General features: G+C 67.7%; 110 protein-coding genes, 1 pseudogene and 1 riboswitch (2 of these 112 only partly in view). Of the genes and pseudogenes, 45 read left to right on the top strand and 66 right to left on the bottom strand.

Translation table 11 applies throughout. From position 1 onward, the window contains the following. The 14 genes from KHC23_RS11115 to lpxB form a co-directional block, all read left to right on the top strand. Positions 1 to 446, top strand: partial view of a sulfotransferase family protein gene (locus KHC23_RS11115; RefSeq protein WP_271188616.1) — the 3' portion only. The gene continues 394 nt to the left of window position 1, outside the view; only the last 446 of its 840 coding nucleotides appear in the window; its start codon lies off the left edge, out of view; the stop codon is at positions 444 to 446. Positions 447 to 659: 213 nt separating this feature from the next. Then, positions 660 to 1658, top strand: a complete 999-nt coding sequence (locus tag KHC23_RS11120; RefSeq protein WP_213372438.1) for a 30S ribosomal protein S2 — start codon at positions 660 to 662, stop codon at positions 1656 to 1658. A 123-nt stretch (positions 1659 to 1781) separates the two neighbouring features. Further along, on the top strand, positions 1782 to 2705 hold the full coding sequence (gene tsf, locus KHC23_RS11125) for a translation elongation factor Ts (RefSeq protein ID WP_213372441.1): 924 nt from the start codon (positions 1782 to 1784) through the stop codon (positions 2703 to 2705). Between the two features lie 100 nt (positions 2706 to 2805). Continuing rightward, positions 2806 to 3537: a UMP kinase gene (gene pyrH / locus KHC23_RS11130; protein WP_213372443.1), complete on the top strand. Its 732-nt coding sequence runs from the start codon at positions 2806 to 2808 to the stop codon at positions 3535 to 3537. A gap of 127 nt (positions 3538 to 3664) precedes the next feature. Next, positions 3665 to 4228, top strand: coding sequence for a ribosome recycling factor (frr, locus tag KHC23_RS11135; protein ID WP_213373216.1), 564 nt, complete (start codon positions 3665 to 3667; stop codon positions 4226 to 4228). Positions 4229 to 4303: 75 nt separating this feature from the next. Next, positions 4304 to 5038 carry an isoprenyl transferase gene (locus tag KHC23_RS11140; RefSeq protein WP_246544506.1) on the top strand — a complete coding sequence of 245 codons (735 nt, stop codon included), beginning with the start codon at positions 4304 to 4306 and terminating at the stop codon, positions 5036 to 5038. Positions 5039 to 5071: 33 nt separating this feature from the next. Further along, on the top strand, positions 5072 to 5863 hold the full coding sequence (locus tag KHC23_RS11145; protein ID WP_246544507.1) for a phosphatidate cytidylyltransferase: 792 nt from the start codon (positions 5072 to 5074) through the stop codon (positions 5861 to 5863). A 145-nt stretch (positions 5864 to 6008) separates the two neighbouring features. Further along, positions 6009 to 7154: an RIP metalloprotease RseP gene (gene rseP / locus KHC23_RS11150; protein WP_213372447.1), complete on the top strand. Its 1146-nt coding sequence runs from the start codon at positions 6009 to 6011 to the stop codon at positions 7152 to 7154. 188 nt (positions 7155 to 7342) lie between these two features. Continuing rightward, positions 7343 to 9769 carry an outer membrane protein assembly factor BamA gene (bamA, locus tag KHC23_RS11155; protein ID WP_213372449.1) on the top strand — a complete coding sequence of 809 codons (2427 nt, stop codon included), beginning with the start codon at positions 7343 to 7345 and terminating at the stop codon, positions 9767 to 9769. A gap of 88 nt (positions 9770 to 9857) precedes the next feature. Next, the gene (lpxD, locus tag KHC23_RS11160; protein ID WP_213372451.1) at positions 9858 to 10925 is read left to right on the top strand and encodes a UDP-3-O-(3-hydroxymyristoyl)glucosamine N-acyltransferase; all 1068 of its coding nucleotides are present in this window, start codon (positions 9858 to 9860) and stop codon (positions 10923 to 10925) included. A 4-nt stretch (positions 10926 to 10929) separates the two neighbouring features. Further along, the gene (gene fabZ / locus KHC23_RS11165; protein ID WP_213372453.1) at positions 10930 to 11418 is read left to right on the top strand and encodes a 3-hydroxyacyl-ACP dehydratase FabZ; all 489 of its coding nucleotides are present in this window, start codon (positions 10930 to 10932) and stop codon (positions 11416 to 11418) included. After that, the gene (lpxA, locus tag KHC23_RS11170) at positions 11415 to 12248 is read left to right on the top strand and encodes an acyl-ACP--UDP-N-acetylglucosamine O-acyltransferase (protein WP_213372455.1); all 834 of its coding nucleotides are present in this window, start codon (positions 11415 to 11417) and stop codon (positions 12246 to 12248) included. Before fabZ ends, lpxA begins: the two co-directional genes overlap by 4 nt. Before the next feature lie 30 nt (positions 12249 to 12278). After that, a complete protein-coding gene (locus KHC23_RS11175) occupies positions 12279 to 13127 on the top strand; it encodes an LpxI family protein (RefSeq protein WP_213372457.1) in 849 nt (282 codons plus the stop codon). Next, complete coding sequence (gene lpxB / locus KHC23_RS11180; RefSeq protein ID WP_213372459.1) at positions 13124 to 14305, top strand: lipid-A-disaccharide synthase; 1182 nt, start codon at positions 13124 to 13126, stop codon at positions 14303 to 14305. The genes KHC23_RS11175 and lpxB overlap by 4 nt, the downstream gene beginning before the upstream one ends. Before the next feature lie 88 nt (positions 14306 to 14393). Here lpxB and gltA read toward each other — a convergent pair whose 3' ends face one another. Continuing rightward, positions 14394 to 15704 carry a citrate synthase gene (gene gltA / locus KHC23_RS11185; protein WP_213372461.1) on the bottom strand — a complete coding sequence of 437 codons (1311 nt, stop codon included), beginning with the start codon at positions 15702 to 15704 and terminating at the stop codon, positions 14394 to 14396. A gap of 239 nt (positions 15705 to 15943) precedes the next feature. Further along, on the bottom strand, positions 15944 to 17380 hold the full coding sequence (gltX, locus tag KHC23_RS11190; protein WP_213372463.1) for a glutamate--tRNA ligase: 1437 nt from the start codon (positions 17378 to 17380) through the stop codon (positions 15944 to 15946). A gap of 260 nt (positions 17381 to 17640) precedes the next feature. Here gltX and KHC23_RS11195 point away from each other — a divergent pair, with 260 nt between their 5' ends. Beyond that, positions 17641 to 19863 carry a ComEC/Rec2 family competence protein gene (locus tag KHC23_RS11195; protein WP_271188617.1) on the top strand — a complete coding sequence of 741 codons (2223 nt, stop codon included), beginning with the start codon at positions 17641 to 17643 and terminating at the stop codon, positions 19861 to 19863. Here the strand turns inward: KHC23_RS11195 and lexA are convergent. From lexA to KHC23_RS11245, 10 genes are all read right to left on the bottom strand, one after another. Beyond that, on the bottom strand, positions 19857 to 20552 hold the full coding sequence (gene lexA, locus KHC23_RS11200) for a transcriptional repressor LexA (protein ID WP_213372467.1): 696 nt from the start codon (positions 20550 to 20552) through the stop codon (positions 19857 to 19859). The two genes, KHC23_RS11195 and lexA, sit on opposite strands and share 7 nt — an antisense overlap. Before the next feature lie 111 nt (positions 20553 to 20663). Next, on the bottom strand, positions 20664 to 21362 hold the full coding sequence (locus KHC23_RS11205) for a GntR family transcriptional regulator (RefSeq protein WP_213372468.1): 699 nt from the start codon (positions 21360 to 21362) through the stop codon (positions 20664 to 20666). Positions 21363 to 21445: 83 nt separating this feature from the next. Beyond that, a complete protein-coding gene (gene hpxZ, locus KHC23_RS11210; protein ID WP_213372469.1) occupies positions 21446 to 21838 on the bottom strand; it encodes an oxalurate catabolism protein HpxZ in 393 nt (130 codons plus the stop codon). Between the two features lie 57 nt (positions 21839 to 21895). Then, the gene (locus tag KHC23_RS11215) at positions 21896 to 23116 is read right to left on the bottom strand and encodes a molybdopterin molybdotransferase MoeA (RefSeq protein ID WP_213372470.1); all 1221 of its coding nucleotides are present in this window, start codon (positions 23114 to 23116) and stop codon (positions 21896 to 21898) included. A gap of 11 nt (positions 23117 to 23127) precedes the next feature. Continuing rightward, positions 23128 to 23613, bottom strand: coding sequence for a cyclic pyranopterin monophosphate synthase MoaC (gene moaC, locus KHC23_RS11220; RefSeq protein ID WP_213372471.1), 486 nt, complete (start codon positions 23611 to 23613; stop codon positions 23128 to 23130). Positions 23614 to 23616: 3 nt separating this feature from the next. Then, positions 23617 to 24432, bottom strand: coding sequence for an indole-3-glycerol phosphate synthase TrpC (gene trpC, locus KHC23_RS11225; protein ID WP_213372472.1), 816 nt, complete (start codon positions 24430 to 24432; stop codon positions 23617 to 23619). A 9-nt stretch (positions 24433 to 24441) separates the two neighbouring features. Next, positions 24442 to 25467 carry an anthranilate phosphoribosyltransferase gene (trpD, locus tag KHC23_RS11230; protein WP_213373218.1) on the bottom strand — a complete coding sequence of 342 codons (1026 nt, stop codon included), beginning with the start codon at positions 25465 to 25467 and terminating at the stop codon, positions 24442 to 24444. Between the two features lie 35 nt (positions 25468 to 25502). Continuing rightward, the gene (locus KHC23_RS11235) at positions 25503 to 26111 is read right to left on the bottom strand and encodes an anthranilate synthase component II (protein WP_213372473.1); all 609 of its coding nucleotides are present in this window, start codon (positions 26109 to 26111) and stop codon (positions 25503 to 25505) included. Between the two features lie 142 nt (positions 26112 to 26253). Continuing rightward, positions 26254 to 27768, bottom strand: a complete 1515-nt coding sequence (gene trpE, locus KHC23_RS11240; RefSeq protein WP_213372475.1) for an anthranilate synthase component I — start codon at positions 27766 to 27768, stop codon at positions 26254 to 26256. Positions 27769 to 27783: 15 nt separating this feature from the next. Beyond that, positions 27784 to 29673: a peptidylprolyl isomerase gene (locus KHC23_RS11245; protein ID WP_213372477.1), complete on the bottom strand. Its 1890-nt coding sequence runs from the start codon at positions 29671 to 29673 to the stop codon at positions 27784 to 27786. A 187-nt stretch (positions 29674 to 29860) separates the two neighbouring features. On the opposite strand from KHC23_RS11245, the gene tpiA reads away from it, so the two are divergent. The 4 genes from tpiA to KHC23_RS11265 all read left to right on the top strand — a co-directional run bounded on the left by tpiA (position 29861) and on the right by KHC23_RS11265 (position 34057). Further along, positions 29861 to 30616: a triose-phosphate isomerase gene (gene tpiA, locus KHC23_RS11250; protein WP_213372479.1), complete on the top strand. Its 756-nt coding sequence runs from the start codon at positions 29861 to 29863 to the stop codon at positions 30614 to 30616. Between the two features lie 139 nt (positions 30617 to 30755). Next, positions 30756 to 31145 carry a preprotein translocase subunit SecG gene (secG, locus tag KHC23_RS11255; RefSeq protein WP_213372481.1) on the top strand — a complete coding sequence of 130 codons (390 nt, stop codon included), beginning with the start codon at positions 30756 to 30758 and terminating at the stop codon, positions 31143 to 31145. Positions 31146 to 31261: 116 nt separating this feature from the next. Next, on the top strand, positions 31262 to 32890 hold the full coding sequence (pyrG, locus tag KHC23_RS11260) for a CTP synthase (protein ID WP_213372483.1): 1629 nt from the start codon (positions 31262 to 31264) through the stop codon (positions 32888 to 32890). Between the two features lie 297 nt (positions 32891 to 33187). After that, complete coding sequence (locus tag KHC23_RS11265; protein WP_246544508.1) at positions 33188 to 34057, top strand: VOC family protein; 870 nt, start codon at positions 33188 to 33190, stop codon at positions 34055 to 34057. 122 nt (positions 34058 to 34179) lie between these two features. Here the strand turns inward: KHC23_RS11265 and KHC23_RS11270 are convergent, their stop codons facing one another. Both KHC23_RS11270 and KHC23_RS11275 read right to left on the bottom strand, forming a co-directional pair. Beyond that, entirely contained in the window at positions 34180 to 36705 is a 2526-nt protein-coding gene (locus KHC23_RS11270) for a glycosyltransferase (protein WP_213372487.1), read from the bottom strand. A gap of 335 nt (positions 36706 to 37040) precedes the next feature. Continuing rightward, on the bottom strand, positions 37041 to 37520 hold the full coding sequence (locus KHC23_RS11275) for a hypothetical protein (RefSeq protein ID WP_213372489.1): 480 nt from the start codon (positions 37518 to 37520) through the stop codon (positions 37041 to 37043). 210 nt (positions 37521 to 37730) lie between these two features. Here KHC23_RS11275 and KHC23_RS11280 point away from each other — a divergent pair, with 210 nt between their 5' ends. Then, entirely contained in the window at positions 37731 to 39356 is a 1626-nt protein-coding gene (locus tag KHC23_RS11280; protein ID WP_213372491.1) for a glycoside hydrolase family 17 protein, read from the top strand. Here the strand turns inward: KHC23_RS11280 and KHC23_RS11285 are convergent. Further along, positions 39316 to 39696 carry a hypothetical protein gene (locus tag KHC23_RS11285; protein ID WP_213372493.1) on the bottom strand — a complete coding sequence of 127 codons (381 nt, stop codon included), beginning with the start codon at positions 39694 to 39696 and terminating at the stop codon, positions 39316 to 39318. The genes KHC23_RS11280 and KHC23_RS11285 overlap by 41 nt on opposite strands. 66 nt (positions 39697 to 39762) lie before the next feature. Then, positions 39763 to 40719: a DMT family transporter gene (locus KHC23_RS11290; RefSeq protein WP_213372495.1), complete on the bottom strand. Its 957-nt coding sequence runs from the start codon at positions 40717 to 40719 to the stop codon at positions 39763 to 39765. Positions 40720 to 40855: 136 nt separating this feature from the next. Here KHC23_RS11290 and glmU point away from each other — a divergent pair, with 136 nt between their 5' ends. Then, entirely contained in the window at positions 40856 to 42205 is a 1350-nt protein-coding gene (glmU, locus tag KHC23_RS11295) for a bifunctional UDP-N-acetylglucosamine diphosphorylase/glucosamine-1-phosphate N-acetyltransferase GlmU (protein WP_213372497.1), read from the top strand. 114 nt (positions 42206 to 42319) lie between these two features. Further along, complete coding sequence (glmS, locus tag KHC23_RS11300; RefSeq protein ID WP_213372499.1) at positions 42320 to 44143, top strand: glutamine--fructose-6-phosphate transaminase (isomerizing); 1824 nt, start codon at positions 42320 to 42322, stop codon at positions 44141 to 44143. 145 nt (positions 44144 to 44288) lie between these two features. Here the strand turns inward: glmS and queF are convergent, their stop codons facing one another. Then, positions 44289 to 44750: a preQ(1) synthase gene (gene queF / locus KHC23_RS11305; protein ID WP_213372501.1), complete on the bottom strand. Its 462-nt coding sequence runs from the start codon at positions 44748 to 44750 to the stop codon at positions 44289 to 44291. A 119-nt stretch (positions 44751 to 44869) separates the two neighbouring features. On the opposite strand from queF, the gene eno reads away from it, so the two are divergent. The 10 genes from eno to KHC23_RS11355 all read left to right on the top strand — a co-directional run bounded on the left by eno (position 44870) and on the right by KHC23_RS11355 (position 54509). After that, complete coding sequence (eno, locus tag KHC23_RS11310) at positions 44870 to 46153, top strand: phosphopyruvate hydratase (RefSeq protein WP_213372503.1); 1284 nt, start codon at positions 44870 to 44872, stop codon at positions 46151 to 46153. Positions 46154 to 46293: 140 nt separating this feature from the next. Continuing rightward, on the top strand, positions 46294 to 46626 hold the full coding sequence (locus KHC23_RS11315; protein ID WP_213372506.1) for an FtsB family cell division protein: 333 nt from the start codon (positions 46294 to 46296) through the stop codon (positions 46624 to 46626). A 244-nt stretch (positions 46627 to 46870) separates the two neighbouring features. Further along, positions 46871 to 47932 carry a pyruvate dehydrogenase (acetyl-transferring) E1 component subunit alpha gene (gene pdhA, locus KHC23_RS11320; RefSeq protein ID WP_213372508.1) on the top strand — a complete coding sequence of 354 codons (1062 nt, stop codon included), beginning with the start codon at positions 46871 to 46873 and terminating at the stop codon, positions 47930 to 47932. Positions 47933 to 47942: 10 nt separating this feature from the next. Next, the gene (locus tag KHC23_RS11325; RefSeq protein ID WP_213372509.1) at positions 47943 to 48242 is read left to right on the top strand and encodes a hypothetical protein; all 300 of its coding nucleotides are present in this window, start codon (positions 47943 to 47945) and stop codon (positions 48240 to 48242) included. 39 nt (positions 48243 to 48281) lie between these two features. Continuing rightward, positions 48282 to 49697 carry a pyruvate dehydrogenase complex E1 component subunit beta gene (locus tag KHC23_RS11330; protein WP_213372511.1) on the top strand — a complete coding sequence of 472 codons (1416 nt, stop codon included), beginning with the start codon at positions 48282 to 48284 and terminating at the stop codon, positions 49695 to 49697. A 15-nt stretch (positions 49698 to 49712) separates the two neighbouring features. Continuing rightward, complete coding sequence (locus KHC23_RS11335; protein WP_213372513.1) at positions 49713 to 51065, top strand: pyruvate dehydrogenase complex dihydrolipoamide acetyltransferase; 1353 nt, start codon at positions 49713 to 49715, stop codon at positions 51063 to 51065. A 103-nt stretch (positions 51066 to 51168) separates the two neighbouring features. Then, positions 51169 to 52587 (top strand): dihydrolipoyl dehydrogenase, encoded by a 1419-nt coding sequence (lpdA, locus tag KHC23_RS11340; RefSeq protein ID WP_213372515.1) that lies wholly within the window; start codon positions 51169 to 51171, stop codon positions 52585 to 52587. 33 nt (positions 52588 to 52620) lie between these two features. Then, positions 52621 to 52899 (top strand): GlsB/YeaQ/YmgE family stress response membrane protein, encoded by a 279-nt coding sequence (locus tag KHC23_RS11345; protein WP_213372517.1) that lies wholly within the window; start codon positions 52621 to 52623, stop codon positions 52897 to 52899. 143 nt (positions 52900 to 53042) lie between these two features. Then, entirely contained in the window at positions 53043 to 54035 is a 993-nt protein-coding gene (gene lipA, locus KHC23_RS11350) for a lipoyl synthase (RefSeq protein ID WP_213372519.1), read from the top strand. A 3-nt stretch (positions 54036 to 54038) separates the two neighbouring features. Beyond that, a complete protein-coding gene (locus tag KHC23_RS11355) occupies positions 54039 to 54509 on the top strand; it encodes a type II toxin-antitoxin system RatA family toxin (RefSeq protein ID WP_213372522.1) in 471 nt (156 codons plus the stop codon). A gap of 42 nt (positions 54510 to 54551) precedes the next feature. Here the strand turns inward: KHC23_RS11355 and KHC23_RS11360 are convergent, their stop codons facing one another. The 5 genes and pseudogenes from KHC23_RS11360 to KHC23_RS11375 form a co-directional block, all read right to left on the bottom strand. Further along, positions 54552 to 54926, bottom strand: a complete 375-nt coding sequence (locus tag KHC23_RS11360) for a GNAT family N-acetyltransferase (protein ID WP_271188618.1) — start codon at positions 54924 to 54926, stop codon at positions 54552 to 54554. 175 nt (positions 54927 to 55101) lie between these two features. Beyond that, positions 55102 to 55656 carry a phage tail protein gene (locus KHC23_RS11365; protein ID WP_213372526.1) on the bottom strand — a complete coding sequence of 185 codons (555 nt, stop codon included), beginning with the start codon at positions 55654 to 55656 and terminating at the stop codon, positions 55102 to 55104. Between the two features lie 13 nt (positions 55657 to 55669). After that, positions 55670 to 55960: a hypothetical protein gene (locus tag KHC23_RS24375; protein WP_246544510.1), complete on the bottom strand. Its 291-nt coding sequence runs from the start codon at positions 55958 to 55960 to the stop codon at positions 55670 to 55672. A 99-nt stretch (positions 55961 to 56059) separates the two neighbouring features. Continuing rightward, a pseudogene (locus KHC23_RS24870) lies at positions 56060 to 56236 on the bottom strand (phage tail protein); the annotation flags it as partial. Positions 56237 to 56298: 62 nt separating this feature from the next. Next, entirely contained in the window at positions 56299 to 56856 is a 558-nt protein-coding gene (locus tag KHC23_RS11375) for a phage tail protein (RefSeq protein WP_213372530.1), read from the bottom strand. Positions 56857 to 57517: 661 nt separating this feature from the next. Between KHC23_RS11375 and KHC23_RS11380 the strand changes: the two genes are divergently transcribed. Then, complete coding sequence (locus tag KHC23_RS11380; protein ID WP_246544511.1) at positions 57518 to 59329, top strand: asparagine synthetase B family protein; 1812 nt, start codon at positions 57518 to 57520, stop codon at positions 59327 to 59329. A 38-nt stretch (positions 59330 to 59367) separates the two neighbouring features. On the opposite strand, the gene KHC23_RS11385 is transcribed toward KHC23_RS11380, so the two are convergent. From KHC23_RS11385 to KHC23_RS11400, 4 genes are all read right to left on the bottom strand, one after another. Next, entirely contained in the window at positions 59368 to 60204 is an 837-nt protein-coding gene (locus tag KHC23_RS11385; RefSeq protein ID WP_213372534.1) for a sulfotransferase domain-containing protein, read from the bottom strand. Beyond that, positions 60201 to 61121, bottom strand: a complete 921-nt coding sequence (locus KHC23_RS11390; RefSeq protein ID WP_271188619.1) for a phosphoenolpyruvate carboxykinase (ATP) — start codon at positions 61119 to 61121, stop codon at positions 60201 to 60203. The genes KHC23_RS11385 and KHC23_RS11390 overlap by 4 nt, the downstream gene beginning before the upstream one ends. After that, positions 61118 to 61399 carry a PqqD family protein gene (locus KHC23_RS11395; RefSeq protein ID WP_213372536.1) on the bottom strand — a complete coding sequence of 94 codons (282 nt, stop codon included), beginning with the start codon at positions 61397 to 61399 and terminating at the stop codon, positions 61118 to 61120. Before KHC23_RS11395 ends, KHC23_RS11390 begins: the two co-directional genes overlap by 4 nt. Before the next feature lie 169 nt (positions 61400 to 61568). Next, positions 61569 to 61967 carry a RidA family protein gene (locus KHC23_RS11400; protein ID WP_213372537.1) on the bottom strand — a complete coding sequence of 133 codons (399 nt, stop codon included), beginning with the start codon at positions 61965 to 61967 and terminating at the stop codon, positions 61569 to 61571. 190 nt (positions 61968 to 62157) lie between these two features. On the opposite strand from KHC23_RS11400, the gene KHC23_RS11405 reads away from it, so the two are divergent. Next, positions 62158 to 62769: a TetR/AcrR family transcriptional regulator gene (locus KHC23_RS11405; protein WP_213372538.1), complete on the top strand. Its 612-nt coding sequence runs from the start codon at positions 62158 to 62160 to the stop codon at positions 62767 to 62769. A gap of 62 nt (positions 62770 to 62831) precedes the next feature. On the opposite strand, the gene KHC23_RS11410 is transcribed toward KHC23_RS11405, so the two are convergent. From KHC23_RS11410 to rpsU, 4 genes are all read right to left on the bottom strand, one after another. After that, entirely contained in the window at positions 62832 to 63020 is a 189-nt protein-coding gene (locus tag KHC23_RS11410; protein WP_213372539.1) for a hypothetical protein, read from the bottom strand. Positions 63021 to 63068: 48 nt separating this feature from the next. Further along, a complete protein-coding gene (locus KHC23_RS11415) occupies positions 63069 to 63293 on the bottom strand; it encodes a hypothetical protein (protein WP_213372540.1) in 225 nt (74 codons plus the stop codon). Between the two features lie 112 nt (positions 63294 to 63405). Beyond that, on the bottom strand, positions 63406 to 63615 hold the full coding sequence (locus KHC23_RS11420; RefSeq protein ID WP_213372541.1) for a cold-shock protein: 210 nt from the start codon (positions 63613 to 63615) through the stop codon (positions 63406 to 63408). A 183-nt stretch (positions 63616 to 63798) separates the two neighbouring features. Continuing rightward, a complete protein-coding gene (gene rpsU / locus KHC23_RS11425; protein ID WP_213373220.1) occupies positions 63799 to 64071 on the bottom strand; it encodes a 30S ribosomal protein S21 in 273 nt (90 codons plus the stop codon). Positions 64072 to 64617: 546 nt separating this feature from the next. On the opposite strand from rpsU, the gene KHC23_RS11430 reads away from it, so the two are divergent. The 3 genes from KHC23_RS11430 to KHC23_RS11440 all read left to right on the top strand — a co-directional run bounded on the left by KHC23_RS11430 (position 64618) and on the right by KHC23_RS11440 (position 69422). After that, positions 64618 to 64986, top strand: a complete 369-nt coding sequence (locus KHC23_RS11430) for a response regulator (protein ID WP_213372542.1) — start codon at positions 64618 to 64620, stop codon at positions 64984 to 64986. A gap of 83 nt (positions 64987 to 65069) precedes the next feature. Continuing rightward, positions 65070 to 65283: riboswitch (cobalamin riboswitch) on the top strand. A gap of 120 nt (positions 65284 to 65403) precedes the next feature. Continuing rightward, positions 65404 to 68280, top strand: a complete 2877-nt coding sequence (locus KHC23_RS11435) for a ribonucleoside-diphosphate reductase subunit alpha (protein ID WP_213372544.1) — start codon at positions 65404 to 65406, stop codon at positions 68278 to 68280. Between the two features lie 20 nt (positions 68281 to 68300). After that, positions 68301 to 69422 carry a ribonucleotide-diphosphate reductase subunit beta gene (locus KHC23_RS11440; RefSeq protein ID WP_213372546.1) on the top strand — a complete coding sequence of 374 codons (1122 nt, stop codon included), beginning with the start codon at positions 68301 to 68303 and terminating at the stop codon, positions 69420 to 69422. 39 nt (positions 69423 to 69461) lie between these two features. Here KHC23_RS11440 and zigA read toward each other — a convergent pair whose 3' ends face one another. From zigA to KHC23_RS11455, 3 genes are all read right to left on the bottom strand, one after another. Further along, positions 69462 to 70676, bottom strand: coding sequence for a zinc metallochaperone GTPase ZigA (gene zigA / locus KHC23_RS11445; RefSeq protein WP_213372548.1), 1215 nt, complete (start codon positions 70674 to 70676; stop codon positions 69462 to 69464). A gap of 182 nt (positions 70677 to 70858) precedes the next feature. Then, the gene (locus KHC23_RS11450; RefSeq protein WP_213372550.1) at positions 70859 to 72208 is read right to left on the bottom strand and encodes an MFS transporter; all 1350 of its coding nucleotides are present in this window, start codon (positions 72206 to 72208) and stop codon (positions 70859 to 70861) included. A gap of 154 nt (positions 72209 to 72362) precedes the next feature. Further along, positions 72363 to 72506, bottom strand: coding sequence for a hypothetical protein (locus KHC23_RS11455; RefSeq protein ID WP_213372552.1), 144 nt, complete (start codon positions 72504 to 72506; stop codon positions 72363 to 72365). Positions 72507 to 73154: 648 nt separating this feature from the next. Here KHC23_RS11455 and oxlT point away from each other — a divergent pair. Then, on the top strand, positions 73155 to 74462 hold the full coding sequence (gene oxlT, locus KHC23_RS11460; RefSeq protein WP_213372554.1) for an oxalate/formate MFS antiporter: 1308 nt from the start codon (positions 73155 to 73157) through the stop codon (positions 74460 to 74462). A gap of 76 nt (positions 74463 to 74538) precedes the next feature. On the opposite strand, the gene KHC23_RS11465 is transcribed toward oxlT, so the two are convergent. From KHC23_RS11465 to KHC23_RS11475, 3 genes are all read right to left on the bottom strand, one after another. Then, positions 74539 to 75336 (bottom strand): carbon-nitrogen hydrolase family protein, encoded by a 798-nt coding sequence (locus KHC23_RS11465; RefSeq protein ID WP_213372555.1) that lies wholly within the window; start codon positions 75334 to 75336, stop codon positions 74539 to 74541. Further along, positions 75336 to 76391, bottom strand: coding sequence for an agmatinase (speB, locus tag KHC23_RS11470; protein WP_213372558.1), 1056 nt, complete (start codon positions 76389 to 76391; stop codon positions 75336 to 75338). The genes KHC23_RS11465 and speB overlap by 1 nt, the downstream gene beginning before the upstream one ends. Positions 76392 to 76514: 123 nt before the next feature. After that, positions 76515 to 77258 (bottom strand): alpha/beta fold hydrolase, encoded by a 744-nt coding sequence (locus KHC23_RS11475; RefSeq protein ID WP_213372560.1) that lies wholly within the window; start codon positions 77256 to 77258, stop codon positions 76515 to 76517. A gap of 188 nt (positions 77259 to 77446) precedes the next feature. Between KHC23_RS11475 and KHC23_RS11480 the strand changes: the two genes are divergently transcribed. Together KHC23_RS11480 and eutC are read left to right on the top strand one after the other, a co-directional pair. Continuing rightward, positions 77447 to 78835, top strand: a complete 1389-nt coding sequence (locus tag KHC23_RS11480; protein WP_213372562.1) for an ethanolamine ammonia-lyase subunit EutB — start codon at positions 77447 to 77449, stop codon at positions 78833 to 78835. Beyond that, positions 78832 to 79644: an ethanolamine ammonia-lyase subunit EutC gene (eutC, locus tag KHC23_RS11485; RefSeq protein WP_213372565.1), complete on the top strand. Its 813-nt coding sequence runs from the start codon at positions 78832 to 78834 to the stop codon at positions 79642 to 79644. Before KHC23_RS11480 ends, eutC begins: the two co-directional genes overlap by 4 nt. Before the next feature lie 67 nt (positions 79645 to 79711). On the opposite strand, the gene KHC23_RS11490 is transcribed toward eutC, so the two are convergent. The 20 genes from KHC23_RS11490 to gvpA all read right to left on the bottom strand — a co-directional run bounded on the left by KHC23_RS11490 (position 79712) and on the right by gvpA (position 94488). Beyond that, a complete protein-coding gene (locus KHC23_RS11490) occupies positions 79712 to 80083 on the bottom strand; it encodes a hypothetical protein (protein ID WP_213372566.1) in 372 nt (123 codons plus the stop codon). A gap of 114 nt (positions 80084 to 80197) precedes the next feature. After that, a complete protein-coding gene (locus tag KHC23_RS11495) occupies positions 80198 to 81226 on the bottom strand; it encodes a L,D-transpeptidase family protein (protein ID WP_213372568.1) in 1029 nt (342 codons plus the stop codon). Positions 81227 to 81411: 185 nt separating this feature from the next. Continuing rightward, entirely contained in the window at positions 81412 to 82443 is a 1032-nt protein-coding gene (dmeF, locus tag KHC23_RS11500) for a CDF family Co(II)/Ni(II) efflux transporter DmeF (RefSeq protein WP_213372569.1), read from the bottom strand. Between the two features lie 13 nt (positions 82444 to 82456). Beyond that, positions 82457 to 82732 (bottom strand): metal/formaldehyde-sensitive transcriptional repressor, encoded by a 276-nt coding sequence (locus tag KHC23_RS11505; RefSeq protein WP_213372571.1) that lies wholly within the window; start codon positions 82730 to 82732, stop codon positions 82457 to 82459. A gap of 107 nt (positions 82733 to 82839) precedes the next feature. After that, positions 82840 to 83145: a gas vesicle protein K gene (locus tag KHC23_RS11510; protein WP_213372573.1), complete on the bottom strand. Its 306-nt coding sequence runs from the start codon at positions 83143 to 83145 to the stop codon at positions 82840 to 82842. Then, a complete protein-coding gene (locus KHC23_RS11515; protein WP_213372575.1) occupies positions 83142 to 83837 on the bottom strand; it encodes a GvpL/GvpF family gas vesicle protein in 696 nt (231 codons plus the stop codon). Before KHC23_RS11515 ends, KHC23_RS11510 begins: the two co-directional genes overlap by 4 nt. Before the next feature lie 9 nt (positions 83838 to 83846). After that, complete coding sequence (locus tag KHC23_RS11520; protein WP_246544512.1) at positions 83847 to 84083, bottom strand: gas vesicle protein; 237 nt, start codon at positions 84081 to 84083, stop codon at positions 83847 to 83849. Further along, complete coding sequence (locus KHC23_RS11525; protein ID WP_213372577.1) at positions 84076 to 84843, bottom strand: GvpL/GvpF family gas vesicle protein; 768 nt, start codon at positions 84841 to 84843, stop codon at positions 84076 to 84078. Before KHC23_RS11525 ends, KHC23_RS11520 begins: the two co-directional genes overlap by 8 nt. 185 nt (positions 84844 to 85028) lie before the next feature. Continuing rightward, on the bottom strand, positions 85029 to 86033 hold the full coding sequence (locus KHC23_RS11530) for a GvpL/GvpF family gas vesicle protein (protein ID WP_213372579.1): 1005 nt from the start codon (positions 86031 to 86033) through the stop codon (positions 85029 to 85031). Beyond that, entirely contained in the window at positions 86030 to 88186 is a 2157-nt protein-coding gene (locus KHC23_RS11535; protein WP_246544513.1) for a CDC48 family AAA ATPase, read from the bottom strand. Before KHC23_RS11535 ends, KHC23_RS11530 begins: the two co-directional genes overlap by 4 nt. Next, positions 88176 to 88538 carry a gas vesicle protein gene (locus KHC23_RS11540; protein ID WP_246544514.1) on the bottom strand — a complete coding sequence of 121 codons (363 nt, stop codon included), beginning with the start codon at positions 88536 to 88538 and terminating at the stop codon, positions 88176 to 88178. Before KHC23_RS11540 ends, KHC23_RS11535 begins: the two co-directional genes overlap by 11 nt. A gap of 91 nt (positions 88539 to 88629) precedes the next feature. After that, entirely contained in the window at positions 88630 to 88893 is a 264-nt protein-coding gene (locus KHC23_RS11545; RefSeq protein WP_213372581.1) for a gas vesicle protein GvpO, read from the bottom strand. Between the two features lie 99 nt (positions 88894 to 88992). Further along, positions 88993 to 89244, bottom strand: coding sequence for a gas vesicle protein GvpG (locus KHC23_RS11550; RefSeq protein WP_213372583.1), 252 nt, complete (start codon positions 89242 to 89244; stop codon positions 88993 to 88995). Positions 89245 to 89251: 7 nt separating this feature from the next. Then, entirely contained in the window at positions 89252 to 90058 is an 807-nt protein-coding gene (locus tag KHC23_RS11555; RefSeq protein WP_213372585.1) for a GvpL/GvpF family gas vesicle protein, read from the bottom strand. Further along, positions 90055 to 91068 carry a hypothetical protein gene (locus tag KHC23_RS11560; RefSeq protein WP_213372587.1) on the bottom strand — a complete coding sequence of 338 codons (1014 nt, stop codon included), beginning with the start codon at positions 91066 to 91068 and terminating at the stop codon, positions 90055 to 90057. The genes KHC23_RS11555 and KHC23_RS11560 overlap by 4 nt, the downstream gene beginning before the upstream one ends. Positions 91069 to 91072: 4 nt before the next feature. After that, on the bottom strand, positions 91073 to 91645 hold the full coding sequence (locus tag KHC23_RS11565) for an Hsp20/alpha crystallin family protein (RefSeq protein WP_213372589.1): 573 nt from the start codon (positions 91643 to 91645) through the stop codon (positions 91073 to 91075). A 31-nt stretch (positions 91646 to 91676) separates the two neighbouring features. Further along, entirely contained in the window at positions 91677 to 92033 is a 357-nt protein-coding gene (locus KHC23_RS11570) for a hypothetical protein (RefSeq protein WP_213372591.1), read from the bottom strand. A gap of 5 nt (positions 92034 to 92038) precedes the next feature. Then, positions 92039 to 93103 (bottom strand): gas vesicle protein GvpN, encoded by a 1065-nt coding sequence (gene gvpN / locus KHC23_RS11575; protein WP_213372593.1) that lies wholly within the window; start codon positions 93101 to 93103, stop codon positions 92039 to 92041. 112 nt (positions 93104 to 93215) lie between these two features. Beyond that, positions 93216 to 94028 carry a hypothetical protein gene (locus KHC23_RS11580; RefSeq protein WP_213372594.1) on the bottom strand — a complete coding sequence of 271 codons (813 nt, stop codon included), beginning with the start codon at positions 94026 to 94028 and terminating at the stop codon, positions 93216 to 93218. A gap of 247 nt (positions 94029 to 94275) precedes the next feature. Beyond that, positions 94276 to 94488, bottom strand: a complete 213-nt coding sequence (gene gvpA / locus KHC23_RS11585) for a gas vesicle structural protein GvpA (protein WP_213372596.1) — start codon at positions 94486 to 94488, stop codon at positions 94276 to 94278. A gap of 673 nt (positions 94489 to 95161) precedes the next feature. Between gvpA and KHC23_RS11590 the strand changes: the two genes are divergently transcribed. After that, positions 95162 to 96220 (top strand): sensor histidine kinase, encoded by a 1059-nt coding sequence (locus KHC23_RS11590; RefSeq protein ID WP_271188621.1) that lies wholly within the window; start codon positions 95162 to 95164, stop codon positions 96218 to 96220. Next, positions 96213 to 96908, top strand: coding sequence for a response regulator transcription factor (locus KHC23_RS11595; protein WP_213372600.1), 696 nt, complete (start codon positions 96213 to 96215; stop codon positions 96906 to 96908). The genes KHC23_RS11590 and KHC23_RS11595 overlap by 8 nt, the downstream gene beginning before the upstream one ends. 341 nt (positions 96909 to 97249) lie before the next feature. Here the strand turns inward: KHC23_RS11595 and KHC23_RS11600 are convergent, their stop codons facing one another. Next, positions 97250 to 98119 (bottom strand): LysR substrate-binding domain-containing protein, encoded by an 870-nt coding sequence (locus KHC23_RS11600; protein WP_213372602.1) that lies wholly within the window; start codon positions 98117 to 98119, stop codon positions 97250 to 97252. 155 nt (positions 98120 to 98274) lie between these two features. Here KHC23_RS11600 and KHC23_RS11605 point away from each other — a divergent pair, with 155 nt between their 5' ends. From KHC23_RS11605 to phnX, 3 genes are read left to right on the top strand one after another with little or no spacing between them, the layout of a single operon-like run. Further along, on the top strand, positions 98275 to 99480 hold the full coding sequence (locus tag KHC23_RS11605) for a 2-aminoethylphosphonate--pyruvate transaminase (RefSeq protein ID WP_213372604.1): 1206 nt from the start codon (positions 98275 to 98277) through the stop codon (positions 99478 to 99480). A gap of 8 nt (positions 99481 to 99488) precedes the next feature. Further along, a complete protein-coding gene (pbfA, locus tag KHC23_RS11610) occupies positions 99489 to 100850 on the top strand; it encodes a (R)-1-hydroxy-2-aminoethylphosphonate ammonia-lyase (RefSeq protein ID WP_213372606.1) in 1362 nt (453 codons plus the stop codon). 47 nt (positions 100851 to 100897) lie between these two features. Continuing rightward, a complete protein-coding gene (gene phnX / locus KHC23_RS11615) occupies positions 100898 to 101716 on the top strand; it encodes a phosphonoacetaldehyde hydrolase (RefSeq protein WP_213372608.1) in 819 nt (272 codons plus the stop codon). Positions 101717 to 101784: 68 nt separating this feature from the next. On the opposite strand, the gene mmsB is transcribed toward phnX, so the two are convergent. The 9 genes from mmsB to KHC23_RS11660 all read right to left on the bottom strand — a co-directional run. Then, positions 101785 to 102972 carry a multiple monosaccharide ABC transporter permease gene (gene mmsB / locus KHC23_RS11620; protein WP_213372610.1) on the bottom strand — a complete coding sequence of 396 codons (1188 nt, stop codon included), beginning with the start codon at positions 102970 to 102972 and terminating at the stop codon, positions 101785 to 101787. Next, positions 102969 to 104519 (bottom strand): multiple monosaccharide ABC transporter ATP-binding protein, encoded by a 1551-nt coding sequence (gene mmsA / locus KHC23_RS11625; RefSeq protein WP_213372612.1) that lies wholly within the window; start codon positions 104517 to 104519, stop codon positions 102969 to 102971. Before mmsA ends, mmsB begins: the two co-directional genes overlap by 4 nt. Before the next feature lie 70 nt (positions 104520 to 104589). After that, a complete protein-coding gene (gene chvE, locus KHC23_RS11630) occupies positions 104590 to 105666 on the bottom strand; it encodes a multiple monosaccharide ABC transporter substrate-binding protein (protein ID WP_373878507.1) in 1077 nt (358 codons plus the stop codon). 90 nt (positions 105667 to 105756) lie between these two features. Then, positions 105757 to 106431, bottom strand: a complete 675-nt coding sequence (locus tag KHC23_RS11635; protein ID WP_213372616.1) for a 2-dehydro-3-deoxy-6-phosphogalactonate aldolase — start codon at positions 106429 to 106431, stop codon at positions 105757 to 105759. Continuing rightward, entirely contained in the window at positions 106428 to 107357 is a 930-nt protein-coding gene (locus KHC23_RS11640) for a 2-dehydro-3-deoxygalactonokinase (protein WP_213372618.1), read from the bottom strand. Before KHC23_RS11640 ends, KHC23_RS11635 begins: the two co-directional genes overlap by 4 nt. Continuing rightward, positions 107357 to 108241 (bottom strand): SMP-30/gluconolactonase/LRE family protein, encoded by an 885-nt coding sequence (locus tag KHC23_RS11645; protein WP_213373223.1) that lies wholly within the window; start codon positions 108239 to 108241, stop codon positions 107357 to 107359. Before KHC23_RS11645 ends, KHC23_RS11640 begins: the two co-directional genes overlap by 1 nt. A 28-nt stretch (positions 108242 to 108269) precedes the next feature. Then, positions 108270 to 110075: an IlvD/Edd family dehydratase gene (locus KHC23_RS11650; protein ID WP_213372620.1), complete on the bottom strand. Its 1806-nt coding sequence runs from the start codon at positions 110073 to 110075 to the stop codon at positions 108270 to 108272. A gap of 14 nt (positions 110076 to 110089) precedes the next feature. Next, on the bottom strand, positions 110090 to 111016 hold the full coding sequence (locus tag KHC23_RS11655; RefSeq protein WP_213372622.1) for a Gfo/Idh/MocA family protein: 927 nt from the start codon (positions 111014 to 111016) through the stop codon (positions 110090 to 110092). Further along, positions 111013 to 112166 carry the 3' portion of an aldehyde dehydrogenase (NADP(+)) gene (locus tag KHC23_RS11660; RefSeq protein WP_213372624.1) on the bottom strand. 445 nt of this gene lie beyond the right edge of the window, so the window shows 1154 of its 1599 coding nt (coding positions 446-1599); its start codon lies off the right edge, out of view — the gene reads right to left on this strand; it ends in the stop codon at positions 111013 to 111015. The genes KHC23_RS11655 and KHC23_RS11660 overlap by 4 nt, the downstream gene beginning before the upstream one ends.

The following is a 112166-nucleotide window of genomic DNA, read 5'->3' on the forward strand; positions in this document are numbered from 1 at the left end:
ACGAAGTCGTCTCGGTGCTCACCCTTCGCAATCCGCTGGAGGTGGCGCAGTCGATCGCGACACGAGACCGGCTTTCGGTGGAGCGCGCGTTGGAGACCTGGCTGCGCTACACGCTGGATGCCGAGCGCGCGACGCGCGGGACCGTGCGCGCGCTGGTGGCGTACGAGGCCCTGCTCGCCGACTGGCGCGGATGCACCGCTCGTATGAAGGCGCAACTCGGTGGCGAGTGGTTCGCGGTGACGCCGGAGATGGCGTCGGAGATCGACGCTTTCCTGTCACCCGGCCTGCGCCATCATACCCTTGATCTGCCGGCCGCCGGCTTCGGCCGGGCGGCCGTCGCCGGGCGGCTCTATCGCGACATGGTGGGTCGTCTTTCCGACCATCCTTCGGCCGTGCCTGGCGGGCTGGCGACGGGGCTGGCCAAGGCCTGTCTGGCTCTCAGGTAAGCGCTCCGGCGCCGGACTGCTGGCAAGCACGGGAAGCCGGGCTTGTCACTGCCGGCCCTGTCCCGTATAAGCCGCGCCATTCCGCACGCGGACTCGCGGCCGGAAGCCCCTCGTCATGACCTGATGGGTGGACTTCAGTGCCGCTCCGGTGCCGTAAGCCGAATTCCTCGGCACGGCCATGTCCGCGGAGGCCCAACCGGACGAGAAACGACAATGGCGCTCCCTGACTACTCCATGCGCCAGCTCCTGGAAGCTGGCGTGCACTTCGGGCATCAGTCCCACCGCTGGAACCCGAAGATGGCCCCGTTCATCTTCGGTACCCGCAACAACATCCATATCATCGACCTGGCCCAGACCGTGCCGGCGCTGCATCGCGCGCTGCAGGCGGTGTCCGACACCGTGGCCCGTGGCGGCCGCGTGCTGTTCGTCGGCACCAAGCGTCAGGCGGCCGATGCCGTGGCCGATGCGGCCAAGCGTTCGGCCCAGTACTATGTCAATTCCCGCTGGCTCGGCGGCATGCTGACCAATTGGAAGACCATTTCCCACTCCATCGCCCGCCTCAAGAAGCTCGAAGAGCTGCTCGCGGCCGGCGAGGGCGTCGGCTACACCAAGAAGGAGCGCCTGACGCTCCAGCGCGAGAAGGAAAAGCTCGATCGCGCGCTTGGCGGTATCCGTGACATGGGCGGCATTCCGGACCTGCTGTTCGTCATCGACACCAACAAGGAAGACCTCGCGGTCGCCGAGGCCCGCCGTCTCGGTATCCCGGTTGCGGCCATCCTCGACACCAATTGCGACCCGGACGGCATCGCCTTCCCGGTTCCCGGCAATGACGACGCCGGCCGCGCGATCAACCTGTATTGCGACCTCGTCGCCCGCGCCGCCATCGACGGCATCGGCCGCTCGCACGGTGATCTGGGCATCGACGTCGGTGCCGCCGAGGCCCCGCTGGTTGAGGACCTGCCGGCCGAGTCCACCTGGACGAGCCTGGAGGCTCTGTCCGGTCCGCGCGGCATTGCCGACGACCTGACGAAGCTGGCCGGCGTTTCTCCCGCCATCGAGAAGCAGCTGACCGATCTCGGCATCTTCCATTTCTGGCAGATCGCCGCCCTGAATGCGGACGACGCTCACCGCCTCGGTGAAGAGGTCGGCCTGCCGGGTCGCGTTGATGGCTGGGTGGCACAGGCCAAGGAGCTGACCGCCGAGGTCGAGTGACCACGGCGCCAGCTTCGCGAAGGCGTCACATTCCGGCGCCAAGCATTGTATCGCACGGCCGGCCCGGATTCCCTCCGGCCGGCCGTGTTGTCGATTGACACAGAGATCGTTGAGGAACGGAACATGGCCAACATCACCGCGGGCATGGTGAAGGAGCTGCGCGAGAAGACCGGCGCCGGCATGATGGACTGCAAGGCCGCGCTGACCGAGGTCGATGGCGACATCGAGGCCGCCATCGACTGGCTGCGCAAGAAGGGTCTCGCCAAGGCCGCCAAGAAGGCCGGGCGCGTGGCTGCCGAGGGTCTGATCGGCCTCGCCGTGTCGGGCACCACGGGCGTTGTCGTCGAGGTGAACTCCGAAACCGACTTCGTGGCGCGCAACGAGCAGTTCCAGCAGCTGGTGCGTGACATCGCCAACGTCGCGCTCGGCGCCGCCGACGACGTCGAGGCGGTCAAGGCGGCCGCCTATCCGGCCGGGGCCACGGTTGCCGACGCCATCAACACCGCCGTCGCCACCATCGGCGAGCACATGAACTTGCGTCGTTCGAAGAAGCTTGAGGTTTCGGCCGGCGTCATCGGCTCCTATGTCCACGGTTCGGTGGGCGAGGGGCTCGGCAAGATCGGCGTGCTGGTCGCGCTTGAATCGACCGGCAATGCGGATGAACTTGCCGCGCTGGGCCGCCAGATCGCGATGCATGTCGCCGCGGCCAACCCGCAGGCGCTCGACGCCGCCGGCATCGCCGACGACGTGGTCGCCCGCGAGAAGGGCGTGCTCGCCGAGAAGGCCAAGGCCTCCGGCAAGCCCGACAACGTGGTGGAGAAGATCGTCGAGAGTGGCCTGAAGACCTTCTACAAGGAAGTCACGCTGGTCGAGCAGGCCTTCATCCACGATCCGTCCAAGACGGTCGCGCAGGCGGTGAAGGAGAGCGAGGGCAAGGTCGGCGCGCCGGTCAAGATCGTCGCCTTCGTCCGCTTCGGCCTCGGCGAGGGCGTCGAGAAGCAGGAGAGCGACTTCGCCGCCGAAGTCGCCGCCGCTGCCGGCGTCTGAGCGTTGTTGAGTTGAAAAGTCACGCCGGGCCGCCCACGGGCAGTCCGGCGTGTTTTACTGTGCGCGCCATTCGCGAGTCGCGCCAAGCCGGAGGTGCCCCATGTCGATACCGGAACCGCACGGACCCATTTACGGGCGCGTCCTGGTGAAGGTGTCCGGAGAGGCGCTGATGGGGAACGAGGCGTTCGGCCTGCACTGGCCGACCATCGAGCACATCGCCGAAGATCTGGTGGAGGCGCGCGGGGCGGGAGCGGAAATCGCCGTGGTCGTCGGCGGCGGCAATATCCTGCGCGGCGCCAGCGTCGCGGGGCAGGGGCTCGACCGCGCCACCGCCGATCACATGGGCATGCTGGCGACGGTCATGAACGCGCTGGCGCTGGAGAAGGCGGTCGAGAAGGCCGGCGTTCCGGCCCGCACGCTCTCCGCCATCCCGATGCCGACCATTTGCGAGCCCTATGCCCGGCAGACCGCTTCGCGCCATCTGTCGCGCGGGCGGATCGTGCTGCTCGCCGGCGGCACCGGCAATCCCTATTTCACCACCGACACTGGCGCCGTGCTGCGCGCGGCGGAGCTGGAATGCGACGCGGTGATGAAGGCGACGAATGTGGACGGCGTGTACACGGCCGACCCCAAGCACGACCCGTCGGCCCGGCGCTACGAACGCCTGACCCATGACGAGGCGCTGGCCAAGGACCTGAAGGTAATGGACGCTGCTGCCTTCGCGCTGGCGCGCGAGGCCAAGCTGCCGATCGTGGTGTTCTCGATCCGCGAGCCGGGCGCCATCGCGGCGGCCATTCGCGGCGAGGGGCGCTCGACCACGGTCGCTCCCTGAGCCCGGTCGGTGCCGCGTGCGGAGGGCGCGCCGACGGTGTAGAGCTTGCCATGGGCGCCGTTAGGTTGGATAAGCCGCGACCGGCGCCCGTCGGCCTCGCGCCGGCTTTTGATGAATGAGGTTCGTGATGAGCACTGGTCCGATTGACATTTCCGATCTTAAGCGTCGCATGCAGGGCGCCGTTAACGTTCTGAAGACCGAGCTTTCGGGCCTGCGCACCGGCCGTGCTTCGGCCAGCCTTCTCGAACCGATTCAGGTGGATGCCTATGGCAGCCACATGCCGCTCAACCAGGTCGCTTCGGTCAACGTGCCGGAGCCGCGGCTGCTGTCGGTGCAGGTGTGGGACCGCGGCATGGTGGCGGCGGTGGAAAAGGCTATTCGCGACTCCAATCTCGGGCTCAACCCGCAGACCGAAGGCCAGGTTCTGCGCGTGCGCATCCCCGAGCTGACACAGGACCGTCGCCAGGAACTGGTCAAGGTCGCCCACAAATATGCCGAGGCCGCGCGGGTTTCCGTGCGCCATGTGCGCCGCGACGGGCTCGACACGATCAAGAAGGCCGAGAAAGACGGGGAGATGAGTTCTGACGATCTGGACCGTCTCGCCGATCAGGTTCAGAAGGCGACGGACCAGCTCATCGCCGAGATTGACCAGGTTCTGTCTGCGAAGGAAAAGGAAATCCTCGCGGTCTAGTCGGCCGGCGCCAGGGGGGGCACCGTGAACATTGCAAGGCGTGGTGAGGCATCCGCGGCCGCCATCGAGGCCGGTATGGGAGAGGCGACCCCGCCTTTGCCGATGCCGCGCCACGTCGCCATCATCATGGATGGCAATGGGCGCTGGGCGAAGAGCCATGGCCTGCCGCGATTCGAGGGGCATCGGCGCGGTGCCGAGGCGGTGCGTCGCGTCGTCGCCGACGCCAGGGATCTCGGCATCGAGGCGTTGACGCTCTACAGCTTCTCCAGCGAGAACTGGTCGCGCCCGAAGCAGGAGATCGGCGAGCTGATGGGGCTGCTGAAGCGCTTCATTCGCTCCGACCTCAAGGACCTTCACGCCAAGAATGTGCGCTTGAGGATCATCGGCGAGGGCCACCCAACCGATCCCGAGGTGCAGGGCCTGCTCGACGAGGCGCAGGCCCTGACCCGCGCCAATACCGGCGTCACCCTTACCGTCGCGTTCAATTACGGCGCCCGCAACGAGATGGCGCGCGCGGCGCAGGCGCTGGCCCGGCAGGTGGCGGCCGGCGAGCTTCGGGCCGAGGACATCACCCCCGCGCGTTTCGCCGAGGCGCTCGACACGGCGGGGCTGCCCCCGCTCGATCTGATGATCCGCACCAGCGGCGAGCAGCGGTTGTCCAATTTCCTGCTCTGGCAGGCGGCGTACGCGGAGCTGGTGTTCCTGCCGGTGTTCTGGCCGGATTTCGATCGTAGCTGGCTCGAACGCGCGCTCGGCGAATACGGACGGCGCGAGCGCCGCTTCGGCGGTGTCGAAGCGGGCGAAAGCTGAGCCGTGCGGATTGGTGAGGATTTTCTGCCGCGATTGGGTTCGGCGCTGGTGCTGGGGCCGTTCGTCGTGCTGGTGGCGGTGTATGGCGGCTGGGGTTTCAGCGCGCTGGTGGCCGTGGCATCCATTGTCATTCTGTGGGAATGGCTCCGCATGATCGGGGCGAAGCCACGTACGCCGCTCCTTGTCATCGGGGCGGCGACGCTGGTCGTGGCGATTCTGCTGCTCGCCATCCGGCCCCCTCCTGTCGCCATCGGGATGGTGGTGCTCGGCGCCATTACCGCGGCGCTCGTCGCGCGCTCGAATCCGGAGCGGCGCACATGGGCGCCCTTCGGGGTGGTCTATGCCGGCGCGCTGGCGTTGCCCGCCATCGTCCTGCGCGAGGACGCCGCCTTCGGGCTTGTCAGCCTCGTCTGGCTGTTCGCCGTGGTCTGGTCGACCGACATCGCCGCCTATTTCTGCGGCCGCCTTGTGGGCGGGCCCAAGCTGTGGCCGCGGGTCAGCCCCAACAAGACCTGGGCCGGGACCCTCGGCGGCACCTTCTTCGGCATGTTGGCCGGCATGGCGACATTATATCTGGCCGGGGTCGAATCGGCGCTGCTGGCGGCGCCGATGGCGTTGCTCGCCAGCCTCGCCAGCCAGGGCGGCGACCTGTTCGAATCGGCGATGAAGCGACACTTCGGGACGAAGGATTCCAGCCAGCTCATTCCCGGCCATGGCGGGCTGATGGATCGCCTCGACGGCTTCGTCGCGGCGGCCGCGCTGGTGCTGCTGATCGGGTTGATTCGAGCCCCCGGCGCCCCCGCTCAGGGCATGCTGCTGTGGTGAGCGGCGCCGCCGCGGCACGGCCGCGACCGATTCGCCGGGCGCCGCGAATTTTGAGCATCGGCGCGCCGCTTGCTCAAGTTCGCCTTAAAGGCGCCCTATGCAACACGAGGTGTGCCGCGCGGGGCGCCCGTCTGGGAAATCGCTGATGGAACTTCTTGCCTCTATGGGCGGCAATGCGAGCTGGCTGCTCGGCTATGTCGTGCCGTTTCTGTTCGTGCTGACGATCGTCGTGTTCTTCCACGAGCTTGGCCATTTCTGGGTCGCGCGGCGGGCCGGGGTGAAGGTGGTGGCGTTCTCGATCGGCTTTGGCCCGGAGATCGTCGGCTTCAACGACCGGCACGGCACGCGCTGGAAGCTGTCGGCGATTCCGCTTGGCGGCTACGTCAAGTTCCTCGGCGACGAGAACGCGGCCAGCGCCCCGGATCGCGACGCGCTTGGGCACATGAGCGAGGCGGACCGCCGCGAGAGCTTCTTCCACAAGCCGGTGGGTGCGCGGGCGGCCATCGTCGCCGCCGGGCCGATTGCCAATTTCATCCTGGCGATCGTCATCTTCGCCGGCCTGTTCATGACGGTGGGTCGGCAGGTGACGACGCCTCAGGTCGACGCCGTGCAGGCCGGCAGCGCCGCCGAGCGCGCCGGCTTCCAGCCGAACGACGTGATTCTGGCGATCAACGGCACGCCGATCGATTCCTTCGGCGACATGCAGCGCATCGTCAGCGCCAATGCCGGGGAGCAGCTCGCGGTTGAGGTCGAGCGCGGCGATCAGCGGCTCACCCTGGAAGCGACGCCGGATCTGCGCGAGGTGACCGACACCTTCGGCAATGTTCACCGCATCGGCGTGCTCGGCATTTCCCGCGATACCGGGGGAGGGCAGGTGCGCACGGAGCGATTCGGCCCGGTTCAGGCCGTGACCATGGCGACCCAGGAAGTGTGGTTCATCGTCGACCGCACCTTCAGCTATCTCGGCGGCGTGGTGACCGGGCGCGAGCGGGCCGATCAGCTTGGCGGGCCGATCCGGATCGCTCAGGTTTCGGGCCAGGTGGCGACCTTCGGAATGGCCGCTCTGCTGCAGCTTGCGGCGGTTCTCTCGGTCTCGATCGGACTTCTTAACCTCTTTCCGGTACCGCTTCTCGACGGTGGACATCTGCTTTTCTACGCCATCGAGGCGCTGCGCGGCCGGCCGCTCAGCGAGCGGGCGCAGGAGATGGGTTTCCGCATCGGACTTGCGCTGGTACTGATGCTGATGCTGTTCGCGACGTGGAACGATATTCTCAATATATCAAAATCTTGAGCCACATTCGGGGCGGCGTTGCCGAGGCGCCACGCCGTCCGGAAAAGGCATGGAAAGCGGCAGGTCCCGTTTGCAGGCTCTGGAAAAGTCTGTATCAAACGGAGTGCAGGGTGAGGAGTGTCATCGGGTGCGCACCTTCGGGCGCGCAACCGGTCGTCTCCCAGAACAACGGTAAGGTTGCGCACCAAATGGCTGGTTCCCGGTTCTTGAGTAGATTGGCCTCGGTGGTCGGCGTCGCCCTGCTGGTGGCCGTCGGCGGCGTCTCCGGAGCCGTCATGGCGCCCGGGGCGGCCATGGCACAGTCGGCAAGTTCGATCGTCGTCGAGGGAAATCAGCGCGTCGATGCCGATACCATCCGTTCGTACTTCCAGACCGCTCCGGGCCAGTCGCTGACGCCGGCCAAGATCGACGAGGCGCTGAAGTCGCTCTACGCCACGGGCCTGTTCTCCGATGTCACGATCAGCCACCGCGGTGGCCGTATGGTCGTGTCGGTCGTCGAGAATCAGGTGATCAACCGGGTGGCGTTCGAGGGCAACAAGAAGGTCAAGGACGACCAGCTGGCGCTCGAAGTGCAGTCCAAGGCGCGCAGCCCGCTTTCCAAGACGACGGTGCAGGCGGACACGCAGCGCATTATCGACGTCTATCACCGCGCCGGACGCTACGACGTGCGCGTCGAGCCCAAGGTCATCGAGCGCGGCCAGGGGCGTGTCGATCTGGTGTTCGAGATCACCGAAGGCGACAAGCTTGGCGTCGCCGAGATCAAGTTCGTCGGCAACAAGGCGTTCTCGGCCTACAAGCTGAAGGACGAGATCACCACCACGGAGACCAACTGGCTCTCCTGGCTCAAGAATACCGACATTTATGACGTCGACCGCATCAACACCGACCAGGAGTTGCTGCGCCGCTTCTATCTGAAGCACGGCTATGCCGACTTCCGCATCATCTCGGTGACGGCGGATCTCGACCGCCAGCGCGACGGCTTCATTCTCACCTATGTGGTCGAGGAAGGCCCGCAGTACCGCGTCGGCACGGTTGATGTCGTCTCCGGCATCAAGGATGTGGATATTGCCGACCTGCGCGCGGCCCTGCGTGTCGCGCCCGGCCAGGTTTACAATGCCGAGTTGGTCGAGAAATCGGTCGAGAACGCCACGATCGAGGTGTCCAAGGCGGGTTACGCCTTCGCCCAGGTGCGTCCGCGCGGCGACCGTAATGTCGAGACCCGCACCATTTCGCTGGTGTTCGCGGTGGAAGAGGGCCCGCGCGTCTATGTCGAGCGCATCGAGATTCGCGGCAACACCCGCACCCGCGACTGGGTCATCCGGCGCGAGTTCGATTTCGCCGAAGGCGATGCCTATAATCGCGTGCTGGTCGACCGCGCCGAACGCCGCCTGCGCAATCTCGGCTACTTCAAGGATGTGAAGATCACCAACGAGCCGGGCACCGCGCCCGACCGCATCATTCTGGTGGTGACGGTCGAGGATCAGCCGACCGGCGAGTTCTCGGTCTCGGGCGGCTACTCGACGACGGACGGCTTCATCGGCGAAGTGGCGATCTCGGAGAAGAACTTCCTCGGTCGCGGCCAGTATGTCCGTCTTGCCGGCCAGCTCGGCGAGAACGTGCAGGGCGCCGACTTCAGCTTCACCGAGCCGTATTTCCTCGATTACCGGATGGCGGCAGGTTTCGACCTGTTCTGGAAGACCACCAGCGCCACCAGTTACAGCCAGTACGACACCGAGACGGCTGGCGGAACGCTGCGCGTCGCCCTGCCGCTGACCGACGAGCTGACGCTCGGCCTGCGCTACATGCTGTCGCAGAAGGAGATTTCGGTCAGCTTCGAGGACGAGGTCTACAACGACGTGTCCTGGGCACTGCTCGAGATCAACAATGAGTCGATCCTCACTTCGGCCGTGGGCTACACGCTGTCCTACAACATGCTGGACAACAACAAGAACCCGTCCAACGGCTATCTGCTGGAACTGAAGCAGGACTTCGCCGGCCTCGGTGGCGACACCAACTATATCCGCACCACCTTCGATGCGCGCTACTACATGCCGGTTGTCGGCGACGCGGTGATGCTGTTCCGCGGCCAGGCGGGTAATGTCTCTTCCTGGGGCAATGAGGACCTGCGCATCACCGACAACTTCTTCAAGGGCCCCGACCTCGTTCGCGGCTTCGCCCCGAACGGCATCGGTCCGCGCGATCTGGCCTCCGGCCAGTTCGGGGAGGACATGGACGCGCTCGGCGGCACCATGTTCTGGGGTGCGACGGCGGAGCTGCAGTTCCCGCTTTCCTTCCTGCCCAAGGATTTCGGTCTGAAGTTCGCGGTCTTCGCCGATGCCGGTTCGCTGTGGGACTATCAGGGCAATACGACCTTCCGGAACATCAATGGCTGGGAGGATAACCTCGTGGACTGCAGCGCGCTTCGGAGTTCGTCGACGCAGGGTTTGGCCAATGTCTGCGTCGCCGACAGCGACCTGATCCGCTCCTCGGCCGGTATCAGCCTGATCTGGCAGTCGCCCTTCGGCCCGCTGCGCTTCGATTATGCCTGGGCGCTGACCAAGGAATGGTACGACGAGGTGCAGGAGTTCCGCTTCAGCGGCGGCACCAGCTTCTGATAAGCTCCTCCGCATTGTTCGGCACAGCGGTCCGGTCATCCGGGCCGCTTGTGCGTTCGGGAACCGGAACGGCAGTCGACTGGCGGCGATGAACGATCCCTTCTTCCATCCGGCGCCCGCGCCGCTCACTCTCGGCGAGGTCGCGGCGCTCGCGGGCGCGGCGGTGCCCGGGGAGGCGGCCGCGGTCCGCACGATCAGCGGCGTCGCCTCGCTTGAAGAGGCTGGCCCGACCGATCTCACTTTCGTGGACGGCGCCCGCAACGTGCCGGCGCTGCGCGAGACGCGGGCCGGCGCCTGCTTCGTCACGGAACGCTTCGCATCCCATGTGCCGGAGGGCACGGTCGCGCTGCGCGTGGGCAAGCCGCACATGGCCTTCGTTGCGGTGGCGCGCCGGCTCTACGAGGCCAGCCTGCGCCCGGCCTCGATGTTCGGCCAGGCCGGCGTCGCGAGCGGGGCGATGGTGCATCCGCTGGCGCGGCTGGAGGCCGAGGTGACGGTCGATCCCGGCGCCGTCATCGGCCCGGGCGCGGAAATCGGCGGCGGCACTGTCATCGGCTCGGGCGCCGTAATCGGGGCGGGGGTGCGCATCGGCCGCAACTGCGCCATCGGCGCCGGGGCGACGCTGCAGCACGCTCTGGTCGGCGATCGCGTGATCGTGCATCCCGGGGCCCGGATCGGGCAGGACGGATTCGGCTATGTCGGCGGGGCGAAGGGCCACGCCAAGGTGCCGCAGATCGCGCGGGTGATCCTGCAGGACGACGTCGAGATCGGCGCCTCGACCGCGATCGACCGTGGCGGCCTGCGCGACACGGTGATCGGTGAGGGTACCAAGATCGACAATCTGGTGCAGATTGCGCACAACGTGGTAATCGGGCGTCACTGCATCGTCGTCTCGCAGACCGGCATTGCCGGCAGCGCGACCTTGGGCGATTTCGTGATGCTGGGCGGCCAGGTCGGTGTGATCGGCCATGTCCGCATCGGCGACGGGGCGCGCATCGCCGCGACCAGCAATGTGAAGGACGATGTGCCGCCGGGCGTTGAATGGGGCGGCTCGCCGGCCAAGCCGATGCGCGACTGGTTCCGTGAGGTGATGGCAGTCCAGCGCCTCGGCCGCGGCGAGATCGCTGGCCGGCGCGGCGAACAACAGGGGCAGTAGAGGAATGGACGTGCAGGTGGAAGCCGCAGTTGAAACCACGGCGCTGGGCGCCGCCGACATTCAGCGCATACTGGCGACGCTGCCGCACCGCTATCCGTTTCTCATGGTCGACAAGATCATCGGTATCGAGGGCGACAAGAAAGCCGTCGGCATCAAGAACGTGTCGGCAAACGAGCCGCATTTCCAGGGCCATTTCCCTGATAACCCGGTGATGCCCGGCGTGCTCATCCTCGAAGGCATGGCGCAGACCGCCGGCACCATCTGCCTGCTCGACCGGCCCGAGGACGGTGCGCCCTCGCTGGTCTATTTCATGACCATCGACAAGGCCAAGTTCCGCAAGCCGGTGCTGCCGGGTGACGTGCTCGAATATCACATGACGCAGATGACGAAGCGGCGGAACATGTGGTGGTTTCGTGGTGAGGCGAAGGTCGACGGACAGATCGTCGCCGAGGCCGAAGTCGGCGCGATGATCGCCCGCGGTGAGCGTAAATGAGCGGCTCTGAGGTGAAGATCGATCCGCTGTCGCGCGTCGAGCAGGGCGCTGTGCTGGGGGCGGGGGTCGAGATCGGCCCGTTCTGCACCGTGGGTGCGGATGTGGTGCTGGGGGCGGGCGTGAAGCTCGTCTCCCACGTGGCCATCGGTGGGCACACCACCATTGGCGAGGGGGCCGCGGTCTACCCGTTCGCGTCGCTGGGCTTCGCGCCCCAGTCGCTCGGCTATAAGGGCGAACCGTCGCGGCTGGTGATCGGGCGCAATTGCACCATTCGCGAGCATGTCACGATGAATGGTGGAACGGCGGGCGGCCATATGGAGACGGTGGTCGGTGACAACGGCTTCTTCATGGTGAACAGCCATGTCGCGCATGACTGCATCGTCGGCGACAACGCGATTTTCGCCAACAATGCCACGTTGGCGGGCCACGTGACGGTGGGAAGCAACGTCTTCCTGGGAGGCATGGCGGCGATCCACCAGTTCGTGCGCATCGGCGACAACGCCATTGTCGGGGGCCTGTGCGGGCTGCAGCATGACCTCATTCCGTTCGGCGCCATGATCTATGGCCGCAGCGGGCTTGGCGGGCTGAACATTATCGGCATGAAGCGGCGCGGCTTTACCCGGCCGCAGATTCACGCGCTGCGTGCGGCCTATCGCGAGCTGTTCTATTCCGGCGGCACGCTGGGCGAGCGCGCCGCACGCGTGGCGGCGGATTTCGGCGATGATGCGAATGTCATGCACATCGTCAATTTCATCCGCAATGGCGCCAAGCGCCGCCTCACCGTGCCCGCTGACGCGGCCGACCATGTCGCCGAGCCGGAAGCCGCCTGAGGCTCTGCCGGCAAAGGGGAGGGCGGGCCGATGAATGCGCCGCTGGCCATCATTTGCGGCGGCGGGGCCTTTCCTCTCGCCGTGGCCGAGGCGGCACGCAGGGCCGGGCGCCAAGTCGTGCTGTTTCCGGTACGCGGCTTTGCCGACACCTCCGTCGAGGGGTGGCCTCATGTGTGGATCCAGATCGGCCGTTTCGGCTTCCTGAAGCGTGAGATGCGTCGCCTCGGCTGCCGCGACGTCGTGTTCATCGGTAATGTGCTGCGCCCGCGCATCCGCGACATCCGTTTCGACTGGACGACGCTGAAGCTTCTGCCGCTCGCCTTTTCGATGCTGCGCGGTGGCGACGATCACCTGCTGACCGGGGTTGGCCGGCTGTTCGAGGAAGCGGGGTTCCGCCTCGTTGGCGCGCATGAGATCGCCCCGGACATTCTGGTTCCCGCCGGCCAGCTCGGCGCCGTGGCGCCGGAGCGTCGGGCGATGGATGACATCGCGCAGGGGCGCAGGGCGCTGGCGGTGATGGGGCCGCTCGATATCGGACAGGGGCTGGTGGTGATGAACGGCCATGTCGTCGCCGTGGAGGCAGCGGAGGGCACCGATCTCATGCTGGCCCGGGTCGCCGAGTTGCGGGCCAACGGCCGGATCAAGGCACCGGCCCGCTGCGGGGTGCTTGTGAAGCAGCCGAAGGCGGGGCAGGATCGGCGGTTCGACCTGCCCTCTCTCGGCGCGCGCACGGTGGAGGGCGTTTCCCGGGCGGGGCTGGCGGGCATCGCCGTCGAGGCCGGCGGCGTCATCGTCGCCGATGCCGGCGAACTGGTGCGGGCCGCCGACCGGGCGGGGATCTTCATTGAAGGCTTCACGCGTGAGGGGGTCGAGACGTGACGGGCGGGTTTGAGCCGCTCGACGTGTTCATCGTCGCCGGCGAGGAATCGGGCGACTCGCTCGGCGCTGGCCTGATGGCGGAATTGAAGACGCTCCACGCCGGCGAGGTGCGGTTTCGCGGCGTCGGCGGTGCGCGCATGCAGGCACACGGGCTGGCCGAGCTCTTCCCCATGGAGGACATCACCGCGATGGGCTTCGCGCAGGTGATCGGGGGCCTGCCGCGCATCCTGCGACGCATGCGGCAGGTAACGGAGGCGATCCTCGCCCGGCCGCCGGACATTCTGGTGATGGTGGATGCGCCCGATTTCACCCACCGCGTCGCGCGCCGGGTGCGGGCGCGGCTGCCGACGCTGCCGATCGTGAAATATGTCGCCCCCACCGTGTGGGTGTGGCGGCCGGGCCGGGCCAAAGCGATGACGCCGGATTTCGACCGGGTGCTGGCGGTGCTGCCGTTCGAGCCGCAGGCGATGCATGAACTGGGCGGACCGCCCACCACCTATGTCGGGCACCCGTTGCTGGGCGAACTCGGCCGGCTGCGGCCAAACGCGGAGGAAGCGGACCGGCGCGAGGCGTCGCCACCGGTGCTGCTGGTGCTGCCGGGCAGCCGGCGGGCGGAACTGGCCCGGCTGGGCGCGCCCTTCGGCGAGGTGCTGGGGCGTTTGCGGCAGCGCGCGCCGGAGCTGGAGGTGGTGCTGCCAACCTTGCCGCGGCGGCTGGCGCAGGTCGAGCAGCTCGTCGCCTCATGGCCGGCGAAGCCGCGTATCGTGGTCGGCGACGAGGAGAAGCGCGCTGCCTTCCGTGTCGCGCGGGCTGCGCTTGCTGCCTCCGGCACGGTGACGCTGGAACTGGCGCTGGCCGGTATTCCGACCGTGGCCGCCTACAAGGTGCCGTGGCTGGAGGGGCGAATCCTGCCTTATGTTCTCCGCGTGAAGACCGCCATCCTGCCCAATCTCGTTCTCGGCGAGGCGGCTGTGCCGGAATATCTGCAATGGCATATCGATCCGCTGGCGATGGCGGCGCAGCTGGCGCGGCTGATCGAGGGCGGGCCGGAGCGGCAGGCGCAACTGGCCGCCTTCGCCCGGCTCGACGTGGTGATGGGCGAGGGCGACGCGCCCCCAAGCCGGCGCGCGGCAGGGGTGGTGCTGGAGACGCTGGCGGCCCGACGCCGAGCGATGTGAGCCGGAGCGAAACGCCGGGAGCCAGATACGAAAATCCCCGCGCTCCTTGCCGGAGGCGGGGATTTTCTGCTCTGGCGGGCGGGCGCGCCTATTTGCGGCGGGCGATCGGGATGTAGTCGCGCTGGGTAGCGCCGGTGTAGAGCTGGCGCGGACGGCCGATGCGCTGGCTCGGATCCTCGATCATCTCCTTCCACTGGCCTATCCAGCCTACGGTGCGCGCGAGAGCGAACAGCACGGTGAACATGGAAGTGGGGAAGCCGAGCGCGCGCAGCGTGATGCCGGAGTAGAAGTCGATGTTCGGGTAGAGCTTGCGCTCGACGAAATACTCGTCCTGCAGGGCGATGCGCTCCAGCTCGACCGCGATGTCGAGCAGCGGGTCGTCCTTGATGCCGAGCTCGCCGAGCACTTCATGGCAGGTGCGCTGCATGATCTTGGCGCGCGGGTCGTAGTTCTTGTAGACCCGGTGGCCGAAGCCCATCAGGCGGAACGGATCGTTCTTGTCCTTGGCGCGGTTGATGAATTCGGGAATGCGGTCAACCGAGCCGATCTCGCCGAGCATCTTGAGCGCGGCCTCGTTGGCGCCGCCATGGGCGGGCCCCCACAGGCAGGCAATGCCGGCGGCGATGCAGGCGAAGGGATTGGCGCCGGACGAGCCGGCGAGGCGCACGGTCGAGGTCGACGCGTTCTGCTCGTGGTCGGCGTGCAGGATGAAGATGCGGTCGATGGCGCGCGAGAGGATCGGGTTGACCTTGTACTCCTCGCAGGGGACCGAGAAGCACATGCGCAGGAAGTTCGAGGCGTAGTCGAGTTCGTTCTTCGGATAGACGAAAGGCTGGCCGATCGAATATTTATACGCCATCGCCGCCAGGGTCGGGATCTTCGCGATCATCCGGATCGAGGCGATCATGCGCTGTTGCGGATCGGAGATGTCGGTGCTGTCGTGGTAGAAGGCCGACAGCGCGCCGACGGAAGCAACCAGTACCGACATCGGATGGGCGTCGCGGCGGAAGCCGTGGAAGAACCGGCTCATCTGCTCGTGCACCATGGTGTGGCGCGTCACGCGGTAGTCGAAATCCGCCTTCTGGGCGGCGGTCGGCAGCTCGCCATAAAGCAGCAGGTAGCAGGTTTCCAGGAAGTCGCCGGGCTCGGCCAGCTGTTCGATCGGGTAGCCGCGGTAGAGAAGGACGCCCTCGTCGCCGTCGATATAGGTGATCTGGCTTTCGCAGGAGGCGGTCGAGGTGAAGCCGGGATCGTAGGTGAACTTGCCGGTCTGGCCGTACAGCTTGGCGATGTCGATCACATCCGGCCCGATGGTGCCGTTCAGTATCGGAAGCTCCCAGCTCTCATCGCCAATGGTGAGCGTGGCAGATTTTGGCGCGTTGCTTTGGCTGGCGTCCATGCGGGGTCTCCCTGAACCTAGGAACCGGATCTGAAACGGATCGCGTCTTTGCGGGGGGCCACGCCTGCCTTTCGGCACTGTGCATCGGAGACGGGGGATGTCTCGCTGCGGCCCATGCCCAAAGTCGTAGCGGTTTCGATCCGCCCTCGCAAGCGCAGCGAAATCGGTGCCGCAATGCGGCCGATGGCCCGGCGCGAAACTGTTTCATCGGCGCGCTGGCCCCGTGCTAGAACCACACTTCACGCCTGCGTGGCGGCGCCCGTCTGGTCGGCGATCCGGGCCAGCGATTCGTCCCGGCCGATTACGGCGAGCACGTCGAAAATGCCGGGCGAGGTGGTCTTGCCGGTCACGGCGGCGCGCAGCGGCTGCGCCAGCATGCCGAGTTTCACGCCCTGCGCCTCGGCCACGGCGCGGACTGCGGCCTCGGTCTCCGCCGCGTTCCACTCGCTCACCGCGGCGAGCGCCACCGCCGCCGCCGCCAGCAGTCGGCGGGCGTCATCGGTGAGCAAAGCCTGCGCTTTCTCTTCGAAGGGAAGCGGTCGCGCGCGCCAGATATAGGATGCGCTTTCAATAAGTTCGATAAGAGTCTTGGCACGCTCCTTGAGCCCGGGCATGGCCGCCAGCAACTGCGCCCGGCGAGGCGGCGTGAGCGCGGCGGCGATCTCGGCGCCGCCGGGAATATGGGCGAGCAGCGTGTCGATCGCGTCCATCAACTCGGCGTCCGGCGTCGAGCGGATATAGACGCCGTTGATGCTCTCCAGCTTGGCGAAGTCGAAACGTGCCGCCGAACGGCCGATCCGGTCGAGGTCGAAGAGCCGCGTCATCTCCTCGGTGGAGAAGAACTCCTGGTCGCCATGGCTCCAGCCGAGACGTACCAGATAGTTGCGCAGGGCCGCGGGCAGGTAGCCCATGGCGCGGTAAGCATCCACCCCGAGCGCGCCGTGGCGCTTGGAGAGCTTGGCGCCGTCCGGCCCATGGATCAGCGGGATGTGCGCCATCTTCGGCACCTCCCAGCCCAGTGCATGGTAGATCTGCGTCTGGCGCGCGGCATTGGTGAGGTGATCGTCGCCGCGGATGATGTGGGTGACGTTCATGTCGTGGTCGTCAACCACCACCGAAAGCATGTAGGTCGGCGTGCCGTCCGAGCGCAGCAGCACGAGATCGTCGAGGTCCTTGTTCGGGAACACCACGCGGCCCTGCACGAGGTCGTCAATGACCGTCTCACCCTCGGTTGGCGAGCGGAGGCGAAACACTGGCTTGCGGTCGGCGGGGGCTTCGGACGGGTCGCGGTCGCGCCAGCGCCCGTCATAGCGTGGCGGGCGGCCTTCCTTGCGGGCGATGTCGCGCATTTCCTCGAGTTCGGCTGCCGAGGCGTAGCAGGGATAGGCGCGTCCCGCGGCGATCATCCTCTCCACCGCCTCGCGGTGCCGCTCGGCGCGCGCGAACTGATAGATGACGTCGCCCGACCAGTCGATGCCCAGCCATTTCAACCCATCGATGATGGCGTCGATCGCCTCCGGCGTCGAGCGCTGGCGGTCGGTGTCCTCGATGCGCAGGAGCATCGTGCCGCCCTTGGCCCGGGCATAGAGCCAGTTGAACAGCGCGGTGCGCGCCCCGCCAATATGCAGGAAGCCGGTGGGCGAGGGGGCGAAGCGGGTAATGACGGTCTCGGACATGTCTCTTCCGTCTGCGCCGTAAGGGCGGCGTCGAGCGTGGCGGGCGCGGACGGTGCGTGTACCATAGGTGTGCGACGGGGGAAAAGCGCGGCTTTCCGGCTGCCCGGCGCGGGGGCCGCCAGGGGGGCGGCGCGGGCGGGAACGCGGGGGACATGCAGGTGCCGCCGCAGCAGCAACCAGGGGACGGCGCGCCGCGCCGGCGGGCGCGGGCGGCGGCGCTTGCGCTTGGCGTTCCCGTCCGCCGTCTGGCGAATCTTGGTGTGTCCGCGTTGGCGCTGGCGGAACTCTGGCAGGGGCTGGCAGGCGCGCTGTCGCGCGAACTCGACGACCGCCGCGGCTTCCTGTTCCTGCCGATCGGCTTCGCAGCCGGGGCGGCGCTTTATTTCGGTGCGCCGCACGAGCCGTTGCCCTATGCCGGGCTCGGCTCCGCCATCGTCTTTGCCGGCCTCGCGCTGACGGCCCGGGGGCGGCCTGTCGCCTTCCACCTGCTGGCGCTTCTGGCCGTCATCGCCGCCGGCTTCGCCATCGCCGGGCTGCAGGTGCAGCGCATGGCGCATCCCGTGCTCGGGACGACGCTCAACGCGGTCGAGGTAAGCGGCTTCGTCGAGGCGGCGGAACTGCGGCCGCGTGGTAGCCGCATCACGCTGGCCGTCTCCGCCATAGAGCGGCCGCGCGAGGAGAAGCCGACCCGGGTGCGCGTGACCCTCGCCGGGCGGGAGCCGCCGCCGGTCGGCAGCCACGTGACCTTGCGGGCTACGCTCGGTCCGCCGCCGGGCCCGGCCTATCCCGGCGGCTTCGACTTCGGGCGGGCGATCTGGCTCGACGGCATCGGCGCGACCGGCTATGCGCTCGGCCGCCCGCAGCCGAGCCCGACGGACGTGGCGCCGCCCTTCGGCCTGGCGATGACCACCTGGCTCGACCGGACCCGCCGTGCCATCGCCGCGCGCATACGGGCGGCGCTGCCGGGCGAGGAGGGCGGCGTGGCGGTCGCCCTCGTCACCGGGCTGCGTGACGCGGTGCCGGAGGCAATCGAGGAAAGCATGCGCGTTTCCGGTCTCTCGCACGTGCTGTCGATTTCCGGGCTGCACATGGCGCTGGTCGCCAGCACGGTGTTCTTCCTCACCCGGGCGCTGCTGGCGCTGCTGGCCGATTTCGCGCTCTACCGGCCGATCAAGGCCTGGGCGGCGCTGCCGGCCATGCTCTCGGCCAGCTTCTATCTCTTGCTCTCCGGCGCGGAAGTGCCGACCCAGCGCGCCTATGTGATGACGCTGCTGGTGCTGGCCGGAATCGTGCTCGGCCGGCCGGCGCTGACCTTGCGGACGCTCGCGGTCGCGGCGCTGGTGCTGCTGGCACTGGCGCCTTGGGCGGTGCTCGATCCCGGCGCACAGATGTCGTTCGCCGCCACCCTCGGCCTGGTCGCGGCGTATGAGCGCTTCGGCCGTCTCGTCGCCTTTCCATCCGGCCGGCTTAGCCGCTGGCTGGGCCTGCCGGGACGCTATATCGCGGCGCTGGTGCTGGCCTCGCTGGCGGCGGGGCTGGCGACCGCCCCCTACGCCGCCTACCATTTCCAGCGACTGGCGCCGTTGAGCCTGGTGGCCAATCTCGCCGCCATGCCGGTGGTGTCGTTCGTCGTCATGCCGGCGGGGCTCGCCGGGGCGGTCCTGATGCCGTTCGGCTGGGACGACCCGGCCTGGCGGCTGATGGGCTGGGGCCTGAAGCGGATGTCGGACATCTCCGCCGCGGTCGCCGCACTGCCGGGAGCCGACCGCGGCGTGCCGGCCATGCCGGCGGCGAGCCTGGTGCTGATCAGCCTGGGGCTCATGGTGCTGTGTCTCGCCCGTACCCGGCTGGTCCTGTTCGCCCCGGTGCTCGCCGCTGCGGGCATCGCCACCGCCGCGACCGCGCCGCGGCCGGATATCTGGGTCGATTCGGAAGCGCGAACAGTGGCGGTGCGCGGGCGAGACGGTGCGCTGGCGGTGATGGGCGACCGCGACAGGGGCGTGGCCGGTCGCTTTGCCGTCGAGCAATGGCTGAACGCGGACGGAGCGCGCGCCCGGTTCGGTGATGCGGACCTCACCAAGGGCGCGGCCTGCGATCCGCTGGGCTGCCTCCTGCCGCTGCCGGACGGGCGACTGGTCGCCCTCTCGCGCGAGCGCGAATCGCTGGAGGATGATTGCCGCCTCGCGGCGATCCTGGTGACGCCCTTCGCGCCGCCCCGTCATTGTGCGGCGATGGTCATCCATCGCGATGCACGCACCGCGATCGGCGGCATGGCCGCCACGCTGGAGCCGGACGGGCGCGTTGTTCTCACCGCCGCCCGCCCCATGCAGGGCACGCGGCCATGGGAGCCGAAGCCGCCGCCGGAGAGCGGTGGAACTCGCAGCGCCCCGAGGGCGGAGCCCCCCGGCGCATCGTCGCCGTCCAAGGCGGCCGGAGCCCCGGCGGAGCCGGATGCGGCACCGGAGCCGGACAATGCTCAGTAGCGGCGGAACAGCCCGACCAGCTTGCCCTGGATGCGAACCCGATCGGGGCCGAAGATGCGGGTCTCATAGGCCGGGTTGGCGGCCTCCAGCGCCACCGAGGCGCCCTTGCGGCGCAGGCGCTTGAGCGTTGCCTCCTCGTCGTCGATGAGGGCGACGACGATCTCGCCGGTGCTGGCGGCGTCGCATTTGCGGATCAGCGCCAGATCGCCGTCGAGAATGCCGGCTTCGATCATCGAATCGCCGCGCACTTCCAGCGCGTAATGTTCGCCGCCCGACAGCATTTCCGGCGGCATGCCAATGGTGTGATCGCGCGACTGGATGGCGGAGATCGGCGTGCCGGCGGCGATGCGGCCCATGACCGGCACCGACACCACGCGACGCTCCGCGCCGTCATCGGAAGGCGGGCGCACCTTGCCGAGACTGCCCTCGATGACATTGGGGGCGAAGGCGCGAACCGGGCGCTGCGGCTGCGTATCCTCCGGCAGGCGGACCACCTCCAGCGCACGGGCCCGGTTGGGCAAGCGGCGGATGAAGCCGCGCTCTTCCAGCGCCGTGATCAGCCGGTGAATGCCCGACTTGGAGCGCAGGTCGAGCGCCTCCTTCATCTCTTCGAAAGAGGGTGGCACGCCGTCCTGCTGGAGACGTTCATTGATGAACAGCAACAGCTCATGCTGCTTGCGGGTGAGCATCCCGAAAACCCCGTCTGCCGGCCAATGCCGGAACGAAACAAATCACGAACAAAGACTAGCCGTTCTTATTGTGTTCCACAATGGGTAAAGGGACGCTAAACGCGCGCCGCGTCACACGGTCTGGGCGTATTGCTCATAGGCGTCGTGGACGATGGCGATGTGGTGGCGCATCGCAAGGGCTGCGCCGTCGCGGTCGCCGCGCGCGATGGCGGTCGTCACCCGCTCGTGCTCGGCATGCGACAGGGCGAGCCGGCCGAGGGCCCGGAACTGGGCGCGGCGGAAGGGCGAGAGCCGGCGGCGCGTACCGAGTGTCAGCTCGATCAGATAGTCATTGTGGCTGCCGGCATAGATCGAGGTGTGGAACTGCTCGTTGGCCTCGCGATAGGCGGCGAAGTCGCCAAGCCGCATCAACTCGCCCATGTCGGCATGGAGCGACTCCAGCTTCTGCCGCTCCTGCGGCGTCATGTTGAGCGCGCTGAGCCCGGCGCACAGCGCTTCGAGTTCCGCCATCACCTCGAACATCGCCTGCAGGCGCTGCACGCTCGGGCGGGCGACAACCGCGCCGCGGTGCGGGCGGGCATCGACCAGTCCGGAGGCGACGAGTTCACGCAGCGCCTCGCGCACCGGCGTGCGCGACACCCCGAACCGCGCCGCCAGCGCGGTCTCGTCCAGCGCCGTGCCAGGGGGCAGGGTGCCGCGGGTGATCTCGTCGGCGAGGTGCATGCGCAGTTCCTCGGCACGTGTCACGCGCGCGCGCCGGGCGCCGGCGGCGGACGGATCGAGCGGGAAACGGACAGGCAGCACCGACATGAGCAAACACGCGACCAACTCGCCGCCCGCGCGCCGGGCGGCGTCGCGCATCATTATCCGCCGTACCCGGCTTCACCAAGGGGTCAGGGCGCAGATGGATCGTCGATCACGCTGACATGGGCGGCGGCGACCTTCCAGCCGTCCGGCGTGCGTATCCAGGTCTGCATCTGCCGGCCGACGCGACCCGGCGCATTGGCGCGGCGGAACAGGGTCGAGGCCACCGCCATGTCGCGGCCGTAGGTGGTGATCACCGTGCCGTCCAGCGTGCGCTCGAGCCCGACCGGCGAGCGCGCGGCGCGAAAGGTGCGGATGGCTTCGATGCCATAAAGGTTTTCGCCGCTGCCATAGCGGATGGTGCGGGCGTCGTCCCAGAACAGCGCATCGAGCCCGGCCACGTCATTGCCGACCAGCGCGCGTTCATAGCGCTCGAAGGCGGCGCGAACCTCGGCCATTACCTCGGGAAGATCGATGTCCATTCAGCCGCCCCCTGTTCCGCTCGCAGCGGCCGAGCACACAGGCCGGCGCCGATCACGTCAATCCTCGAGGCGCAGAATCTCGCACATATCGCCGGCCGATGCCGACGGCGCGTGCGGCCGGCGCACGAGCAGGACATCGGCACGGGCAAGGTTGCGCAGCATGGAGCTGTCCTGCACCGGCATCGGGCGCACCAGCGGCAGGCCCTCGGCGCGGCCGACGATCTCGGCACGCATGAAATCCATGCGCTGCTCGTTGGCCTTCACGTCGGTGGCAAGACGGGCAGGCTCCAGTTCGGGCTGCGCCGGCACCGCCAGCCCCTGCAGCGCCTTGATCAGCGGCACGAGGAACAGCAGGGCGCACACATGCGCCGAGACCGGATTGCCGGGAAGGCCGAGCACCTGCGTCCGGGCCGCTGCGGAGCGGCCGAACATCAGCGGCTTGCCGGGGCGTAGCGCTATGCGATGCACGGCGAGGTCGACGCCCTCCGCGCTAAGCGCAGGCGCGATGAGGTCGTGATCGCCGACCGAGGCGCCGCCGGTCGTCACCAGCACGTCGAAGCCGCTGTCGAGCGCGGCGCGCACGCCGGCCTGCGTCGCGTCCATGCGGTCGGGCAGGATGCCGAGGTCGATTACCTCGGCGCCGGCGGCGCGGGCCAGCGCGGCGACCGAATAGATATTCGAAACAATGACTTGATGCGCGTTGGCGCCGGCGCCGGGCCGCACCAGCTCGTCGCCGGTGGAGATGAGGCCGACGCGCGGGCGGCGGGCGACGCTCACCGCGTCGACATCGGCGGCGGCTATGAGGGCGAGGTCACGGGCGCGCAGGCGGCGGCCGGCCTCCAGAAGCGTTTCGCCGGCCGTAAAGTCGCCGCCAGCACGGCGGATGTGGCGGCCGGGTGTCGCGGCCTCGGTCATCGTGACGGCATCACCGTCGCGGCTTGTGTCTTCCTGGATGACGATGGCGTCGGCGCCCTCCGGCAGCACGGCGCCGGTGAAGATGCGCACGGTGGTGCCGGGCTCGACGCGGCCGGGAAAGGGGCGGCCGGCGGCGGATTCGCCAATGAGTTCAAGGGTTGCCGGCACCGTCGCGGCGTCCGTGGCCCGCAAGGCGTAGCCGTCCATGGCGGAGACGTCGGCGCCCGGCGTGGTGCGGCGGGCGACGACCGGAGCCGCGAGGGCGCGGCCGGCGGCCTGTTCCAGCGGAACGGTTTCGCCGGCAAGGGGCTGGACGGTGGAAAGGAGGAGCGCGAGAGCCTCCTCGACCGGCATCAACGCCATCGGGATCTCCCTCAGTCCGCCTGCCAATGGCCTGATCTGCCGCCGCTTTTTTCCAGAAGCCGGACATTTTCGATCCGCATGAAGCGGTCGACCGCCTTGGCCATGTCGTAGACGGTGAGGCAGGCGACGGAGACGGCGGTCAGCGCCTCCATCTCCACCCCGGTCTGGCCGCTGGTGCGCACGGTGGCGCGGATGAGGAGGCCGGGCAAAGCGGGAGCGGGCTCGATCTCCACCGCGACCTTGGACAGCAGCAGCGCATGGCAGAGCGGGATCAGCTCATGCGTCCGCTTGGCCGCCATGATGCCGGCAAGCCGCGCCGTGCCGATCACATCGCCCTTCTTGGCGTTGCCGGAGACGATGAGGTCGAGCGTCTCCGCCCGCATCACCACCTGCCCCTCCGCCACCGCCACGCGGTCGGTGATCGCCTTGTCCGCCACATCCACCATGTTGGCCGCGCCGGCGGCGTCGAGATGGGTCAGGCGGGGTTCGTCGCTCATCGCTCAGCCGGCCGCTCGGGCGGGGGCGGAAGCGGCCAGCAGGTTGCGTGTCGCTGCTGCCACGTCAAGCTGCCGCATCAGGCTTTCGCCGACGAGGATGCAGTTGATGTTCACCCGCGCGAGGCGGGCGATGTCGGCGGGCGCGAAGATGCCGCTCTCGCCGACGATGACCCGGTCCGCCGGGATGCGCGGGGCGAGGCGCTCCGAGGTCTCCAGCGTCACCTCGAAGGTGCGCAGATTGCGGTTGTTGATGCCGACGAGTTTGGCCGGCAGCTTCAGGGCGCGGTCGAGTTCGGCCTCGTCATGCACCTCCACCAGCGCGTCCATGCCGAGGCCGTGCGCGGTCTCGACCAGGTCGAGCGCCAGCGCGTCGTCGGCCGAGGCCATGATGACGAGGATGCAATCGGCGCCCCAGCTTCGCGCCTCGAACACCTGATAGGTGTCGTGCATGAAATCCTTGCGCAGGACGGGGAGCGAACAGGCGGCCCGGGCCGCGACGAGGAATTCCGGCGCGCCCTGGAAGGAGGGAGCGTCGGTCAGCACGGAGAGGCACGCCGCGCCGCCGGCCTCATAGGCCTGCGCCAGCGCCGGCGGGTCGAAATCCGGCCGGATCAGCCCCCTGGAGGGGCTGGCCTTCTTGATCTCGGCGATCAGCGCGGTCCGGCCGCCGGCGATCTTCGCCTCGATGGAGGCGAGGAAGCCGCGCGCCGGCGGCTGCGCCTCGGCGCTCGCGCGCACCTCGGTGAGCGGGCGGGCGCGCTTGGCGGCGGCGATCTCCTCGCGCTTGTAGGCGCCGATTTTTTCCAGAATGTCGGCCATGGCGCGCTCCTATTCCGCCGCCACGAGGGTGGAGACGGCCACCAGCCGATCGAGCGCGGCGGCGGCGTGGCCGCCGTCGAGGCTGGCATGGGCGAGTTCCAGCCCGGCGCCCAGATCGTCCGCCCTGCCGGCGACGACCAGCGCGGCGGCGGCGTTGATCAGCGCCACATCGGCATAGGCGCCCGGCTCGCCCTCCAGCACGGCGCGCAGCGCCAGCGCGTTGGCGGCGCCATCGCCGCCCTTCAGCGATTCCGGCGTCGCGCGGGCGAGGCCGTAGGCTTCCGGGGTGATCTCGAAGCTGCGGATCGCGCCGTGCTTCAGCTCGGCGACATGGGTCGGGCCGGTGGTGGTGATCTCGTCGAGGCCGTCGGACCCATGCACGACCCAGGCATGGGCCGAGCCGAGTGTGCGCAGCACCTCGGCGATCGGCTCGACCCATGTGCGGGCGAACACGCCGACCATCTGCCGGGTGACGCCGGCCGGGTTCGACAGCGGGCCGATGAGGTTGAAGATGGTGCGCGTGCCCATCTCCACCCGGCTCGGGCCGACATGCTTCATCGCCGGGTGATGGGCGGGGGCGAACATGAAGCCGATGCCGGCCTCGCTAATGCAATGGGCGATCTGCTCCGGCGACAGGTCGATCTTCACGCCCAGCGCCATCAGCACGTCGGCGGCGCCGGATTTCGAGGACAGCGCGCGGTTGCCGTGCTTGGCCACCGGCACGCCGGCGCCGGCGACGATGAACGAGGCGCAGGTGGAGATATTGTAGGAGCCGGAGGCATCGCCGCCGGTGCCGACCACGTCCACCGCCTCGGCCGGGGCTTCCACCCGCAGCATCTTGGCGCGCATGGTGGTTACCGCGCCGGCGATCTCGTCGATTGCCTCGCCGCGTACCCTGAGCGCCATCAGGATGGCGCCGATCTGCGAGGGCGTGGCCTCGCCCGACATCATCACGTCGAAGGCGGAAGCGGCTTCCGCGCGGGTCAGCGCGGTGCCGGTCGCCAGCTTGCCGATGATGGGCTTGAGGTTGTCCATGTCGCCCTGCGTCCCCGCCTGTCTTTGTTCCCGGCTCACGCCGCCCGCTTCCGGCCGGGGCCGGCATTCCAGGCGCGCGCGAGGTCGAGGAAATTCTTGAGGATGGTCCTGCCGTGCTCGGAAGCGATGCTTTCCGGGTGGAACTGCACCCCGTGCACGGGCAGCGTTTTATGCGACAGGCCCATGATGAGCCCGTCATCGGTCTGCGCGGTGACCGTCAGCGTCTCCGGCAGCGCCTCGCGCCGCACCACCAGCGAATGGTAGCGCGTCGCTCTGAGCGGGCCGTTGATGCCATGGAACACGCCGTCATTGCCGTGGCTGATTTCGGACAGCTTGCCATGGATCGGCAGCGGCGCGCGCACCACATCGCCACCGAACACCTGGCCGATGGCCTGATGGCCGAGGCAGACGCCGAATACCGGCACGCCCTCCCTGGCCGCCCGCTCGATCAGCGCGCAGGAGATGCCGGCATCGTCCGGCGTGCCGGGGCCCGGGGAGATGACGATCGCCTCCGGCTTCAGCGCCATCGCCTCGTCGACCGTGAGGGTGTCGTTGCGGCGCACCTCCACCTCGGCGCCGAGCCCGCCGATATAGTGGACCAGGTTCCAGGTGAAGCTGTCGTAATTGTCGATGAGCAGGATCATCGTGCGTCCATCCGCCGGCCGCATGCCGGCCTTTGAAAAAGGTCTAGGGGGTGTTCCGGCGCGGGGTCAAGCCGCGCCGTCCGGCGAAAAGTACTATCGCCAACCCCGCCATCGCTCGTGACGCACCCGTGCGCTCATGGCCTCACTGCCCCCTGCCGGCCCGGGCGGCGAAGCGCACGGCTTCCTCGCCGGCGCGGAACAGCGCCCTGGCCTTGTTGACGCATTCCTGCAACTCGCTCTCGGGCACCGAGTCATAGACGATGCCGGCGCCGGCCTGCACATACATGCGCCCGTCCTTCACCACGGCGGTGCGCAGCACGATGCAGGTGTCCATCTCGCCATCGGCGCCGAAATAGCCGATGGCGCCGGCATAGATGCCGCGCTTGTCGCGCTCCAGTTCGTCGATGATCTCCATCGCCCGTACCTTCGGCGCCCCGGAAACGGTGCCGGCGGGGAAGCCGGCGGCGAGTGCGTCCAGCGCGTCGTGGCGCGGGTCGAGCGCGCCCTCGACATTCGAGACGATGTGCATGACCTGGCTGTAGCGCTCGACGAAGAAACTGTCGGTGACCTGCACGGTGCCGATCTTCGCGACCCGGCCGACATCGTTGCGGCCGAGATCGAGCAGCATGAGGTGCTCGGCGCGCTCCTTCGGATCGGCGAGCAGTTCCTCCTCGAGCGCCTTGTCCTCATGCGGGGTGGCGCCGCGCCGGCGGGTGCCGGCGATGGGGCGGATGGTGACCGTGCCGGCGCGCAGGCGCACAAGGATTTCCGGGCTGGAGCACACCAGCGAGAAGCCGCCGAAGTTGAAATAGACCAGGAATGGCGCCGGATTGATCCGCCGCAGCGCCCGGTAGAGCGAGAACGGCGGGAGCGCGAAGGGTGCCTCGAAGCGCTGCGAGAGCACCACCTGGAAGATGTCGCCGGCGCGGATATATTCCTTCGCCCGTTCCACCATCGCGCGATAGGCCGCCGGCTCGGTGTTGGACTGCGGCGCGACCGCCTGATGGAACACATCCTCGGAGGGTGGGCTCGGAAGGGCGCTGTCCAGCGCCGCCACCACTTTGTCCAGCCGCTCGCGCGCCGCCTCATAGGCGGCAGCCGCCGCCACGCCGGGCACCGGGCGCACCGGGGTGACGACGGTGATCTCGTCGCGCACGGCGTCGAACACTACCATCACGGTCGGGCGGATGAAGATCGAATCCGGCACGTCGATGATGTCCGGCTTGGGCGCGGGCAGCCGCTCCATCTGCCGGACCATGTCGTAGCCGAGATAGCCGAACACGCCCGCCGCCATGGGCGGGGCACCTTCCGGCAGGTGGATGCGCGATTCCTCCACCAGCGCCCGCAGCGCGACCAGCGGCTTGTCGGCGCAGGGCTCGAAGCTGTCGGGGTGGCTGCCGGCGCGGCGGTTGATCTCGGCGCTCTCGCCATGGCAGCGCCAGATCACGTCCGGCTCGATGCCGATCATCGAGTAGCGCCCGCGGGTGGCGCCGCCCTCGACCGATTCGAGCAGGAAGCTGTTGGGCCGCTCGCCGGCGATCTTCAGGAAGGCCGAGACCGGGGTTTCGAGATCGGCGATCAGCGTGGTGATGACCACCTGCGCCTCGCCGCGCTCATAGGCCGCGGCGAAGGCGTCCGCTTCGGGAGTGAGGCTCATGACGTGGGTTCCGCCTCAGTTCACCGCGTCGGTGCCGACGATCTGGTCGAGCGCGGCACGGTTGATGCGGGCACCGAGCCGGCTCTGCAGCTCGACGAGATATTCCGTCATCAGATCGTTCTCCATGCCCTGGCGCATGTCGGTGATGAGCTTCTCGTCGGTCGTGCCGTTCTCGGGCACGCTGGCGCGCAGCACCTGGAACAGCAGGCGGCTGTCGCCACCTTCGGCCAGCGCGCTGCCGACGCCGCCCTCGGGGGTCTCGAACACGGCGGCCATGATGTCCTCCGGCACGCCATCGGCGGTGCGGCCGCGGCGCAGGCCGTTGGCGGCGCGCAGTTCGAGGCCGGCCGCGGTGACCGCCTGGTCGAAGGGCGTGCCGGCGGCGATCTTCGCCTTGAGCTCCTCCAGCCGTGCATCGAGCGCCTGGGCGGTCTGGTCCTGCTTCCACCGATCGAGCACCTGCGCGCGCGCCTCCTCGAAGCTGCGCTCGCGCGGCGGGGTGACCGCTTCCACCTCGTACCAGACATAGCCGCCGGACTGCGGCAGCTGGACCGGGTCGTTCTCGGCGTCGACCTCGGAGGCGAAGGCGCCGCGCAGCACCTCGGACCGGCCGGGGAAGCTGGCGATGGCGGCACCGTCCGGGGTCTGGCCCTGGATGCTGGTGTCGAAGCTCTGCAGCGCGATGCCGACCTTGCCGGCGATCTCGGCGAGCTGGGCGCCGCCGGCGCGCTCGTCCTCGACCTTGTCATAGGTGGTGAGCATCGTCCGGCGGGCGGCATTGACCTGCAGCGCGGCGCGGATCGCCGGGGCCACCTCCGCCAGCGGCTGGGTGGTGCCGGGGGTGATGGCGCCGATATGCACGATGACCGGGCCGAAGCGGCCGGCGATCACGCCGCTGGTGCCCTCGGCCGGAAGCGAGAAGGCGGCGTCGGCCACCTGTTTGTCGACGATGTCGGCGCGGGAGACGTCGCCAAGGTCGACATCCTTCGGGCTCAGCTTGCGCTCGGCGACGATGTCGGCGAAGGGCGTGCCGGCGGCGATGCGCTCGGCGGCGGCCTTGGCCTCGTCCTCGCTGGGGAAGACCAACTGCTGGACAACGCGCTTTTCCGGGGTGCCATAGGTGGAAAGATTGGCGTTGTAGGCGGCCTCGACCTCGGCGTCGGTGACGGTCACGCTCGACGCCAGAGCCTCGGGGGTCAGCACCATCACGCCGATCTTGCGGAATTCCGGGGCGCGGAAGGCGACCTTGCGCTCGTCGTAGAATGTGCGCAGCACCTCGTCGGACGGATCGGCCGGGGCGGTGATCGAGGCGGGGGTCAGCATCGCGTAATTGACCGACCGCTCCTCGCCCTCATAGCGGGCGAGGGCGGCCTTCAGTACCTGCGGCACCTCGATGCCGCCGCCGAGCGACTGGATGAGCTGCTGGCGCAGCGCCAGGCCGCGCTCGGCCTCGACGAAACGGGCTTCGGTGAAGCCATTGGAGCGCAGCAGCCGGTCGAAATATACCGGGTCGAAACTGCCGCCAGGGCCGAAGAAGGCGGGATTGCTCTGCACCCGCTTGGCAAGCTCTTCGTCGGACAGCGCCAGGCCGAGCGACTTCGCCTGATCGTTCAGCGCCGCCTCGGCGAGCTGCTCGTTCAGGATCTGGTCGGGAATGCCGAAGGCGCGCGCCTGATCGGGCGAGATGCCGCGCTTGAGTTGCTGGCTGATCTGCTGCAGCCGCTCCTGATAGAGCTGCCGGAACTCGGCGATGGTGATCTCGCTGTCGCCGATGGTCGCCAGAGTCTGGCTGCCGAAGCCGCGGAACACGTCGGCGATGCCCCACACCGCGAAGCTGAGGATGAGCAGACCCATCAGGATCTTGGCGACAATTCCGGAGGCACTCTTGCGCAGTGACTTAAGCATATGATTCTCGTCTGGCGTCGTGCGGGCGACGGCCCGGGGCGCGAAAGGCGCGCATAATAGGGAGGCGTTCCCGCCGCCGCAACGGCGCTGATGCCTCGCTCACGCAAGGAAAGCCGCTGCAGAGACGGGTCCGGTCTGTTATGAGGCGTTTGCGCGGAGTTTTTTGAGTGCAGGAGCTTGGAACGGTATGAAGTTGCGTCGTCCACTGGTTGCCGGCAACTGGAAGATGAACGGCCTGAAGGCATCGGTCGCCGAATTCACGCGCATCGTCGAGGGTTGTGATGGCCCTCTGGCCGCCGAGGTCGATCTGATGGTCTGCCCGCCCGCGACGCTGCTGTCCGCCTTTGTCGCCGCCGCGGCGGGAAGCGATGTCGCCATCGGTGGACAGGACTGCCACGCCAAGCCCTGCGGCGCCCATACCGGGGACATCGCCGCGGAGATGCTGGCCGATGCCGGCGCCCGCGCGGTCATCGTCGGCCATTCGGAGCGCCGTTGCGATCACGGCGAGACCGACGCGCAGGTGCGCGCCAAGGCCGAAGCGGCGCGTCGTGCCGGGCTGGTCGCCATCGTCTGCGTCGGCGAGACGCGGGCGGAGCGCGAGGCCGGTCAGGCCCTCGACATCGTGCGCGGGCAACTGGCCGGTTCGGTTCCCGACGGCGCCACCGGTGCCGGCCTTATCGTCGCCTATGAGCCGGTCTGGGCGATTGGCACCGGGCTGACGCCGACCAATGAAGACATCGCCGAAGTGCATGCAGCCCTTCGCGCCGCGCTCAATGCCCGCTTCGGCAGCGAGGGCGAGGCGATCCGCCTGCTCTATGGCGGCTCGGTCAAGGCGGAGAACGCCGGCGAGATTCTGGCCGTGCCGGATGTGGATGGCGCGCTCTGCGGCGGAGCCAGCCTGAAGGCCGAGGCTTTTCTCGCCATCGCCCGTTCCTATCTATAGCCGGGCCTGCCGACGATCCGCATGGCGTGCCGGCTGGAAACGCCGGTCGCAATCGTGTAGGAACGCGCCCAAAGAGTGCGGCGGGTGAGTTCGGCAAGAGGACTCGCACGCTGCTGCACGAGCATTTTGAAGGCGTCAGATGCAAACCGTACTCATCGTCATCCATCTCATGGTCGTGCTGGCCCTGATCGGCGTGGTGCTGATTCAGCGTTCCGAAGGGGGCGGGCTCGGCATTGGCGGCGGAGGCGGGGGAGGCGGCGGTGGCGGTTTCTTCAGCGCGCGCGGCACGGCCAATGTGCTGACCCGCGCCACCGCGATTCTGGCCGGGCTGTTCTTCCTCACCAGCCTCTCGCTCACCGTTCTCGCCGGCTGGGGCCGTGGCCCGACGACGATCTTCAACGCGCCGACGGCGGTTCCCGGCTCGCCTTCGGCTCCCGCGCCCGGTGGCTCGGTGCTCGACCAGCTCAACGCCGCCCAGCCCGCGCCGCCGGCCGCTCCCGCCGCGCCGCAGGCTCCGCAGTCGCAGTGATATCGGCGCCGCGCCGGTCCTTTCCGGCGCGGCGTGCCGTTTCCCCACAGGCGAGTGCCCGTTCGGCAAGACGGGCTCTCGTCGAATCGCGTTTTTGCCGATAGAAACCGAATTCCATGGCGCGCTATATTTTCATCACCGGCGGCGTCGTGTCCTCGCTTGGCAAGGGCCTCGCCTCCGCCGCACTCGGTGCATTGCTGCAGGCCCGTGGGTACAAGACCCGGCTGCGCAAGCTCGACCCCTATCTGAACGTCGATCCGGGCACGATGAGCCCGTATCAGCATGGCGAGGTCTTCGTCACCGATGACGGCGCCGAGACCGATCTCGACCTCGGCCATTATGAGCGCTTCACCGGGCGTCCGGCGACCAAGCAGGACAACATCACCACCGGCCGCATCTACCAGGACATCCTCACCAAGGAACGGCGCGGCGACTATCTCGGCGCCACCATCCAGGTGATTCCGCACGTCACCAACGCCATCAAGGATTTCGTGCTCTCCGGCAATGAGGGCTACGATTTCGTGCTGGTGGAGATCGGCGGCACGGTCGGCGACATCGAGGCGATGCCGTTCCTGGAGGCGATCCGCCAGATCGGCAACGAGCTGCCGCGCAAGCACTGCATCTACATCCACCTCACGCTGCTGCCGTTCATTCCCTCGGCCGGCGAACTCAAGACCAAGCCGACCCAGCATTCGGTGAAGGAACTGCGCTCCATCGGCATCGCGCCGGACATACTGCTCTGCCGCACCGACCGCGAGATTCCGCGCGAGGAACGCCGCAAGCTCGGCCTGTTCTGCAATGTGCGCGAGAGCGCGGTGATCGAGGCGCGCGACGCCGACAGCATCTATGCCGTGCCCTCTGCCTATCACGAGGCCGGGCTCGACACCGAGGTGCTGGCCGCCTTCGGCATCGAGCCGGCGCCCGAGCCCGACCTGACGCGCTGGAAGCGGGTCGAGGCGGGTGTCCGCAACCCGGAAGGCTCGGTGACCATCGCCATCGTCGGCAAGTACACCGGGATGAAGGACGCCTACAAGTCGCTCATCGAGGCGCTGACCCATGGCGGGCTCGCCAACAATATGCGGGTCAATCTCGACTGGATCGAGAGCGAGATCTTCGAGCGCGAGGACCCCTCGCCCTTCCTCGAACATGTGCACGGCATCCTGGTGCCGGGCGGTTTCGGCCAGCGCGGCGCCGAGGGCAAGATCCGCGCGGCGCAGTTCGCCCGCGAGCGGCGCGTGCCCTATCTCGGCATCTGTTTCGGCATGCAGATGGCGGTGATCGAGGCGACGCGGAACCTCGCCGGTGTCGACAACGCCAATTCCACCGAATTCGGCCCGACCGACGAGCCGGTGGTCGGCCTGCTCACCGAATGGCTGCGCGGCAACGAGCTGGAGCGGCGCGGCATCAGCGGCGATCTCGGCGGCACGATGCGGCTCGGCGCCTATCCGGCCGCGCTGGCCGAGGGCAGCCGGGTGGCGGAGATCTATGCCAGCACCACGATTTCCGAGCGCCACCGCCACCGCTACGAGGTCAACATGGCCTATCGCGAGCGGCTGGAGGCCTGCGGCATGAAGTTCTCCGGCCTGTCGCCGGACGGGCTTCTGCCCGAGATCATCGAATATCCCGATCATCCCTGGTTTGTCGGCGTGCAGTTCCATCCCGAGCTGAAATCGCGCCCGTTCGAGCCGCACCCGCTTTTCGCCTCCTTCATCGGCGCGGCGGCGGTGCAGAGCCGGCTGTTCTGAAGCCGGCCCGCCGGCCGCGGGCGTGGCGGTCTCGGATAAGGCAGTCTGGACAGGGCGTTAGGGTCCATTCCGCACAGATCGATTCATCTGTGTCGACTCCGGTTTATGCCGGGCCGCCTGCTCCCTCGGGCCGGCGTCTGCGGCCCTGCGGGCTCGGGAACGGCCCGCGCGGCGGGCCGTTCGTCCTTTGCGGGCAGTGAGTGCTGGATTCACCTGCTGCCGCCGTGCTCTCATGCGCGCCGTGGGGAATCCGGTCCGGGCGCCGAGCGTGCCGGCCAAGCAGGGGAGAAGGTGCCATTGGAGCGCGGTCTTGATCACGTCGTCCATGTCGTCCGCGACCTCGAAGCGGCGGGCGAACTCTACGACATGCTCGGCTTCACCGTCGGCAGCCGCAACCGGCATCCGTGGGGAACCGACAACCGGATCGTGCAGACGCCCGGATTCTTTGTCGAACTGCTCGAAATAGCCGATCCGGGAAAGATTCCCCCGCAGGAGGAGACGCACTTTTCCTTCGGGGCCTTCAACCGCGATTTCCTCGCCGATGTCGGCCCGGGCCTGTCGATGCTGGTGCTGGAGGGGCGCGACGCCGCCATCGACAAGCTGGAATTTGACAAGGCGGGAATTGGCGGGCTCGACCTGTTCGAGTTCGAGCGCGAGGGCAAGCGGCTCGACGGCGTGGATGTCAAAGTGGCGTTCACGCTGGCTTTCGCCCGCGATCCGGCCTCGCCGCATGCCGGCTTCTTCACCTGCCTCCAGCATTTTCCGGAGAATTTCTGGTCGCCGGACCTGCAGCGCCACATGAATGGCATGGAGGGCGTGGTCGGCGTGGTGTTCACCGCTGCCGATCCGGGCGCGCATGTCGCCTTCCTGAGCGCGTTCGCCGGCATGGATTCCCGGCGTGCCGTCGATGGCTGGCACATTCTGAAAACCCCGCGCGGCGACATCGACGTGATGAGCGAGACGCTGTTCACCGAGCGCTTCGGCGTGCCGGCGCCGGGCGGGCCGGGGCTGCGCCTCGCCGCCGTGCGCTTCGCCGTGGGCGACATGGACCGGCTGCGCCGGCGGGTGTCCGCCTCGCGCATGTCGGCGGAGGACATCGAGGGCGTGGTCGTGGTCGGCCCGTCCGCGGCGCTGGGGGCGACGCTGGTGTTCGAAGCGGCGGGCTAGCAGGACCTGCCGGCATAGGAAACACACGCCGGTGTAAGAAGCAAAGGCCCCGGAATCACTTCCGGGGCCTTTTTCATGTCGCTGATGATGGTGCGCGGCGCGGCGCGAAGCCGGTATGGGCGTCAGCCGCCGATCTTCTCGGGCACCGCCGCTTCCGGCGGCACGGCGCGGCCGGGCAGCAGCGCCAGCGCGCGGGCGCGCAGGGTGCTCCAGGTGGCGAAGGCGTTCAGCGTCGAGCCCTCCAGCCAGCCAATGCCGGCGGCGGCCAGGAAGGGCAGGCTCTGGACCGCCAGGGCGAGGGCGAACAGGTCGACCTCCACCACCGCGTGCCAGTTGGTCATGCGCAGCGTCACCGCCGCGAGCATCAGGCCGGCACCGATCACCGCTTCCGGCAGCGCCGGGAAGGCGCGGGCGGCGTCCGCCAGCCAGGAGCCCTTGGCGGTACGGGCGAAGGCGAGGTCCTTGTAGCGGAAGCTGTCATAGACCGCTTTGGCGACGGTGAACTGCACCGCCATCGCCGCGAAGGCGGCGCCGAGCATGCGCACAGGCGTGGTCGCCACGCGCAGCCGGTAGAGCGCGATGAAGTGCAGCAGGTAGATGCCGAAGCAGAACAGGATCGGGATGGTGAGGATGCGCTGCGGCACCGCAATGCCTAGGCCGAGCACCACCGGCACCCAGAGCAGCGACAGGATGGCGACCAGCGCGCCGACGCTCTCCGAGCCGAGCCAGCTGACCCAGCCGATGCTGAACTCGCGGCGCTGCGCCGGGGTGAGGCGGGTGCCGGCGTTCGGCAGCATGCGGCGCCAGTGCTTGCGGATGATCTGCATGCCGCCATAGGCCCAACGGTGGCGCTGCTTCTTGAACGAGGCGAAATCGTCCGGCAGCAGGCCCCAGCCATAGCGGGCGCTGCTGTAATGGCTCTTCCAGCCACGCTCGACGATCGACAGGCCGAGGTCGGTGTCCTCGCAGATGGTGTCGCTCGACCAGTCGCCGGCTTCGACCATGGCGGCGCGGCGCATCAGGCACATGGTGCCGTGCACGACGATGGCGTCGTGCTCGTTGCGCTGGACCATGCCGATGTCGAAGAAGCCGGCATATTCGGTGTTCATCGCCTCGTGCAGCAGGCTGCGACTGGCGTCGCGGTGGTCCTGCGGTGCCTGCACGATGCCGACGGTGGGGTCCTCGAAGGTGGGGACGAGGTCGATCAGCCAGTTGGGGTCGACGACATAGTCGGCGTCGATGATGCCGATGATCTCGGCATCGGGCGCGGTCTCCAGCATGGCGGCGCGCAGGGCGCCGGCCTTGAAGCCCGCCACCTTCGGCAGGTTGAGGAATTTGAAGCGGTCGCCGAGTTCGCGGCAATGCGCCTCGATCGGCTCCCAGAACGCCGGGTCCGGCGTGTTGTTGATAATGACCAGGCACTCGAAATTCGGCCAGTTCAGCCGCGCGACGCTGTCGAGCGTCTGCTTCAGCATCTCCGGCGGCTCCTTGTAGGCCGGGATGTGGATCGAGACCTTGGGGGTGCGCGAGGGCACCGTCACGCCGATCTTGCGCAGCAGGCGGCGCGGGGCGCGGCCGAAGGCGATGGTGGCGAGTTCCTCCACCCGGTAGAGCATGACGACGACGAGAGGCACTAGCAGCACGAGGCTGACCACCATCGTCACCATGTTGCCGCCGATGACGTAATGGGTCAGCCAGTGATCGGCGACGGTGGCGATCCAGGCGCCGACCAGATTGGCCGCGCCGACCATGATCACCGCCTGCGCCATGGTCAGCCGGCCGAAGCGGAACACCGGGATCGAGAAGGCGATGCCCAGCAGCAGGGCGATGGCGGCGGTGGCGGTGTAGGTCGACGGCGTGATCGGCCCGGACAGCGGGAATTTCAGCGCCCGGTCGGCGTCGAGAATGCCCCAGTACTGGCCGACGCTGCCCTCGAAGCTCTTCCACGGGGCGTCGAACGCTTCGATCAAATTGTATTCGATGCCGAGCGCATCGGCGCGCGCGGCGAAAGTGCGGATGATCTGTGCCTGCTCGATCTCGCCGGGCACCGCGTTGTCGCGGTTGTAGCCCTGGCTCGGCCAGCCGAACTCGGCGATGACGATGCGCTTGCCGGGATAGGTGGCGCGCAGCCGGTCATAGATGGCGATGGTGTGGTCGACCACCTGCTCGGGCGTCACGCCTTCCCAATAGGGCAGCATGTGGGCGGCGATGTAGTCGACGGCGGAGACCAGCTCGGGGTGATCGAGCCAGACGTCCCACGTTTCGCCCGTGGTCACAGGCACGTTGGTCTCGCGCTTCACCCGGCGGATGGTGTCGATGAGTTGCTGGGGCGTGCGCTCGGCGCGCAGGATCGACTCGTTGCCGACCACGATGCCGACGACGTTGGAATTCTTCTTCGCGACGTCGATCGCGTTGGTGATCTCGCGCTCGTTGCGCGCCTCGTCCTCGTCCAGCCAGGCGCCGACGGTCGTCTTCAGCCCCTTCTCGCCGGCGATTTTGGCGACGAGGTCGAGATTGCCGGTCGAGGCGTAGGTGCGCACCGCGCGGGTGTAGGGCGCCACCGCCTCGACGTCGGCGCGGATCTGCTGCTCGGTGGTGGGCTCGCCCTTGTCGGGGTTGGCATCGCGGCCGTAGGGAGCGAACGACATGCTCTGGAAACGGTCGGGAACGGCGGGGGCGGACGCCTCCTCACGCAGTGCCAACCAGACAAAGGCATGGACACACGTCACAACCGCAACGGCAGCGGCAGCGACACGAACAGCGGGGCGCATGAGACAAAACCCACGAAAAAGGGAGGCTGACGGGCGGACTATAATACAGTTTTAACGCACGTGCAGCACGCTCGTCGCCGCAACGCGCAACATGCGCGCCGCGTCTTTCGAAAATGCCGCTTCGCTGCTGCAAATGCGTGAGGCGGACAATTGTTCCGCACTATGGCGAGCCCATGTCGCGTCGATGACGCGGCGGGGGCCATGGCGGGGATTCATTGCGCGGGAGCAGGAGCCGGGGCGGCCGTGGGGGAGGGAGCGGGTGCGTCGGGGTTGACCCAGCAGGCATGGACCCGCTCGGACAGGCGTTCCTGCGCCTTGCTGTCGATGTTGCCCTGGCGGACCAGGCAGCGGAACGCGATCTTCAGGTGCTCGGTGGGGCAGCCGAAGCGCTCGTAGAGTTCGAGATGGCGGCGCGCGGTGTCGATGTCGTCGCGCCAGAGCAGCATGGCGATGCGCCGGCCGCTCCACACGCATTCCGGCAGGCCGGCATTGCCCGGCAGCTTGGCCGCCTCGGCATATTCCTCGACCGAACGGCGCTGCGCCTCCTCCTTCGCCTGTTCCTCCGGCGACTTCTGTTCGGCGGATCTCTGCTCCTGCGAGACGCTCTGCGCCGCAGCGCCGCCGGCAGCCGCGGACATCAGGATCAGGCCGCCGAACAGGGCAGCAGCGAGGGGACGTACGGAGCACAACATGGGGGAAACGTCACACGCAAAAGAGGAAACACCGGACCAGGCAGGACACTAGGAGAACATATCGAATTTGTCAGCATGACGGCACGTGTCCCGATGTTGCCGCGGCGCAAAATTCCGCCGCTTTGCACACGCCACTTGCCGCCACATCAAAGCCCGGCTACCCGGCAGGGGTGAACGAGCCGAACGAGCCTTATCGTGGAGAGCCCCCGCATGCGACTGCCCCTTGCCCTTGTTGTCCTCGTCTCGATGGCGGTCGTCGCCGTCTGGGCGTGGCTCGGGCAGCCGGTGCCGGCACCCGTGTCGCCGCTGGCGGCCGGGGAGAAGCTGCCCTGCGTTTCCTACGCGCCGTTCCGTCCCGGGCAGAGCCCGTTCAGCGAGGATGTGGCGTTCTCGCCCGCCCAGATCGACGACGACCTCGCGCGGCTGTCGAAGATCACCAGATGCGTGCGAACCTATTCCTCGATCCAGGCCGGTCTGTCGGCGGTGCCGGAACTTGCCCGCAAGCATGGACTCACCGTGCTCCAGGGAATCTGGATCGCCGCCGATCCGGTGCGCAACCGGCGGGAAATCGAGGGCGGCATCAAGGCGGCGCAGGAGAACCCGGACGTCGTCAAGGCGGTGATTGTCGGCAATGAGGTGCTGCTGCGCGGCGAGCAGTCGGCCAACGACATTGCCGGTTTCCTCAAGGAGGTGAAGGCGAAGATACCGGCGGGCGTCGACGTCACCTATGCCGATGTGTGGGAGTTCTGGGAGCGCAACCGGGGGCTGGCCGACTCGGTCGATTTCGTCACCGTGCACATTCTCCCCTTCTGGGAGGACATGCCGGTCGCCGCCGAGGATTCGGTCGCTCATCTCGGCGAGATCCGCGAGCATGTGGGCGAGATATTCCCCGGCAAGGACATTCTCATCGGCGAGACCGGCTGGCCGAGCGAGGGGCGCATGCGCGAGGGGGCGCTGCCCTCTCCCTCCAACCAAGCGAACGTCATCCAGGAACTGCTCGCCCTCTCCAAGGCGAAGAACTACCGGCTCAACGTCATCGAGGCGTTCGACCAGCCGTGGAAGCGGGTGCTGGAGGGCACGGTCGGCGGGCACTGGGGCTTCCTCGACGCCTATACACGCGAGTTCAAGTTCACCTGGGGCGAGCCGGTGTCGGATCACCCGTACTGGAAGCTGCAGGCGCTGATCGGCGTCACCTTCGCCGCCAGCGTGTTCGCGGTGGCAGGTTATTCCGGCCGGCGCGCCGGCGGGCGGCCGCTCGGCATGCGGGAATGGTCGGCGGTGGCCGGCATCGCCTTCTTCGCCGGGCTGATGATCGGCCGGCTGCTGGCCACCGTGCCGGCGGAGAGCCTGGGCGTCGGCGGGTGGATTCGCGGCGGCGCGCTGGTGGGGCTGGCGCTTCTGGTGCCGCTTTCCTGCGCCGCCGCCATCGGCCGGCGCGCCCGGCTGGTCACGCTGACGCTGGCGCTGAACAGCGAGGCGACGCCGGGCGCGCCGTTCTTCGACCGCTGCCTCGCCTTGCTGCTGGCGGCATCGCTGGTGCTCGCGGCGCAGATCGGCTTCGGGCTGGTGTTCGATCCGCGCTACAAGGATTTCCAGTTCGCCGGGCTGACCCCGATCGTCGCCGCCTTCGCCTTCTACGCGGCGGTGGCCGGCCCGGGGCGCTTTTCCGAAGGCCGCCACGCGGAAAAGATGGCCGCCGTGCTGTTCCTCGGCGCCGGAACCTATGTCGCGCTCAACGAGACGCTGGCCAACTGGCAGGCGCTGTGGACCGGCAGCCTGTTCGTGGTGCTGGCCTTTACCCTCTGGCGCCTCGCCACGGCCGGGCGAAGGAGATGAGCAGCAGCCCGCCGGCGAGGCCGGCGAGGCCGTTGTTGTAGATCACCAGCCCGACGCAGGCGGCCATCAGCGCGAAGGTGAACATCACCAGCGAGGGGCGGATGAACTGGATCACCGCCGCGACCAGGGCGGCGATGCCGAACACCGAGTGGCTGAACAGCGTTATCACCAGCGCCCGCGTCTCGCAGGTCAGGGTCTCCATGCCGCGGCAGGCAAGGCCGACGGCGGACTGCTCGACCAGCGCGTAGCGCATGTAGACCGCCCAGCCGAGGGCGAAGGCGCCGAGCGCGATGACGACATTGCTGGCGCGGGCGCCGGGCAGGAAGCTGCGGTGGCTCACGGTGAGGGTCCCCTCCGGCGGTCTTTCTACGGTGCCTGGCTCAGATCGCATGTCGCGGCCGGCCGATCAATGCGCCGGCGCGCGGCGCGCCAGCCCCGGGCGACGGGTGGCCAGCACCACGCCGCCGAGGATCAGCACGAAACCAACCCCATGATAGAGGTGGAGTTCCTCGCCGAGCAGCCCCACCGCCAGCAGCACGCCATAGGCCGGCATGAGATAGAGGAAGGTGGCGGTGACCGGCGCTCCCGCCACCCGGATGCAAAACTGGAACAGGCCGAAGGCAAGCACGGAAGGGAACAGCGCCAGGAAGACGATGGCGCCCCAGGCCTCCATCGTCGCTGGCTGGGGCGCGCCGCCCGCCGATTCCCACAGCGCCAGCGGGGCCAGCAGCAGCACGCCGGCCAGGGCGTTGGCGGCGAAGGCGGTCTGGCCGCCGAGCCGGCTCACCGGCCCCTGCCGCAGCATCAGCGAATAAGTCGCCCAGCCGATCGCCGCGACCAGAATGCCGAGATCGCCGCCGTTGAACTCAAGCGCCAGAAGCCGGCCGGGTTCGCCATGCACGGCGATGAGCACGATGCCGGCGAAGCCCGCCAGCGTGCCAGCGAGCTGGATCGCTGGCAGCCTGCGGCGCTTCAGCAGTGCGTCGAGCACCACTACCATGATGGTGGAAGTGGTGTAGATCAGCGTCGCATTGGTGGCGCTGGTATGTCTCAGGGCGACATAGACATTGCCGCCGCACAGCACCATGCCGAGAAAGCCGAGCAGCAGGATCCGCCACCATTCCCGGCGCAGCAGGTGGCGGTGGCGCAGCAGGCCGCCGGCGGCGAACGGCAGCAGCACCGCCGCCGCAATCGCCCAGCGCCAGAAGGCGAGCGACCAGGGCGGCACCACCTCCGCCACCGCCCGGCCGACGATGAGGTTGGACGAGAAGAACAGCGGCGTCGCCAGCAGCGCCAGCAGCGCCCACGGAGCGTGCGCGAAGGAGGGCAGGGAATCGGGGCGGCCGTCGGCGGGGTCGTTCATGGCGCGTGGTGATACACGCTTCCCGGGACGGCGTCGCCGGCGAAGGCTATCCCTTTTCCGCCTGCCCGTGGCAGGCTAGATAGCGCCACACCGGGGGCCCGTTCCGCCTCACGCCGCAGCTTTTCGGAGTCCGCCGATGCGCCAGCTTCTCGTCATCGTTCTCGCCGCCGGCGAGGGCACGCGCATGCGTTCGGCGCGGCCCAAGGTGCTGCACGCGGTGGCCGGCCGGCCGATGGTGGCGCATGTGCTCGACGCGGCGCTGGAAGCGGGCGCGGCGCATGTCGCGGTGGTGATCGGGCCGGATCATGATGCGGTTGCCGCCGAGGTGCGCCGGGTGGCGCCGCAGGCCGAAGTGTTCGTGCAGGCCGAGCGGCGCGGTACCGCCCATGCGGTGCTGGCGGCGCGGGCGGCGCTGGAGCGCGGCTTTGACGATGTCGTGGTGATGTATGGCGACACGCCGCTGGTGCAGCCGGAGACCATCGCCGCGCTGCGCGCCCCGCTTACCGAAGGCGCAGCGGTGGCCGTGCTCGGCTTCCGTCCCCCCGATCCCACCGGCTATGGACGGCTCGTCACCGAGGGCGGCGAACTCGTCGCCATTCGCGAGGAAAAGGAGGCGAGCGCCGAGGAACGGGCCATCGGCCTGTGCAATGCCGGGCTGATGGCGCTGGACGGGCGGGCGGCGCTCGACCTGCTCGGCCGCGTCGACGACGCCAATGCCAAGCAGGAATTTTATCTCACCGACGTGGTGGCGATCGCCCGCGCGCTCGGCGGGCGGGCGGGCGTGTGCGAGGTGGCGGCCGAGGACGTGGCCGGGGTCAACAGCCGTGCCCAGCTCGCCGAGGCGGAGGCGATCTTCCAGCGACGGCTGCGGGCGCGGGTGCTGGAGGCCGGGGTGACGCTGGTGGCGCCGGAAACCGTGTTCCTCTCGGCCGACACCAGCTTCGGTCGCGATGTCATTGTGGAACCGAATGTCTGCTTCGGTCCGGGCGTGCGCGTCGAAGACGGGGCGACCATCCGCGCCTTCAGCCATGTCGAGGGCGCCCATGTCGGGCCTGGCGCCATCGTCGGCCCGTTCGCTCGCCTGCGCCCCGGTGCCGAACTGGGGCAGGGGGTGCATGTCGGCAACTTCGTGGAGATCAAGGCGTCCGATCTGGCGCCGGGGGCGAAGGTGAATCACCTCTCCTATGTCGGCGACAGCAGCGTGGGGGCGAACACCAATATTGGCGCCGGCACCATCACCTGCAATTATGACGGCTTCCGCAAGCACCGCACCGTCATCGGCGCCAATGCCTTCGTCGGCACCAACAGCCTGCTGGTGGCCCCGGTGAGCGTGGGCGACGGCGCCTATATCGGCACCGGCTCGGTCATCACCGACGACGTGCCGGCGGATGCGCTGGCGATCGGTCGCGCCCGGCAGGTCAACAAGCCGGGGCTGGCGGCGCGGCTGCGGGCAAGGCTGTCGGCCGGGCTTGCGCCGAAGAAATGATGCGACCGGCGCGATACGAAGCGACATCCGAATTGATTTCGACGGTTCGGTGACGGGCGGTTAAACCCGCAATTGTAGCCTCGCGGATCGTCGCTTCACGAAAGGGCCCGGCTCATGTGTGGAATCATCGGCATCGTCGGCACCGAACCGGTCGCCGAACGGCTGGTCGAGTCGCTCAAGCGGCTGGAATATCGCGGCTACGATTCCGCCGGCATCGCCGCGCTGGAGGGCGGCCACATCGCCCGCCGCCGTGCCGAGGGCAAACTGCGCAATCTCGATGCGGTGCTGCGCGAGGCGCCGATGCAGGGGCGCATCGGCATCGGCCATACACGCTGGGCCACACATGGTCGCCCGAGCGTCGCCAATGCCCACCCGCACGCGACCACCGAGGTCGCGGTGGTGCACAACGGCATCATCGAGAACTTCCGTCAGCTGCGCGACGAACTGCGGGAAGAGGGGGCCAATTTCGAGAGCGAGACCGACACCGAGGTGGTCGCCCATCTGGTGACCCGCGAAATGCGCGGCGGGCTCAGCCCGGTCGACGCGGTGGCGGCGGCGCTGCCGCGGCTGCAGGGTGCCTTCGCGCTCGCCTTCCTGTTCGACGGCGACGACAATCTGCTGATCGGCGCCCGCAAGGGCAGCCCGCTCGCCATCGGCTACGGCCAGGGCGAGATGTATCTCGGCTCCGACGCCATCGCACTGGCGCCGTTCACCGACACCATCGCCTATCTCGACGATGGCGACTGGGCGGTGCTGCGCCGGCAGGGCATCGAGATCCGCGATTCTTCCAACCGCCGCGTCGAGCGGGCGGTGCAGAAGACCACGGCCACCGCCTTCCTGGTCGAGAAGGGCAATTTCCGCCACTTCATGGCCAAGGAGATGCACGAGCAGCCCGAAGTGGTCGCGCACACGCTGGCGCATTATCTCGACATGGCCAACGACACCGTGCAGCTACCGGAGCTGCCCTTCGACTTCGCCTCGTTGCAGCGGGTGTCGATTGCCGCCTGTGGCACCGCCTTTTACGCCGGGATGATCGCCAAATACTGGTTCGAGCGCTATGCGCGGCTGCCGGTGGAAATCGACGTCGCCTCCGAGTTCCGCTACCGCGAGGCGCCGCTGCCGGCGGACGGCCTCGCCATCGTCATCTCGCAATCGGGCGAGACCGCCGACACGCTGGCCTCGCTGCGCTATGCGCGGCAGGAGAAGCAGCATTCGCTGGCGGTGGTGAACGTGCCGACCTCGACCATCGCCCGCGAAGCCGAAGCGGTGCTGCCGACGCTGGCGGGGCCGGAGATCGGCGTCGCCTCGACCAAGGCCTTCACCTGCCAGCTGGCAACGCTGGCCGCCCTCGCCGTGGCGGCGGGACGCGCGCGGGGCGCGATCTCGGCGGAAGAGGAACGCGAACTGGTCCACGCGCTGGTCGAGGTGCCGCGCCTGATGAACCAGGCGCTCGATCTCGGCCCCGACATCGAGCATCTCGCCCGTTCCTTCGCCAAGACCAAGGACGTGCTCTATCTCGGCCGCGGCACCTCCTACCCGCTGGCGCTGGAGGGAGCGCTGAAGCTGAAGGAAATCTCCTACATCCACGCCGAGGGCTATGCCGCCGGCGAACTGAAGCACGGGCCGATCGCGCTGATCGACGAGAACATGCCCGTCGTGGTGATCGCCCCGTATGACGGTGTGTTCGAGAAGACCATGTCGAACATGCAGGAAGTGGCGGCGCGCGGCGGCCGCATCATCCTCATCACCGACGAGACCGGCGCCGGGCATGCGGCGCTGGAGACCGAGGCGACGCTGGTGCTGCCGGACATGAACCCGTTCATCACCCCGCTGGTCTACGCCATCCCGGTGCAATTGCTCGCCTATCACACGGCGGTGGTTATGGGCACCGACGTCGACCAGCCCCGCAACCTCGCCAAGTCGGTGACGGTGGAGTAGGGGGCTGAGCGATACGTCATCATCCCGAGGTGCGAGCGTAACGAGCCTCGAAGGATGGTCGTCGGTGGTGCGCCCGGCCGGGCATCCTACGAGGCCCGGCCATTGGTCGGGCACTTCGGTATGACGGCCATCAGGCGGAAGCGCCTCACCCCCGCCCGCGATAGGGCGGCACGCCCTGGTCCGGCAGCCACACGCCCTCCAGCGGGGCGCCGCTCTGCCAGAACACGTCGATCGGGATGCCGCCGCGCGGGTACCAGTAGCCACCGATGCGCAGCCAGCGCGGCGCCAGCAGGTCGCGCAGGCGCAAGCCGATGGCGACCGTGCAATCCTCGTGGAAGGCGCCATGGTTGCGGAAGCTGCCGAGGTAGAGCTTGAGCGACTTCGATTCGACCAGCCAGTCCCCAGGCACATAGTCGATCACCAGATGGGCGAAATCCGGCTGCCCGGTAACCGGACAAAGCGACGTGAATTCCGGCACGGTGAAACGCGCGACATAGTTGGTGCCCGGGTGCGGATTGGGCACCCGGTCCAGCACCGCTTCGTCGGGCGAGGGGGGCAGGGCGGTGGCGTGGCCGAGCTGGGTGGCGCCTTCGGCAATGTCGTTCATGGAGCGGCTCCTGCGGGGAGGGGGCGGGCGGATATGTCGCTGGCACCTCTTTCGCATGTCACACCGCAGGAGTAGAAGCGCCTCGACCATCCTGACCGAGTTGAGCATTGGGGAAACGCATGACCGCCATCGTCGATATCGTTGGGCGCGAAATTCTGGACAGCCGCGGCAATCCCACCGTCGAGGTGGATGTGATTCTGGAAGACGGCTCGCAGGGCCGCGCGGCCGTTCCCTCCGGCGCCTCCACCGGCGCGCATGAGGCCGTCGAGCTGCGCGACGGCGACAAGGGGCGCTATCTCGGCAAGGGCGTGCTGAAGGCGGTCGAGGCGGTGAATGGCGAGATCTTCGACGCCATCGGCGGCATGGACGCCGAGGACCAGCCGGCGCTCGACCAGATCCTGATCGAGCTGGACGGCACGCCGAACAAGGCCCGTCTCGGTGCCAATGCCATTCTCGGCGTCTCGCTGGCGCTCGCCAAGGCGGCCGCCGCCTCGCGGGACCTGCCGCTCTACCGCTATGTCGGCGGCGTCAATGCCCGCACCCTGCCGGTGCCGATGATGAACATCATCAATGGCGGCGCCCATGCCGACAACCCGATCGACTTCCAGGAATTCATGATCCTGCCCGTCGGCGCCTCGACCTTCGCGGAAGGGCTGCGCACCGGCGCGGAGATCTTCCACACGCTGAAGAAAGCGCTCAAGGATGCCGGCCACAACACCAATGTCGGCGACGAGGGCGGCTTCGCCCCCAACCTGCCTTCCGCCGACGCCGCGCTCGAATTCGTGGTGAAGGCGATCGAGACCGCCGGCTACACGCCGGGCGAGGACGTGTTCATCGGCCTCGACTGCGCCGCCACCGAGTTCTTCAAGAACGGCAAATACGACTATGAGGGCGAGGGCGTCGTGCGCGATATCGAGGCGCAGGTGAAGTACCTCGCCGACCTCGTCGCCCGCTACCCGATCTGCACCGTCGAGGACGGCATGGGCGAGGATGACTGGGAGGGCTGGAAGCTGCTCACCGACGCCATCGGCTCGACATGCCAGCTGGTCGGCGACGACCTGTTCGTGACCAACGTCACCCGGCTCGAAGCCGGCATCAAGCAGGGCGTCGGCAACTCGATCCTGGTCAAGGTCAACCAGATCGGCTCGCTCACCGAGACGCTCAACGCGGTCGAGATGGCGCACAAGGCCGGCTACACCGCCGTGATGTCGCACCGCTCCGGCGAGACCGAGGATTCGACCATCGCCGACCTCGCGGTGGCGACCAATTGCGGGCAGATCAAGACCGGCTCGCTGGCCCGCTCCGACCGCACCGCCAAGTACAACCAGCTGCTGCGCATCGAGCAGGAACTCGGCCCGCAGGCGATCTATGCCGGCCGTTCGGCGTTCAAGTCGCTCGGCTGAGCGCACGCCACCCGCAAGAGGTGAGACCGAGGCCTCCGTCCTTCATGGCGGGGGCCTTTTTCGTGAGTCGGCGCGATGCGGGCAACGCCCGGACATCATCGTTAACCGGGCCTCAACCGGCCCCGGCTAGGCTGCGTCGCATGATCATTCGCACGCGCTGGCGCTCCTTTTTCCAGACCGTCACCCTGCATCTCGGGGCGGCGGCTCTCGTCGGGTACTTCGCCTTCCAGGGCTATAATGGTCAGTACGGGCTGCTGGCCCGGCGGAGCTTCGAGCAGCAGCACGCCGAACTCACCGAGGAGCGGGACCGGCTGCACGCCCAGCGCGCCGCGCTGCAGGCGAAGGTGCGGCTGATGTCGCCCGATCTGGTCGACGCCGACATGCTCGACGAGCAGGCGCGCGCGCTGCTGAATCTGGTTCATCCCAAGGATCTGGTGCTTTTGCGGGTTCCCGATGCCGCGCAGCCGCGCTGAACGATAATTCATCCGGCAGGGTAAATCGGTGGCATGCCAGAGAGGTATCGTTGGGAAGTGACGCAATTGCAGAAGCTTAACTCAATTTAAGTTAAATCCGCATTTTAACTGAAAAAAAGTTTAAATGCGGAAACCATTGCGCCAGCAACATGTTGTGCGGCGCAGCATTGCGTTACGCGCGTAGCGCAGGCGACGAAGGTGGGCTATTAAGCTCCTCGACTTTGTCCCGAGCTGAGGATGCGCCATGGTAGTCGCCGCCAACAAATCGGCCGTCGGAAGAGCCTCCACCCCCGCCAAGGCCGCGACCAAGAGTCCGGCGCGGCGTTCGGACAAGATGGCGGTTCCCGAGTTCACGAAGGCCGAGGAACTCGACGCCTATCGTCGGATGCTAGAGATTCGCCGCTTCGAGGAAAAGGCCGGCCAGCTCTACGGCATGGGCCTCATTGGCGGCTTCTGCCATCTCTATATCGGCCAGGAAGCGGTCGTCGTCGGCATGCAGTCCGCCCTCAAGGAGGGCGATCAGGTCATCACCGGCTATCGCGACCATGGCCACATGCTGGCCTGCGGCATGGACCCCAAGGGCGTGATGGCCGAGCTGACCGGCCGCCGCGGGGGTTATTCCAAGGGCAAGGGCGGCTCGATGCACATGTTCAGCACCGAGAAGGGCTTCTTCGGCGGTCACGGCATCGTCGGCGCCCAGGTCTCGCTCGGCACCGGTCTCGCCTTCGCCAGCCATTACCGCGACAATGGCGGGGTCTGCCTCACCTATTTCGGCGACGGCGCGGCCAATCAGGGCCAGGTCTATGAGAGCTTCAACATGGCGGAGCTCTGGAAGCTGCCGGTCGTCTACATCATCGAGAACAACAAATACGCCATGGGCACCGCGGTAAACCGCGCCTCCGCCCAGACCGATTTCTCCAAGCGCGGCTCCTCCTTCAACATTCCCGGCGAGCAGGTCGACGGCATGGATGTGCGGGCGGTGAGGGCCGCCGGCGAGCGGGCGGTCGAGTTCGCCCGCGGCGGCAAGGGTCCCTACATCCTCGAAATGCTCACCTACCGCTATCGCGGCCACTCCATGTCCGATCCGGCCAAGTACCGGTCGAAGGAGGAGGTGCAGAAGATGCGGACCGAGCACGACCCGATCGAGCAGGTGCGCAACCGTCTTCTCGAAAAGAAGTGGGCCACCGAGGAGGAACTGAAGGCCATCGACGCCGAGCTTCGCGACCAGATGAACGCGGCGGCCGATTTCGCCAGTGCCGACCCGGAGCCGGACCCGTCCGAGCTCTACACCGACATCCTGCGCTGAGCGCGGGCCGATGCTGGTCGAGCTGTTCTGGGTCGCGCTGGTCGCCGGTGTGTCGGCGGCGGCGGTCATCTGGGTTCTAGCAGCCCGGCTCGCCTTCGGCATGCGTCGGGTCGCCGGTGGCGGCGCGCTGGCCCTGCTGCCAGCCCTGCTCTGGCCGTTCGGAACCCGGCAACTGGCCGGCGCCTCGCCTTCCGAAGCGACCAGGCTCAACAAGATGATGGTCGCCTTCTTCGCCGCCCTTCTCATCGCCATCGCCTCGATGGCCGTCTACAGCAACCTGACGTTCGTGCTTCCGGCACCGACGCAGTGACGCGCGATTTCGACGCACGTTTCTTTGGGGAACGCCGCCATGCCGACCGAAGTTCTGATGCCTGCCCTGTCTCCTACCATGGAGAAGGGAAACCTCGCCAAGTGGCTCAAGAAAGAGGGCGACCCGGTCAAGTCCGGCGACGTCATCGCCGAGATCGAGACCGATAAGGCCACGATGGAAGTCGAGGCCATCGACGAGGGCACCCTCGGCCGGATCCTGGTGCCCGAGGGCACGCAGGATGTCGCGGTGAACACGCCGATCGCCGTCATCCTCGCCGATGGCGAGGACGCGAGCGCGGCCAGCGCGCCGAACCCGAAGGCTGCCGAATCGGCGCCGCCGGTTGCCGCCGCGCCGGTCGAGCCCTCGCCGGTGGCGGCTTCCGCACCGGCGACGCCCGCCGCCGTCAATTCCGCCGTCGCCGCGCCGCCCCGGCCGGAGACGGTGCCCGAGCCGGACGTGCCCGAGGGCACCGAATTCGTCAGCCAGACCATGCGCGAGGCGCTGCGCGACGCCATGGCTGAAGAGATGCGCCGCGACGGCGACGTGTTCGTCATGGGCGAGGAGGTCGCCGAATATCAGGGCGCCTACAAGATCACCCAGGGGCTGCTGCAGGAATTCGGGGCGCGCCGCGTCATCGACACGCCGATCACCGAGCACGGCTTTGCCGGCGTCGGCGTCGGCGCGGCGATGGCCGGGCTGAAGCCGATCGTCGAGTTCATGACCTTCAACTTCGCCATGCAGGCGATCGACCAGATCATCAACTCCGCCGCCAAGACGCTGTACATGTCCGGCGGGCAGGTGCACTGCTCCATCGTGTTCCGCGGCCCCAACGGCGCCGCCGCCCGCGTCGCCGCCCAGCACAGCCAGGACTACACCTCCTGGTACAGCCACATTCCCGGCCTCAAGGTGGTGGCGCCCTACACGGCGGCCGACGCCAAGGGCCTGCTCAAATCGGCGATCCGCGATCCCAACCCGATCATCTTCCTTGAGAACGAGATCCTCTACGGCCATTCCTCGCCGGTGCCGAAGCTGGACGACTTCACGGTGCCGATCGGCAAGGCGAAGATCGCCCGCGCCGGCAAGGACGTGACGCTGGTGGCGTGGTCGATCGGCATGAACTACGCCCTCAAGGCGGCCGAGGAACTGGCCAAGCTCGGCATCGAGGCCGAGGTGATCGACCTGCGCACCATCCGCCCGATGGATGTCGAGACCATCGTCGCCTCGGTGCAGAAGACCGGGCGCTGCGTCACCGTCGAGGAGGGCTGGCATCAGTCCGGCGTCGGCTCGGAGATCGTCGCCCAGCTGATGGAAAAGGCGTTCGACTATCTCGACGCCCCCGTGCTGCGCGTCACCGGCAAGGATGTTCCCATGCCCTACGCCGCCAATCTCGAAAAGCTGGCCTTGCCGTCGGTGCAGGACGTCGTCGACGCCGCACGGGCCGTCACTTATCGCTGAGGCCGGAGAAGCGCCATGTCCGTCGAAATCCTGATGCCGGCCCTGTCTCCCACCATGGAGAAGGGCAATCTGGCCAAATGGCTGAAGAAGGAGGGCGACAAGGTCGCTCCCGGTGACGTCATCGCCGAAATCGAAACCGACAAGGCGACGATGGAGGTTGAGGCCATCGACGAGGGCACGCTGGCGAAAATCGTCGTGCCGGAAGGCACCGCCGACGTGCCGGTGAACCAGCTCATCGCCGTTCTCGCCACCGAGGGCGAGGATGTGAAGGTGGTGGCCGCCGGCTCCGGCTCGGCGCCGGCCAAGGCGGAAGCGCCCAAGGCGGAAGCCGCTCCTGCGGCTCAGACGGAGGCGCCGAAGTCTGTGGCGCCCAAGCCTGAGGAACCGAAGGCGGCCGCGCCGGTCGCCGCGTCCGGCGAGCGGGTCTTCGCCTCGCCGCTGGCCCGTCGCCTGGCCAAGGAAAAGGGCGTCGAGCTGTCGGGCGTGAAGGGCTCGGGCCCGCATGGCCGCGTCATTGCCGCCGATGTCGAAACCGCCCCCGCCGGCGGCGCCGCCAAGGCCCCGGCTGCGGCTTCCGCGCCGGCGACCGCACCCGCCGCCGCGCCGGCGCCGGTGTCGAACGGCGCCCTGCTGGAACAGGTGAAGGCCTACTATGAGCCCGGCACTTATGAGGAAATTCCGCTGGACGGCATGCGCCGCGTCATCGCCCAGCGCATGGCCGAGGCGCGCCAGACGGTGCCGACCTTCTACCTCACGGTGGATTGCGACGTCGACGCGCTGCTCAAGCTGCGCGAGGAACTGAACAAGGCCGCGCCCGAGAAGGACGGCAAGGCCGCCTACAAGCTCTCGGTCAACGACTTCGTCATCAAGGCCTATGCGCTGGCCTTCCAGCAGGTGCCGGATGCCAACCAGGTGTGGGGCGGCGACCGCTATCTCAAGCTCAAGCATTCCGACATCGGCGTCGCGGTGGCGATCGACGGCGGCAAGGGCCTCCTCACGCCGATCATCCGCAAGGCCGAGACCAAGACCCTCTCCGCCATCTCCAACGAGACCCGCGAACTCGCCACCCGCGCCCGCAACAAGAAGCTGGCGCCGGCCGAGTATCAGGGCGGTTCGTCGGCGATCTCCAATCTCGGCATGTTCGGAATCAAGGATTTCACGGCGATCATCAACCCGCCGCACGCGACCATCCTCGCGGTCGGCGCCAGTGAGCCGCGGGCGGTGGTGAAGAAGGGCGAGCTTGCGGTGGCGACGGTGATGACCGTCACCATCTCCTGTGACCACCGGGTGATGGACGGCGCCATGGGCGCGCAGCTCATCGGCGCGTTCAAGCAGATCATCGAAAAGCCGATGTCCATGCTGGTGTGATCCAGCCGATCGTCATGGCCGGGGCTGCCCCGGCCATCCACGTCTTTCGCAAGGCGCGCCGGGCACTTCCCGGATCGAGCCCGGGCACGACGGAAGAAATCTGATGGCGAACAGTTACGACCTCCTCTTCATCGGCTCCGGCCCCGGCGGCTATGTCGGCGCCATCCGCGCCGCCCAGCTCGGCCTCAAGGTCGGCGTGATCGAGCGCTCCTATGTCGGTGGTATCTGCCCGAACTGGGGCTGCATCCCGGCCAAGGCGCTGCTGCGCTCGGCCGAGATCTTCCACTATATCGAGCATGCCAAGGATTACGGCCTGATCGCCGAGAAGGCCGGCGTCGACATATCAGGCGTGGTCAAGCGCTCGCGCGGCATCGCGGCGCAGATGAGCAATGGCGTCGGCTTCCTGCTGAAGAAGAACAAGGTCGACGTGATCTGGGGGCAGGCGACCCTCACCGCCCCCGGCAAGGTGACCGTGGCCGCCTCGGCCGAGCCGGCGCCCAAGGGCGCGCTGGCGTCGGGCGAGTACACCGCGAAGGACATCGTCATCGCCACCGGCGCCCGTCCGCGGGCGCTGCCGGGGATCGAGCCGGACAAGAAGCTGATCTGGACCTATTTCGAGGCGCTGGCGCCGGCCAGCGTGCCGAAATCGCTGCTGATCATGGGCTCGGGCGCCATCGGCGTCGAATTCGCGTCCTTCTATCATGCAATGGGCTCGGACGTGACAATCGTCGAGCTGCTGCCGCAGATCCTCCCGGTCGAGGACACCGAGATCGCCGAGCACGCCCGCAAGCGGTTCGAGAAGCAGGGCATCAAGATCCTCACCGGCGCCAAGGTGTCGAAGGTGGTCAAGGGCGCGGACAACGTCACCGCCACCGTCGAGACGGCGGATGGCAAGGTGCAGACCCTGACCGCCGACCGGCTGATCTCCGCCGTCGGCGTGGTCGGCAATATCGAGAATCTCGGGCTGGAGAAGCTCGGCGTGAAGACCGATCGCGGCTGCGTGGTGGTCGATGGCCTGTGCCGTACCAATGTGCCCGGCATCTGGGCGATCGGCGATGTGGCCGGCCCGCCCATGCTAGCCCACAAGGCGGAACATGAGGGCGTGATCGCCGCCGAAGCCATCGCCGGCAAGCATGCCCACCCGATGGACAAGCTGATGATTCCCGGCTGCACCTATTGCATGCCGCAGGTCGCTTCCGTCGGGCTGACCGAGGCGAAGGCCAAGGAAGCCGGCTATGAACTGAAGATCGGCCGCTTCCCCTTCATCGGCAATGGCAAGGCGGTGGCGCTGGGCGAGCCGGAAGGGCTGGTCAAGACCATCTTCGACGCCAAGACCGGGCGCCTGCTCGGCGCGCATCTGGTCGGCGCGGAGGTCACCGAACTCATTCAGGGCTTCGTGCTGGCGATGAATCTGGAGACCACCGAGGAAGAGCTGATCAACGCGGTCTTCCCGCACCCCACGGTTTCTGAGACGATGCATGAGAGCGTGCTCAGCGCCTATGGGCGCGCCATCCATATCTAGTCCGGGCGTCGTGCCCAGGGGCGGGAGCCTGCCATGGAAGCGGATACGTATGCGGCGCTGAACCAGCCGGGCGTCGGCTGGCTCACCATGATCGTCATCGGCCTGCTCGCCGGCTGGATCGCGGAGAAGGTGACAGACAGCGACCACGGGCTGTTCGCCAACCTGATCTTCGGCCTCGTCGGCGCGTTCCTCGGCAAGTACCTCGCCGAGATGGCGGCGATTCCGGTGTTCGGCTTCTTCCGCACCCTGATCGCCGCCACGGTCGGCGCCATCATCGTGCTGTTCCTGTGGCGCAAGATTCGCGGGCGGTGAGCACGCGCGGACAGGCGCTTGCCGTCATGCGTACGGCACAAGGCGGGTGCGTTCCCCACCCCCTTTCGCCAACGGGCCGCGAGGCTTAACTGTGGGGCAGCCGGCTCGCGCCGGATGCGTCGAATGCAGCCAGCGGAAAGCCAATGGTCGTCGTTCTAAATACTCTCAACCGCGCGCTCGAGAAGCCCCGCCACCCCGAGAAGGCGAAGCGGGCGGAAACACCGGTGCTCAAGAAGCCGGACTGGATACGGGTGCGCGCGCCCGGCACGCTCGGCTGGCAGGAGACGGCGAATATCGTGCGCGCCAGCGGCCTCGTCACGGTCTGCGAGGAGGCGAGCTGCCCGAATATCGGTGAGTGCTGGCAGAAGAAGCACGCCACCTTCATGATCATGGGCGACACCTGCACCCGGGCCTGCGCCTTCTGCAATGTGCGCACCGGCATGCCCGGCCCGCTGGACCGCGACGAGCCGCAAAAGGTGGCGGACGCGGTGGCCAGGCTGGGGCTTGAGCATGTCGTCGTCACCTCGGTGGATCGGGATGACCTCGACGATGGCGGCGCCGCGCATTTCGCCCGCACCATTGCCGCCATCCGCGCCACCAGCCCGAAGACCACGATCGAGATCCTCACCCCGGACTTCCTGCGCAAGGAGGGGGCACTGGAAGTGGTGGTGGCGGCGCGGCCGGACGTGTTCAACCACAATCTCGAATGCGTGCCCTCGCTCTATCTGAAGGTGCGGCCGGGCGCGCGCTATTTCCATTCGCTGCGGCTGCTGCAGCGGGTTAAGGAACTGGACCCCGGCATCTTCACCAAGTCCGGCATCATGGTGGGTCTCGGCGAGGTGCGGCACGAAGTGCTGCAACTGATGGACGACCTGCGCTCGGCCGAGATCGACTTCATGACCATCGGCCAGTATCTGCAGCCGACCCGAAAGCACCATCCGGTGATGGCCTTCGTCACCCCGGAGGATTTCAAGTCGTATGAGACGGTGGCTTATGCCAAGGGCTTCCTCATGGTCTCGTCGAGCCCGCTGACGCGCTCCTCCCACCATGCTGGCGAGGATTTCGCCCGGTTGCGCGCCGCGCGGGCGGCCAAGGTCGGCGACACTGCGCCCGCGCCGGCGTTTGCGCCCGCCTGAACCATGCCGTCCTTCCGCAACAAACGGCATGTGCGCCATTCCGCGGCCGAGATGTTCGACCTAGTGGCGGATGTGGAGCGCTATCCGGAATTCGTGCCGCTGTGCGAGAGCCTGCATGTGCGCCGGCGCGTCGCCAGCGGGGAGGGCGTCGACATCCTCGTCGCCGATATGAGCGTCGCCTACAAGATGTTCCGCGAGAGCTTCACCAGCCGGGTGACGCTGGACCGGCCGCGACTTTCCATCGTGGTCGAGTATCTCGACGGGCCGTTCAGCCGGTTGGAGAATCGCTGGACCTTCCGGCCGCAGGAGGACGGAAGCTGCGACGTGGAGTTCTTCATCTCCTATGAATTCCGCTCGCGCACACTCGGCCTGCTGATGGGGGCGATGTTCGACGCCGCCTTCCGCCGCTTCGCCCAGGCCTTCGAAGAGCGCGCGGACGCGGTGTACGGGGTGGGGAAGCTGGCGGAGCGATAGGCGCGGACCGCAGCGCTGCCCGGTTGCTTCGGAAGAGCCGCTTCAGCGCGCTCCGCGCCGACCGACGGTCTCCGGTTCCCTGATCATCAGCCGATAGGGACCGCTCTCTCCCGCAGCTCTAAATCCCTTGCGCCGATAGAGGCGCTGGGCGGGATTGGACTCCGCCACATGGAGCGAGGTGATGCGGCCGCGAGCGTCCGCCTCGGCGCACACCTGGTCCAGCAGGGCCCCGCCATAGCCCCGGTTGCGCATCTCCGGCAGCAGGCTGATATCGACGATTCGATGCTCGCGCGGGCCGCGATCAAGATAGAGACGGCCGACGGGAGCGCCATCGCGCTCGACGATCAGAAACGCCGCGTCGGCATAGGCACCCGCATAATGCGCGGTCTGGCAGCGGAACTGTTGGGCGAGAAACACACGCCGGACCTCGTCCGGCCAGCCGCAACCGTCCAACTCCGGCCATCTGACGCTCTCGAACAGGGCGCCCAGGAACGCGGCGTCTTCCGGGGATTCGAGGCGGAGGGAGAGTCCGGGCCCGACGAGAGACGCAGCCCCGCACATATTCGATTGTCGGCGCATGGCCGGAGCCAGGTCACGGTCGCTCGGGCCAGAGACCTTCGAGGGCGATGCAGAATCGGAGGGCCAGATAGGGCTGGCGGTTCTCATGCGGCTGATCTCCTCCGGCCGCCGCGATAGAGCCGGACGACAGCGTCGCGTCCTGAGGCTGCGTTCCCGGCAAGAAGCTTTCAACGATCGAAGGTGGCGAATCCAGCAGATACCTGCCGACATAGGCGCTCGGGGACGGCGTGCTTGTGAGCTTGGTCCTGTCCGCATTGTGGGTGGCCAGCCGATGACGATGGCCGGGTGTTGTAAGCTCGCCGAGTTTGACGGCAGCGGCGCCCGACGACGTGCCGACCGGCACGCGGTGCAGGTTGGGCTGGGTATTTTCCTCGACGGCTCCGAGGGGAGCGCGACCCGACAGATTGGGCAAGGCGAAATCATTGCCGCGTTTGCCGTAGGTGTAACCAATGATGGCAAAAAGTGGTTGGTATATCGACTGGGGCAGGAACTGGCCGTCGCAATCAGCCCAGCCTACTGGCGCATAGTTCCACGGAAAGATGCGTATTTCGCCGATAAAAGGGTCCATTGGAAAGTGTCCTTCATTCCGGAACGGGGAAGAGGCCGGATTCGGCTATGATGAAACGGATGGCCAGGGTCGGCATCGTGTTCTGATGCGTCGCGGTCAATCCACTCGGCAGGCCGCACGCTTCGCCTACGACATCCTCCTTCAGCTTCCTCGGCGTCAGACCTGTGGCATCGGCGACATAGGCGAGGCCCTTGAGGGCGCCGGGATCGGCCGAAGCGGCGGCGGCGTAGACGAGGGCGCTCGACGGCGCCGACTCCGTGGCCGGCGCTGTCGACGCCATCAGCCGATGGTTGTGCGCCGGCATGTTCTCTTCCCTGATCTCGACAGCGTCGACGCCGCCTGAAGCGCCGATGAGCCGCAGCGTCAGCCCGGGACCGGCGCCGCTACACACCGGCAGGCGTGCGCGCAGATCGGGTATCTTGAACTGCGTTCGGCCATCGCCGCCCCATGTCGTGCCAAGAAGGGAAAAGAGAGGCTCATGGTTCGCGATGGTCAGAAGCCTTCCGTCGCAGAACAGCCAGCCTCGCGGCTCGTAATTTCCGGAGAACATGCGGATTTCGCCAACATATTGATCTGCCATGTCGCCCTCTAGATTGGCGGATAATCATTGATATGATCTGAATGTAGAAGTAAAATACGGTCTCATCCTCTCGGCGGATAGGCGCCTGACATGCATATATAAAAGTCTATGACTGAGAACGGCTGCATGTTGTCGTGAGGCGCGGGCGCGGCGAGCCCGTAGGTCTCGAGAGATCCTTCGTTCAGGTGGGTTAGGTTGGCGGCGGCAGGGTAGGCGCCGAAGAGGAAGCGTTGCCTTGGCGGGCTCAGATCATCGGTGTTGATGGCGGCGATATGCGCCTCCGCGGCGTTGCCCGTGGTGCCAATCTGGGTGCAGGCATGGAGATCATGGGTATGTGCCGGCAGTTGGTTGACCGTGAGCCTGACGGCTTCCTGCCCTCCGACCGCACCCATGTCGTACACGTTCCCAAACTCATCTCTTCCGTAGCCGAGGGGAACGCGACCACGCAGGTCCGGAAGGGCAAAGGTCTTCGAGCCATCCCCGCCATACATGTCGCCAAGAAGCGATCCAAGTGCTTGATATTGGGCGAAGGGCAGTATCGCGCCATCGGCTCTGCGCCAGCCCCTTGGCACCCGTGAATAGGGAAACAGGCGAATCTCGCCCAGGAAACCGTCACTCATCTTTGCCCACTCCCCGACAAGCCGCTTCAAATCTCTGGTTGTTGCAACCGATAATGCAACCATAGAAGCATATTTTTCTCGGAACTCAAGCATAAGTTGTATTCGCATGAGTGAACGGGAATCGGCTTGATTGCCGCTTGCCAATTCTCTTGGCGACGTACAATCTGCGGCAGAGAGATGCTCGTTTTTGGTGTTTCGATCAGGGGGCTGGCGTGGCTGAATGGGACGATGAGGTAGGCGCGTTGTCTCAGGCTGAGACCGAGCCCAATCCCAACCCTGTTGGGATGTTGAAGACCTGGGAGACGCCGGCTATTTCGGTCGTGCCCGCGAGTTCGGCGCAGGCCGGCGGTGGGGGGAATACAGAAGGCACGGGAACGTCTTGAGCGCGAAGTGCCGTTTGGGCCGGGTAGCCGATGGCATGGATTGCCACGGACTTTGAAGGCGCACGTCGCGACTCGCGCGTCTGCCGACATATCTGCTCTTATCGCGTATCGCGGGCTTTGGTCGGCTAGCTGCAGGTGATGTCTGGTTGCCGTCGGTTTGACAGCCAGCACGGCTGCGCTGATGCGGGCCTGAGCCGATAGCAAGGCAATGGTGAATGGGGTTCTGCGGCGGTTGGAATCTGCCTTTCGGCTCCGTCGAGAAAGCCGTTCGTGCCTTGATGAGATCGACCCGCAGGTCGACGGGCCGGCACGCGGAGGCGGCTGCGGTATTCGCCTGCGACGATGCGGTCTTCGCAGGCGACGATCGCCTGTTCGTCGTCTTTGACGGTCGGCTGGACAACCGGGAAGAGCTCGAGCGTCGGCTTGGGGTGCCGGGGGCATCCGCTTCGGACGGTGCCATTCTGCTCGCGGCCTACCACCGATGGGGCGGGAACTGCTTCGCCCATATTGTCGGCGATTATGCCTGCGCTGTCTGGGACGATGCCAGCCGCGCCTTCTTCCTGACCACCGATCCCGGCGCGCTGCGCACCCTGTTCTTCTGGTCGGATCGCGGACGCCTGCTGTTCGCCACCGAGCAGCGCGGCCTTTTCGCCTGCCCCGACGTGCCGCGCGAACTTGACCCGGAGCAGATGGCGGCGTGGCTCGCCATGCTCCCGCGCGAACCGTTGCGCACCTTCTTTCGGGGTATCCGCCGGGTACCGCCCGGCCATCTCGTGCGGTGGTCGGCGGGCAAGTTCACGCTGGAATGCTGGTGGCGGCCCGAAAATGTGCCGACGCTGCGCCTGAAGCGCGACGAGGATTACGAGGAGGCCCTGCGCGATGTTCTCGCCGAGGCGGTGCGCTGCCGCATTCGCCCGGGCGAGCGGATCGGGACCCACCTTTCCGGGGGGCTCGACAGTTCAAGCGTGACGGCGGTCGCGGCCAGGGCGCTTGCCGAGGAGGGCAGGGGCGCGACCGCCTTCACGGCCGCGCCGCGTCATCCCCAGCCCTCCCGGCGCAACCGCTTCACCGACGAATGGCCGCACGCCGCGGCGGTGGCGGCGCTCTATTCCAACGTCGAACATGTCCGCGTCGACAATGACGCCATGCCCATGCTGGATGCGCTCGACCTGCGCGAGGCCGGGAACGACTGGCCGCTGTTGAACGCATCGCACAATGCCTGGGACACGGCCATCCACCGCGACGCGCGCCGGCGGGGGCTGGACGTGATGCTGCAGGCTTCGATGGGCAACATGACCATCAGCTATGACGGAACGGAACTGCTGGCGAGGCGCCTGCGGAGCGGCGACGTCGTCGGCACGTTGCGAACGGTGAGGGACCTGCGCCGTGGTGGTGGACGCTCCTGGCTGGGCATTGCCGGGCAGGCGGCCGACAGCGTCCTCCCGGTGGCGCTGCGCCGGCGCCTGCGGGCGGCGTTCGGCAAGGGGGAGGCCGGGCTCTTCGACTATTCCGCCATCCATCCCGAATTTCTGAAGCGCTCGGGGGTGGCGGAACAGGCCATCGCGCTGGGATGCAACCTGCGCAACGTCGCGCGCGCCGACAGCCGTGCGCTGCGCCTCGCCGTGCTCGACCGCTCCGATCACCGGGGGCATTCCGCCATGGCGACGCGCCGGCTCTTCGGCATCGACGTGCGCGATCCCACAGGCGACAGGCGCCTTGTCGAGCTGTGCCTGTCGATTCCCGACGAACAGTTCGCGAAAGAAGGCGTGCCGCGCTCTCTGATCCGGCGGGCGATGCGGGGCCTGCTGCCTGATGTCGTGCTCGACGAGCGGCGCAAGGGTCTGCAGGCCGCCGATTGGCGGGTGACTTTCGACGCGGCGCTTCCAGGGTTGCGGCAGGAGGTGGCGCGGCTGCGCAACAGCCCCTTCGCCAGCGAATGCCTCGACCTGAACCGGATGGAGGCGCTGCTCGCCGCCTGGCCGGGGGTTGAAGCCACGGGTGAGCAGGCGAATTACGACTATCTCTGCGCCTTCAGCCGGGCCTTGACCGCCGGTCGGTTCATCCGCCGCGTCGAGGGCGGCAATGGATAACGCCGCCCGAGGGGCGACAAGAGAGGTGGCCGGCGGCCTCACCCATAGCCGAGGCGTGCCATCACCCGGCCCTGCGTGGCGATCAGCCGATCCGCCAGTTCGGGCGCCAGTTCGCGGCGCCAGCTGCCGGCAATTCCGGCGCGAAAGAAGGCTGATGAGGCGTTGCGCGGGCGCTCCTTGAAGCCGGCCCGCGATTCCTGTCCCGCAAGAACAGGAAAGCTGGTCGCCTCCAGGCTGCGGCGCAGGGTTGCCGCGTCGTCGTTGAAATCGAGGAAGCGGCAAAGCCGGGCAAAGACCGCGAACGGCTCTGCCAGCATGTCCTCGTAGCGCAGCACCAGCAACCGCACGTCGGCGGCGTCCAGCCAGCTCTCGACATGGGCGCTCCATGACGAAACGAAGTGCGCCACATTCGCGTTGAGGAGCCGCTGTGAACGGCCCAGGGTTAACCGCGCGTCGGCCATTATGCCGGTGCTCTCACCTGGCGAGCAGCCGAAGTGGTGCGCCAGCGACACCGCGACGTCGCGCGGATCGCGGACGATGTAGACGACGCGGTCGATGGCGTCCGCCGGAATGGCGGGCTCACGGGCGCCGGGCGGCGAAAGGTTGGCATCGTGCGTCTTGTAGATGCCAGGCTGTGCCTCGGCGATGCGTCGGCTGGTGACGGGCCGTAGAAGCGCGATCTCCTCCAGCGTCAGGTCCGAATGTTCAAGCTCGGCGTGGAAATCCTGCAGGCTCCGCGAGGTCAGATTGAGGATCAGCGACAGGTCGGTATTGAGATCGAGCGGCTGGCCGCCGCGCAGATGGCTGGCGAGAAAGGCACGCGTCCAGGTGTTGCCGGATTTGGGATAGGAGGCGATGAGGGTCAGGCCGCTCATCCCCGCACGGTCGCCTCGATGTCGTTGAGCCAGAGCTCGGGAGGGCTGTCCGGCCGCCGTGCGAGCGTGAACACCGGCACGCTGCTGGCGATCCGTGCGCGGGCCTGGAACAGTTGCGCGGCCTTGCCCAGCAACTGGCTCAGCCGGGGTCGGAAGGTTTGCGCCGTCAGGGCGGTCAGAATATCGAGTGCGTCCGACAGCCGTTCGATGCCCGTGCTTTCGCCAGGGCCGGCGGCGCGCAGCAGAAAGATGGCGCGCAGCGGCAGCGGTTCGCGGAAGCCGGCCTCATGCACAAGATAATGGTACTTTTCCTGCCCGCGCCGGTTGCGTTCCAGCCCTTCCGTCGAGAGCGCCGCGTCCTCGATCGTGTCGCGCCAGAGCTTCAGCCGCGGAAAGGATGGACGCACCAGCACCTGATCGACGCTCTCGATGACGCACACATCGTCCGAGAGCACACGGCGGCCACGCCGCGCGAAATTGAGCGCCAGCGTGGATTTTCCCACGCCCGAATGGCCGCAGAAGGCGACCGCGCCGCCGTCCATCTCGACGCAGGAGCCGTGCAGCGGAAGCAACCCGTGCTGATGGCAGATGAAGCCGAGCACCGAGCCGAGCAGGAAAAGCCTGATTTCGGCCGGGCTCGCCTCCGGCAGCGGCCGGATCGTGATCGCGCCCGAGGGCCGGACGAGAAACCGGCCAACCTCCGGCACCCCCAGCAGGCAGGCGCCGTCGTCGTCGACCTGCAGGAAGGAACTCGCCTCGCGGCCGCCGGGAAGCCTTTCGGGTACCTCGCCGATCTCGACCGTGAGGTCGGCGGGGCGCTCGTCGACCGTCCAGGGCATGAGTTCCGGCAGCGGAATCGCAGACCTGATGCGCCAGCCGCAGAGATATCCATCGGCCATCGGACCCGCCGTGTTCACGCGCGTATTTCGATGAGGTTCTGGGCTTCCAGACGGGTGAGAAAGGCGAGCACGTCCTCCTCGATGCGGGCGGGAGCGGCGGCATATTCGGCGCCAAGCATGCGGCACAGATCGTCGACCCGTAACGGCTGCTCCAGCCGCCGCCAGATGCCGGCCGCCACCGCGTTCAGCCCGAAATAGAGCCCCTGTTCGGCATCGAGCAGGACCTGCGTGTCTCCCACCGCCGCTTCGAGAGGATGCGGGCGGCGGACGACTTCGGAGATCCGCGACAGAGCCATGGCTCGAACTGTGGGTTGTTGAGGCTGCCTTAACACGTAACGCGCAATTCGGGGGGCGTCCAGAGCGCGCTGCAACTATCGGCGGCGATGGCGGGCTGTATGTACGGGAGGTATTTCCTGGCGCTTGCCGGCCCGGCCGGAGCGGACTGCCTCGCCGGGCCGGGGCGAGTCAGGATCGTTCGGGAATTCGCGCGATCACCTTGATCTCGAAGTCGAAGCCCGCAAGCCAGGTTACCCCGATGGCGGTCCAGCTGGGATGAGGCGGCGCGCTGAAGACCTGCTGCTTGACCGCCATGACAGCGTCGAACTGGCGTTCGGGATCGGTATGGAAGGTGGTCACATCGACGATGTCGTCGAAAGTGCAGCCGGCGGCCTTGAGCGTGGCGCCCAGATTCTCGAACGCCCGTTCGACCTGGAGCCGGAATTCCGGTTCGGGGCTGCCATCGGGACGGCTGCCGACCTGGCCGGATACGAAGAGCAGGTCGCCGGAGCGGATGGCGGCCGAATAGCCGTGGGCCTCATAGAGGGCATGCCTTTCGGCGGGGAAAATGGCGTCACGCTTGGCCATGTCGTTTCCTTTCGATGGGCTGGGTTTGTCGGTGGCGGCCCGCGCTGACGCTCATTGCGGAAATCCGCTCCGGTTGGCTGCGCCTTCCTGGAGGCGGCCCATTCTGATATACGTTACGTATGTGAATTTGATCGCATACGCAGTGCATGTCAACTCACATGCACTGCGTATGTCAAAATGGGGGCGGGTGATGGCCGTGCGACGGCGGGCGGAAAAAATGGAGGAGAACCGCGCCAGGCTGATCTCAGCCGCGCGCAAGGCCTTCGCCGAAAAGGGCTATGCCGGCGCCTCGATGGACGAACTGACGGCGGCGGTCGGCCTGACGCGGGGCGCGCTGTACCATAATTTCGGCGACAAGGAGGGTCTTCTGGCGGCCGTGGTTGACCAGATCGACGCTGAAATGGCGGCGCGTGCGCAGCGGATCGCCGCGGCGGCCGCGACGGAATGGGAAGGGCTGCTGGCCGAGGGGGAGGCCTATATCGAAATGGCGCTGGAGCCGGAGGTCCAGCGCATCGTGCTGCTCGATGGCCCGGCCGTGCTTGGCGACCCCTCGCAATGGCCGAGCCAGAATGCCTGCCTGCAGACGACGCGGCGAACGCTCGACCGACTGATCGCGCAGGGGATTCTCAAGCCGGTCGACCCGGAGGCGGCTGCCTGGCTGCTCAATGGCGCGGCGCTGAACGCGGCTCTGTGGATCGCAGCCAGCCCCTCACCGCCACAGGCTCTGCCGAAAGCGATCGAGGCGTTTCGCCATCTGGCGGAAGGGTTCCGGGCGGAAGCCGCGCCGGCGCGGCCCGTGTGACAGGCTACAGCGGCGCGACCATCGACGCAGCCGACCAACGCGGCGAGCCGTCCCGACGCTGCCTACTTCTCGGAGCGACCGGCTTCCGCATCGTCGATCATCGACTCGACGGCGCCGATGGCAACCTCAAGATTGGCGATCTTCTGGATCGTCTTGTCGGAAGGCAGGCTGTCGATGTCGGCGGCCAGGGAGATCAGTTCGCGCTGCACGGCAAGCAGGCGGCTTCGAAGAGCTTTGAGTTTCGTGGTCATGGACTCGCTTCGTGCAGCAGGCAGGGGGCAACCTCCGGCAGGGTGCCGCTATCGCTTGACGGTACGGCGCGTCGCCTTCGGCGGGGGCTTGGCGACGGCCCGCTCAGCAGCCTCCTGCGCCAATCGCGCCTCGCGCAGACGCGCAATCTTCGCCTCACGAAGGGTCGATTCCTGCTCGATCATCGACATGGCGATACGGGACACGGATTCGGCCTTGCTCTCGGACTGCGAGAGCTTCGGCTTGAACAGTGTCTCCGGCGCACGCTTGGGCATGCTGCGACTCCCTTCGTAAACGCAAAAAAGGCCGGGTTTCCCCGGCCTTCCCACTAATGCCTCGACGGCCAGTGCCAGTACATCCGTGGTCAAAGACCGGAGGCAATATTCCTCACGCAGCCTTGAGGCTGCCGGCCGAGCTCTTGCCGCTGCGGCGGTCGGTCTCGAGCTCGTAGGAAACCTTCTGGCCTTCGTTCAGGCCCATCATGCCGGCGCGCTCAACGGCCGAGATGTGCACGAACACATCCGGACCGCCGTTATCCGGCTGAATGAAACCAAAGCCCTTCTGGCCGTTGAACCACTTCACAGTACCTGTCGCCATGACTAAATCCTTTCAGTCGACATAGAGATTTGACTGCCCGCACGCGTACGGACACTCAGGTTGACATCGATTTGAGAGGAAGTTCGCTACGGCGCAAGTTGCGCAAAACAAAGTTCAACGTCCAAGATCGATGTGTCATCGTACAGAAAGTTGCTTGCTGGTGCAACCCCTGCATGATCTTTTTTACTCGGCGGCCGCAGGCGCCGGGCGCGGCTGCCCACGGGGCACCATCGGCTTCTTCTTCGGCGCGGCGATGAGGCCTTCGCGGATGGCCTGCTTGCGGGCGGCCTTCTTGGCACGCCGAATCGCCTCGGCCCCTTCACGGGTGCGGCGCTCGGAAGGCTTCTCGTAAGCCCGGCGCGCCTTCATCTCCCGGAAGATGCCTTCGCGCTGCATCTTCTTCTTCAAAACCCTCAAGGCTTGCTCGACATTGTTGTCGCGAACGAGGACCTGCAATTCTTGTCCGATCACATGCAGCACAGCTGCTGGTTGGGCGGCTTGTCGGAACTGACGATGCAGCCTCTTGGAAGGCGCAGAAGCCGATGATTGAAGCTGCGGCCCGGGGGCCGCAACGTCTCCAAGCTCTACATAGCCTGATCACGCCACCGACAACAAGCCGCGAGAGCGGCCTCGAGATCGGCAAAGGAATGCCGGCTCGAAAGATTGATCACGCCAGCGTCGATCTCGGCGGCGAAAATAGGCCAGTATCGTTCGATGGCGCTGTTCAATTCGCGGCCTGCGCAGAGACCGCTCGCCCGCAGCCCGATCTCGCATATCGCTCTGGCGCGATCCTCGATTCCGTTCATGCGGGTACAGTAGCAGACCCTCGTCGAGGGGCAATGCGCGCGGGACAGGTCTCACGACGCATACCCCGTGGTCGCCACGCATCCGTGATCAATAAAACGGGCCGCGGCGTAGAAAAAAAGGATCATTCGTCCCCGCACCGCGTTTGAACCCATAGTTCCAGCGCACTCCATCGCGCCGGCACCGGGGTTTACGGGTATGCCAATCGCTGTGCTGGTGGTCGAAGACGAGGCGCTAATCCGCTTTGACATCGCCGATTATCTCGCCGACAGCGGTTTCGAAGTGCATGAGGCGGCCGGGGCCGATCAGGCGCTGGCGATTCTGGAGGCCAATCCGGCGATCCGGCTGCTGTTCACCGACATCGACATGCCCGGCAGCATGGACGGGCTGAAGCTCTCCGCGGCGGTCCGCGACCGGTGGCCGCCGGTGCACATCATCGTGACCTCCGGCCACCGTTATGTCGACCGCTCCGAGCTTCCCGACGGCAGCATGTTCGTCGCCAAGCCCTACACCCTGTCGGACATCTTACGGTCGATGCGCACGCTGATCGGGCGTGAGCGGCACTGAAGCCGGCCGCTTCGTGCAGGGGGAAGAGGCGGTCTCCATCATCTGGCGCGACCCAATATATTGACGCCGACAATCGACAGATGCCTATATGTAGGCGTCACGGTCCTTCGAGTCGCAGGGTTCGAAGGCTAAGAGGGAAGCCGGTGCGATACCGGCGCTGCCCCCGCAACTGTAAGCGGCGAGTACATGTCCAGCCCTCAGCCGAAGGCGAGGGGGCCACTGGAGCCAAGGCTCCGGGAAGGCGGGCAGGTGCGGCGAGCCGCGAGCCAGGAGACCTGCCGTGACCGCGATAGATCGTCCTCGGGCGGGGTGCCCCGGTGGAACGCTGTGGTCATGTGACCCGGCTCCCGTGCCGGGCCCGCGCGCCATGTCGTCCCCGGCAAGCCCCGTCCCTTATGCCACGGGGTTTTGCTGCCGATGTCTCCCAGTCTCGAAGCCGAACGTGCCGGCGCCCATGCGCCGGTTCCTCACGCCACCTCGCCGTCATCGGCCGCGACGCCCGGCTACCAGGTCATCCGCCGTAACGGCGCGGTGACGCCGTTCGATGCCTCCAAGATCGCGGTGGCGCTGACCAAGGCCTTCCTTGCCGTCGAAGGCGGCAACGCCGCCGCCTCGCGGCGCGTTCACGACATCATCGAGGAACTGACGGGGCAGATCCTCGGCGGGCTGACGCGACGCGCCGATGCCGGCCGCACCTTCCACATCGAGGACATACAGGACCAGGTCGAACTCGCGCTGATGCGCAGCGAGCACCACAAGGTGGCGCGCGCCTATGTGCTCTATCGCGAGGAGCGGGCGCGCGAGCGTGCGGCGGCGAAGGTCGCGCCTCCAGTGGCGCCGTCGCTCTCCATGGTGGCGGCCGATGGCGCCCGCGTGCCGCTCGACATGGCGCGGCTGCAAGCGGTGGTGCGCGAGGCGACCGACGGCCTCGCTGACGTTTCGGCCGAGACCATTCTCACCGAGACGCAACGCAATCTCTATGACGGCATCAGCCAGGACGAACTGGCGCTGGCGCCGATCCTCGCCGCACGCACGCTGATCGAGACCGAGCCGAACTATGCCAGGGTTTCCGCACGGCTTCTGGCCGACAAGCTCCGCCGCGAGGCGCTGAGCTTTCTCGACGGCCGGCCGGCGCAGGCGACGCAGGCGGAGATGGCCGCACGCTATCGCGACTATTTCCGCGCCTATCTGAAGCGCGGCATCGCCGAGGAACTGATCGACCCGGAACTCGCCCGCTTCGACCTCGACGAGATCGCCGGCGCGCTGCTTCCCGAGCGCGACCTGCAGTTCGACTATCTCGGCCTGCAGACGCTCTATGACCGCTATTTCCTGCACGCGCGTGGCACCCGTTTCGAGCTGCCGCAGGCCTTTTTCATGCGCGTCGCCATGGGCCTCGCCTTGCGCGAGATCGACCGCGAGGCGCGGGCGATCGAGTTCTATCGACTCCTGTCGTCGTTCGACTTCATGGCCTCGACGCCGACTCTGTTCAATGCCGGCACGCTGCGCCCGCAGCTCTCCTCCTGCTTCCTCACCACGGTGGCGGACGATCTCGACGGCATCTTCAAGGCGATCAAGGACAATGCCCTGCTGGCGAAATATTCCGGCGGGCTCGGCAATGACTGGACCCAGGTGCGCGGCCTCGGCGCCCATATCAAGGGCACTAATGGAGAGAGCCAGGGGGTGGTGCCGTTCCTGAAAGTGGCCAACGACACCGCCATCGCGGTCAATCAGGGCGGCAAGCGCAAGGGCGCGGTCTGCGCCTATCTCGAAACCTGGCATGTCGACATCGAGGAATTCCTCGATCTGCGCAAGAACACCGGCGACGACCGCCGCCGCACCCATGATATGAACACAGCCAATTGGGTGCCGGACCTGTTTCTGGAGCGGGTGGAGGCGGACGGGCCGTGGACCCTGTTCTCGCCCGACGAGACGCCAGACCTGCACGACCTCACCGGAGCCGCCTTCAAGGTCGCCTACGAGGCCTATGAGGCGCGGGCCGCGCGCGGCGAGATGAAGGTGTTCCGGCAGCTTCGGGCCATCGACCTGTGGCGGCGCATGCTGACCCTGCTGTTCGAGACCGGCCACCCCTGGATCACCTTCAAGGACCCGTGCAACATCCGCTCGCCGCAGGGCCATGTCGGCGTGGTGCACTCCTCGAACCTGTGCACCGAGATCACGCTGAACACCTCGGAGGACGAGGTGGCGGTGTGCAATCTCGGCTCGGTGAACCTGTTGGCGCATGTCACGCCGGACGGTCTCGACCGCGAGCGGCTGGCGCAAACGGTGAGAACCGCCATGCGCATGCTCGACAACGTGATCGACATCAATTTCTACACCATCCCCGAGGCGCGCCGTTCCAATCTGAGGCACCGCCCGGTCGGGCTCGGCATCATGGGCTTTCAGGATGCGCTGCAGGCGCTGCGCATCCCCTATGGCTCGGAGGCGGCCGTGCGCTTCGCCGATGCGAGCATGGAGGCGGTGAGCTTCCACGCCATCGGCGCCTCCTGCGACCTCGCCGATGAGCGCGGGCGCTATCCCTCCTTCGAGGGGTCGCTGTGGTCGCAGGGCGTGCTGCCGATCGACAGCCTCGACCTGCTGAGCGAGGCCCGGGGCGGCGCCGATTTCGACCGTTCCTCCACGCTCGACTGGGACGGCCTGCGCGCGCGGGTGACGACCACCGGCCTGCGCAACTCCAACTGCATGGCTATCGCGCCCACCGCGACAATCTCCAATATTTGCGGCGTGTCGCAGTCGATCGAGCCGGCCTATCAGAACCTGTTCGTGAAATCGAACATGTCCGGCGACTTCACCGTGGTGAACGCCGCCCTCGTGCGTGACCTCAAGGCGCGCGGCCTGTGGGACGAGGTGATGGTCTCCGACCTCAAATATTATGACGGCAGCGTCGGCTCGATCGACCGCATTCCGGACGATCTCAAGGCGCTCTACGCCACCGCCTTCGAGATCGAGCCCGCCTGGCTGATCGAGGCGGCGGCGCGCCGGCAGAAATGGATCGACCAGGCGCAGTCGCTCAACCTCTATGTCGCCAATCCCTCGGGTCGGAAGCTGGACGAGACCTATCGGCTGGCATGGAGGCGCGGGCTGAAGACGACCTATTACCTGCGCTCGCGCTCGGCCACCCATGTCGAGAAATCGACGCTGAAGGGCACGGACGGCAAGCTCAACGCGGTTGCCTCCGGCGCCTTCCCGGCGGTTGCCGCGCCGATAAGCCTCGCGGAGAGCGCCTTCGGCCCGGCCTGCTCGATCGACGATCCCGACTGCGAGGCCTGCCAGTGAGCCGGGAAGGAGACACGCACATGCTCGACTGGTCCGATACCAAGCCCGCTCCCGCCCCGCTGCATCCCGCCTTCGTGCCGCCTGCCGTCGACGCGACCGGACTCGGCGCCATCGCGCGCGGCGCCGCCCGGGTCAGCGTCGACGAAAAACGCATGATCAATGCCCGCGCCGACGTGAACCAGCTTCTCCCGCTGAAATACAAATGGGCGTGGGAGAAATATCTCGCCGGCTGCAACAATCACTGGATGCCGACCGAGGTCTCCATGCAGGCCGACATCGCGCTGTGGAAGTCGCGCGACGGGCTGACCGAGGACGAGCGGCGCATGCTGAAGCGCAATCTCGGCTTTTTCGCCGCATCCGAGTCTCTGGTCGCGAACAACATCGTGCTGGCGATCTACCGCCACCTCACCAATCCCGAATGCCGGCAATATCTGCTGCGTCAGTCATTCGAGGAGGCGGTGCACACCCACACCTTCCAGTACATCGTGGAAAGCCTCGGCCTCGACGAGGGCGAATTGTTCAACATGTATCGCGAGGTGCCGTCGATCACCGACAAGGCGGCGTGGGCGCTCAGGCACACGCAGAGCCTCGATGATCCCGCCTTCGCCACCGGCACGCCCGAGGCCGACCAGCGGTTCCTGCGCGATCTCGTGGCCTTCTACGTCGTGTTCGAGGGGATGTGGTTCTACACCGGCTTCGCGCAGATCCTCTCGCTCGGCCGGCGCAACAAGATGGTCGGCATCGCCGAGCAGTACCAGTACATTTTGCGCGACGAGAGCATTCATCTGAACTTCGGCATCGACGTGATCAACCAGATCAAGATCGAGAATCCGTATCTCTGGACGCCCGCTTTCCAGGACGAGGTGCGGGCCATGCTCAAGGATGCCGCCGAACTGGAGGCCGCCTATGGCAGGGACACCATGCCGCGCGGCTTCCTCGGTCTGAACGCAGGCCTGTGCGAGCAATACATGCACGTCATCGCCAACCGCCGCTGCGCCCAGCTCGGCCTTGCTCCCGTATTTGCGGAAGCCGAGAACCCGTTCCCCTGGATGAGCGAGGCGATGGACCTCAAGAAGGAGAAGAACTTCTTCGAGACCCGCGTGATCGAGTACCAGAATGGCGGCGCGCTGGCGTGGGATTGAGTGCGGGCCCGGCGGTGTCGGCCACCGCCGGGTGTCGCCTCAGGCCGGCACACGCTCCCACTCCGGGAACGGGTCGGGCAGGTGCTTCAGCGGCTCGGGATCGAACAGGGCGGGCCTGAGCGGGCCGACGAGGCAGTCATCCAGCGCCGCGTGGATCGCCGCCTCGTCCATGTTCACGCCGATGAACACCAGTTCCTGCCGGCGGTCGCCATAGCCGGGCGTCCAGTGCTGGCGCAGCCACGAGCGCCAGTCGGCCTGCGTCGGCCAGTGCTCGGTGGGGATCGCCGCCCACCACTGGCCGATCGAGCCGGTGCGGCAGATGGCGCCGGCCAGCGACATCTCGCCCACGCGGCGCGGCCGGGTGGCCAGCCAGAACAGCCCCTTGGCGCGCACCAGCCCCGGCCAGGTACGGGCGAGGAAGGCGTTGAACTTTTCCGGGTGGAACGGCCGGCGGGCGCGGTAGACGAAGCTGGAGACGCCATATTCCTCGGTCTCCGGCACATGGTCCCTGAACCCGTTCAGCTCCTTGAACCAGGTCGGGTGCTCGTGCGCCTGCTCGAAATCGAAGCGGCCGGTGCCGAGAATGTCCTTCATCGGCACATTGGCCCGGTCGGTCTCGATGACGAGTGCGTCCGGGTTCAGCGCCTTCACCACCGCCCGCACTTCCCGGCGCCGGGCAGGGGCGACATCCGAGACCTTGTTGAGCACGATGACGTCGGCGAACTCGATCTGGTCGGTGAGCAGGTCGACCAGTGTGCGGCTGTCCTCCTCGCCCGCCACCTCGCCGCGGTCGCGCAGGAAGTCGCGCGAGCCGAAATCCCTCAGCAGGTTGGCGGCGTCGACCACCGTCACCATGGTGTCGAGCCGGGCGATGTCGGAGAGCGAGAAGCCGTCCTCGTCGCGGAACTCGAAGGTGGCGGCGACGGGCAGCGGTTCGGCGATGCCGGTGGATTCGATGAGGAGATAGTCGAAGCGGCCTTCATCGGCGAGGCGCCTGACCTCGGCGAGAAGATCGTCGCGAAGGGTGCAGCAGATGCAGCCATTGGTCATTTCGACCAGCTTTTCCTCGGTCTGCGAGAGGTTGGCGCCGCCCGAACGCACCAGCTCGGCGTCGATATTCACTTCCGACATGTCGTTGACGATCACCGCGACGCGCAGCCCTCCGCGGTTGGCCAGCACATGGTTGAGCAGGGTGGTCTTACCGGCCCCCAAGAAGCCGGAAAGAACCGTGACCGGAAGGCGGGTATCGGGCATAGGCGCGCTCCACATGCGAAGTGATACAATGTATCATTTACATGTGAGGGACGCTGTTGCAAGCCCTGGTGCCAGGTAGACGAGGGGGGTAGACGACGGGGGCAGAAGAGCGGGCGGGGGCGGCCACGCGCCGCTCGCCCCCACCGTCCGCGAGGCTTTCCGGCTGACGTCTGGTCTTGTTGCTACGCCTCGATGTCGATGTCGCGTGTCTCGCTGCCGAGGAGCAGGGCGAGGAGGGTGATCGCTGCCATTGCCGAGAGGTAGACGCCGACCCAGAACGGGCTGCCGCCACCCCACGCCCACAGCGCCACGGCGATGAAGGGGGCGACCGCTGCGCCGAGGATGGACGAGACGTTGTAGGCGATGCCCGAGCCTGTATAGCGCACATTGGCCGGGAACAGCTCCGGCAGCAGGGCGCCCATCGGTCCGAAGGTCATTCCCATCAGGCTGAAGCCGAGAATGAGCCAGGCCATGACGCCCACCGGGCCGGCGGCCAGCATCGGCACCCAGGCGAGGCCGAAGGCGATGATGGCCAGCGTCACCCCGATCAGCGTGCGGCGGCGGCCCCAGCGTTCCGCCCACGGGCCCGAGAGCAGGGTGAAGATGCCGAAGAACACCACGCCGATGATCATCATCAGCACGAAGGTCGTGTAGTCGTAGCCCAGCCCCGGCAGGGCGGCGCCGGTGCCGGCGCGGCCATAGCTCAGCGAGAAGGTGGTCATCAGGTAGAACAGCACATAGGTCGCCAGCATGTAGAAGGTGCCGAGCACCAGCTGGCGCGCATGGGTGCGGAACACCGAGGCCAGCGGCAGCTTGTGCACCTTGCCGGCGGTGACCGTCTTCCTGAAGGCGGTGCTCTCGACGAGGTTGAGGCGCACCCACAGGCCGACCGCGACCATGACGATGGAGAACAGGAAGGGGATACGCCAGCCCCAGTCGAGGAAGGCTTGCGAGGGGCGGGTGGGGTCCTCGGACGGCAGGATGGCGGCAATGATCAGGAACAGCCCATTGGCGAGGATGAAGCCGAGTGGCGCGCCGAGCTGGGGAAAGGTGCCATAGACGGCGCGTTTGCCGGGAGGCGCGTTCTCGGTCGCCACCAGCGCCGCGCCACTCCATTCGCCGCCGAGCGCGAAGCCCTGCGCGAGCCGCATCACCACCAGAAGCGCCGGTGCCAGCCAGCCGACCTGGTGGAAGGTCGGCAGCAGGCCGATGAGGAAGGTGGCGATGCCCATGGTGAGCAGCGCGCCGACCAGCGTCACCTTGCGCCCGCGCTTGTCGCCGAGATGGCCGAAGAAGATCGCCCCGGCCGGGCGCGCCACCATGGCGGCGCCGAAGATGGCGAAGGAGGCGAGCAGGGCGGTCGTGTCGTTGCCGGCCGGGAAAAACAGATGCGGAAACACCAGCACCGCAGCGGTGGCGTAGACGTAGAAATCGTAGAACTCGATGGTGGTGCCGATCAGGCTCGCCAGAACGACGCGGGAGCGGGGATTGGCGACGGCGCCGGCGTGCCCGGCGGCGAGGGTGGACGACATGAAGGGCTCCGAGGCGGCAGGCCGTTCCAGCCGTGTCGGCGGCCGGTATAGGCGGGCAGGGGGATCGGAGGCCCTTCTAGACCACCCCGCCGCCAAAAGCAGCCGGCGGCGTCATCGTTTTGCGATCACGCCGCCCCGGCCCTGTCTGCCGTGCTCAGCCCGGCGGATCGACCTTCACGCCCTGCGGGCCGACTTCGATCTGCAGCGAGTTCTGGTCCCTCTCATAGGCGCGGTAGGCGAAGAAGCCCGCCACCACGGCAAGGACGACGACGGCAAGAATCAGGACATTGCGGTTCATGGTTTTCCCCGGTTCGCGTCGGCCGTCGCTTAGTGTCGCGACACCCGAGCGGTAACAGAACGCGACAGCGGGCCTTCGGGTTCCGCTTCGCCGCACCGAGGCACCCCTCCCGGCCACGCCGCCATCGTCTTCCGCTACGGATAACGCAGCGGATGCCGCAAGGCTGTGTCCGCACTACCGAGCGCTCGCCAATGACCGGCGCATGAAAAACGGGTTGATCCGCTCCCATGCCATTGCGGCAGACGCGTTCGCGATCCTCGTTCGTGGCCAGGCTCATCCTGCCCGTCCGCGTCGCGTGGCGATGAATGGATCGTCTTTACTTTCCGGACGAAACTCCGCCCCGCACAATACATCAAGCGTATAGGCATTGGCGTTAGGTCAATATACCTTGGTATATTTTATGTTGAATCCCGTTCTGTTGATGATATCTATCATGTCGACGTCATTGTTCTGCCTGAGGGCAAAGCATTCACGTTCTTGCACGGCGCGTGATGACGTTTGGTAAGGCTGAATGGATGGCCTTTACGTGAATTCGATGGGCCGTTGCTTGAGATTCGATTGATAGCTGCCGCGCATTCGAGGGCGGCAAAAGAGGCACGAAGCAGCCGCCAAGAGCTGTGCGACACCCATCAGGTCGAGGATACGTCAATGGATACGAGCAAGACGAGCGCACGCCCCTGGGAACCCTGGTTCCAGCTTGGCTGCGGCATTCTCTGCATGGCGATGATCGCCAATCTTCAATATGGCTGGACGCTGTTCGTCGATCCTATCGACCAGGCGCATGGCTGGGGCCGCGCGGCGATCCAGACCGCCTTCACCATCTTCGTGCTGACCGAGACCTGGCTGGTGCCGGTCGAGGCGTGGTTCGTCGATCGCTACGGCCCGCGGCTGGTCCTTAGCTTCGGCGCGGTGATGATCGCGCTTGCCTGGGTCATCAATTCCTATGCCGGTTCGCTCACCATGCTCTATGCGGGCGCGGTGTTCGGCGGCATCGGCGCCGGTTCGGTCTACGGCACCTGCGTCGGCAACGCGCTGAAATGGTTCCCCTACCGGCGCGGCCTTGCGGCTGGCGCCACCGCCGCCGGCTTCGGTGCCGGTGCGGCGCTCACCGTGGTGCCGATCGCCCATACCATCGCCGCGCATGGCTACCAGACGGCGTTCTTCTGGTTCGGGCTGGGGCAGGGGCTGATCGTCCTGATCGCCGCGCAGTTCCTCTATCCCCCCAAATTCAAGATCGCCGCTCCGAAGAAGGCGCTGCGCATTCCGCAGAGCCGGATCGACTACCAGCCCTCGCAGACGCTGACCAAGCCGGTGTTCTGGCTGCTCTATCTGATGTTCGTCATGGTGGCCTCTGGCGGCCTGATGGCGGCGGCGCAGATCGGCCCCATCGCCCATGATCTCGGGGTCGCCGACACGCCGGTGAGCATATTCGGCATCTCGGCCGCGGCGCTGACCCTGGCGATCTCGCTCGACCGCATCTTCGACGGTTTCGGCCGGCCGATCTTCGGCTATTTCTCCGACCGCATCGGCCGCGAGAACACCATGTTCATCGCCTTCGGCACGGCGGCGGTGATGCTGCTGCTGATGGTCTATCACGGCTCGAACCCGCTGGTGTTCGTGCTCGCCACGGCCGGCTTCTTCGGCGTGTTCGGCGAGATCTACTCGCTGTTCCCCGCCACCTGCGGCGACACGTTCGGCTCGAAATTCGCCGCCACCAATGCCGGCATGCTCTACACCGCCAAGGGCACGGCGGCGCTTCTGGTGCCGATCGCCAGCGTCGTGGCGGCAACCTACGGCTGGTACGCGGTGTTCGCCATCGCGGTGGGCCTGAACGCGACGGCCGCGCTGCTCGCCCTTTTCGTGCTGAAGCCGCTGCGCACCCGCTTCATCGCCCGTACCGCGGTCGAGGCGGACGCGGCCCCGGTGACCGTCGGGCGCGAGTCGCCCGCGCACTGAAGCTAGACAGCCTTGAGAGCGTATCCCGGACGGCCGAGAGGCCGATCCGGGATCGCTCTTTCGAGAATTGGCGGGGTCAGGGGATCAGCCGCGCATAGACCTCAGGCCGGCGGTCCGGCACATGGGTATTGAGCGCCCGCGCCTCCCGCAGGCGATCAAGGCCCAGATCGGCGAAGAGCAGTTCTTCGCCTTCGCTTCCGAGGACGAGGTTCCCGCCCATCGGGTCGCCGACACAGCTCAGCCCCATATAGTCGAGTTCCCCCTCGGCGCCGCAGCGATTGGCGTAGGCGACGAAGAGCTCATTCTCGAAGGCGCGCGACGGCACGACGAAATAGGAGACCGCGTCATAGGGCTTCATGTTCGCCGTCGGCACCAGCACGAGGTCGGCGCCGGCGAGGGCGAGTGCGCGCACGGCCTCGGGGAACTCCACGTCGTAGCAGATCAGCATGCCGACCTTGTAGCCGGCAAAGTCAGCCAGCGCCGCCGAGCCTTCGCCGGGCGTGAACATCGCCCGGTCGAGATCGCCGAACAAGTGTGTCTTGCGGTAGTTTAGTAGCGTCGTGCCGTCGCGCCCGAGCAGCAGGCACGAATTGTAGACCGTGCCGCCGCCGAATTCCGGGTAGCCGTAGCAGAGGCCGATATTGTGGGCGCGGGCGATGCTCGCGGCCCGGCGGGCGCTCGGCCCGTTGAAGGTCTCCGCCTTGGTCCGGGCGGCATGGCGGCCGATATTGTAGCCGGTGAGGAACATCTCCGGCGCGACCAGAAGGTCGGCACCGCGCTGCGAGGCGGCCGCCGCGGCGGCGTCGAGCCGCTCCAGATTGGCGGCGGGATCGTTTGAAGGATCTCCGGCGGTCTGAAAGAGTGCCAGCCGCATCACCGCTCCTTCCGCGCCTTGAGAGCGGTCACCGACAGGCAGAAAATCTCGAACAGGACCTGTGCCGCCGCATGGGCGGTGTTGGAGGTCGCGTCATACTGGGGCGCGACCTCCACCACGTCGCCGCCGACGACATCGAGCCCGTTCAGCCCGCGCAGCAGTTCCAGCACCTCGCGCGAGGTGAGACCGCCGATTTCAGGCGTGCCGGTGCCCGGCGCGAAGGCGGGATCGAGGCTGTCGACGTCGAAGGAGACATAGACCGGCCCGTCGCCAAGCACCTGCTTCGCCTTCGCGATGATGGCCGGCATGCCCGTGCCGGTGACCTCCTCGGCGTGGATGACGGTCATCCCGCTGTCATAGGAGAACTCCCAGAGGAATTCGGCGCCGCCGCGAATACCGATCTGGATGGTGCGGGTGGGGTCGAGCACGCCGTCCAGCACCGCGTTGCGGAACGGGCCGCCATGGTGGAACTTGGCGCCCTCATAGGTGCCGGAGGTATCGCAATGGGCGTCGATGTGCAGCATGCCGACGGGGCGCTTCTCGCCGACCGCCTTGAGGATCGAGCCGGTGATGGAATGATCGCCGCCGACCGATAGCGGGATCACCCCGGCGGCGACGATCTTCTTGTAGAACGCCTCGATGTCCTCGTGGCAGGAATCGAGGCTGAAGCGTGAGCGGAACGGCACGTCGCCGATGTCCGCCACCTTCGCCTCGGCGGCGGGGACCATGTTCAGAACGTGCTCATACGGCCCGATCCGCTCGATGGCGCGCACCGCGCGCGGGCCGAGGCGGGCGCCGGCGCGGTTGGTGACGCCGAGGTCCATCGGCACGCCGACCAGCGCGACGTCGAGGCCACCGAAATCGGCCTGTTCCTGCGCGTCCGGGCGATAGGGCGCGTCGAGCAGGGTGGCGGCGCCGGCCCACGGCCAGACCCGCTTCTCGCCGTCCTTGAACTGGAGCTCGGCGACGCGCTTGAACGTCTCGTCATAGACCACGCCGCCACCGATGCCGGCATATTTCGCCCGCAGTTTCTCGAGCTTTTCCTGGTCGGACATCTGCGCCTCTTTGTGAGCTTTCCGGCTTCTGGAAGTCCGGTCAGGCTAGCGTGTGCCGGCCCGGCCGGGGAAGGGGCAAGAGGTGTCCCTTTGCAGGATCGGCGGTGGTGTGGCGCCGCGGGCTCAGCGGATGTTCAACAAGATCTCTGCCACCGCCTCCGGTGCGCTGAGGAAAGGCGAATGGCCGGTGTCGAGTTGATGCACCTGCGCCCCCGGCACCGCCCCCTGCATCTCCCGCTGCACGGCCAGCGGCAGGCCGCGATCCCTCAGGCACTCGATATAGTGCCGGCGCAGCCTGCCGAAGCGGTGCGGCGTGACGGCGGACACCGCCGCAAACGGCGCGTGCGGGGTGACGCGCACCAGATTGGGCAGGGCGCGGTCGATGTCGTGCTCGGTGCAATCGGAATAGAGCGAGCGGGCGATGAGGTCGCGGCGCGCGAGGTCGAGCCCGAGCCCTTCCTTGCCGAGCCGCAGCATGCCCTGCGTCTCGACGATGGCGGGATCCTTCAGATAGGCCGGCGTCATGACGAAGTCGCGCGCGGTCTTGCCGTTCGGGGCCATGAAGCCGGTGAGGTAGACCAGCGCCTCGATGCGCTCGGGCATCTCCTCGCCCAGCCAGGTGCAGGTCGCCCCGCCGACGGAATGGCCGACCAGGATCGCCTTGCCCTCGATCTCCTCCAGCGCGGCGCGCACCGGCGCGGCATAGATGGACATGTCGGTGACGGCGGCGGTCGGGGTCGGGTCGAAGCCGTGGCTGGCGAGGTCGGGCGCAATCACCGCATGGCCGGCGGCGCCGAGCAGGTTCGCCACCTTCTGGAAGCAGCCGCCCCAGTGCCAGGAGCCGTGGATGAGAATGAAGGTTGCCATGGGGTTTCCTCAAGCAATGCGTGGCGCGTGGTAGCGGCCAGCGCGCGCGGCGTCCAGCCTGGCATGCCAGCCATGGACAGGGGGATTCGGCCTGTCCGGCGGAAGTCGGGCTTTGCCGGCGCCCGCCGGCGGGGTACATTTTGCGCATGGCGCCGCGTTGAGCAAAGGGCGCCGGAAGGACCGCACTTATGGCCTATCGCATCGTCGCCGGATCGCAGACTTACGCCTTCGCCGATCTGAAGGACCTGATGGCGAAGGCCACGCCGCCGCGTTCCGGGGACATGCTGGCCGGCATTGCCGCCGCCTCGGCGGAGGAGAACGTCGCCGCCCGCATGTGCCTCGCCGACGTGCCGTTGGCCGCCTTTCTCAACGAGGCGCTGGTGCCTTATGAGGAGGATGAGGTCACTCGCCTGATCATCGACAGCCACGATGCGCAGGCTTTCCGCCCTCTCTCGCACATGACCGTGGGCGATTTCCGCGACTTCCTGCTCTCCGGTGCGGCGACCAGCGCGGTGCTGGCGTCGATCGCTCCCGGGGTGACCCCGGAAATGGCGGCGGCGGTGTCCAAGCTGATGCGCAATCAGGACCTGATCGTGGTCGCCAAGAAGTGCCGGGTGGTGACGAAGTTCCGCAACACGATCGGGCTGCCCGGCACGATGGCGGTGCGGCTTCAGCCCAACCACCCGACCGACGATCCCGCCGGCGTGACCGCCTCCATCCTCGACGGCCTGCTCTATGGCTGCGGCGACGCGGTGATCGGCATCAACCCGGCCTCCGACAGCGTGCCGGTGCTCAGCGAGCTGTTGAAGCTGATCGACGGGATCATCCAGCGCTTCGACATCCCGACCCAGGCCTGCGTACTCACCCACGTGACGACCTCGACCGAGGTGATCGGTCGCGGCGTCCCGGTCGACCTCGTCTTCCAGTCGGTGGCGGGCACGCAAGCGGCGAATGCCTCGTTCGGAATCGACCTCGCCGTGCTGAAGGAGGGACATGAGGCGGCGCTGTCGCTGAACCGCGGCACGCTGGGCGACAATGTGATGTATTTCGAGACCGGACAGGGCTCGGCGCTCTCCGCCAACGCCCATCACGGTGTCGACCAGCAGACGCTGGAGGCGCGCGCCTATGCGGTGTGCCGGCCGTTCAAGCCGCTGCTGGTGAACACCGTGGTGGGCTTCATCGGGCCGGAATATCTCTATGACGGCAAGCAGATCATCCGCGCCGGCCTGGAAGACCATTTCTGCGGCAAGCTGATGGGCGTGCCGCTGGGTTGCGATGTTTGCTACACCAACCACGCCGAGGCCGATCAGGACGACATGGACACGCTGATGACGCTGCTGGGCGCGGCGGGCGTCACCTACATCATGGGCATTCCCGGTTCCGACGACGTGATGCTGAACTACCAGTCGACCTCGTTCCACGACCAGCTCTACCTGCGCGAGGTGCTGGGCCTGAAGCGGGCGCCGGAATTCGAGGCGTGGCTGCAGCGGATGGGCATCACCGAGCCGGATGGCAGCTTGAGGAAGCAGCACGGCATGCACCCGCTGCTCGCAGCTGCGCCGGAGCTCGCGGCATGAGCGATCCGGTGGCGGACGGCGATCTTCCCGCCGATTTTGTGATCGAGGATGCGTGGCGCCGCTTGGCCGGCGTCACCCCGGCGCGGATCGCGCTGGGCCGGGCCGGCACCGGCCTTCCGACCCGCGAGGTGCTGCGGTTCGCGCTGGCGCATGCGCAGGCGCGCGATGCGGTTCACATGCCGTTCGATTCCGCCCGCATGGCGGGGGAAATCGCGGCCCTCGGCTTCGAGACCATCGAGGTGAGCTCCGCCGCCCCGGCGCGCGACGCCTATCTGCGCCGGCCCGATCTCGGCCGCCGGCTCTCGGACGAAAGCCGAGCGTTGCTAGGGACTTGGACGGGGGAGCCGGTGGATGTCGCCATCGTCGTCGCCGACGGTCTGTCCTCCACCGCCATCCATGCGCAGGCCGTGCCGTTCCTCGCCGCGTTCAAGGCGCGGATCGCCGAGGCGGGGTGGAGCGTGGGGCCGGTATGTATCGCCAATCAGGCGCGTGTGGCGCTTGGGGACGAAGTGGGCGAACGGATGAAGGCGAGTGCCTGCGTGGTGCTGATCGGCGAGCGGCCGGGCCTGTCCTCGCCGGACAGCCTCGGCCTCTACCTCACCTTCGCCCCCCGCGCCGGGCGTTCGGACGCCGAGCGCAACTGCATCTCCAATGTGCGCGGCGAAGGGCTTTCGCACGCGCACGCCGCCTTCAAGCTCGCCTGGCTGCTGAAGCAGGCGCTGGCGCGCCGGCTGACCGGGGTCCACCTGAAGGACGAAAGCGACCTGCTGCTGGTCGGCGGAAAGCCACCACCGGCGCAGATCGGATAATCCAATTGGCCGAATCGGTTGGAGGCCGGTGTTGCCACGCCGGTCGAGCCGGGTCGCGGGGCGGACGCTACTTCTTGCGACCGAGTTCGTCGTCGAGCCAGTTGTCCGCCTGCGCCATGCGCTTGAAGATGAAGGGCACCGCCCGCAGGCGGTTGACGACGGGTCCCTTTTCCCACACGTCGCCATGCTCGAAACCCATCATGATGGTGTAGCGGGGCAGGGTGAGGAAGGGCAGGCGCAGCCTCTCCGACTTCACCACCACGAACTCCATGTGGAGCGAGGGCGCGGTGAGGTAGTAGAGGCCTTCCGAGGGCTCGTATTTGGCGGAGAGCTTCGGCGCCACCGCCGGCGTGCCCTGCCGGATGGCGGCGAGGTCTGCCTCGGTGAAGGGAAGGCGCTTGAGATGGCGGGCGGTGGCCAGCATCTCATTGGGGGTCATTCGTGTAGCCATATCGCCTCATACCGTCGGATGAGACGCCTATCTGCCGCAAACCGGCAGCAGTGGGAAGGCCTTGCCGGCGCGCCAGCGTCATCAGGCAGGTGTCGCGCCGTACTATTGCGCCGTATCGCCTTCCTCATAGCCCTGCTCAGGCCCCCTGTAGGGGTCGGCGAGGGCAGCGGTCGGCTCGCTGACCGGTATCCTGGCACTTGAGGCCATGGCGGCGAGTTTCTGCGGGCCGGAGCGGCGCAGCACATCGCGGAAGCTGGGATGCATGCCGCCATCGACATAGGCGGCGTTGGCCGGCGGGTACGTGGCGGAAAGCTGGGCGATGCTCTGCTCATCCTGCGCCTGCTTGCTGGCAGCCGCCAGCAGTGCCGAATCCGGGGCGACCATCGGGCAGGGCGCGAGCGGATCGGTCGGTTCCGGCGCTGGCTGAGTCCCCGGGGTGAAGCGGTAGCGTCCACCGCAGGCCGAGACGTTGGGCGGCACCCGGGTGACCGCGAACAAGTCCGCGCCTTGCTTCAGGTTGCGCCAATAGGCCATGTTCGGATCGGTGCGGTGCTCGGCGAAATTCGCTGGCGTCATGCGGAAGGGCAGGGACTGCACCTGAAAGCCCGGCTGCCCGGCGGCGAGCGCCTCGCGCGCCAGCGCATAGACCTCGCCGACCCCGTCATTGGTCATGGCATAGCACCCGGCGGAGGTGCAGGCGCCATGCACCATCAGCGCGCTGCCGCTATAGCCGAGGGCCCGCTCCAGATCGTTGGGATAGCCGAGATTGAACGAAAGGTAATATTGCGAGCGCGGATTCAACTGGCGTTGCGTCACCGTGTAGAAGCCCTCCGGCGCCTGACGGTCGCCCTCGCGGGTCTTCGGGCCGAGTTTGCCGGACCAGCGGCACAGCGGGTAGGTCTTGAGCAGGGCGTAGCGGCCGGAGGTGGTGCGCTTCCACACCTCCAATTCGCTCTCCTGCTTGTAGATGCGCACCATGATGGGGTCGTCCGGGCTCATGCCCCTGGCCGCCATTTCCTGCATCAGCTTCTGCGGAATGGGGATGGAGCCGCGGTCGTCGCCCTCGATATTCGCGCAGCCGGCGACGAGGAGGGCGAAACAGAACAGGAGGGCGGTGCGCAACAGGTTCATGAGAGTCCGGCTAGCGGCGCAAGAAGGCGGATCGACGGCAGCGCCGTGCTTTCGGCCGCACGGGCCCGCTGAGGCCCTCCAATAGTGCCGGCATGGTTTCCAGACCGTTAGCCCGGCACGCCGTCGCGGAGCTGTGATCGCGCGGCGCGGTCGTCTCGCCCCCGGTGCCGCCCGCCGAATCCCGCTCAGGCGAGGTGCCGGCACTCCACCGTCAGGTGCTTGAGTTCATGCACGGGCGCCAGTCTTGCCCGGATGGCTTCGGCATCAAGCCCCGGAGGACCGACGATGCTGACGATCGCGGCGAGGGCATCCGGGCCGACGCGCCAGACGTGAAGGTCGGCGATCCGGACGTCGCCGGGACCCTCGACGGCGTCCGCCACCTCTTCGGCGATGCGCGGATCGGTCCGATCGAGCAGCACCGACGCGGTGTCGCGCATCAGGCTCCAGGCCCAGCGGGCGATGACAATGCCCCCGACGATACCCATCGCCGGGTCCAGCCACACCCAGCCAAGCATGCCGCCGGCGATGAGCGCGACGATGGCGAGCACGGAGGTCAGGGCGTCCGCCAGCACGTGCAGATAGGCGCCGCGCAGATTGTTGTCCGGGCCGTGAACCGGGCGCGGCTGGCCGTGCCGGTGGGGCTCATGCGCGCGGGGCTCATGCACGTGGCCCGCATGTGCGTGCACCTCGTGGTCATGACCCGCATGGGTATGATCCTTGTGGCCATGGACCTGATGATGAGCGTGCCCGTGCGCGTGCCCGCCACCCAGCAGCAAGGCGCTGACGAGGTTGACCACCAGGCCGATGACGGCGATCAGCGTGGCGTCGCCGAACGCGACCTCGACCGGGTCGTAGAGGCGCAGGACCGATTCGAAGGCCATCACCGCAGCGACGATGGCGAGGATGGCCGCGGAGGCGAAGCCGGCGAGGTCGCCGACCTTGCCGGTGCCGAAGCTGAACCGTGCATCGCGGGCGTGCCTGCGGGCATAGGCGTAGGCGATGGCGGCGATGCCGAGGGCGCCGGCATGGGTCGCCATGTGGAAGCCGTCGGCCAGAAGCGCCATCGAGCCGGTGTAGAAGCCGGCGCCGACCTCGCCGACCATCATCACCGCGGTCAACGCCACCACGAGGCGGGTACGCCGGGCGCTCTCGTCATGGGTCGCGCTGAGGAACACATGCGGGTGCGTGAAGGGTTGCGTATCCGGCAGCTGGTTCATGATCGGCCCCTATCTATTTCGCGTAGCGGCGTATGGCATCCATGAGGTCCCGCGCGCCGGCGGCCCGCGCCTCGGGCGAGAGGTCGGGATCAGCGACATGCGAATGAAGATGTTCCTCGACGATCTTCTCCATCAGGCCGCTGACGGCGCCCTTGGTGGCGGCGACGAGGTGAAGGAGGGTCGTGCAGTCGGTGCCGCCGGCCAGCCCGCGTTCGATGGCGGCCACCTGCCCGGCGATGCGCTGGACGCGGGCGAGAAGGGCAGGGTTGGGTGTGGTGAGATGTGACATAGGATAGGGGGGTACCCTATTTAGGGCACGGGCGCAATGAGCCTCTCGCGCGGCGGCGCGGGGCATCCGGGTTCGTCCGGTAGCGGTGAATGCTGCGGCGGGGGCGCCTACAGGCCTTCCAGCGGAATGTGCAGCTTCAAGGTGAGGTCGGCTTCCTCGAGATCGAAATGCTGCCGCAGCTCGGTCATCTTCTCCTCCAGCCGCAGCAGGGCGAGCCCGAGGCGCTCGATCTCCTCCTCGCTCAGCGTGCCCCCCTCCACCCGGCGGATCGCCTGCCGCTCGACCACCTGCCGCACGGTCTCCACGAGCATGAGGACCAGCTTGACCAGGCCCTGCTCTACCTTCTCGGGATCGATGTCGATGCGGCCCCGGAGCGCCGTTTCCAGCGTTTCGGGCGTGCACTCCGTGGTCATTCGCTGCCTCCGGACAGATCGGGATCGGAGAAGGAATAGGGCGGCCAGGGGCCGGTCACCGTGACGCCCAGGTCGGGCCGCAGCCGCTGCAGGACGGCCACGTCATCGAGGAAGGACGAGGCGTTCTGCCGGCGCACGAGGAACGAGGCCCGCAGGTCCGGTTGCGACGGCGAACAAGCCCAGAGGAGTTGCTCCGCCGCGTGCGCAGCGAGGCCCTCATGGGGAAACGTCTCCGTCGAGGCGGGCCAGCCCCGCTCCCGCCGCGCGAGGGTGCGCAGATGTGTGGCGCCGGGGCCGCTGCCAGTAGAGATGGAGACCGGGTCGAGAGCCGGATCCGCCATTTCGGGCAGGCCCGCCACCCTAAGGGCGAATTCCACGCAATGGCGCACCCGTTCGAGCTGGGCGCACAGCGCATCGTGGTGGCGCGCCAGCAGGCGCTGGCAGGCGCCGGCATCCTCCACCACGGTCCCGAAGCGCAGCGGCAGCACGGGTCTTCCTTCCATGAGCGCGGCCACCACCTCCTGGTGGCGCCAGATCTGCGACGGCTCGGGCGAAATCGTCGTGTCCGCCGTCTCGGTGGCGGCGCAGGCGAGGTCGCGCGACGTTACGAACAGTGGTGCTACACCCCCGATGCCGGCGGGGAGCGGCTTCGTCGGGGGCGGCAATTCCAGTATGGCGTAGAGGTAAAGCATGGCGTCGACCTAGCCGGCGTGATGGTTCCGCCCGTCCGGCGGGGCCGAGGCGGCCTCGCGCATCCGGTTGACGGTATCGGTGGAGGTCAGAAGTATCTTGAGGCCGAGATAGACGAGATCGATTCCGGCCACCGAAATGGTCGCCTCGCCCCACAGCACGAGGCCCTTGTGGAGCACGCGGTCGAGGAGATCGGCCACGGCGATCTCGCCGGAGGTGCGCGAGGGGATGGGGGGAGGCTCAGACAAGGCCCGCTCCTGCGAAATTATACGCGCCCCAGGGGCCGGTGAGCACGTAGCGCGCCCCTGCGGCGGCGTAGGTGCGCTCCAGATCGGACAGGCAGGCCCGCCAGGCGGTCTCGTCCGCCGTCGCGACCAGATAGGCTGCGTTGAGCGCCATGACGGCAGGCTGGCGGTGCAGTTCCGGCGGCTGGACCGGGTTGGCAACCGCCGCGCGGGCATGGCTGGCAAGGCGGCGGTGGCTGGTGGCCACACAGAGATCGAGGGCGGCATCGGCCGCAAGCCGGGCCTGCTGCTCCTCGCGCTTACGCCGGAAGAAGGCCGCCCCCGCGCCGGCGCCGACGGTCTCGGGAAGTCGGGCCACCGGGGCCGGTGTCTCGAAGAACAGCTTGACGCCCCATTCCCGCGCGCCGCGCAGACGGTCGACGGCCCGTTCCAAGGCTTCCCTATGGCCGGCGATCGCCGCCGACAGGGCCGGCTCTCCCGAGAACAGGGTGCAGAATTTCAACGGCAGCACGGTCGCCGCGGGGAGCAGCGCGGAGACCACGCGCTGATGGGCCAGCACGCAGGCGCGGGTCCATGGCGCATCCTCCAACCGGCCCGGCAGCGTCGCGGCGCCGAAGACCGTGTCCGGCACCGGGCTCGCCACCGCGGCGAGCGTCCCCCAGCGGAAGCGACGCACCGGCACGTCGGGAAGAATGCCTTCCTCCGGCAGAAGGTCGTCGCTGTCGGCGATGTGGTCGGCCGTGACGGCGTAGACATACAGCATGCTCAACTCCCGCTTTCGCCGCAGCGAAAGCCTGTTTCCCCCGCGGTGGCGCCGTCCGTCCGTTTGTGCGCAGGGTTGGCGCTCCCCGCTAACGAACCGGCCACCCCACCAGGCCGCTCCCGGCGGCTCTTCTTCATGCTTCGAGCGCCAAGGTCGCGAACCGTCGCGCCCGGACGACGAGGCGATCAGTCCAGCGACGCCTCCTGCCGGCGCAGAGAGACCGGCACGTGCTCCGCCTCGAGTACCCGATAAGCGTCCGAGAGCACGACGAAGCGCGCCACTTCGCGGGTTTCTTCCCGGACCGGCGTGGAATTGAAGGGCTCGCCCGAAGCGGCGAGATCGGGATGGCTCTCGCGTGCCGCCCGGCGATAGGCGGCCTTGACCGCCTCCAGGCTGGCGCCCGGCTCCACCCCCAGTTCGGCGCGGGCGCGGCGAACCGCTTCCGCGGGGGCCAGATGGACCTGGACCGAGGCGAAGCTGTAGGGCGGCAGGGGGCCGACGAGCCGAAAGGTCAGCTCACCGCCGAATTCGGCGTCGAGCGCATTCAGCAGCTCGAGCAGGGCATCGTCCGCCCCCCGCTCGACCAGCAGCGCGAGGTTCAGCACGCCGTCCGGTTCCGTCGGCTCGGAAACGATGAGATCGTCGCTAGCGGCCCGCAGGCGCGCGACCAGCCGGCTCTTCACCTTCTGCCGCTCTTCCGCCACCGATACCGCGAGCAGAGTCCCGAGCGCCCGCCGCGCCGGCTCGTCGCCGTTCCTGGCGGCCTGGCGCAGCTCCGTGGCGACGCCGCCGAGAAGTCGCGCCACCACCCCGTCGAGATGCCAGCGCACCGACAGCTCCATTTCCACCCGGTCCCCGACGATGTCGAGCGCCTCGTGCAGCACCCCGGCGCCGCCCTCCAGCAGGCGACGGACGCGACCCTCCTCCGCCACCACCGTGCCTAGCGCCACCGGCAGAACCGGGGCGCAGGCGAGCAGCCGCTCCATCACTTTCTGGCTGGACAGCAGCCATGGCAGCAGCGCCTCGCGCTCCCGTCCCTTGAGGCCTCCTTCCGGCGCCGCGCCGACGACCGCGGCGAGCGGCCCGGCGGTGATGGACCGCAGGCCGGGAGGCAGCCCGTCGCCCCCCGTCAGGACGGCGGCGTCGAACCGGTCGGCCGGCACCACGGCGAAGACGAGAAGGGCGGTCATGTGGTGCGTTCCCTCTTCATGGCGGCCAATGCCTGCTCGAAATGGCGTGGCATCACCCGCAGCACGGCGCCGGCCTCGCCGTCCGCCGTCGGGTTGCGCTCCGGCACGTCGCGCTCCACCACGTCGCGGATGGCGGCGACGCCAGCATGGCGGCACAGCGCCTCGATGTCGGCGCCCACCATGCCGGCGGTCGCCTCGGCCAGCGCGACCAGGTCGACATCGGGGGCCAGCGGCATCTTGCCGGCATGAACGTCGAGAATGGCCTGCCGGCCCGGAATGTCCGGCGCGTGGAACTCCACCAGAAAGTCGAAGCGGCCGGGCCGCAGCAGAGCGGCGTCGATCTGGTCCAGCCGGTTGGTGGCGGCCACCACGGTGACGCCGCGCAGATCCTCGATGCCGTCGATCTCGGTAAGGAGCTGGGCCACCACCCGGTCGGTGAGCGCGCCGCCGGTGCCGCCGCGATTGGGCGTGAGGGTGTCGATCTCGTCGAAGAAGACGATGCAGGGCGCGGTCTGGCGCGCCTTGCGGAACACCTCGCGCACGCCGCGCTCGGACTCGCCCGCCCACATCGACAAGAGCTGCGGGCCCTTGACGGCGATGAAATTGGCACCGCTTTCCCCGGCCAGCGCCTTGGCCAGCAGCGTCTTGCCGGTGCCGGGCTGGCCATAGAACAGGATGCCCTTGGGCGGCTGGATGCCGGCGGCCGCGTAGAGGGCGGCGTGGCGGGTCGGCCATTCCACCGCTTCCACCAGCAGCCGCTTGATGTCGTCGAGCCCGCCGACATCGGCCCACCGCTTGTGGGAGGCCTGGGTGACGATCTCGCGCAGTGCGCTCGGCTGGGTGCCGGCCTGGGCGGCGACGAAATCCTCGGCGGTGACGACGAGGGCGGCCAGCTTTTCCTCGGAGACGCGGCCGTCCTCGAAGCTGATGTCGGGGATCAGCCGCCGCAGCGCGCTCATCGCGGCCTCGCGGCAGAGCGCCGCGAGGTCCGCCCCGACGAAGCCGGGGGTGCGGAAGGCCAGCCGGGACAGGTCGACATCGGCGGCCAGCGGCATGCCGCGCGTGTGGATTTCGAGGATTTCGCGCCGCCCGTTCTCGTCGGGCACCCCGACGATGATCTCGCGGTCGAACCGGCCCGGCCGGCGCAGGGCGGGGTCGATGGCGTTGGGAATGTTGGTGGCGGCAATGACGATGACCTGCCCGCGCGACTGCAGCCCGTCCATCAGCCCGAGGAGTTGGGCCACCACCCGGCGCTCCACCTGCCGGTCGCCGCTCATCTCCTCGCGCTTGGGGGCGATGGCGTCGAGTTCGTCGATGAAGACGATGGAGGGGGCGTTCTTCTCCGCGTCGTCGAACAGGCGGCGCAACTGCGCCTCGCTCGCCCCGTACATCTTGTCGATGATCTCGGGGCCGTTGACGTGGATGAAGTGCACATTGGCCTCGCGCGCCACGGCGCGGGCGATCAGCGTCTTGCCGGTGCCGGGCGGGCCGCACAGCAGCACCCCCTTGGGGGATTCGATGCCGAGATGCTGGAACACTTCCGGATGCTTCAGCGGCAGCTCGATCATCTCGCGGATGCGCCGCACCTCATGGCCGAGCCCGCCGACATCCTCATAGGTGACGGCATTGCCCTCGGCCGTGCCGTCGAGGCAGCGCAGATGGGTCTCCGGCCCGATCATCACCGGCCCCGGCGGGTCGGAACTCTCCACCGTGAACTCGCGGGTCTGGGCGCCCACCAGCGTGGTGCGCACGCGGTCGCCGGCAAGCATGGGGATGCCGTCCAGCAGCCGCGCCAGGGTGCGCGAATCCGGCGCGCGAACCCGCGCACCCACCTGCGCCAGAGTGACGGCGCGCGCCCGCGCCACCGTCGCGGGGTGCAGCGTCACCGGTTCGTCGAGGCTGGCGCCGGCATTGACGCGGGCGAGGCCGTCCATCTGCACCAGGCTCTGCCGGCGCATGCCGGCATGAGCGGGCATCACCCGCGCCACGGTGGAGCGGCGGCCGACGATGGACACCACGTCGCCCACCTCCACGCCGAGCCGCAGCATGTCGTCCGGGTCGAGCCGGATCAGGCCGCGGCCGACATCCCGCGTGGGCGCTTCGCAGACGCGGAAGGTGAAGGGGGCGGGCTCGGCCGCGATTTCATCGCTCATGACGGGCCTCCCCATTCGCGGCGGGCGCGTCGTCGGCCGCCTGCGCCGCCAGCGCGTCCGGGGCGACGGCGGCTTCCAGCCGGTCGAGCCGCTCGCGCAGCATCCGGTTCTCCTCGGCCAGTTCCCGGGCGTGGGAATTGAGGTGGGGGTCGCTCTGCCACCAGTTGATGCCCATCGACATGGCCCGGTCGACGGACGCCACCACCAGCCGCAGGCGGATGTTCAGAAGTTCCACCTCCACCAGCGAGATGGTGATGTCGCCGGCGATCACGATGCCCTTGTCCAGCACGCGCTCAAGGATGTCCGCCAACCCCACCGCCTGCAGGGAATGCTCCATCCGCTGTTCGCTCATCTCGGTCCACTCCCTCTCCGCGCGCCGTTGCGACGCGTGGCCTTTCCCGTCATGCGTGCCGCGCGGGCGAGGCGCGTCGCGCCCCGGCCGATCACGGGGCGTCTTCCATCACCTGGTCGCGCAGATAGCGCCGCGAGCGGTGATAGCCGGTCACGTTGCCGTCCTTGTCGAGGGTGATGCGGTACGCCGCCAGAAGGTCGGTCGAGGAGGGGATGCGCTTGAGTTCCAGCAGGTTGACGGTCATCTCCCAGCCGAGTTCGGTGGCGTTGAATTCCGAGACGCTGTCGGCGGCGAAGCCGGTCAGTTCCTGCACCTGCGTCTTCACGTTGCGGATCAGTTCCAGTGTCGTCGCCATGCCTTGCCTCCTGGCTCCGCGCGGGCTGGCCGCGGGGCCTGACCATATGTCTGGGATCGGCCGGGCGGGAGCCGGGGCTCCGCTCGGCGGCCTGTTTCGCTAGAGGCCGCTGCGCATCCGTTCGCGGGCGATCTTCAGGCGCTCCAGCAGGAGCTCCTCCTGCTTGTCGTATTCGTCCTCGCCGATCTCGCCAGCCTCGAGCTGCTGCTCCAGGCTGAGCAACGCGGCGCGGATGACGTCCTCGTCATAGAGGGTGCGCTCGGCCTGCTCGGCGATGATGCGGGCCAGCCACAGCACCCCCTTCAGGGGCCCCACGGCCGGCGCGAACACCACATCGGTCAGAATGCCCATGATCCGGCTACCAGTGGATGGTGATGGTGACGAAGTTGTAGGGCGGCACCGGCCCGACATATTTGAAGCTGAGCCGTGCGCCCCATTCCTCGTCCATGGCGCGGATGCTGGCATCGAGCTGGGCTTCGAGCGCGGTGTCCACCAGGAAGGCGGCGTTGATTACCATGCGGTCGCCGATGACCTTGTTGAGCCGGCTCTTGTGGACGAAGGCCCGGACCCGGTCGAGCACGCGCTGCTCGTCCTCCCGGCGCTTGCGTTCCAGCGCCTGGCCGATCTGCTCGCCGAGCTGGATGCGCTCGTAATGGCTCTTGTCCGGGGAGCGGCCGACCAGTGAATCGCGCAATTTGCGGATGCCCGGATTCTCGGCCAGCACCTCCTCGAACACCACCTCTTCCCGCCACGACGCCTTCAGCCCCAGTTCCGCCCGGCCGCGCATCTGCTCAAGCAGCCCGAGGAGTTCGTCGCGACGCTCGTGCAGGATCTTCTCCGTGATCACCGCGGCGTCGGACCCCACCGTGCCGAAGCACACCGGCAGCAGCGTGTGACGGGCCATCACCTGCTCCAGCACACGGGTGTGGGCGAGCATGTTGCGGCGGCTGTTGTCGTATTCGATCCGCGGCGAATTGCTCACTACGGCCGCGAGACGGCCCAGCGTGATCGTGTGCACCTCGTCGCCGCGCCCGCCGATGGCCGGCACATCGAAGGTCGCCGGCGCCGGGGCGTCGATGATGCCGTAGAGATATTTGCCGTCGGCCAGTGCCACCGCCTCGGTGGTGCGGGCTCGGTTCACGGGGGCGGACAGGGTGGCGCTCATGACGGGCCTTCTGCTTTGGGCGCGATGGGGGCGAGGCGCAAGGAGAGCGGCGCGCCACCGGCGGAGAGGAAAGCGGACAGGCGCAGGAGGATGTCCGCGCACCAGCCGGCGATCGCCTCTCCGCTCCATTCCGGTTGGAGGCGGAGGAAGCGCTCGCTGAGGTCGCGGTACATGTCCGTGACCTCCGGCGCCATGCGGGACATCAGGTCGTCCAGCAGCAACTCCTCCAGATCCGCCATTTCGGCGGTGAGGCCGGACTGGACGAAGGGGACCAGTTCCAGCGCGAAGGGCAGGCTGATCTGGGCATCGGCCAGCCGCAGCAGCGGGCGCAATTGCTCGGATGGCAATGTGCCGGCGGCGACCGCCGCCGCCGCCCGACGCTCCAGTTCGAGGCGCTGCGGCAGATTGTTCACCGCCTGGCGCAGGGTGAGCCGGTCGAGGTGCCGCAGCGCGTCGTCAAAGCCATGGACAAGGCAGAAGCGGTTGGCGAGTAGCTCGGTCACCGCGCCGGTGGACAAGGTCCGCCCCAGCTGCGCGGCGAGCGGGGCAAGGGTGGCGGGACCCTCGGCCTCCACCGTCAGCGTGCGGGCGGCGGTGGTCGCCGGCGCCTCGGAGAGGGGATGGGCATGCTCATGGGCGAGCAGGCCCTCGGCGGCGAGGCTGTCGCCCCAATAGCCTTCCGCCGTCATGATGTGGCGGTTGACGAAGACGAAGCACTCGGTGGCGTGGCGCGGGTCGTAGAGATTGACCATGGGGCGCTGCGGCAGGCGCACCAGGTCGTCGGCCACCAGGCGGTGCGTCCGGGCAAGCTGGCCGACCAGCGGCGCCAGGTCGTCGAGCACGAACAGCGTCACCGTCTCGTGCCGCCAGAGGCCCTGGTCGACCAATCGGCGCACCACGCGCTCCTCCGCCTGCACGATGGCGGAAATGTCGGCGGCGCAGTCGGTGACGACCCGGACCCGGGCTTCGCCGACGGTGAAGGCGCCGATCCCCTCCGCCATCCCGCTCATGGCGTCAGACCTTTCGCAGCTTGGCCTGAAGGATGCCATTGCGGTGGCTGCGCTCCAGCGAGGCGGGGTCGACGGGGCCGGGCAGGGTGATGGTCTTGGCGTAGAGGTGGCGGCCGGTGGTGGAGAGCGAGAGCCGGTTGCCGTCCAGCGCGAGCGAAATCTCGTTCTCCGCCACGCCGGGGATCTCGGCGGTGACGATGATCTCGTCGGCCTCGTCGAACACATCCACCAGCGGCTCGCGCACGTCCTCCACCACCGGGCCCTTGGCGGTGGGGGTGACATTGCCGAAGCGCCGGACCTGGGGAACCCCGCCAATGCCGGTGCGCAGGCTGAAGCCGTAGACGCCGCGCGCCTGATCGCCGAGCCCCTTCACCCTGAACTCGCCTTCGCGCTGGACGTCCTCTGCCTTCTCGACCAGCGTGCCCAGCATTTCCACCAGGCCGCCGAGACCGCGGAACGCCGCCCCGAGATCGGCCAGCGCCTCGGTCTTGGGATCGGCGTCCGGCCTGGCGTTTGGCTTGGCGCCCGCCTTCTTGTGCGGGCCCTCGTCCTGATCCTTGTCGTCCTTGCCGGTCATGTAGCCACTCCCCTTCTCAGAGCTGAGTTGCCTAATATTCGATGAGTGCGTGTGCGTGCGCCGCCACCGGCTCGGGGGCCGCTTCCTGGCGCACTCGCCGACGCCGGGGCGGCGATCCCGCCGACGGTGGGGAGGGCGGCGCGTCGAGCAGCATGACCCGCATCGCCGAAAGCTCCTCGTCGACCTTGGCCAGCATCCGCTCCGCCTCGGCCTGGCGGGCGCTCCAGGCCTCCAACTCGCGCAGGAGGCGGCTGCGCTCGTTCTCCAGCCGCGCGAAACGGCTCACCGCCTGGGTGCGGTTGGAAGGCGCGGCGTGGGTAAGCCGGGTCTGCACCGTGGCAACATCGCGCAGCCCTCGCGTGCGCGCCGTCTTCTTGTCGGAGCCCATAGCGGTCAGCCCTCCCGGAGGATGCGCGGATGCGGGCTGGCGCGGCGTGCGCGCGGCTTCGCCAGCGACGGGCAGTGGATCTCGATGAGGGCCAGCAGCGCGGCGCGGCGCGTCTCGCGGTCGGTCTCCTCCGCCCGCTGGCCGGAGAAGATGCGCGATTCCAGCGCGTCCGAGCACAACTGCACGAACCGGGGATCGTCGATGGAGATCTCGAAACCTTCCTGCGCCGCGACGCGGGCGATCATCAGGCTGGCGCGCAGCGTCGGCGTCTGCTGATAGTCGCCGGAGGCGCGGAAGGCGCGCACGAGATCGATGATCCGGGCGGCGCCGGCGTCGGCGAGGCCGGTGCGGGCGGCCGTGACCGCAAGTTCCATCGCCCGGTCGGGATAGTCGACGTCGATGGTGGCGAGCCGGTCGGCCAGGGCGTCCTGACTGGCATGGACGCCGGCATACTCCTGCGGGTTGCTGGTGAAGATGGCCCGGAATTCCGGATGCACCCGGATGTAGCACTCTTCCCGCGCCTGCGCCGGCAGGAACAGCATCTTCTCCTCGAACACGCCGAGCAGCACGTTGTGCGTCTCCGGCCGCGAGCGGGTGAATTCGTCGTAGACCAGGGTGAAGCCCTGGCGGCAGGCCGTCGTGAGGCGGTGGTCGGTCCAGTGCTGGTTGGCGGTCTCTTCCAGCTTGGTGACGTTGTGGATGAACTGATCCACTACCTTGCGGTAATGGTAGCCGCGCTGCGAGCCGACCAGATCGGCCGTGCCCAGCTCGTTGTCACCGGTGATCACGATCACCGGCCGGCCGAGCTGAGCGGCCACATGCAGGGCGAGCGTGGTCTTGCCGGTTCCGGCCGGGCCGCGGAAATGAAGCGGATAGCCGGCTTTTAGAAAGCCCAGACCGCGCCGGGTGAGGTCGCGGACCTGCTCGGTTTCGACGAAGCCGTTCCGCGGACGGGGCGTCAGCGCGGCCTGGCTGGAACGGCCGCCCACCTTGGGCGCGAAAGGCTGCGACGCGGCGCCGAACCCGGATGTTGCCGGCAGCGGTTCCCTGGATGCGGCCTCGGTGGTCATGCGGAAATTCCTCGTCGGTTGCCGAATTCACGATTGGCGCCTTGGGACGGGCGTCGGCGTGCTGACAACGCCGACGCCCGCAGGTTTCAGAGAGACGCGCCGGGTATGACGCTCACGCGGACTTTCCTGACGTGGACTTTTCACCCGACCCCTTGTCGCCGGCGCCTTTGGCGACGGTCGGCTTGTTGTCGACCGCGATGGGAGCGGCCACCTTGCCGGGCGCACCCTGGAGCGGCTCGGCCTTGGCGACCTCCGGCATGGCGGGTTCTACCTTGGCGGGACCGGCCGTCGGCGGCGCCACAACTTCCGGAACGGTGGCGTCGAGTGTGACCGTCTCGACCTTCAGCATTTCGGCCTTGGGCGCATCCTGCTTTGGCGCCTCGGGCGGGGCCTTCCCGGCGTTCGCGGCGGCCGGCGCCGAGCGGACGCGCCCGTGCCAGATGCCCGACGCCGCCTGCCGGTCGCCGGTCAGGGCGGCGAGAAAGGCGAGATTGCCGGTCGTCGACTCATGCACGGCGGCACTGAGGGCGTTGCGGTCCAACTGGCGCTGGCGAAGGTCCGCCGCTTCCGCCTTGCGGCGCATGGCGGACTGCGTGCCCATCCATTTGCGCGTGCTGCTCCGCAACGCCGCGAAGCCTTCTGACCGATCGTGATAGAGGCGGGCGGCTTGCTTGATGCGCGCCTTGCGGTAGCCATCAATGCGCTCATCGGCTTGGCCGAGCAGAATGGCAGTGCTGAGTTTGATGGTACGCAACGCCTCGCTGAGGCGGTGCTGCTGCTCCGAGGCCATCCGGCGTCGGGCGGCATGGGCGTCGCCCAAATGGCGAGTGGTATCCTTGCGGATGCCGCCAAGCGCCGCGTGACGGGCCTCGCGGGTTGAGGCCAGTGTCGCGACGGTGTGGGAAATCTGGCCGGCCAAAGACATGCTCCGATGCTCCTTGCCCCAAGATTGAATTGCTCTTGCCTTCGCTGGAGGCACGAAGGGCGCATCGGCCATCCAGCCGGGCATCCGATGGCGGGGTTACCGATCAGCCTGCGCGGCAAGCTGATCGGTCCTGGCATCGAAGCCCCGTGCGCAGGCACCAATGGTCCCTGCGGCAGTGTCGATCCCCGGTGAACACGAGCCTGGACGGGCTCGTCCGATCGGATCGCGAGACCCGATCGACTCACCTTCACGCGGTCTGGGCGCTCGCGGTGAGGCCAACGGCCTCAGCGTACTTCAGGTAGGTGTCGACGCCGGCGACGACGACGCGGGCCTCGACAGCCAGCAGCTCGATGCCGACCAGCGAAACGCGAACCCAAGCATCGACCACCACGCCCTTGTCGAGGATGCGATCCACGACTTCGGCGAGGCTGCTCGAGGCGTTGATCTTCTCTACGGCCATTTGAACCTCCTCAGAATGAAAGCTGGATAATTCCCGAATGTCACCGAACGAGCCCCGACTGAGCCTCCGACGGAGCCTTCGAGCGACGCAACAGTGCGATGGACGGGACCCGGAGCGAAAGGCGCGTGATTCCACCCTCCCGCCATGGAAACCCGGCCGGCTCCAGTGGATCATGGTACCAATAGGGGGGAGCCCTGATCCGAACGGGGGAAGCCCCGGGCGACCATGGGGCAACGGGCGGTTCGACGGCTCAAGACCCGCCTTTCGCCACATCAGCAAGTGGTATCATTCGGGGGCTGTGGTAGTATATTCAACTCCCGCGCGCCGGGAGCGCCAGCGCAAGGGCTGTGTTTCGTCCCAACATGGCGTGTGATTCACATCGTTCTTAAGTTACGAGACCAGCCAATGTCTCTTGATTGAAATATTCAGATGAATAATATCAGATCCCGCTGCGACTCCGGCAACGCAGTGCTATGACAATTTAGAATTGTTTAGCAATAAATGGCCTTGATGGCAACATTTTATTGGGATTTTTAAAATGAATTCATTTGTAATACTAAATAATTATCCAAATCGGGCGTTTGAATCTCCCGGAAGCCTTTCCGGGAAGCGATCGAAGCGGCGGCCGCCAGGCGACTATGTCGGTGTCGTCCTGGAGAAGTTCCCCGAGGGGGTGATCAGTTTCAGGCGCGGCATAGTGCGCTCGGCCAATCTCGCCTTTGCGCGGCTGTTCGGCGTCGCGCGGGCGCAGGTGGTTGGCTGCCCGCTGCGTGAACTCCTTACCCGGCTGTCCTTCGCTCCCGACGACATTTCCGCCCTGCTCACCACCCCGCCGAACCAGGGCGCGGATATGGACGTGGTGCGGATCGCCGGAGGCACGGCGTCGCAGGACCTGCGGGTTCGGCGGTTTTCGATCGACGGCGAAGGCGCGCGGGCGCTGGAGGCGCTGGCTTTCGTCGACGAGACCTCAAGGCGCGCCACCCAACGCTCGACCGAGGTGCTGGTGGAGGAACTGCTCCGCGCCGACCGGCAGGCGGCTCTCGGCGAGATGGCCATGGCGCTGGCACACGAGATCAACCAGCCGCTCGGCGCCATCGTCAATTTCGCCGGCGCTGCCCGCAGGTCGCTAATGGGGCGGGCCGTTCGCGTGGGCGAACTGGAAGAGGTGCTCATCAATATCGGCGCCGAAGCGGCACGGGCCGGGGATGTGATCAAGAGCCTGCGCTCATTCCTGAAGGGATCGCCGCAATCCTCCGCTGCGGCTTGCGTGAATGCCGCGGTGACGGTGGTGCTCGGCTTCGCCGGGCCCGCGATGCGGGAGCAGTCGGTCGACTTCAGACTGCAGCTCGCGGCCGATCTGCCGCCCGTGCAGGGCGACCAGATCATCCTTCAGCAGATCATCCTCAACCTCGTTACCAATGCCATCCAGGCGATGGGCGCGCAGCCGCTGGGTCAGCGCCATCTCGATATTCATACGCTGCGCGAAAGTGCGTCCAATGTGCGGGTAGATGTGCTCGACACCGGCATCGGCCTGCCCAAGGAACTCGGCGAGCGGATATTCGAGCCGTTCATCACCACCAAGGCGAATGGTTCGGGGCTCGGCCTGTCGATCGCCCGCACACTGGCCCAGCGATTGGGCGGGGCCATCGAGGCGGCGGCGCAGCCGGGCGAAGGTACGCGCTTCACCATTCGCCTGCCCTGTCGCGGCGAAGACGAGACGCCCGATGCGTGAGCCGGCGGTCTACATCGTCGACGACGACCCCGGGCTCAACGCCTCTCTGGCAGCCCTGTTTCGCTCGGTTGGCCTGAAGACGGAATTGTTCCAGCACCCGCAGCCTTTCCTTGAACTCGCCCATATCAGCCGCCCATCCTGCCTGCTGCTGGACGTCCGCCTGCCCGGAATCAATGGCATCGAGGTTCTGGAGCAGGTGGGCCGGATAGGCTGGACCATGCCAGTGGTCATGATCAGTGGCCATGCGGACGTGGTGATGGCGGTGCGGGCGCTACATGCTGGCGCGCGGGACTTCCTCGAAAAGCCGGTCAACGACACGGTGCTGCTGCAACTCGTGCAGCACTGGATCCGCTGGGATTCGCAGAATTACTCCTGCGAACTGATCTGCGACGACATTCGCGCCAAGCTCGCAATGCTGACAGAGCGTGAGCAGTCCGTGCTGCAGTGCATGCTGCGCGGCCAGCCCAACAAGGTCGCGGCGCATACGTTGAATCTCAGCGTCAAGGCGGTGGAGGGGCACCGTATCAACCTGCTGCACAAGATGGGCGTGCAGTCGCCCGTCGAACTGGTGCGAATGGTGGGTAGCTGCCCCAAGGCGACCCATAGTCCGATGCGCTGCTCGCGTGAACACGCGGCAGGCCGCAACGCGTCCTTACATGACTGCCCCCTCGCGCGCCGATCCCGGTAGGCGACGAGGCAGGGCGGAACCGGAGCACAGGGCATCTCCCCTACCGTGCCGTTCGCCAGGGGGGCGGCGCGCCTTGCCGGTCGTAGGCGGCGTGGGTCGACGACTTCGTTCGCCGGGCCGGCTTGAGACATCCACCAAGGAAATGACCATGCCATATGACGTCGCCATCATCGGGGGCGGCTATGCCGAATGGCCGCCGCCCTCCAGCTTCCGCGCGCGTCACCGCGCCCCGCTGCGCGCCAATCTCGCCCGATGTCCGGGCGGGGGCTCGATTGCTTCGCTCGCTGGCATTCGACCCCGGGGAGTGAGGAGGCACGCGCGGCATCCGCTTCGTCGGGGACTCAGGCGGGACGCAGGGCGCGGGCGAGGTCGAAGAACGCCCGTATGGTCTTCGCGTGGGCACGCTCGCTGAGGCAGATCAGCGCCTCCTCCATCAGCACCGGCTCGCCGGCGATCGGTATCTTGACCAGCCGCGGGTCGAGCCCGAACTCGGCCTCGGAGACGAAACCGATGCCGAGGCCGGCGGCGACGATTTCGCGCACCGCCTCGCGGCCCTCGGCCTCGATGGCGAAGGCAAGCGCGATCCCCGCCTTCGCCGCGCTCTCCTCCAGCCGCCGCCGGGTCTTTGAGCCGCCCTCACGGCCGACGAGGGGATGCCGGGCGAGTTCGGCGAGCGCGAGCGCCGGCGAACCGGCGAGCGGGTGGTCGCGCGCGACGAAGGCAGTGATCGGCGTGGAGTCAAGGCGGATGAGGTCGAACTCCCGACGAGGGTTCAGATCGCCGAGCACGCCGATATCGGCCTCGTAGTTCAGAAGGTTTTCGACCACGGTCTCGGTGTTGCCCGCGCGCAGCGACACCGTGACGCCGGGATATCTCTGCCGGAAGGCCTGGAGGACGTGGACGATGTGATGCGCCGCGTCCGCCACGATGCGCAACGTGCCGACGCGCAGCGCGCGCGATTCAGACAGCAGTTCCAGTGCCTGGTCCTCGGCATCGAACAGACGGCGGGTGACCGCCAGCAACCGTTCTCCCGCCGGAGTCAGCGCGATCTGCCGGCGGGTGCGGTCGAACAGCAGCACATCGTACTCGGCCTCAAGCCTGCGCACCTGGTCGGAGATGGCCGGCTGGGTGAGGAAGAGTTCGGCGGCCGCGCGCGAGAAGCCGCCGGAGATCGCGACATGATGAAAGGCCCGGAGCTGGACGTAGCGCACGATGTCATCCGCCGCCGGTCCGGCCGGGAGCGCCCCTGAGAATGCGAGCAGGCATATCGTACCAATTTATAGGTCGATATAAAATAACGATTTTTCAAATGGATAGTGACACGCCATTCTGGCGCCGTGCTGCGGGATCATTGGGAGGAAGCTCGATGCCGGATCGCCAGAACGACGAGGCCGCGACGGCGGCGTTCGCGCCCCCTCTGCTCGGGGAGCCTTATCTGCTCACACCTGGCCCGCTGACAACCGCGGCTGCGGTGAAGCAGGCGATGCTGCGCGACTGGGGATCGTGGGACGGGGATTTCCACGCGCTGACCGCCGAATTGCGGCGCCGGCTGCTGGCGATGATCGGCGATACCCAAGGCGAATTCGACTGCGTGCCGATGCAGGGCAGCGGTACATTCTGCGTCGAGGCCATGCTCGGCACGCTGGTGCCGCGCGAGGGCAAGGTGCTGGTGCTCGCCAACGGCGCCTATGGGCTGCGGGCGGCGCAGATCCTGCGCACGCTCGGCCGGGCCCATGCGGTGATCGACAAGGGTGATTACCTGCCGCCGCGCGGCGAGGAGGTGGGCGCCGCGCTCGACGCCGATCCCGCCATCACCCACGTGCTGGCGATCCACTGCGAGACCAGCTCCGGCATTCTCAACCCGGTGGCGGAGATTTCGCAGGCGGTCGAGGCGCGCGGCCGCAAGCTGCTGATCGATTCGATGAGTGCGTTCGGTGCCGTGCCGGCGGATGCGGGGACGCTGCGCTACGAGGCCATCGTGTCCTCCGCCAACAAGTGCATCGAGGGCGTGCCCGGCTTCGGCTTCGTCATCGCCCGCAAAAGTGCGCTGGAGGCCGCCAGGGGCAATTGCCATTCGCTGAGCCTCGACCTGCACGACCAGTGGACGGTGATGGAGAAGACCGGCCAGTGGCGCTTCACGCCGCCGACCCATGTGGTGGCGGCCTTCATCGAGGCGCTGCGTCTTCACGCGGCCGAGGGCGGCGTCGCCGCTCGCGGGGCCCGCTACGTGCAGAACCGCGACGTGCTGGTCGCCGGCATGCGCGCGGCCGGATTCGAGACGCTGCTCGCCGACCGCTGGCTGTCGCCGATCATCGTCACCTTCTTCTGCCCGGCCGACCCGAACTTCGCCTTTCCCCGTTTCTACGAGCTGATGAAGGCGAAGGGGTTCCTCATCTATCCCGGCAAGCTCACCGTGGCGGAGAGTTTTCGCGTCGGCTGCATCGGCCATCTCGACGCGACGGTGATGCGTGCGGTGGTCGCGGCGGCAAGGCAGTCGCTGGACGAGATGGGCGTCGCCAGCGCCGCGCCGGCACCGGATGTGCTGGGCGAACGCGCCGCGCTGGTCGCCTGAGGCACGCCATGTCCATCCCCTCCCTCCCGCTGGTTCACACCGAGGGCGAATCCAACACCTCGGCCGCCCGCGCTCAATGGGCAGCGCGCCAGCGGAACCGTGCCACCACGGAGCTGCTCAAGCGCGACGCCGATGCCTTCCTGCACCAGAGCCTTTCCAGCCCCTGCGTGTCGGCCATCGCCAGGGCCGAGGGCATCTGGATCGAGGATACGGAAGGCCGGCGCACCATGGATTTCCATGGCAACAGCGTGCATCACATCGGCTATGGCCACCCGCGCCTGAGGGCGGCGATCAAGGCGCAGATGGACGAACTGTGCTTCGCGCCGCGCCGTTTCACCTGCGCGCCGGCGGTGGAACTGGCGGAGACGCTGGGACGGCTGGCGCCGGGCAGGCTCGACAAGGTGCTGTTCACCACCGGTGGCTCGGATGCCGTCGAAGTGGCGCTGAAGCTGGCCCGCGCCGCCACCGGACGCTTCAAGACGCTGTCGTTCTGGGATGCGTTTCACGGTGCCGGCTTTGGCGCGGCGAGCGTCGGCGGCGAGGCGACCTTTCGCTCGGGCATAGCCGGCCCGCTGCTGCCCGGGGCCGAGCATGTCGCGCCCTGGGCCGGCCATGGCTGCGCCTATGGCCACCACAATCTGGAAGAGTCGGCGCGCGCCTGCGCTGCCATGATCGCCTATGTGCTCGGCCGCGAGGGCGACATCGCCGCCTTCATCGCCGAGCCGATGCGCGCCACCCCGCTGGTGCCGGCGCCGGGCTTCTGGAAGGCGGTGCGCGCGGCCTGCGACCGCCATGGCACGCTGCTGATCTTCGACGAGATTCCCACCGGTCTCGGCAAGACCGGGCGCTTTTTCGCCAGCGCGCATGACGAGGTGACGCCCGACATGATCGTGCTCGGCAAGGCGCTGGGTGGCGGTATCCTGCCGATCGCGGCGGTGATCGCCCACCACGACCTCGATGTCGCCGGCGACTATGCCATCGGCCACTACACCCACGAGAAGAACCCGGTGACCGCCCGCGCGGCCCTGACCACGATTGCGATCATCCGCGAGGAAGGTCTCGCGGAACGCGCCGCCGAACTGGGCGAGCACGCGATGGGCCGCCTGCGCGAGGTGATGGCGCGCTCGCCTTACATCGGCGACGTCCGCGGGCGGGGGCTGCTGATGGGGATCGAGATGGTTCTGGACAAGGCGGAGCGGCAGCCGAACCGGCGGCTTGCCGAGGCGGTCTATTATCGCTGCCTTGAGGCCGGGCTGAGCTTCAAGGTCAGCCAGGGCAACGTGCTCACCCTTTCCCCGCCGCTGGTTATCGCGCGCGAGGATCTCGACCGGGCGCTCGACATCGTCGAGGCCGCCATCCTCGCCGGCTGACCGGCTCCGCTGTCCCCTTCCTTCACGCTGCCGACCTCTTCAACCGGATGAATGCCATGTCACTGTCTCACCTCAAGGCCGTCGTGTTCGACTGGGCCGGCACCGTCGTCGATTTCGGCTCGCTGGCGCCGATGGGTGCCTTTGTCGATGCCTTCCGCGCATTCGACGTCGCGATCAGCGTCGACGAGGCGCGGGTGCCGATGGGTATGGCCAAGCGCCCGCACGTGGCCGCGCTCATGACCATGCCGCGCATCGCCGCCGAGTGGCAACGGGTGCACGGTCACACCCCGACCGAGGCCGATATCGACGCGGTCTATGAGGTGTTCGTGCCGAAGAACATCGCGGTGGCGGCGCGCTATGCCGACCTCATTCCCGGGGCGGCGACGACGGCGGCGGCGCTGCGGGCGGAGGGGCTGAAGATCGGCAGCACCACCGGCTATACCCGCGAGATCATGGCCAGGATCACCCCGATCGCGGCAGAACAGGGCTTCGTCGCCGACGCCATGGCCTGCACCGGAGACGTGCCGGACGGGCGGCCGACGCCGTTCCTGATGTGGAAGGTGCTGACCGAGATGCAGGTATATCCGGCCTGGGCGGCGGTGAAGGTCGACGACACCGAGGTTGGCATCGGCGAAGGGCTCAACGGCGGCGCCTGGACCGTCGGCGTCGCCGTGACCGGCAATGTGTTCGGGCTGTCGCAGGCGGACACGGCCGCGCTTTCGGCGCAGGACTTCGCGACGCGCCGACGTCGCGCGGCGGAAAAGCTGGCCGCGGCCGGGGCGCATTATGTCGTCGACGGGGTGGCCGACCTGCTGCCGGTGCTCGCCGCCATCAATGGCCGCCTCGCCCGCGGCGAACGGCCCTGAGACCGGGATTCCGCGCGGCCGGCGCGCAATGACGCCGGCCGCGCGGGGCGATGTTGCCCCCCGCTGCCTCAGGAGCGCTTCTGGTTGTAGACGTCGAGGCAGACGGCGCCGAGCAGGACGAGGCCCTTGATGACCTGCTGGTAGTCGATGCCGATGCCGAGGATCGACATGCCGTTGTTCATCACGCCCATGATCAGCGCGCCGATCACCGCCCCGCCGACGCGCCCGACGCCGCCATAGGCCGAGGCGCCGCCGATGAAGCAGGCGGCGATCACGTCGAGCTCGAAGCCGAGGCCGGCCTTCGGCGTCGCCGTGTTGAGCCGGGCGGCGAAGACGAGGCCGGCCAGCGCCGCCAGCACGCCCATATTGACGAAGGTGAGGAAGGTCAGCCGCTCGGTCTTGATACCCGAGAGCTTGGCCGCCTTCTCATTGCCGCCGACGGCGTAGATCTGCCGGCCGATCGTGGTGCGGGTGGTGATGAAAGCATAGAGCGCGATCAGCGCGGTCATGATCACCAGCACGTTCGGCATGCCGCGATGCGAGGCGATCAGATAGGCGAAATAGACGATGATGCCGAACAGCAGCACGTTCTTGGCGACGAAGAAGCCATAGGGCTCGGTGGCGACGTGATGCGCCTCCTGCCGGGCCCGGCCGCGAAAGTTGAGCCAGACCAGCACCATCGCCAGAACGGTGCCGACCGCCAGCGAGGTCAGGTAGAGCCCCCCGACGCCGGGCGCCAGTTCAGGAATGAAGCCGGAGGAGAGCTTCTGGAAGGTGGGCGGGAACGGGCCGACCGACTGGCCGGCAAGGATGGCGAGCGCCAGCCCCTTGAACACCAGCATGCCAGCGAGGGTGACGATGAAGGACGGGATCCTGAAATAGGCCACCCAGTAGCCCTGCGCCGCGCCGATCAACCCTCCCAGCACGAGACAGATGAGTGTCGCCGGGATGTAGTGCACCCCGTACTTCACCATCAGCACGGCGGCGACGGCGCCGATGAAGCCCGCTACCGAGCCGACCGACAGGTCGATATGGCCGGTGACGATGACCAGCAGCATGCCCAGCGCCATGATGACGATGTAGCTGTTCTGCAGCACGAGATTGGTGAGGTTGAGCGGCCGCATCAGCGTGCCGTTGGTCACCACCTCGAAAAAGATCATGATGGCGAAGAGCGAGATCAGCATCCCGTATTCGCGCAGGTTGTTTTTCAGGAATCCGGCGTGATGCGCCTTGTCCTTCAGCGCGGCGTCGCTCATGCCAATGCCTCCATGGGGTGTTGCTCTCCCTTACGCATGATGGCGCGCATGATCTTCTCCTGCGTGGCCTCCGCCCCGGGGAACTCGCCGACGAAGGCGCCCTCGTTCATGACGCAGATGCGGTCGCAGATGCCGAGCAGTTCCGGCATCTCCGAGGAGATCATCACGACACCCTTGCCGGCCTCGGCCAGCTCGTTGATGATGCAGTAGATTTCATACTTGGCGCCGACATCGATGCCACGCGTCGGCTCGTCCAGAATCAGCACCTTCGGGTCGGTGAACAGCCATTTCGACAGCACCACCTTCTGCTGGTTGCCGCCGGAGAGCTTGCCGGTCTCCTGGAACACGCTGTGGCAGCGTATGTGCATGCGCCCGCGATAGTCGGAGGCGACGCGCAGTTCCTTGATGTCGTCGATGATGCGGCCCGGTGCGATCGCCGGAAGATTGGCGAGCGTGACGTTCTTGCGGATGTCCTCGGCCAGCAGGAGGCCCAGATGCTTGCGGTCCTCGGTGACATAGGCGAGACCGGCGTCGATGGCGCGGCGCACCGTGGACAGGTCGACCTCGCGTCCGTCCATTTCCGCCCGGCCGGTGATCTTCTGGCCCCAGGAGCGGCCGAACACGCTCATGGCGAACTCGGTCCGCCCCGCGCCCATCAACCCGGCAATGCCGACGATCTCGCCGCGCCGGACCTCGAAGTCGACATTCTTGATCACCTGCCGGTCGGAATGCAGCGGGTGGAATGCCGACCAGTCGGTCACCTTGAAGATCGGCTCGCCGATACGCGGCTCGCGCTTGGGATAGCGGTGTTCGAGGTCGCGATCGACCATCTTGGCGATGATCCGGTCCTCTTCCACCGCGCCCTGATGGCAGTCGAGCGTATCGACCGTGCGGCCGTCGCGCAGCACGGTGATGCGGTCGGCGACCTTCGAGACCTCGTTCAGCTTGTGCGAGATGAGGATGGAGGCGATGCCCTGCGCCTTGAATTCGAGCAGCAGGTCGAGCAGGGCGGCGCTGTCCTTCTCGGAGAGGCTGGCGGTCGGCTCGTCGAGGATCAGCAGGCGCACCTTCTTCGACAGCGCCTTGGCGATCTCCACCAATTGCTGCTTGCCGACCCCGATATTGGTCACCAGCGTGTCCGGGGATTCGTCGAGCCCGACCTTGGCCAGCAGTTCCTTGGTGCGCCGGTGCACGCTCGCGCGGTCGATGACGCCGAAGCGGCCCGGCGGGTTGGCGATGAAGATGTTCTCGGCGATCGACATCAGCGGGATCAGGGCGAGTTCCTGATGGATGATGATGATGCCGAGCGCCTCCGAGGCGGTGATGTCGCCGAAGCGGCGCTCTTCGCCGTCGAAGACGATGGCGCCCTCATAGGAGCCGTGCGGGTAGACCCCGCTCAGCACCTTCATCAGGGTGGATTTGCCGGCGCCGTTTTCGCCGACCAGCGCGTGAATCTCGCCGGGCTCGACGGTGAAGGTGACATCGCTCAGCGCCTTCACTCCGGTGAAGTGCTTGCTGATGCCCTGCATTTTCAGGAGAGCGTTCATGGCCCGTTCCATCGCGCGGGTCCGCGCCGGCGGGTGTCGCCGGCGCGGTCCTCGGCGTTCATTTGCGATGTCAGTTGATCTGGTCCGGCTTGTAGTAGCCCGAGCCGACCAGCACCTGGTTCCAGTTGTCCTTGTCGACCACCACCGGCTTGAGCAGGTAGGACGGCACGACCTTGACGCCGTTATTGTAGGTCTTGTTGTCGTTGACGGTGACTTCCTTGCCCGTGAGCGAGGCGTCCACCATGTCGGCGGTGACCTTGGCGAGTTCGCGGGTGTCCTTGAAGATCGTCGAATACTGTTCGCCGGCGAGGATCGACTTGACCGACGGTACTTCCGCGTCCTGCCCGGTGACGACCGGCATCTTCATGTCGCCCGAGCCATAGCCCACGCCCTTGAGCGAGGACAGGATGCCGATCGACAGCCCGTCATAGGGGGAGAGCACGCCATCGAGCTTCTTGTCGGAGTAGTAGGCGCTGAGCAGGTTATCCATGCGCGCCTGTGCGGTGGCGCCGTCCCAGCGCAGCGTCGAGACCTTGTCCATGCCGGTCTGGCCGGAAGCGATCTTCAGCGTGCCGTTGTCGATCAACGGCTGCAGCACGGAAAGCGCGCCGTCATAGAAGAAGTACGCGTTGTTGTCGTCCGGCGAACCGCCGAACAGCTCGATGTTGAACGGCCCCTTGTTCTCGGGATAGCCAAGGCCCTTGAGCAGCGACTGCGCCTGCAGAACCCCGACCTGGAAATTGTCGAAGGTCGCGTAGTAATCGACGTTCGGTGTCTCGCGGATCAGGCGGTCATAGGCGATGACCTTGATGCCCTGGGCGTGCGCCTGCTTCAGCACGTCGGAGAGCGTGGTGCCGTCGATCGAGGCGATCACCAGTACCTTGGCGCCCTTGGTCACCATGTTCTCGATCTGCGAGAGCTGGTTGGGGATGTCGTCCTCGGCATATTGCAGGTCGGTGTTGTAGCCGCGCTCCTTGAGCACCTTAACCATGTTGTCTCCATCCGCGATCCAGCGGGCGGAGGACTTGGTGGGCATGGCGATGCCGACCGTGGCCTTGTCCTGGGCCGAGGCGGGGAGGGCGAGGGTGAGAGCGCCGAGCGCGAGGGCGGTGGCGGAGAATATTGTCGTCAGGCGTTTCATCGTCAGCTCCTTGAGCGTTTCACGTTCTGCATTTTCAGTGGCCGCCTTTGCGTGCCGGTTTTCTTGGCGGGGCTGCCCCCGCATCCTGTCCGGGTCCTAGCCGTCGTTCCGTCGAGCCTCCTGTGGTGCGGGAAACGCCGCGTCGTAGGCGGCGACGGCGGCACGGGCCTTCGCCCGCACCTCCGGCGCGGTGGCGCCGGGCCGGTAGAGGCTGGATCCGAGGCCGAAGGTGCGGATACCGGCGGCCGCATAGGCGGCGAACTCCGCCTCGCCGACGCCGCCTACCGCCCCGATCACCGTGCCGGGCGGCAGCACCACCGCGATGGCCTGGATGATCGACGGGCCGAGCAGATTGGCAGGGAAGAACTTCAGCCCCGAGGCACCGGCCTTCACCGCCGCCAGCGCCTCGGTCGGGGTCAGCACGCCGGGCATGGTGACCATGCCGTGGCCGCTGGCGCGGGCGATCACCTCCGGCGCGACATTCGGGCTCACCATCAGCCGCCCGCCGGCCTCGGCCAGCCGGTCGACCTCCTCGACCGACAGCACCGTCCCGGCGCCGATCAGCACGCCGGGCGGGGCGAGGCGGGCGGCGGCCTCGATGGAGACGAACGGGTTCGGCGAGTTGAGCGGGATCTCGATCGCCTCCAGCCCCTCCTCGATCAGCGCGCCCACGACCGCCTCCGCCTCGGACGGGTCTATGCCGCGCAGGATGGCGACCAGCGAGCGGCGCATCGTGGGCCAGGCTATGTGCCGGGGCGAAGGGGAATTCATGCGGATGCCCTTTCCAGTCGGAAGGCGCTGAGGGCGGCGGCGTGGAGCCCGGAGCGGACGAGACGTTCCGCGTCGTGCCGGACGACGCCGGGTACGCCGGCCAGCGCGAGCGCCTTTTCATAGACCTCGGCCGCCGGACCGGAGGCCACCAGCGCGACATTGGCGAGCGTGCCGACCTGCCGTGCCGCCCCGGCCAGCTCGCTTCCGACCAGCAGGCCCGAGAGGCGCGCCAGCGTGTCGGCCGGCGCCGTGCCTTCGAGCAGCCAGGAAGCGCGCAGGCGGAACAGCCGGTTGGCGAGCGTCTCCGGCGCGGCGAGGCCATCCTCGACCCCGCGGGCGAAGGCCGGCGCCCGCGGGTTCATCACCGCAGCCGCCTCGACCGCCGGGGCGATGACCGAGCCGCTGCGCAGCAGGTGGAACAGCTCGCCGGTCAGGAAGGTGGCGAAGCGCTGCACCTGCCCCTGCGCGACGACGACCCATTTGGAATGGGTGCCGGGCAGGCAGGCGAGCCCTTCGAAGCCGTCGCCGACGAGCGCCAGCAACTGGGTCTCCTCGCCACGCATCACGTCCGCCTCGCCCGCGCCGCGCTGCGCGATGCCGGGCAGGATGCGGATGGGGCGTCGCGCGGAGGGGACTTGCGCCGCCTGTTCGGCCAGCCGGTCGAGCCGGGCCGGGGCGTCCATATAGGCGGCCTCGACCCAGCCCGCGCGCGCGCCGACCATGCCGCACATCATCACCGGCACGCCCTCGGGAACCGACAGCGCGGCCAAATGAGAGTCCAATACGTGCTCGAAGCCTTCGGACGCGGCGGCGAGCAGGCCCTGCGCGCTGCGCCGTTCGGCCAGCACGCCGCCGGCGCGGTTGAGCGCCCAGAGGCGGAAGCTCGACGTGCCCCAGTCGACGACGACATGCGAGACGCAGTCCATCAGCGGCCTCCCAGCCGGACACGCGGCTCGGCACGGCCACGGGCGCCGACATCGACCAGGAAGGTTCGGCCATGGTGAGGGTCGGCCGCGCGGGCGGCGTCGTCCATGTGATACCAGGCCGAGGTAACCAGCACGCGGTCGAACCCCGGCCCGACGAAGACCGGGCACGTCGTCAGTTTTGCGGGGAGGGGCACACTGCGGTGGAACTCTCCCTCCGGCGAATAGGCGTTGAGGCGCGCGCCGCCCCATATGGCACACCAGATCAGCCCCTCGGCATCGGTGACGGCGCCGTCGAGGCCGCCCTCGCCGGCGTGGTGGTGCAGCACGGTGGGGGCCTCCAGCGGCAGGCCGGTGCCAGGGTCGAGGCGGACCCGGTGGAGCGTGCCGGCGGCGGTGTCGGCGAAATAGCCGATGGCCCCGTCCGGCGCGAAGCAGATGGCGTTGGGAATGGTGATGCCGGGAAACAGCGGCACCACCGATCCCGCGTGAAAGGCGTAAATGGTGCCCGCGCCCGGCTCGGCATCCAGGCCCATCGTGCTGAACCAGAGCGTGCCGCTGGGGTGCACGCGGGCGTCGTTGGAACGGGTCACCGCATTGTCGGCCTCGACCGAGGCGACCACGTCCAGCCGGCCGGTGGCGGTGTCGCGCAGGACCAGGCCGCTCTCGGTGACGAGGAGCTGGCAGGCGTCGTCGACATAAGCCAGCGCGCTGGCCATGAAGGGCAACGGATGGACGGAGATGGCGCCGGTGCCGAGCCGAGCCGCGTACAGGCGCCGCTCCAGAATGTCGAACCACCAGGCGGTGTCGCTGGCCGCGTCATAGGTCGGGCCCTCGCCAAGCAGACAGCGCTGATCGCCCAGCACGACGGCCTCGGGGACGGTCAGGGGCGGCGTTGTCGCGGCCGGTCCGGGACTAGTGGTTGTCACGTGGTATCCCCATGGTCTGGGCGAGGCGCTGGTAGCGCACCGCCGGCTCCAGCACCGCGCCGGCCTCCAACTGCCCGACGAGGCCGCGCTGGATCTCCTGCCAGGGCGTCTGGTGGGGCGGGTACGCATAGCCGCCGGCCGCTTCCAGCTCCGCGCGGCGGTGGGCGAGTTCGTTGTCAGTCACAAGCATGTTGGCGCTGTTGCGCCTGAGGTCGATGCGCACCCGGTCGCCGGTGCGCAGCAAAGCGAGGCCGCCCCCGACCGCCGCCTCCGGCGAAGCGTTGAGGATGGAGGGTGAACCCGAGGTGCCGGACTGGCGGCCGTCGCCGATGCAGGGCAGGGCGTGCACGCCGGCCTTGATGAGGTAGTCGGGCGCCCGCATGTTGACCACTTCCGCCGCGCCGGGATAGCCGACCGGGCCGGCGCCGCGCATGAACAGGATGCACGTTTCGTCGATGGCGAGGGCGGGGTCGTCGATGCGGGCGTGGTAGTCCTCCGGCCCGTCGAACACGATGGCCCGCCCCTCGAAGGCTTCCGGGTCGTCCGGGTTGGAGAGATAGCGGACGCGGAACTCCGGGCTGATCACGCTCATCTTCATGATGGCGGAGGAAAAGAGGTTGCCGCGCAGCACGCGGAAGCCGGCATTCGCCTTCAATGGCTGGTCGAAGGGGCGGATCACCGCCTCGTCCTCGATGTGCGCGCGCGCACAGTTCTCGCCGATGGAGCGCCCGTTCGCCGTCATGGCCCCTTCGGCGATAAGGCCCTGTCCCATCAACTGGTTGACCACCGCCGGCACGCCGCCCGCGTGGTAATAGTCCTCGCCGAGATATTCGCCGGCGGGCTGGAGATTGACCAGCAGCGGGATCTCCTCGCCATAGGTCTGCCAGTCGTCGATGGTCAGTTCCACCCCGACGTGGCGCGCCAGCGCGTTGAGGTGGATCGGCGCGTTGGTCGAGCCGCCGATCGCCGAATTGACGCGAATGGCGTTGAGAAAGGCGTCGCGGGTGAGGATGTCGGAAGGCTTGAGGTCCTCATGCACCATCTCGACGATGCGCAGCCCGGTGCGATAGGCGATCTCCTGCCGGTCGCGATAGGGCGCGGGGATGGCGGCGGAGCCGGGCAACTGCATGCCCAGCGCCTCGGCGAGCGAGTTCATCGTGGTCGCCGTGCCCATGGTGTTGCAGTAGCCGGTGGAGGGCGCGGAGGACGCGACCAGCTTGACGAAGCCGGCATGGTCGATCTCGCCCGCCGCCAGCAATTCGCGGGCCTTCCATACGATGGTGCCCGAGCCGGTGCGCTCGCCCTTGTACCAGCCGTTCAGCATCGGCCCGACCGAGAGCGCGATGGCCGGGAGGTTGACCGTCGCCGCCGCCATCAGGCAGGCCGGGGTGGTCTTGTCGCAGCCGATGGTCAGCACTACGCCGTCGAGCGGGTAGCCATAGAGCACCTCGACCAGACCGAGATAGGCGAGGTTGCGGTCGAGACCGGCGGTGGGGCGCTTGCCGGTTTCCTGGATCGGGTGGACCGGAAATTCGATGGCGATGCCGCCGGCCTCGCGAATGCCCTCGCGCACCCGCTTGGCGAGTTCCAGATGGTGGCGGTTGCAGGGCGACAGGTCCGACCCGGTTTGCGCAATGCCGATGATCGGCCGGCCGCTCTGCAATTCCTCCTGGCTGAGGCCGAAATTGAGGTAGCGCTCCAGATAGAGCGCGGTCATGTCGATATTGGCCGGGTTGTCGAACCAGGCGCGGGAGCGCAGCGAACGCTCGCTCTTGAGGTCTTTGCCGTGCATGGGTTCTCCTCGGCTCACTCGTGGAACGGCGCGACGAGGGTGCGCCGCCCCAGCAGGAAAGCATCGGCGACGAGTTGCAGCGGGGCGAGATCGACATCCGACCTACCGGCTGCAACAAGTTCGACGAAGTGCTTGTAGATATTCCGGTATTCGGTCTCCGGCAGCGCGCTGAGCACCTGCCCGTCGAGCGACAGGACGGCCCCGCCCTGGGCGAGGGTGAGCGTGCCGCGGTCGGTCTCGACCACGATGTCCCAGCTCTGCGGCCCGGTCTGCAGGAAATCGAGTTCGGCCCGCACCGGCAGCCCGCCCGCATCGGCGAGGGCCAGCGTCGCGGCGATGGGGGCGGCGCAGTTGGAGGGGAAATCAAGCCCGGCGCTGGTGATGAAGACCGGACGCGGCAGGATGGCGGTGAGGATCGACAGCGCGTTGATGGCGGGATCGAACACGCCGAGCCCGCCGGGCTCCCAGATCCAGCGCTGGCCGGGATGCCAGACGCGGACATCTTCCTTCCATGTCACCCGCACCGCGCGCGGCGGCACCTCGCTGAGGAAGGCGCGGGCCGGTTCCACCGCCGGCGCGAAGCGCGAATGCCAGGTGGCGAACAGGGTCCGGCCCCTTTCCTGGGCGGCGGCGACGAGCGGGCCGAGTTCGCTGACCGTGGCACCCGGCGGTTTCTCCAGAAGCACGTGCTTTCCGGCACTTAGCGCCATTCCCGCAAGTTCGCGGCGCCCCTGCGGCGGGGTGCACAGCGCCACTGCGTCGATCGCCTCGCCGCTCGCCAGCAGATCGGCCAGCGTGGCGAAATGGGCGACGCCGTCGAGCGTCGCGCTGCGGCTCGCCACCGCCACCAGCTCGATGCCCGGCGTCGCCGCGATGGCGGGCAGGTGCTGGTCGCGGGCGATCTTGCCGAGGCCGACAAGGGCAAGACGGATCGCGCTCATGGGCGGGCGTCCCCGTCGGTTTCCGGCTTGCCGTCGACGAGGCGGGGCAGGCCGAGCGGATTGCCCGCCTGCACGGCGGCGGGCAGCAGCGCCTCGGGCAGGTCCTGGTAGCAGACCGGGCGCAGGAAGCGTCGGATAGCGAGGGTGCCGACCGAGGTCGAGCGTGGATCGGAGGTGGCCGGGAAAGGACCGCCATGCACCATGGCATGGCAGACCTCGACGCCGGTCGGCCAGCCATTGGCGAGGATGCGGCCCGCCTTGTCCTCAAGGATCGGCAGCAGCGCGGCGGCGAGGGCGTGGTCCTCGGGCTCAAGATGCAGCGTCGCGGTGAGCTGGCCTTCGAGTGCGCGGGCGACCGCCCGCATCTCGCCCGCGTCGGCGCAGCGCACCACCAGCGAGGAGGCGCCGAACACCTCGTGCGAGAGCACCGGCTCGCTCAGGAACACGGCGGCTTCGGCGACGAACAGCGTCGCCCGGCAGCTGTTCGGGCCGCCCTCATTGCCATGGGCGACCTCGGCGACATCGGCGCGTTCCTCCAGAGTGGCGACGCCCCTGGCATAGGCGCCGGCAATGCCGGGGGTGAGCATGGTCGCGGCCGCGGCGGACGATACGTGGGTTGCGGCGGCGGCGATGAAGCGGTCGAGCCCCCCGCCCGCCAGCGCGATGATGAGGCCGGGATTGGTGCAGAACTGCCCGGCACCCATGGTCAGCGAACCGACGAAGCCGGTCGCCAGCGCCTCGGCACGGGCGTTCAGCGCGCCCGGCAGCAGGAACACCGGGTTGATGCTGCTCATCTCGGCATAGACCGGGATCGGCTCGGGACGACCGGCGGCAATGCGGCACAGCGCCAGCCCACCGGCGCGCGAGCCGGTAAAACCCACCGCCTTGATGCGCGGATCGGCCACCAGAGCGCCGCCGAGTTCATTGCTGGTGCCGGTCAGCAGCGAGAACACGCCTTCCGGCAGGCCGGCGTCGCTGACCGCGGCGCGGATGGCGCGGCCGACCAGCTCCGACGTGCCGGGATGGGCGGGATGGCCTTTGACGATGACCGGGCAGCCGGCGGCGAGCGCCGAGGCGGTATCGCCGCCGGCGACGGAGAAGGCGAGGGGGAAATTGGAGGCGCCGAACACCGCCACCGGGCCGATGCCGA

Source organism: Ancylobacter dichloromethanicus, from assembly GCF_018390645.1.
GTDB classification, from domain to species: Bacteria; Pseudomonadota; Alphaproteobacteria; order Rhizobiales; family Xanthobacteraceae; genus Ancylobacter; species Ancylobacter dichloromethanicus.

Bases quoted from the DNA above. Each gene is read 5' to 3' on its own strand.
- lipA (WP_213372519.1), top strand. From the start codon at position 53,043: ATGGTCGTCGTTCTAAATACTCTCAACCGCGCGCTCGAGAAGCCCCGC.
- KHC23_RS11535 (WP_246544513.1), bottom strand. From the start codon at position 88,186: ATGAGCGATGAAATCGCGGCCGAGCCCGCCCCCTTCACCTTCCGCGTC.
- pyrH (WP_213372443.1), top strand. From the start codon at position 2,806: ATGTCGATACCGGAACCGCACGGACCCATTTACGGGCGCGTCCTGGTG.
- KHC23_RS11415 (WP_213372540.1), bottom strand. From the start codon at position 63,293: ATGCCCAAGCGTGCGCCGGAGACACTGTTCAAGCCGAAGCTCTCGCAG.
- gltX (WP_213372463.1), bottom strand. From the start codon at position 17,380: ATGTCCGAGACCGTCATTACCCGCTTCGCCCCCTCGCCCACCGGCTTC.
- KHC23_RS11455 (WP_213372552.1), bottom strand. From the start codon at position 72,506: ATGAACCGCAATGTCCTGATTCTTGCCGTCGTCGTCCTTGCCGTGGTG.
- KHC23_RS11435 (WP_213372544.1), top strand. From the start codon at position 65,404: ATGTCTCCCAGTCTCGAAGCCGAACGTGCCGGCGCCCATGCGCCGGTT.
- KHC23_RS11490 (WP_213372566.1), bottom strand. From the start codon at position 80,083: ATGACCCCCAATGAGATGCTGGCCACCGCCCGCCATCTCAAGCGCCTT.
- KHC23_RS11175 (WP_213372457.1), top strand. From the start codon at position 12,279: ATGAATGCGCCGCTGGCCATCATTTGCGGCGGCGGGGCCTTTCCTCTC.
- trpD (WP_213373218.1), bottom strand. From the start codon at position 25,467: ATGGACAACCTCAAGCCCATCATCGGCAAGCTGGCGACCGGCACCGCG.
- KHC23_RS11245 (WP_213372477.1), bottom strand. From the start codon at position 29,673: ATGCTTAAGTCACTGCGCAAGAGTGCCTCCGGAATTGTCGCCAAGATC.
- KHC23_RS11465 (WP_213372555.1), bottom strand. From the start codon at position 75,336: ATGCGGCTGGCACTCTTTCAGACCGCCGGAGATCCTTCAAACGATCCC.
- KHC23_RS11400 (WP_213372537.1), bottom strand. From the start codon at position 61,967: ATGGCCAAGCGTGACGCCATTTTCCCCGCCGAAAGGCATGCCCTCTAT.
- frr (WP_213373216.1), top strand. From the start codon at position 3,665: ATGAGCACTGGTCCGATTGACATTTCCGATCTTAAGCGTCGCATGCAG.
- KHC23_RS11495 (WP_213372568.1), bottom strand. From the start codon at position 81,226: ATGAACCTGTTGCGCACCGCCCTCCTGTTCTGTTTCGCCCTCCTCGTC.
- KHC23_RS11410 (WP_213372539.1), bottom strand. From the start codon at position 63,020: ATGACCACGAAACTCAAAGCTCTTCGAAGCCGCCTGCTTGCCGTGCAG.
- fabZ (WP_213372453.1), top strand. From the start codon at position 10,930: ATGGACGTGCAGGTGGAAGCCGCAGTTGAAACCACGGCGCTGGGCGCC.
- KHC23_RS11635 (WP_213372616.1), bottom strand. From the start codon at position 106,431: ATGAATTCCCCTTCGCCCCGGCACATAGCCTGGCCCACGATGCGCCGC.
- KHC23_RS11290 (WP_213372495.1), bottom strand. From the start codon at position 40,719: ATGAACGACCCCGCCGACGGCCGCCCCGATTCCCTGCCCTCCTTCGCG.
- KHC23_RS11540 (WP_246544514.1), bottom strand. From the start codon at position 88,538: ATGAGCGAACAGCGGATGGAGCATTCCCTGCAGGCGGTGGGGTTGGCG.
- KHC23_RS11570 (WP_213372591.1), bottom strand. From the start codon at position 92,033: ATGGGCTCCGACAAGAAGACGGCGCGCACGCGAGGGCTGCGCGATGTT.
- KHC23_RS11215 (WP_213372470.1), bottom strand. From the start codon at position 23,116: ATGGCGTTGATGCCGGTCGAGGAGGCTCTCGCGCTCCTCCTTTCCACC.
- KHC23_RS11380 (WP_246544511.1), top strand. From the start codon at position 57,518: ATGAGATCGACCCGCAGGTCGACGGGCCGGCACGCGGAGGCGGCTGCG.
- pdhA (WP_213372508.1), top strand. From the start codon at position 46,871: ATGGTAGTCGCCGCCAACAAATCGGCCGTCGGAAGAGCCTCCACCCCC.
- phnX (WP_213372608.1), top strand. From the start codon at position 100,898: ATGAATGCCATGTCACTGTCTCACCTCAAGGCCGTCGTGTTCGACTGG.
- bamA (WP_213372449.1), top strand. From the start codon at position 7,343: ATGGCTGGTTCCCGGTTCTTGAGTAGATTGGCCTCGGTGGTCGGCGTC.
- pbfA (WP_213372606.1), top strand. From the start codon at position 99,489: ATGTCCATCCCCTCCCTCCCGCTGGTTCACACCGAGGGCGAATCCAAC.
- KHC23_RS11475 (WP_213372560.1), bottom strand. From the start codon at position 77,258: ATGGCAACCTTCATTCTCATCCACGGCTCCTGGCACTGGGGCGGCTGC.
- KHC23_RS11650 (WP_213372620.1), bottom strand. From the start codon at position 110,075: ATGCACGGCAAAGACCTCAAGAGCGAGCGTTCGCTGCGCTCCCGCGCC.
- mmsA (WP_213372612.1), bottom strand. From the start codon at position 104,519: ATGAACGCTCTCCTGAAAATGCAGGGCATCAGCAAGCACTTCACCGGA.
- KHC23_RS11510 (WP_213372573.1), bottom strand. From the start codon at position 83,145: ATGACCACGGAGTGCACGCCCGAAACGCTGGAAACGGCGCTCCGGGGC.
- hpxZ (WP_213372469.1), bottom strand. From the start codon at position 21,838: ATGGACATCGATCTTCCCGAGGTAATGGCCGAGGTTCGCGCCGCCTTC.
- KHC23_RS11325 (WP_213372509.1), top strand. From the start codon at position 47,943: ATGCTGGTCGAGCTGTTCTGGGTCGCGCTGGTCGCCGGTGTGTCGGCG.
- secG (WP_213372481.1), top strand. From the start codon at position 30,756: ATGCAAACCGTACTCATCGTCATCCATCTCATGGTCGTGCTGGCCCTG.
- KHC23_RS11205 (WP_213372468.1), bottom strand. From the start codon at position 21,362: ATGTCGGTGCTGCCTGTCCGTTTCCCGCTCGATCCGTCCGCCGCCGGC.
- KHC23_RS11545 (WP_213372581.1), bottom strand. From the start codon at position 88,893: ATGGCGACGACACTGGAACTGATCCGCAACGTGAAGACGCAGGTGCAG.
- gvpA (WP_213372596.1), bottom strand. From the start codon at position 94,488: ATGGCCGTAGAGAAGATCAACGCCTCGAGCAGCCTCGCCGAAGTCGTG.
- rseP (WP_213372447.1), top strand. From the start codon at position 6,009: ATGGAACTTCTTGCCTCTATGGGCGGCAATGCGAGCTGGCTGCTCGGC.
- lpdA (WP_213372515.1), top strand. From the start codon at position 51,169: ATGGCGAACAGTTACGACCTCCTCTTCATCGGCTCCGGCCCCGGCGGC.
- KHC23_RS11655 (WP_213372622.1), bottom strand. From the start codon at position 111,016: ATGAGCGCGATCCGTCTTGCCCTTGTCGGCCTCGGCAAGATCGCCCGC.
- KHC23_RS11480 (WP_213372562.1), top strand. From the start codon at position 77,447: ATGGCCTATCGCATCGTCGCCGGATCGCAGACTTACGCCTTCGCCGAT.
- eno (WP_213372503.1), top strand. From the start codon at position 44,870: ATGACCGCCATCGTCGATATCGTTGGGCGCGAAATTCTGGACAGCCGC.
- KHC23_RS11525 (WP_213372577.1), bottom strand. From the start codon at position 84,843: ATGCTGTATGTCTACGCCGTCACGGCCGACCACATCGCCGACAGCGAC.
- KHC23_RS11280 (WP_213372491.1), top strand. From the start codon at position 37,731: ATGCGACTGCCCCTTGCCCTTGTTGTCCTCGTCTCGATGGCGGTCGTC.
- glmU (WP_213372497.1), top strand. From the start codon at position 40,856: ATGCGCCAGCTTCTCGTCATCGTTCTCGCCGCCGGCGAGGGCACGCGC.
- KHC23_RS11515 (WP_213372575.1), bottom strand. From the start codon at position 83,837: ATGCTTTACCTCTACGCCATACTGGAATTGCCGCCCCCGACGAAGCCG.
- KHC23_RS11450 (WP_213372550.1), bottom strand. From the start codon at position 72,208: ATGTCGTCCACCCTCGCCGCCGGGCACGCCGGCGCCGTCGCCAATCCC.
- lpxA (WP_213372455.1), top strand. From the start codon at position 11,415: ATGAGCGGCTCTGAGGTGAAGATCGATCCGCTGTCGCGCGTCGAGCAG.
- KHC23_RS11270 (WP_213372487.1), bottom strand. From the start codon at position 36,705: ATGTCGTTCGCTCCCTACGGCCGCGATGCCAACCCCGACAAGGGCGAG.
- KHC23_RS11365 (WP_213372526.1), bottom strand. From the start codon at position 55,656: ATGGACCCTTTTATCGGCGAAATACGCATCTTTCCGTGGAACTATGCG.
- moaC (WP_213372471.1), bottom strand. From the start codon at position 23,613: ATGAGCGACGAACCCCGCCTGACCCATCTCGACGCCGCCGGCGCGGCC.
- zigA (WP_213372548.1), bottom strand. From the start codon at position 70,676: ATGCCCGATACCCGCCTTCCGGTCACGGTTCTTTCCGGCTTCTTGGGG.
- KHC23_RS11405 (WP_213372538.1), top strand. From the start codon at position 62,158: ATGGCCGTGCGACGGCGGGCGGAAAAAATGGAGGAGAACCGCGCCAGG.
- KHC23_RS11395 (WP_213372536.1), bottom strand. From the start codon at position 61,399: ATGGCTCTGTCGCGGATCTCCGAAGTCGTCCGCCGCCCGCATCCTCTC.
- pyrG (WP_213372483.1), top strand. From the start codon at position 31,262: ATGGCGCGCTATATTTTCATCACCGGCGGCGTCGTGTCCTCGCTTGGC.
- KHC23_RS11565 (WP_213372589.1), bottom strand. From the start codon at position 91,645: ATGACCGGCAAGGACGACAAGGATCAGGACGAGGGCCCGCACAAGAAG.
- KHC23_RS11420 (WP_213372541.1), bottom strand. From the start codon at position 63,615: ATGGCGACAGGTACTGTGAAGTGGTTCAACGGCCAGAAGGGCTTTGGT.
- KHC23_RS11595 (WP_213372600.1), top strand. From the start codon at position 96,213: ATGCGTGAGCCGGCGGTCTACATCGTCGACGACGACCCCGGGCTCAAC.
- mmsB (WP_213372610.1), bottom strand. From the start codon at position 102,972: ATGAGCGACGCCGCGCTGAAGGACAAGGCGCATCACGCCGGATTCCTG.
- lpxD (WP_213372451.1), top strand. From the start codon at position 9,858: ATGAACGATCCCTTCTTCCATCCGGCGCCCGCGCCGCTCACTCTCGGC.
- KHC23_RS11440 (WP_213372546.1), top strand. From the start codon at position 68,301: ATGCTCGACTGGTCCGATACCAAGCCCGCTCCCGCCCCGCTGCATCCC.
- glmS (WP_213372499.1), top strand. From the start codon at position 42,320: ATGTGTGGAATCATCGGCATCGTCGGCACCGAACCGGTCGCCGAACGG.
- KHC23_RS11355 (WP_213372522.1), top strand. From the start codon at position 54,039: ATGCCGTCCTTCCGCAACAAACGGCATGTGCGCCATTCCGCGGCCGAG.
- KHC23_RS11235 (WP_213372473.1), bottom strand. From the start codon at position 26,111: ATGATCCTGCTCATCGACAATTACGACAGCTTCACCTGGAACCTGGTC.
- KHC23_RS24375 (WP_246544510.1), bottom strand. From the start codon at position 55,960: ATGCCGGCGCACAACCATCGGCTGATGGCGTCGACAGCGCCGGCCACG.
- tpiA (WP_213372479.1), top strand. From the start codon at position 29,861: ATGAAGTTGCGTCGTCCACTGGTTGCCGGCAACTGGAAGATGAACGGC.
- KHC23_RS11315 (WP_213372506.1), top strand. From the start codon at position 46,294: ATGATCATTCGCACGCGCTGGCGCTCCTTTTTCCAGACCGTCACCCTG.
- trpC (WP_213372472.1), bottom strand. From the start codon at position 24,432: ATGGCCGACATTCTGGAAAAAATCGGCGCCTACAAGCGCGAGGAGATC.
- trpE (WP_213372475.1), bottom strand. From the start codon at position 27,768: ATGAGCCTCACTCCCGAAGCGGACGCCTTCGCCGCGGCCTATGAGCGC.
- KHC23_RS11430 (WP_213372542.1), top strand. From the start codon at position 64,618: ATGCCAATCGCTGTGCTGGTGGTCGAAGACGAGGCGCTAATCCGCTTT.
- KHC23_RS11375 (WP_213372530.1), bottom strand. From the start codon at position 56,856: ATGAGTGACGGTTTCCTGGGCGAGATTCGCCTGTTTCCCTATTCACGG.
- KHC23_RS11345 (WP_213372517.1), top strand. From the start codon at position 52,621: ATGGAAGCGGATACGTATGCGGCGCTGAACCAGCCGGGCGTCGGCTGG.
- KHC23_RS11560 (WP_213372587.1), bottom strand. From the start codon at position 91,068: ATGAGCGGGATGGCGGAGGGGATCGGCGCCTTCACCGTCGGCGAAGCC.
- speB (WP_213372558.1), bottom strand. From the start codon at position 76,391: ATGTCCGACCAGGAAAAGCTCGAGAAACTGCGGGCGAAATATGCCGGC.
- KHC23_RS11505 (WP_213372571.1), bottom strand. From the start codon at position 82,732: ATGTCACATCTCACCACACCCAACCCTGCCCTTCTCGCCCGCGTCCAG.
- dmeF (WP_213372569.1), bottom strand. From the start codon at position 82,443: ATGAACCAGCTGCCGGATACGCAACCCTTCACGCACCCGCATGTGTTC.
- KHC23_RS11335 (WP_213372513.1), top strand. From the start codon at position 49,713: ATGTCCGTCGAAATCCTGATGCCGGCCCTGTCTCCCACCATGGAGAAG.
- oxlT (WP_213372554.1), top strand. From the start codon at position 73,155: ATGGATACGAGCAAGACGAGCGCACGCCCCTGGGAACCCTGGTTCCAG.
- gltA (WP_213372461.1), bottom strand. From the start codon at position 15,704: ATGGACGCCAGCCAAAGCAACGCGCCAAAATCTGCCACGCTCACCATT.
- KHC23_RS11555 (WP_213372585.1), bottom strand. From the start codon at position 90,058: ATGAGCGCCACCCTGTCCGCCCCCGTGAACCGAGCCCGCACCACCGAG.
- KHC23_RS11550 (WP_213372583.1), bottom strand. From the start codon at position 89,244: ATGGGCATTCTGACCGATGTGGTGTTCGCGCCGGCCGTGGGGCCCCTG.
- lexA (WP_213372467.1), bottom strand. From the start codon at position 20,552: ATGCTCACCCGCAAGCAGCATGAGCTGTTGCTGTTCATCAATGAACGT.
- KHC23_RS11120 (WP_213372438.1), top strand. From the start codon at position 660: ATGGCGCTCCCTGACTACTCCATGCGCCAGCTCCTGGAAGCTGGCGTG.
- gvpN (WP_213372593.1), bottom strand. From the start codon at position 93,103: ATGACCACCGAGGCCGCATCCAGGGAACCGCTGCCGGCAACATCCGGG.
- eutC (WP_213372565.1), top strand. From the start codon at position 78,832: ATGAGCGATCCGGTGGCGGACGGCGATCTTCCCGCCGATTTTGTGATC.
- queF (WP_213372501.1), bottom strand. From the start codon at position 44,750: ATGAACGACATTGCCGAAGGCGCCACCCAGCTCGGCCACGCCACCGCC.
- KHC23_RS11275 (WP_213372489.1), bottom strand. From the start codon at position 37,520: ATGTTGTGCTCCGTACGTCCCCTCGCTGCTGCCCTGTTCGGCGGCCTG.
- KHC23_RS11330 (WP_213372511.1), top strand. From the start codon at position 48,282: ATGCCGACCGAAGTTCTGATGCCTGCCCTGTCTCCTACCATGGAGAAG.
- KHC23_RS11640 (WP_213372618.1), bottom strand. From the start codon at position 107,357: ATGGACTGCGTCTCGCATGTCGTCGTCGACTGGGGCACGTCGAGCTTC.
- KHC23_RS11385 (WP_213372534.1), bottom strand. From the start codon at position 60,204: ATGAGCGGCCTGACCCTCATCGCCTCCTATCCCAAATCCGGCAACACC.
- KHC23_RS11580 (WP_213372594.1), bottom strand. From the start codon at position 94,028: ATGTCTTTGGCCGGCCAGATTTCCCACACCGTCGCGACACTGGCCTCA.
- KHC23_RS11530 (WP_213372579.1), bottom strand. From the start codon at position 86,033: ATGACCGCCCTTCTCGTCTTCGCCGTGGTGCCGGCCGACCGGTTCGAC.
- KHC23_RS11140 (WP_246544506.1), top strand. From the start codon at position 4,304: ATGGGAGAGGCGACCCCGCCTTTGCCGATGCCGCGCCACGTCGCCATC.
- tsf (WP_213372441.1), top strand. From the start codon at position 1,782: ATGGCCAACATCACCGCGGGCATGGTGAAGGAGCTGCGCGAGAAGACC.
- KHC23_RS11605 (WP_213372604.1), top strand. From the start codon at position 98,275: ATGCCGGATCGCCAGAACGACGAGGCCGCGACGGCGGCGTTCGCGCCC.